We start from the raw sequence: 112,180 nt of genomic DNA on the forward strand, positions 1-112,180 counted from the left end.
TCCGGGCCGGACCTGGCGGGTGCCCTGCCGGACGTGCTGGCCGATCTCGAAGTTCAGGTCCTGGACCAGTTCGCCTATCGGCGAAGGGTCGTCCCTCGATGGTGAGCCCGGGGGCCGGGCATAGCTGACGAAGAAGGACGGCCCGTCGCCCCGCGGCTCCGATGCCCCGCCCGTCGTACGTTCGGTCACCGCTGTCCTCCCGGGCACGCCACTGTCCGACGCCCCATCAGGAGCGTTTCAGGACAACGGTATCGCGCAAAGCAGACAGCAAGCGCTCACTCGACGGAAAGAGCTTGGCGTATACGGGCAGACATGACCGGGCGAGCGGCAGTCGCTCGCCCGGAATCAGGAATTCCGCGGTCCGGAAACCTCAGGACCAGGTCTCAGATCGAGGAACCGAATGCCGCGACCTCGACCTGCTTCCTGTGGTCCTCTCCGAGTACCCGCCGGAGGACGGTGGAGGTGGACGGCCGGGTGTCTGCAAGCTCTGCCAGGGAGCGACGTGCAGGGCCGCCCGCGGGCCCATGGGGTGGGATCGTTGCGTCGGAGGTGGTGGGAGCAGTCATATTCACAAGGACCAGCCTTCGAGTTGTTGAATCACGACTCCAGTGACGCCCCCGTCGTACCCCTTGTCAGTGACTCCCCTCCGTGGCCGTTCCAGCACGAAGCTCGACAGGGCGCATAGATTCTGAATTAGCGTCACCCATACCAGCCGCCGGGGCAAGACCGCATGAATCGATGGTCCGGTATGCAGCGGCGTTCTGGCCGAGATGTGCCGCTCAGGGCTGGAGCCGCTCGACGCGCCACCCCGTGGCGTCCGCCGCCTCGTAGCGCAGCCGGTCGTGCAGCCGGTTCTCGCGGCCCTGCCAGAACTCGACGGTCAGCGGGGCGATCCGGTAGCCGCCCCAGAACGGGGGCACCGGGACGCCCTCGCCCTCCGGGTAGCGGGCGGCCAGGTCGGTGTAGCGCTGCTCCAGCTCCGCCCGGGAGGCGACCGGGCGGGACTGCTCGCTGGCCCAGGCGCCGAGTTGGGAGCCGTGCGGACGGCTGCGGAAGTAGGCCGCCGTCTCGTCCCGGCCGACCCGCTCGGCCAGGCCGGTGACGATCACCTGACGGCCCAGCGGGTGCCACGGGAAGAGCAGCGCGACCCTGGGGTTGGCGTCCATCTCGGTGCCCTTGCGGGAGCCGTAGTTGGTGTAGAAGACGAAGCCGCGCCGGTCGTACCCCTTGAGCAGGACGGTCCGCACGCTCGGCTGCCCGTCCGCCCCCGCGGTGGTGACGACCATGGCGTTGGGCTCGTCGACACCCGACTTCACCGCGTCCGCGAACCAGCGGTCGAACTGGTCCATGGGCTCCCCGGCCAGCTCCGACTCGTCGAGGCCGGCGGCGAGGTACTGGCGGCGCATCGCCGCGACATCCTGAGGCTGCACGCCGCCATCATCCCCCACGTGTGCACCGGCACTACCTTTCACCAGTACAAAATCTCGACGTCGAGAGATAGGGTGTCCGGGCGCCGGATCGTCCGGATGCTGGAATTCCGTTCGACCCGGGTGTGATTCGGACCCTCCTGGGGGGCATTACCGTCGTGGGCTCTGGCGCAATGCACCCAGTGCCTGCCACCCTGACACTGCGTGCCACATGCCCGCACCCGTACTGCCGCGCAACCGCGCGGAAGCACAGTCACCACAGCCGACGACTTGGCCACACCACAGTCACCGACGTCGATCAAGAGGAGCCGCCTGATGTCCGATTTCGTACCCGGACTCGAGGGAGTCATCGCGTTCGAGACGGAGATCGCCGAACCCGACAAGGAGGGCGGCTCGCTCCGCTACCGCGGGGTCGACATCGAGGAGCTGGTCGGCCACGTGTCCTTCGGGAACACCTGGGGCCTGCTCGTCGACGGCAAGTTCAACCCCGGACTGCCGGCCGCCGAACCGTTCCCGCTGCCGATCCACTCCGGCGACATCCGCGTCGACGTCCAGTCCGCCCTGGCCATGCTGGCCCCGGCCTGGGGCCTCAAGCCGCTGCTGGACATCAGCCCCGAGCAGGCCCGCGACGACCTCGCCCGGGCGGCCGTGATGGCCCTCTCCTACGTGGCGCAGTCCGCCCGCGGCCAGGGCCTGCCGATGGTCCCGCAGAGCGAGATCGACAAGGCCGAGACCATCGTCGAGCGCTTCATGATCCGCTGGCGCGGGGAGCCCGACCCCAAGCACGTCAAGGCCATCGACGCCTACTGGACCTCCGCCGCCGAGCACGGCATGAACGCCTCCACCTTCACCGCCCGGGTCATCGCCTCCACCGGCGCGGACGTCGCCGCGGCGCTGTCCGGTGCGGTCGGCGCGATGTCCGGGCCGCTGCACGGCGGTGCGCCGTCGCGCGTCCTCGGCATGATCGAGGAGATCGAGCGCACCGGGGACGCCACCGCGTGGGTCAAGAACGCCCTCGACAAGGGCGAGCGGCTGATGGGCTTCGGCCACCGCGTCTACCGCGCGGAGGACCCGCGCGCCCGTGTGCTGCGGCGCACCGCGATGGAGCTGTCGGCTCCCCGCTACGAGGTCGCCGCGGCGCTGGAGAAGGCCGCGCTGGAGGAGCTGCACGCCCGCCGTCCCGACCGCGTGCTCGCCACCAACGTGGAGTTCTGGGCCGCGATCATCCTGGACTTCGCCGAGGTCCCGGCGCACATGTTCACCTCCATGTTCACCTGTGCCCGCACCGCGGGGTGGAGCGCCCACATCCTGGAGCAGAAGCGCACCGGCCGCCTGGTGCGGCCCGCGGCGCGCTACATCGGCCCGGCTTCGCGCAGCCCGCACGAGGTCGACGGGTTCGACGACATCGCCCGCTGAACGCCCGCTTTCGGGGGCGCGGGGAACTGCGCTGCCAGCCCTCCACGGAGGTGCATGGTCGGCAGCGCAGTTCCCCGCGCCCCTGGGTAGTGCATGGTCACCCGATGGTGTCTCATCTCGCGGACCCGCCATTGGACGAACAAGAACAGCCGGTAGCATGCGGGCTGTGGCTGAGATCCAGATCCCCGCTGACATCAGGCCCGCTGACGGCCGTTTCGGCGCAGGTCCGTCCAAGGTTCGCCCCGAGGCGCTGAGTGCCCTCGCCGCGACCGGTAGTTCGCTGCTCGGCACCTCCCACCGCCAGGCCCCGGTGAAGAACCTGGTCCGGCGCGTCCGCGAGGGCGTGAGCAGCCTCTTCCAGCTCCCCGAGGGCTACCAGGTGGTGCTCGGCAACGGCGGCTCCACCGCCTTCTGGGACATCGCCGCCTTCGGCCTGGTGCGGGAGAAGTCCCAGCACCTGAGCTTCGGTGAGTTCTCCTCCAAGTTCGCCGCCTCCACCAAGGCCGCGCCCTGGCTCGCCGACCCGTCCGTGGTGAAGTCCGACCCGGGCACCCACCCGCTCCCGGCCGCCGAGGCCGGCGTGGACGTCTACGCGCTGACGCACAACGAGACCTCCACCGGTGTCGCCATGCCGATCAAGCGGGTGGCCGGCGCCGACGAGGGCTCGCTGGTCCTGGTGGACGCCACCTCCGGCGCCGGCGGCCTGCCCGTCGACATCGCCGAGACGGACGTCTACTACTTCGCCCCGCAGAAGTGCTTCGCCTCCGACGGCGGCCTCTGGATCGGCCTGTTCTCCCCCGCCGCGCTGGCCCGCGCGGCCGAGATCGCCGGCTCGGGACGCTACATCCCGCCGTTCTTCGACCTGCCGACGGCCATCGACAACTCGTCGAAGGACCAGACCTACAACACCCCCGCGCTGTCCACCCTCTTCCTGCTGAACGAGCAGTTGGAGTGGCTGAACGGCAACGGCGGCCTGGACTGGTCGGTGGCCCGTACCGCGGACTCCTCCTCCCGGCTCTACACCTGGGCCGAGAAGTCCTCCTACGCCAACCCGTTCGTCGCCGAGCCGGCCGAGCGCTCGCAGGTGATCGGCACCATCGACTTCGACGAGTCGATCGACGCCGCGGCCGTCGCCAAGGTGCTGCGGGCCAACGGCATCGTGGACACCGAGCCGTACCGCAAGCTGGGCCGCAACCAGCTGCGGGTGGCGATGTTCCCGGCCGTCGACCCGGCCGACGTCGAGGCGCTGACGGTGTGCATCGACTACGTCATCGAGAAGCTCTGACCTGAGCGGACGAACAACGGAGGGCTGTCCCGCTGAGCGGGACAGCCCTCCGTCGTCTACGCGTCCGGCTCAGCGCGCGATGGCGCCGATCACGACGGCCAACAGCAGCAGCACCAGCGCGCCGCTCACGATCCTGCTACGAGTCTTGGGGTCCACCCTCTGAGCCTACCTGCCGTCTCTCGACGGCTGTCGTCGAGCCCCGCAGCAGCAGCGTGGTCTGCAGCGGCGCCGGCCCCGGCGGGCGGCCGCCGCTGATCAGCTCGGCCAGCAGGTCCAGGCCGGCGCTGCCCAGCCGCTCGCCGGGCAGGTCCACCGTGGTGAGCCCCGGCGACAGCAGCTGGGCGGCCAGGATGTTGTCGATGCCGACCACCGACAGGTCGTCAGGGATCCGTAGCCCCAGCTCCGCGGCCACGTGGTACGCGGCGGCCGCCACCACGTCGTCGTCGCAGACCAGGGCGTGCGGGCGGTCGGCCCGGCCGAGCAGGGTGCGGGCGGCCGCCCGTCCCGCCTCCAGGCCGCCGTTGATGGACACCCCGGCCTCCACCACCTCGACGCCCAGCGCCGCCCGCTCGAACCCGGCCTGCCGGGAGCGGAAGGTGTAGGCGGAGTCGGTGGAGCGCAGATGCCCGATCCGGCTGTGTCCGAGCTCACGCAGATGCCGCACCGCGGCGGCCATGCCCCCGGCGACGTCCAGCTCCAGCGCCCGGCGCAGCGGCGAGTCGGCGACCCCGGCCGGGTCGGCGTCCAGGAACACCACCGGGAGCGGGGCCGGCAGCTCGCCCAGCTGGCTGTCGTCCGGTGAGCACAGCAGCAGGCCGTCGAACTGCCCGGTGCCGCAGGCGCGGGCCAGGGTGTCGCCGTCCCAGCCGGAGCTGACCACCACGGCGAGGCCGTGCGCGGTCGCCGCGCCCTGGGCACCGTCGAGGACCCGGGCGAAGAAGGGGCCGAGCATATTGGGCACGGCGAGGTGGACCAGCCCGGTACGGCCCAGGCGCAGCTGCCGTCCGGCTGCCTGGGGCTGGTAGCCGAGCTGGGCCGCGGCCGCCCTGACCCGGTCCCGGGTGGCGGCGGAGACCCTGGCCCGGGCGGTCTCGCCGGTCGAGAAGACCAGCGAGACGGTCGCCTGGGAGACCCCCGCGAGGCGTGCCACATCGCGCCCGGTCGGGCGGTGGGGCAGGTCGGCGGGGGTGTTCAGCGGGGTGTCCCTCGGTCCCTCAGGAGCTGCTGCTACTGGGCGTCCGCGCGGACGGCGTCGTCGAGGGCGTCCTCGGCGGCGGTCTGCGCGGCGATGCGCTGCTTCAGCCCGGCGCCGCGCTTGCGGCGTCCCTCGATGGTCTCGGTGATCTGCGCGGACACCTCGTCCCGCTGACGGCTCAGCAGCACATAGCTGAGCAGCCCCGACACCAGCAGGGAGATGATCAGCAGCAGCAGGACGCCGGAGGCTCCGGCCATCACCGGCATCAGCTTGAAGTGGGCCAGCACCAGGACGACCACGAAGACGGCGCCGAACATGCTGAACCGCATGGAGGTGTAGCGGAGGGTGGCGTGTGACTTGCTGCTCACGGCGCTGGGTTCTCTCTTCCGAGCGATTCCGGACGACCTGTCCAGTACAGCACGCGGTCGGGGCGGATCTTCAACGCCCCCCTGAAGAGGCCGCCGTCACTCCGCTTCACCTGAGGTCGAGCCACATCAGGACGTCGTCGTACTCCTCGCCCGGCGCGACCCGGATGGCGCCGGGCACCCGGCCGACCTCCTTGTAGCCGCTGCGGCCGTAGAAGGTCTCCAGGCCGCGGCCCCCGCGCAGGGTCAGCTTCAGCCCGGACAGGCCCCAGCCCCTGGCGATCCGCTCGGCCTCGGCCAGCAGCTCGGCGCCGTAGCCGGAGCCCTGGAACCGGGGGTGCACCATGACCCGCTTGAGCAGCTGCCAGTGCGTCATCAGCTCGAAGCGCTGGTCCTCGAAGAACAGGCAGGCGGCGAGCTCGCCGGTGTCCGCCTCACGGGCGATCAGCAGCCGGTCCGGACCGTCCGCGACTCCCGCGAACTGCTTCTCCGCGGTGGGCCGGACCCGCTCGGTGCTGACCGGCGCGACGAAGCCGACGGCCCCGCCGGCGTTGCTGACGTCGGTCCAGAGGTCGATGATCCCGGCCCGGAGCCGCAGGGTCAGCTCCGGGTCGAGGGTGAAGACAAGTGCCATGGTGCGGGAGGTTCCTGGGTGACTAGAAGCGCATCGGCTGCGGGGTCTCGCGGCGGTCGGCGACCGGGCCGTCGTACTCGCGGATGATCTCGTAGCGGGTGTTGCGCTCTACCGGGCGGAAGCCGGCGTCGCGGATCAGGTCGAGCAGGTTGTCGCGGCTGAGCTTGTTGGGCGTGCCGAAGCCGTCCGCGTCGTGGGTGATCTTGTACTCGACCACCGAGCCGTCCATGTCGTCCGCGCCGTGATTGAGCATCAGCTGCGCGCCGTCCAGGCCGTGCATCACCCAGAACACCTTGACGTGCGGGACGTTGTCGAACAGCAGCCGCGACACCGCGAAGGTCTTGATCATGTCCGCGCCGGTGGCCATGGTGGTCCGGGCCTGCAGCCGGTTGCGGACGATGCCGTCCTTGGAGTCGTGGAAGTCGTGCTGGTAGCGCAGCGGGATGAAGACCTGGAAGCCGCCGGTCTCGTCCTGCAGCTCGCGCAGCCGCAGCACGTGGTCCACCCGGTGCCTGGGCTCCTCGATGTGCCCGTAGAGCATGGTGCACGGGGTCTTCAGGCCCTTGGAGTGCGCCAGGCGGTGGATCCGCGACCAGTCCTCCCAGTGGGTGTCGTGGTCGACGATGTGCTGGCGCACCTCCCAGTCGAAGATCTCGGCGCCGCCGCCGGTCAGCGACTCCAGGCCGGCGTCGATCAGCTCGTCCAGGATCTCGCTGGCGGACAGCCCGGAGATCTTCTCGAAGTGGTGGATCTCGGTGGCGGTGAAGCACTTCAGCGCCACGTCCGGGAGCGCGGCCTTGAGCTCGCGCAGCGACCGCGGGTAGTAGCGCCAGGGCAGCGTCGGGTGCAGGCCGTTGACGATGTGCAGCTCGGTGAGCTGGTCGTTCTCCATGGCCTTGGCCAGCCGCACGGCCTCCTCGATGCGCATGGTGTACGCGTCCTTCTCGCCCGGCTTGCGCTGGAACGAGCAGTAGGCGCACGAGGCCGTGCAGACATTGGTCATGTTGAGGTGGCGGTTGACGTTGAAGTGGACGACGTCGCCGTTCTTCTGCGTCCGCACATGGTGGGCAAGGCCGCCCAGCCAGGCCAGGTCGTCGGTCTCGTAGAGGGCGATGCCGTCCTCGCGGGACAGCCGCTCCCCGGCGTAGACCTTCGCCTCGAGCTCCCGCTTCAGTCCTGCGTCCATCCGGCCCTCAGCCCTTTCCAACCTGCCCGACACACCACGTGCACGACCTGCACGAGCCTACGCCAGCAAATCCGCCAAGAGAGACGGGTCCACGTTCCCCCCGCTCACCACCGCCGCGATGCTCCGCCCCTGCGGCAGCTGATCCGCGTGGTGCAGGTACGCCGCCGTGCTGACCGCGCCCGAGGGTTCGGCGACCAGCCGCCCGCGCCGGGCCAGCACCGCGACGGTCGAACGGATCTCGTCCTCGGTCACCGTGATGATGTCGTCCACATAGGCCTGGACGTGCTCCCAGGGCAGCAGCCCCAGCGAGTTGGTGCGCAGGCCGTCGGCGATGGTGCGGTGGGTCTGCTCGAACGGCCAGACCTTGCGCTCGCCGGTGCGGAAGCTCTCGGCGGCGTCCCCCGCCAGCTCGGGCTCGACGCCGATGATCCGCACCCCGGGCATGGTCAGCTTCAGCGCGGCCGCGGTCCCGCCGATCAGGCCGCCGCCGCTGACCGGCACCAGCACCGTGCGCAGGTCCAGGTCCAGCGCGGTCGCGTCCTCCGCGATCTCCAGGCCGACCGTGCCCTGACCGGCGATGATGAACGGGTCGTCGTACGGCGGCACCCACACGTAGCCGTGCTCGGCGACCAGCTCGGCCGGGGTGGTGTCGCGCTCGCTCATGTGGACCAGGACCACCTCGGCGCCGAACGACAGGGTGCTCTCGACCTTCACCGCCGGCGCGGTGTCGGGCATCACGATGACGGCCTTGATCCCCAGCTCCCGCGCCGCGTAGGCGACCGCCTGCGCGTGGTTGCCGCTGGACTGCGCGACCACGCCGCGGGCCCGCTCCTCCGCGGTCAGCGCGGCGAGCCGGTTGTAGGCGCCCCGGATCTTGAAGGCACCGGTCGGCTGCAGCCCCTCCGGCTTGAGGTGCAGCGTGTGCGTGTCGGTCTGCGCCCACGGACAGGGCATCAGCGGGGTGCGCACCGCCACGCCGGCGATCCGCTTCTGCGCGTCGCGGAGGTCGTCCAGGGTCACCAGGGCCATCTGCGGCTCACGCCTTCCGGTCGGTCAGGGCATCGGTGTCGGGCAGTTCGGTCGCCCGGTTCTCCCACTTGGTGGACAGCACCACCGTGGTCCGGGTCCTGGCGACGCCCTTGGTCCCGGAGAGCCGCTTCACGATGGACTCCAGCCCGTCCACGTCCGGCATCCGCACCTTGAGCATGTAGGAGTCGTCGCCGGCGATGAACCAGCAGTCCTCGACCTCGGAGAGGTCGCGGAGCCGGTGCGCCACGTCCTCGTGGTCGGCGGCGTCCGACAACTGAAGGCCGATCAGCGCGGTCACGCCCAGCCCCAGCGAGGCCGGGTTCACCGTCGCCCGGTAGCCGGTGATGATGCCCGCCTGCTCCAGGCGGTTGATGCGGTCGGTGACGCTGGGGCCGGAGAGGCCGACCAGCCGCCCCAGCTCGGCGTAGGACGCCCGGCCGTTCTCGCGCAGCGCCTGGATGAGCTGTCTGTCCACCGCGTCCATGCTGGAATCCCGCGCCTTCCGATCGTTGGGCAACCAGCCGACATTATCCGGAATCGAAGACTCCCGAGCTGTCGACCCTGACATCCCAACGACAATACCCCGGGAACGTGAGCTGCCTCACTCAGGCATCGGCCCGCCTGGCCGTACCCAGCTCGCCGACCCAGCGCCGGTAGAGGTCGTGCGGCACTCCGGCCGCGTCCAGCACCCGCCCCGCGACGAAGTCCACCAGTTGCTGGGCGCTCCGCGTCCCGGCGTAGAACCCGGGCGAGGCGGGCAGCACCACGGCCCCGGCGTCGTCCAGCGCCACCAGTTGACGCAGCGTCTGGCCGCTCAGCGGCGTCTCCCGGACGCACACCACCAACCGCCGCCGCTCCTTGAGCGTGACGCTCGCGGCGCGCTGCAGCAGGTCCTTCGACAGCCCCAGCGCGATCCCGGCCACCGAGGCCGTGCTGCACGGCACCACCAGCATCCCCCGGGCCGGGTAGGACCCGCTGGAGGGCCCGGCCGCCAGATCGCCGGCGGCCCAGTAGCGCACCCCGTCCAGGCTCCCCAGTTGCGGCTTCCCGGCGTCGAGCGGCTGCTCCAGCCACTCCCGGAGGTCCTCCTGCCAGTGCCCGTCCCGGAACGCGATCCCGGTCTCGTCCAGCACCGTCAGCCGCGCCGCCCGGCTCACCACCAGGTCCACGGCCTCCCCCGCCGCCAGCAGCCCACGCACCACCGCCGCGGCGTACGCCGTCCCGGACGCCCCGGAAACCCCGACCACCCACGGCTCTCGCTGTCGTTCCACCTGTCCGACCCTACCCGGGGGCACGGGTGCTGCTGCGGCGCTCAGGCGCCGAGGCCGCGGAGTACCAGGTCCAGCAGGGCGAAGGCGAAAAGCGAGATCCCGACGAAGCCGTTGACCTGGAAGAAGGCCCGGTTGAGCCGGGACAGGTCGCCGGGCTTGACGATGGAGTGCTCGTAGACGAAGGCGCAACAGACCACGACCAGGCCCAGCCAGAAGGCCCAGCCTGCGTCGGTGAGCACCGCGAACCAGCCCAGCAGCAGCACCGTCACCAGGTGCGCCCCGCGCGCACCCCGGAGCGCGGCGTCCACGCCGAAGCGGGCCGGGACCGAGCGCACGCCGTCCGCGCGGTCGGCGGCGACGTCCTGGCAGCCGAAGATCAGGTCGAAGCCGCCGATCCAGACGCCCACCGCCAGGCCGAGGACCAGGGCGTCCCAGGACCAGGCCCCGGTGACGGCCAGCCAGGCCCCGATCGGGCCCATGGCCTGGGCCAGGCCCAGGATGGCGTGCGGGAAGTCGGTGAACCGCTTGCCGTAGGGGTAGACCACCATCGGGATGACCGCGATCGGGGCCAGCGCCAGGCAGAGCGGGTTGAGCAGCGCGGCGGCGCCCAGGAAGACCACCAGCGCCACCGCGGAGCCCGCGTAGGCGGTGCGCAGCGACACCGCGCCGGTGACCAGTTCGCGCCCGGCGGTGCGCGGGTTCCGGGCGTCGATCTCGCGGTCGATGATCCGGTTCGCGGCCATCGCGAAGGTGCGCAGCCCGACCATGGCGAGGGTCACCAGCAGCAGTTGCAGCCAGTGCACCGTCCCGTTCTCCAGGAACATGGCGGTGAGGGCGGCGATGTAGGCGAAGGGCAGGGCGAAGACCGAGTGCTCGATCATCACCAGCCGCAGAAAGGCCTTGGTCCTGCCCGGTGTCTCGACGACCGGGACGGCGGCGGTGGCGCTCACAGCCCGTACTCCTTCCAGCGACGGGAGACCGTCGCGGCCGTTTCAGGGTCCGAGGCGACCATCTCCGGCCAGCCCCCGTCCCTGGTGTACCCCTCCTCGGGGAGCTTACGGGTTGCGTCGATCCCGGCCTTGCCACCCCAGAACTGCTGGTACGAGGCGTGGTCCAGATGGTCCACCGGACCCTCGACCACGCTCAGGTCGCGGCTGTAGTCGACGTTGCCCAGGGCCCGCCAGGCCACCTCCTGGTAGTCGTGGACGTCGCAGTCCGCGTCCACCACCACGATCAGCTTGGTGAGCGACATCATGTGCGCCCCCCAGATGGCGTGCATCACCTTCTGGGCGTGTTTCGGGTACTTCTTGTCGATCGAGACGATCACGCAGTTGTGGAAGCCGCCGGCCTCGGGCAGGTCGTAGTCGACGATGTCCGGGACGATGATCTTCAGCAGCGGCAGGAAGAAGCGCTCGGTGAACTTCCCCAGCGGGCCGTCCTCGGTCGGCGGCCGGCCGACCACGATCGACTGCAGCAGCGGTCGGGACCGCATCGTCACGCAGTCGATGGTGAGCGCCGGGAACGGCTCCTGCGGGGTGTAGAAGCCGGTGTGGTCGCCGAACGGACCCTCCGGCAGCGTCACCCCGGGCTCCAGCCAGCCTTCGAGCACCACCTCGGCGTCGGCCGGAACCTGCAGCGGAACGGTCCTGCAGTCCACCATCCGCACCCGCTCGCCCGCCACGAAGCCGGCGAACAGGTACTCGTCGATGTCACCGGGCAGCGGCGCGGTGGCCGCGTAGGTCACCGCCGGCGGGCAGCCGAAGGCGATCGCGACCGGCAGCCGCTCGCCGCGCCTGGCCGCGACGGCGGCGTGGTTGCGGCTGTCCTTGTGGATCTGCCAGTGCATGCCGATGGTGCGCCGGTCGTGGCGCTGCAGCCGGTAGAGGCCCAGATTGCGGATGCCGCTGTCCGGGTCCTTGGTGTGGGTGAGGCCCAGGTTGAAGAAGGAGCCGCCGTCGCCGGGCCAGGTGAACAGCGCCGGCAGCGCGTCCAGGTCCACCTGGTCGCCGGTCAGCACCACCTGCTGCACCGGTGCGTCGCCCTGCTTCACCTTCCTCGGCGGGACGTGGGTCATCCCGGCCAGCTTGCCGAAGGCGTCCCGCACCCCGGTGAAGCCGTGCGGCAGTTCCGGCTTCAGCAGGCCGGCGATCTTCTCCGAGATGTCCTCCGCCGACTTCAGGCCCAGCGCCTTGGCCAGCCGCCGCTCCGTCCCGAAGACGTTCATCGCCAGCGGCATCGCCGCGCCCTTGACGTTCTCGAAGAGCAGCGCGGGGCCCTTGGCCTTCTGCACCCGGTCGACGATCTCCCCGATCTCCAGGTACGGGTCGACCTCCACCTTGATCCGCCGGAGGTCGCCCTCCCGTTCCAGCGCCCGAAGAAAGGACCGAAGATCGTCGTATGCCATACGTGCCAGTATCGTCCACGGGCTAGGCTGCCCCGCACGGACACCGCCGGTAACGCACCGGCCGACGTACAGAACGTACGCAGTAACCCCGCGTAGACCCGTCGTTCCGACCGTTTACGGGTTCCTTACGGGCGCCGACACTGACCCTATGACCGCCGCCCCCACAGAGATATCCGAGTACGGCGACCACGTACTCGCCGTCGAACCCACCGGTGCAGAGCCCGTGCCCGAGGCCGCCAGACACGGCCGACCGCTCGGACTGCTCTGGACCTGGACCTCCCCCAACATGGAGTTCGCCACCGTCTTCGTCGGCGTCCTGGCCGTCGGCGTCTTCGGTCTCGGCTTCTGGCAGGCCGTGCTGGCGATCGTGCTGGGCACCGGCCTGGGCGCCGTCGCCCACGGCTTCCTCGGCCTCAGCGGCCCCCGCCACGGTGTGCCGCAGATGGTCGCGGGCCGCAGCGCCTTCGGCTACTGGGGCAACGCCCTGCCGGCCGGCCTCAACGCCCTCACCGCGGGCATCGGCTGGTTCGCCGTCAACAGCGTCAGCGCGGCGTACGCGCTGAACACGCTGCTCGGCTGGCCCGCGCTGCTGTGCCTGTTCATCGTGGTGGTGCTGCAGGTCGGCATCGCCTACTTCGGCCACAACTTCATCCAGAGCGCCGAGAAGTACACCTTCCCGCTGCTGGCCGTGGTCTTCCTGATCGCCGCCGGGGTCATCCTCAGCAAGTCGGACGTCTCTGCGGCGACCGGTGCGCACGCCTTCCCCGGCGCATTCCTGCTGACCGCCGGCGCGACCTTCGGCTACGCCGCCGGGTGGACGCCGTACGGCTCCGACTACACCCGCTACCTGCCCAAGTCCGCACCCAAGTGGGCGGTCGGGCTGTGGCCGGCGTTGGGCGTCTTCCTCTCCTGCGTGCTGCTGGAGATCGTCGGCGCGGCATCGGCGACGATCGCCGCACCCACCGACCTCTCCCCCACCGCCGCCTTCACCCACGCCCTGCCGACCTGGCTCGCGGACCTCACCCTGCTGGCCATCGCGGTCGGCGGCATCGCCGCCAACGCCCTCAACATCTACTCGGGCTCGCTCTCCTTCGTCGCCATGGGCATCAAGCTCCCGGCGGCGGTACGCCGTGCGACGGTGGCGCTGGTCTTCGGCGTGGCCGGCACCCTGGTCGCCTGGTCCGGCCTGCACGACTCGGGCACGAAGTACGAGAACTTCCTGCTGGTCATCACCTACTGGATCGGCCCCTGGCTGGCCATCGTCTTCACCGACCGGGTGCTGCGGCGCGGGCAGTCCGACGAGGAGATCGCCTCGCTCTTGGGCAACAAGGCCTTCAGCAACTGGGCTGCGCCGATCGCGATGGCGGCCGGCACCGGGCTCGGCGTCTGGCTCTTCTCCAACCAGACCGACTACACCGGCGTCCTCCCCAAGCACGTCCCCGCACTCGGCGACATCGCCTTCGCCGGGGGGTTCGTCATCGCCGGCGCGCTGTACCTGCTCCTCCGCCTGGTCCCCGGCCTCGGCCCGGTCACCGGCTCCACCAAGGGCATCCCGGCATCGGCGCCGGAGCCGGCCGAAGCCTGACCGTCAGCGACGGTTCCTGTCCGCGCAGTTCCCCGCGCCCCTGAGGTGTTGCAACTGGCTCAGTTGCACTTGCTAGGGGCGCGGGGAACTGCGCGAACGGCAACCACCCACGACGTAGCGGGTTGCAACCGGGCTCAGTTGCACTCCCTCAGGGGCGCGGGGCTGTGCCTGTTGAACAGCGTGCGCTGCCAACCATGCACCCACCCGCACGATCAATCCCCGGCCCGCAGCAACCTCTGCGCGCAGCAGGCCAGCAGCAGCTCCGCATGGGCGTCGGCCTCGCCGACGGGAAGTCCCAGCAGGGACTCGATCCGCTCCAACCGCTGGTACAGCGACTGCCGCCCCACATGCAGGATCGCTGCCGTACGGGTCGGGCTGCAGCCGTTCCGCAGGTGCACCTCCAGGGTGCGGACCAGGTCGCTCGGGTGCGCCGCCTCCCATTCCAGCAGTGGCCCCAGCGCCCGGCTGACCAGCTGCGCGAGCCGGTCCCGCGAGGCCGGGGTGAGCCCGTCGCCGACGAGCTGCCGCTCCAGGGCCAGCGCCCTGGACGAGGTGACCAGCGCGCCCTCGCAGCACTGCGGCTCCGCGGCCGGAACGCTCAGCGCCAGCGTCAGTGCGGTGCGCGCCTCGCGCAGCGACTCGCCCCAGCGGCTCCACGCCGCCTCCCCCGGCGCCGCAGGCCCCAGCGCGACCGTCAGCGCCGCCCCCGCGGCAGCCTCCCCCGCCGCCGCGACGACCGCGCCCTGCACCGCGCGTACCGCGTCGCCGCTGCCGTTCACCCGCGCCGGAACGCTCACCAGCGCGGCGACCACACCGTCCGCCCCCGCCGCCCGCAGCAGCCGTCCGCCGAGCAGTTCGGCGGCACGGTCCAGCACCGCGACCGCCGCCGCGCCGGGCCCGGTCGCCGCCGCGCCGACCAGACGGTGCGTCCGGTCCACGGCGAAGTCCAGGGCCCTGGCCCGGGCCAGTACGTCCGACTGGCTCAGCGCCGTGCCCTCGGCGAGTTCCACCAGCAGGGCGGAGACCCGTCCGTCCCGGTCGTGGGCGGGGTGCGGACGGTCCGTCAGCGACTGGGTGACGATGGCCGTATTGGCGGCCTCCGCGATGCGGATGAAGGGCACCACCGCCCGCAGCGCGACCAGCGGCAGACCGCGCCTGCGGCTCTCGTCCACCAGCTCGTACGGCATCTCGGTGAGGGTGCGCCCCAGCTCGACGGCGATGCCGGCGACCCCGCGCTCGGCCAGCTCGCGGACGTAGTGGCGACGCGCGCCGGCGTCCGCCCCGGCCAGGCCGAGGCCGGTGGTGAGCAGCAGTTCGCCGCCGGACAGCAGCGGGCCGATCTCGTAGATCTCGCTGGAGTGCACCCAGCGCACCGGCCGGTCCAGGCCCTTGCCCCCGCACAGGATCTCGGGCGCGGCATCGCCGAGGACGTCGAAGGAGAGGATCTCGCGGAGTGTGAGTGCGGCCAAGGCGACTCCCGGGGCAGATCGTTCACAGGGGAAAGGCAGGGACGACACGGCGTCAGCGGCGAGGTGGCCTGGAGCGTACTTTCCGCACGTTGCCCCGGTGTTTCGGGAACGGGAAAGTGGACCCATGACAGACACCTCACATCTGCTGGCGGTCGCCGTCGAGGAGGCCAGGGCGGGCCTGGCCGAGGGCGGCATCCCGATCGGCGCCGCGCTCTTCGGCCCGGACGGCGAGCTGCTGGGCCGCGGGCACAACCGCCGGGTGCAGGACGGCGACCCGTCGATGCACGCGGAGACCGCGGCCTTCCGCAACGCGGGACGGCTGCGCGGCTACGGCCGGACCACGATGGTGACCACGCTGTCGCCGTGCTGGTACTGCTCGGGCCTGGTCCGGCAGTTCGGCATCGGCCGGGTCGTCATCGGCGAGGCCGCCACCTTCCACGGCGGCCACGACTGGCTGGCCGAGCACGGTGTCGAGGTCGTCCTGCTGGACGACCCGGAGTGCACGGCGCTGATGCGCGACTTCATTGGGGCCAAGCCCGAGCTGTGGTTCGAGGACATCGGCGAATGACGAGAACAGACGAAGGCAGGTACAGCATGTCCCCCCGTATCCCCGTGATCGACCTGGCCCCCTGGCTGTCCGGCGACCCGGACGCCCGGGCCCGTACCGCGGCCGCCGTGGACGCCGCGCTGAGTCAGGCCGGCTTCCTGCTGATCACCGGACACGGCGTGAGCCGCGAGCAGCGCGAGGGCGTGCGCGAGGCAGCCCGGGCGTTCTTCGCGCTGCCGACGGCAGTCAAGCAGCGGTACGGGGTGAGCGTCGGCGGCCGGGGCTGGCTGGCGAAGGGCGCCGAGGCCAACGGCTACTCGGAGGGCACCGAGACCCCGCCGGACCTCAAGGAGTCCTGGACGGTCGGCGCCGACCGCCCCTCCGGCGACGCCGAGATCGACGACTTCTGGTTCCAGCCGAACCGCTGGCCGGAGGCCGAGGCCCCGGCGCTGCAGAAGACCGTCGAGGAGTACATGACCACGATGCGCTCGGTCGCCGACGAGGTGCTGCGGCTGCTGGGCGCGGCGCTCGGGCAGCAGACCACCTTCTTCACCGACCACACCGCGCACCCCACCTACACCCTGAACATCAACTGGTACCCGGGCACCGGCGTCGTCGGCGAACCGCAGCCGGGCCAGTTCCGGATCGGCCCGCACACCGACTTCGGCACGGTCACGCTGCTGGACCGGCAGCAGGGCAAGGGCGGCCTGCAGGTCTACATCGACCCGGCCGACGGCGGCGTGGGCTGGGAGGACGCCCCGTACGACCCGGACGCGCTGACGGTGAACATCGGCGACCTGATGGCGCGCTGGACCGGCGACCGCTGGAAGTCCGGCCGGCACCAGGTGCTGCCGCCGTCGCCGGAGGCCCCGGAGGAGGACCTGATGTCGCTGGTCTACTTCTACGAGTGCGACCCGCACACCACCGTCGCCCCGGTCGGAGGCCCGGTGGCGTACGAGCCGGTGGACTCCTCCGCCTACCTCAGGGCCAAGCTGGAGGCCATCAGCGTGGGCTGACAGCGGATCAGCTGTGGCCGAGCTCCTCGGCCGGGTCGTCGGCGCCGACCGACCCGCCGTGCGGGTCGGGGTGCAGCGGGAAGCTCTCCACGCTGAACTCGTCCAGCACCGGCGGCGGGGGCTGCGGCGGGGCCGGCATCACCGCGGCCTCGGAGTGGCCCCCGCAGCCGAAGTCCAGCGCCACCACATGGCCGTCGGCCGGGCCGAACTCGTTGGCGCAGATGCCGAAGGTCTGGCTGAGCGTCCCGGCGACCGGGATCAGGAAGCCGCAGGAGTTGCAGTTGGCCGGGGCGGCCTGGGCCATCGGTGTGTGCGCGCCGAACTGCTTCTCCCACCGGTCCGCGGCCAGGTGCAGGCCCAGCCGGGACAGCACCCGGGCCCGGCCCAGGCCCAGCTCCAGCGCGACCGAGGCGATGGAGCCGCGCTCGGTCGGGGTGGCCAGCTCCATGTCCGCGGCGACGGCCGCCTCCGCGGCGGCCGCGTCGGCCAGGGCGGAGTTGGGCGCCGGCTCGTCCTCGCCGGACCAGCCGGGCTCCAGCCGCAGGTCGTCCTCGTCGGTCGGCAGCAGGTCGCCGGGGCCCATGTCGCCAGGGCGCAGCCGCTCGCTCCAGGGCACCCACTGCGGCGCGATCAGCGCGTCGGCACCCGGCAGCAGCACCGTTTCGTCAAGGGTGACCTGCTTGCTGCGGGAGGCGCGGGTGACCGTGACGGCCCAGCGCCAGCCCCGGTAGGCCCACTCGTTGGTCGCGAAGTAGTGCGTAACGACGCGCTCGCCGTCGACCTCCACGCCCAGGTGCTCGCCGACGGCGGCCTCGCCGGCCGCCTCCACGGCGGCGGCCCGGGCGAAGTCCACAGCTTCCGCACAGAGCCGGTCAGGGGTACGGCTTCGCGTCGTCGCAGCACTCATCACAGGATCGATTCTCTCCCAAAGACTGTCTCCGGTACGCCACCGTCTCCGGCGGCATGGCGTGGTACGCCTGCCGCGGGCGTCGACAGACGTCCCCATTTCTGCGTTGCTGCGCGACTCCGCGGGCCGGTCCCGCTGCGCCGAGGACGGCGCGGCCGGACCGCCGCAGGACGGTCACGCGGTACTGCTGGGCGGTGCGAAAAGGTATTGGCGCGGCGTCCCCGCCGGAAACGGCGGAATGCCACTGGGTGCACGGTACCGGTCGCGCGGCCGGAGGGGACAGTCCCTTACCACTTGTGACCACTCGGGTCCGCGCCACACTGATCGGCTCATAGCAGAAAGCCAGCATGACAGCCGATCGGTCGGGCAGGATGGCGACGTGGCCGACGACGCGCCCGTGGGGTCCTCCGCCCCCCGAGGCACCGACAGCCCCTCCCCGTCCGGGCCGAGCGAACGGCAGACGACGGCGACGGGGTCGCACCCGGCTGATCACCCCGGTCACCCCGATCATCCCGGCCGCGCCCGCCGCACCGCCGCCGCCCTGCACCGCGGGGCTTCCGCCACCGCCCGCGGCCTCGGCCACGCCCTGCACGGAACGGGCCGGCGCATCCGCCGGGCCACCTCGGCCGAGGGCGCGGGCGAGTCCGGGCTGGCCAAGCTGATCGAGCTGCACGCGGTCAACTCGGCCGGCGACATGATGATCACCGTCGCGCTGGCCTCCACCATCTTCTTCTCGGTGCCCACCGGCGAGGCCCGCGGCCGGGTCGCCCTCTACCTGCTGATCACCATGGCGCCGTTCGTGCTGCTGGCCCCGGTGATCGGTCCGCTGCTGGACCGGCTGCCCAGCGGTCGGCGCTCCGCGATGGCGCTGTCGATGCTGGTCAGGGCGGCCATCGCGTGGATGATGACCAGCTCCATCGCGGGCGGCGGCCTCACCGTCTACCCGGAGGCGCTGGGCGTGCTGGTGGCGTCCAAGGCCTACGGGGTGGTCCGCAGCGTGGTGGTGCCCCGGCTGGTGCCGGAGCGGGTGACGCTGGTGAAGGCCAACTCGCGGGTGACCCTCGCCGGGCTGCTGGCCACCGGTGTGGCCGGTGCGATCGGCGGCGGGCTGCACCTGATCGGCCCCACCTGGCCGCTGCGCGGGGCCTTCCTGGTGTACCTGGGCGGGGCCTTCCTGGCCTTCTCGCTGCCGCACCAGGTGGACCTGGCCAAGGGCGAGGCACGGGCGCTGCTGCACGGCCCCGCGGCTGCCGGAACGGCCGGGCCGGAACCCGTGTCGCTGGACAAGGAGTCGCTACACAGGGACCGGTCCGCCGCCGAGCCCGAGGAGCCACCGCCGGGGGTCACCACCGCGCCGGCCGCCAAGGTCGGGCTGCGCACCGTCGGCCCGGCCGTGGTCCTGGCCCTGTCCGCCGAGGGCACCCTGCGCGGCCTCTCCGGCTTCCTGACCTTCTTCCTGGCCTTCCTGCTCCGCGAGCACCCGCTGGCCGGCCTGCACCCCACCGAGGCCCTGGGCATCGCCGCCGGGGCACTGGGCATCGGCAACGCGCTGGGGACGGCGCTCGGCTCCTGGCTGCGCTCCCGCGCCCCTGAGATCCTCGTCACGTTGATGCTCACCTTCGCCGCCGCCGCAGCGCTGGCGGCCACCCTCGCCTACGGCATGCTGACGGTGACCCTGCTGGCCGGCACCGCCGGGATCACCCAGTCGCTGGGCAAGGTCGCCCTGGACGCGCTGATCCAGCGGGACGTCCCGGAACAGGTCAGGACCTCCGCCTTCGCCCGCTCCGAGACCCTGATGCAGCTCACCTGGGTGGTCGGCGGCGGCCTGGGGATCGTGCTGCCGCTGGTCGGCCAGGTCGGCATGGGCACCGCCGCGGGCCTGCTGCTGCTGTCCCTGGCCTTCGCCCTGCGCGGCCTGGTCCGCCTCCCGACCCGGGTGGGCCGTCCCCACCTGGCGTAGCGGCCCCTGGCGATTGCAACTGAGCCAGTTGCAGCCCCTCAGGGGCGCGGGGAACTGCGCGACGAACCAGGCAGGAGCCGCAGGCGGGGACCCTCCTTGGCCGCCCCCGACGCACCGTGCGAGCGGACGGACGGTAGCCTCATGCACCATGAGCATCAACCGCGCCGTCCTCGCCCTCGGAGCCGTCGCCGTCGTGGGCGTCGGCACGCTCGGCTTCGCCATCCCGTACGCCCACAGCCAGGGCAAGCCCGTGCCCAGCATCCAGGTGGTGTCCGGCTCGACCTGGAAGCAGATCGCCCCCGCGGCCGACTCCTGCTACAACGGCGGCAAGGCGCTGACCAAGGCGCAGCAGACCGCCTGTGGCGCCGTCATCACGGCCCAGCTGACCAAGGGCAACATCCCCACCCTGAACGTCAGCCCCAACGGCACCTACGCGATCGACGTCGGCAAGGACGTCAAGGACAAGGGCTGGTTCGCCCGCAGCACCAGCATCGCCCCGGTCTCGCCGACCAAGAAGCAGTACCAGGGCCCGCTGTCGGTGTCCGCGCTGATGGTCACCGACACGACCACCGGCTCCACCCCCACCAGCGCCCCGGTGCTCGTCGTCGAGGGCGACGGCACCAGCACCGTGTACGGGGAGTGGCTGTTCCAGGTCGCCGTCAAGAGCTGACCCGACCTACCCGGTGAGCGCCCCCCTCCCCCGTCTGCTCGTCGTCACCGCCGTCGCCCCCGAGGCGGCGGCGGTGCTGCGCGGCGTGCAGACCGCGATCCCGCACAGCGGCCCTGTACCCCACGAACTGCCCGGCGGCTACGCCCTGGAGCGCTGCGGCCCGGTGGACGTCCTGGCCGCCGGGGTCGGCCCCGCAGCCGCGGCCGCGGGAACGGCGACCGCACTCACCCTGGCCGAGTACGACCTGGTCGTCTCGGCCGGGATCGCCGGGGGCTTCGCCCCGCTCGCGCCGCTGGGCTGCGCCGTGGTCGCCGAGCTGATCGTCGCCGCCGACCTGGGCGCGGAGACCCCCGAGGGCTTCGCCACCGTCACCGAGTTGGGCTTCGGCCGGGTCCGGCACCGGACCGCGCACTCCGCACCGGTGGCCGCCGCGCTGCGGGCGGCCGGGTTGCCGACCGCCGTCGGTCCGGTGCTGACCGTCTCCACCGTCACCGGCAGCGCCGCCCGCGCCGCCGAGCTGACGGGCCGCCACCCCGGCGCCGTGGCCGAGGCCATGGAGGGCTTCGGCGTGGCCGAGGCCGCCGCCGCGCACGGCGTCCCGGTGCTGGAACTGCGCACCGTCTCCAATGCCGTCGGCCCGCGCGACCGCGCCGCCTGGCGCATCGGCGAGGCCTTCGCCGCCCTGGAACGGGCCTTCGCGCTGCTGCCCTACGACCGGCTTCACCACCGCGCACAGCACGAGGGTTAAGGTCGAAGGCATGACCGCCGCGACTCTCTCCACCGCGTACTCGCCCTGCCCCAACGACACCTTCGTCTTCCACGCCCTGGCCCACGGCCTGGTCCCGGCGCCGTTCGCGCCCGAGGTGACCTTCGCCGACATCGACATCACCAACGGCCTGGCGGAGCGCGGCGAGCTGGACCTGCTGAAGATCTCCTTCGCCGCGCTGCCCTGGGTGCTGGACGAGTACGCCCTGCTGCCCTGCGGCGGCGCGCTGGGCCGCGGCTGCGGCCCGCTCGTGCTGACAGGACCGGACGCCTCGGCCGACCCGGCGGACCTCGCCGGCAGGACCGTCGCCGTCCCCAGCGAGCGCTCCACCGCGTACCTGCTGTTCCGGCTGTGGGCGGCCGAGGCGGTCCCCGGCGGTCTCGGCGAGATCGTGGTGCTGCCGTTCCACGAGATCATGCCCGCGGTGCGGGACGGCAAGGTGGACGCCGGCCTGGTGATCCACGAGGCCAGGTTCACCTACCAGCAGTACGGGCTGCGCTCCCTGGCCGACATGGGCGAGGCCTGGGAGGCCGCGACCGGTCTGCCGATCCCGCTGGGTGCGATCATCGCCCGCCGTTCGCTCGGCGCCGAGAAGCTGGCCGAGCTCGCCGCGGCGATCCGGGCCAGCGTGGAGTACGCCTGGGCCAGCCCCGAGGCCAGCCGGGAGTACGTGCTGGCGCACTCCCAGGAGATGGACCCGGCCGTGGCCGACCAGCACATCGCGCTCTACGTCAACGAGTTCACCGCCGACCTCGGCGAGGCCGGCTACGCCGCCGTGCACGGCCTGCTGGACCGGGCCGCCGCGGCCGGCCTGGTCCCGGCGGTCGCGCCGGAGGCCCTGGCCTTCCCCGGCGCGACTCGCCTTCGCTGACGACCGCTCAGACGTCCAGCTGGTCGGCGACCGCCCGCAGCAGGGTCGCCACCTGGTGTCCGGCCTGCTTCTCGGGGTAACGCCCGCGCTGCAGGCCGGGCAGGATGCGTTCGAGCAGGGTGGTGAGGTCCTGCACGATGGGCGCGAGGTCGTCCGGCTTGCGCCGGTTGGCGGCCGCGAGGGAGGGCAGGTCGTCCAGCACGGTCACCTTCTGGGCCTGATCACCGCGGTGTCCCGCGATGATCTCGAACTCGACCCGCTGTCCCGGCTTCAGCGCCTCGACCCCGCTGGGAAGCGCCTTGGAGTGCACAAAGACGTCGCCGCCGTCGTCGCTGGAGAGAAAGCCGAAGCCTTTCTCGGTGTTGAACCACTTGACCTTGCCCGTGGGCATCGGAGACCTCGTCGCTGGTGAGAGATGGGTTGAGGGAAAGAACAGGCAGAAGCTGGGAGCAGGACGGTGCCTGCGGCGGAGACGGTGTGGCGGGGGTGGTGCCGACGCTGCGTCAAGCAGCCCCGTCGACACTTGGGCTGTTCACATCAGTGCCGGGCCATTGTTCCAGGTCGGCCGTGTGCAGATCGAGTCCATTCCCCGGATGCGGCTGACGGCCTGCCGGGATCCGAGGTCCGGCGGCGCGATCTCGCCGGCTGTTTCTCCCACGGTTTCGCCGCTGCCATGACACACCCCCGATCCTTCGACGGGGCTGCTTCCGGACGGTCTCGGCGCAATCCCCGTGCGTGACGTGCATACCCTTGAGGGGTGACTACTGAAACTCAGCACCCCGGCGACGCCCTGGTCCGGGTCGGCGCGATCCTGTTCGTCATCGGCGCGGTGGCCACGGTCGTCACGGTGGCCCCGCTGTTCCTGGGCCTGACGCCGCTGCCCTCGGCCGCGTACTTCGTGAGCATGGTGATGCCGGTCGGCTTCGCCGTCGCGCTGGTGGGGCTGCTACGGGCGGCCCGCGCCCAGCGGCGCAGCGCCGCCTGACACGGCGCTAAGCGCGGCAGTAGGAATCCAGCCAGGCCGGGAAGCCGGTCAGGTCGGCCAGCACGATGTCGGCGCCGGCCTCCGCGAGTTCCCGCTCGCCGTAGGGGCCGGTGGCGACGGCGACCGCCACGGCGTCCGCGGCCCGCGCGCCGACCACGTCGGCCAGGTGGTCGCCGACGTAAACCGAGGCGCCCTCCTCGCGCAGCACCGTGCCCTTCTCCGCCCCGAAGACCGAGCCGTACAGCCCGTCCACCACCAGGCCGAGCGCGTCCAGGTTGAGCTTGGCGTTGGGCGTGTGCTTGCCGGTGACCACCAGCGAGCGTCCGCCGTGGGCGCGCACCGCCGCGAGCGCCTCGTACGCGCCCGGCAGGGCCAGGCAGTCCTGGACCCCGTGCTCGGCGTAGAGCGCCCGGTACCGGTCGGCAGCGGCCTGGACGGCCTCGGCCGGGAACCAGTTGACCAGCTCCTGCTCGACCGGCGGACCGAGCCGGCTGACCACGAGATCGCTGTCGATGTCGGTGCCGGTCTCGGCGGCGAGCAGGTCGTAGACCGCCTTGATCCCGGGTCGGGAGTCGATCAGGGTCATGTCGAGGTCGAAGCCGACGGTGGGAGCGCTACGTCCAGTCATGTCGATCACCCTACGGGGCGCGGCATGGGGACATACTTCCCAAAGGTGACAAAAGCCATCACCGGAGGAAGTCATGCCCCGTCAGATTCCGCGCCGCAGCCTGCTCGCCGGAATGGGCCTGATGGGTGCGGGCGCCCTGACCGGCTGCAGCGGTGGCGGCAGCGGTTCCGGCGGCGCTTCGGGGAGCGCTTCGGGCACCGCCCCCGGCAGTGCCTCGGCCACCCCGACCCGCTCGGTGCAGACCGCCACCGGGACCGTCGAGGTCCCCTCCGCCCCGCGGCGCGTGGTCGTCCTGGACACCGCCGAGCTGGACTCGGTGCTCACCCTGGGCTTCACGCCGGTCGGCGCCTCCCGGGCCGCCGCGGACGCCTCGCTGCCGGACTACTGGGGCAGCGCCAGGCTCGCCGGCATCGCCTCGACCGGCGTCATCGGCGACCCCGACCTGGCGGCCATCTCCAGGCTCGCCCCCGACCTGATCCTCTCCAACCAGGCCAGGGACGGCTCCCGCTACGAGAGCCTGTCCGCGATCGCACCGACGGTGCTCACCGAGACCACCGGCTACCCCTGGAAGCAGAACTTCCGCACCCACGCCGACGCGCTCAACCAGCAGGCCTCGGTCGCCCCCGTCACCACCGGCTACGCCCAGCACGTCTCGCAGGTGATCCAGTCCCTGGGCGGCACCGACGCCGCGAAGAAGCAGCAGATCAGCCTGGTGCGCTTCGTCCAGGGCGAGGACCCCCGGCTCTACGCGACCCGGAACTTCCTCGGCGTGGTCCTCGCCGACCTCGACCTGGGGCGGCCCGCCGCGCAGTCCGGCGCGGTCTTCGACACCACCCTCACCGACCCCGCCCAGCTCGGCGCCCTCGACGGCACCGCGATCTTCCACGCCACCTACGGGGACGCCGCGAAGGCCGGCACCGCCAAGGTGGTGGGAAGCAGTGCCTGGCAGGCCCTGGGAGCCGTCAAGGCGCACCGGGCCTTCGCCGTCGACGACGAACTGTGGTTCCAGGGCATCGGCTACACCGGCGCCAACCTGGTGCTCTCGCAACTCCAACGGTTCCTCAGGAGCTGATTGCGTTACGCCTCTTGTGACCCACGTCACCCCGTTCCACCATGGCAGGATGCCGACGACAGCAGAGCAGGCCAAGCAGTCAGCAAAGCGCAAGGCAGCCATCGCCCATGGATTCGACCTGGTCGCCGAGGTGTACGGGACCCCGGACTCGGGCGGATCCGTACACCGGCTGGGGGCGGAGCTGGTCCGCCGCGCCCGGCTGCGCCCCGGGGACCGGGTGCTCGACCTCGGCTGCGGCCGGGGCGCGGTGCTGTTCGCCGCGGCCGAGGCGGTCGGACCCGACGGCTACGCGGTCGGGATCGACCTCTCCCCGGCCATGGTGCAGGCCACCGCCGCCGAGATCGCCGCCCGGCGCTGGCGGAACCTGGTGGTCAGGGTCGACGACGCCGAGGACCCCGGCTTCCCGACCGGCTCCTTCGAGGCGGTGCTGGCCGGCCTGATGCTGTTCATCACCCCGGACCCGGCCGCCGTCCTGTCCTCCGTGCACCGGCTGCTGGCACCGGGCGGCCGGTTCGCGATGAGCAGCTTCGGCCCCGCCGACCCGGCCTGGGACGGGCCGGTGCGCGCCGCCCTGGCCTTCGCCGAACCGCAGCAGTCGGTCCGCGAGTGGACCACCAACAAGGGCGGCAACGGCCTGCTGGACACCCCCGAGCAGATCGCCGCCCTGCTGGAGCAGGCCGGCTTCGGCGGCGTCGAGATCGCGGACGAGGAGGACACCGCCCGCTACCGGGACCCGGAGCAGTGGTGGACCGCGATCTGGAACAGCGGACGCCGGGCCGCCCTGCTGGAGCTGATCCCGCCCGAGCGGCGCGAGGACGCCAGGAAGGCGGCCTTCGCCGAGCTGGAGTCCGTCTCCGGCGACGGCGGCCTGACCCGCCGTTCGACGATCCGCTACACCACCGCGACCAGGATCTGAGGCAGCCGGATCCGAGCGCCCGGATGAGGGCCGGGCTCAGCGCCGCCGCCACACCGCGATCCGCCAGGCCAGGAACAACGCCGAGCAGGCCGCGGCCGCGCGCAGCCACACCGCGATGGTGGACCTGAGCACGGCCTTGAACTGAGCGTCCGTCAACTGCTGTCCTGGCGGCCTGCCGTGGGTGTGCCCGTAGAACCAGAACCCGCAGACCGCGGCGACCAGCACCGGCACCCACAGCCCGGCGAACCGGGCGGCGCCGCGCCCCAGCCGACGGGCCGAGTAGGCCAGGAACCAGCCGAGCACGGCCACGTACCAGAGCGCCAGTACCGCGCCGCTCGCCAGCACCAGCACCGCCAGCGACTCCACCAGCGGCAGCGGCCCGAGCGGGACCGCCGCCACCGGTTCGACCGGCTCGGGGGCCGGCCGGGCCGGGGCCGGACGGGCGAACGCCCGGCGCAGCAGGCCGGGACGCGGCGGGGGCGCGGGCGGCTCCGGCTCGGGCTCGGCCTGCTCCGGTCGGCGCTGCTCCGGCACCTTCACGGTCCGGGGGTCGACGTAGTCGGGGTCCAGGAAGTCCGGCTCGTAGCTGGCCCGCCAGCCCGGCAGCTCGCCCTGGTCCCCGTACTCCGACCCGGGCAGCGCCCCACCGCCGAAGCCCGCCCCGCCGCCCAGGCCTTCGAAGCCGTCGTCGTAGCGGTCGCGGTCCGCGTAGACGCTCTCGCCCCGGCCGCCTCCCCCCGCTGCGCCCCTGCCGCCCCGGTCGGCGCTGCCGCGTCCGAAGCGCCACCAGTCGCTCTCGGCGGCCGGGGGTCCGCCCTGCACCGGCACGGACGGCGCCGGGGGCGCGGACGGCCCGGCCTCCGCCCCGGCACGCCTCCGCGCGCCTCCCTGCGTCTCACGCGCCTCCGGCACTCCGGCGTGCACAGCCCTGCGCACCACCTCGTCCGGACGGCCGATCCCGTCGAGCACCTTCTTCATCGCCGCGGCCTCGCGGCTGCCGGTCCGGGTGGCCGCCGTGCCGCTGCCCGGCCGCCTGCTGTCGATGGTCTCGCGCAGCCCGGAGACCAGCCGGGCCCGCTCAGCGGCGGTGAGCGCGGTCGCCTGGGCCAGGTCGCCGACCCGGCTGAGGTAGTCGTAGACGAGCTGCTCGCTCTCGATGCCCATACCTGCGGTCGCCCTCCCCGGTCGAACACCCACTGCGCGCGCTTCAGAGCTTAGGGGTGGCCAGATACTTGCCACTCCCGTACCCGGAGAACCACCCCGGCACGCCCACCCGGGCCCGGCCCGCCGGAGCCGGCGGATCCACCTCCCGGCCGCCGGACAGTGCCCGCCGCCACCGGGACCGACTAGCCTGGGTCGGATGAGCAGTCGAAGGAACGGCGGGGCCAGAGCAACCGCACCGGTGCCGCGCACCCTGGCCGAGGAGCTGCGGGCCCGGCCCGACGAGGGCTTGGCCGAGCTGCTGCGGGCCCGGCCCGATCTGCTGCACCCGGTCCCCAGCGACCTCACCCAGCTGTCGACCCGGCTGTCCACCCGCGCCTCGGTGGTACGGGCGCTGGAGCGGCTGGACCAGTTCACCCTGCAGACCGCCGAGGCCCTTGCGGTCGCCCCCGACGCCTGCTCCTACGCCACCCTGCTGGACCTGCTCACCGGCACCGTCCCGGACCACGACACCCCGGCCGGGGACACCGCCGACCAGGACACCCCGGTGCAGGCCGTCACCGCGGCCCTGCCCGGCGCTCTGGCCGCGCTGCGCGCCCAGGCGCTGGTCTGGGGCGGCGCCGACCAGCTGCGGCTGGTGCGCACCGCCCGCGACGTGCTCGCGCCGACCAACGGGGCGCCAGGGCCGACCGGCCTCGGCCCGACCTACGCCGAGGCCACCTCCGCCTCCTCGGGCGGCGGCGCCCCGCTCTCGCCCGGACGGCTCCAGGAGATCCTCGCCGACGCCGGACTGCCGGCCACCCACGACCCGGTCAGCGCCGTCGCGGCGCTCGCCGCGCTGTTCCAGGACCGCCCCCGGGCCACCGCGCTGCTGGCCGGGGCCCCGCCCGGGGTCAAGGACGTGCTGCGCCGGCTGATGTGGGGCCCGCCCTACGGTGCGTCACCGCCGCGCCCGGTCCGGGCCGCCGACGCCCGCACCCCGGTGGAGTGGCTGCAGGCGCGCGGCATCCTGCTCCCCGCCGGCCGGGAGAACGTGGTGCTGCCGCGCGAGGTGGCGCTCCACCTGCGCGGGGGGCGCGCGCACCGCGCCGTCGAGCCGCTGCCGCCCGCGGTCACCGCCGCCGCGGTCCACGACCCCGGGCAGACCGACCGCACCGCCGCGGCCCAGGCCTTCACCGCGGTCCGCACCGTCGAGGAGGTCCTCGACCTGTGGAGCACCGAGGCCCCGGGCGTGCTGCGCACCGGCGGCCTGGGCGTGCGCGAGCTGCGCCGCACCGCGGTCGCGCTGGAGCGCACCGAGCAGGAGGCCGCCTTCTGGCTGGAACTCGCCTACGGCGCGGGGCTGCTCGCCGCCGACGGCGAAACCGCTGAGCGCTGGGCCCCCACCCCGCTCTTCGACGAGTGGCTGCGGCAGCCCGTCCCCGAGCGCTGGCTGCTGCTGGTCCGCTCCTGGCTGGCGTCCACCCGGGTCTCCGCCCTGGTCGGCAGCCGCGACGCCAAGGACAAGGTGCTGGCCGCCCTCGGCAACGACCTGGACCGCCCGGTCGCCCCCGAGCTGCGCCAGGCCGTCCTGGAGCTGCTGGCCGGGCTCCCGGCCGGGTCCGCGGCCGACCCCGCCGCGCTGCGCGAGCACCTGCGCTGGCGCTCCCCGCTGCGCGGGGCCTCGCTGCGGGACCGGCTGGTCGACTGGACCCTGCCCGAGGCCGAGCAGCTCGGGCTCACCGGCCGCGGCGCGCTGGCCGGCCACGCCCGCCGGCTGCTGGACGGCGGCGACCCGCTGCCGGTGCTGGCGCCGCTGCTGCCGGAGCCGCTGGACCACGTCATCCTGCAGCCCGACCTCACCGCCATCGCCCCCGGCCCGCTGCACACCGCGCTGGCGCAGACCCTCGCCGTCGCCGCCGACATCGAGTCCAAGGGCGGCGCGACCGTCTACCGCTTCACCCCGGCCTCGGTGCGCCGCGCCCTGGACGCCGGCCGCAGCGCCGACGAGCTGCACGCCTTCCTGGCCCGGCACTCCCGCACCCCGGTCCCGCAGCCGCTGAGCTACCTGGTGGACGACGTGGCCCGGCGGCACGGCGTGCTCCGGGTCGGCGCCGCCTCGTCCTATCTGCGCTGCGACGACGACTCGTTGCTGAACGAGCTGCTGGCCGACCGCAGGGCGGTCCAGCTGCGGCTGCGCCGGCTCGCCCCGACCGTGCTGGCGGCGCAGGTCGACCCCGGCACGCTGCTCACCCAGCTGCGGGCGATGGGCTTCGCGCCCGCGGCCGAGTCCGCCGAAGGCGATGTGCTGATCGCCCGCACGGACGCGCTGCGGACGCCCCCGCGCAGCGCCCCGGTCCCGGTGACCGACGGGCCGCCGGCGGTGCCGGAGGGGCTGCTGGCCGCGGCGGTGAAGGCGGTCAGGGCCGGCGACCGGGCGGCCACGGCGGTGCAGCCGGCCTCCGCACCGACCGATGCCCCGCCCGCCCCGGCCGCGCTCCCGCGCACCACCGCCGCGGAGACCCTGGCCGCGCTCCAGGCGGCCACCCTGATCGGCGACCGGGTCTGGATCGGCTACGTCAACGCGGACGGCGCCGCCAGCCAGCGGGTGGTGGAGCCCAAGCAGGTGGGCGGTGGCTTCGTCACCGCCTACGACCACCTGCGCGAGGAGGTGCGGACCTTCAGCCTGCACCGGATCACCGGTGTGGCGGAGCTCACCCGGGACGCCGCAGCGGGCTCCTAGCCGGGACCAGATCGGACCACGGCCGTCACCCCTGCAACCTTTTCACGGTTTTCTCATGTCATCAGGGGTGCGAGGCGACGGACTCGCGCCCCCCTGACGCCGGAGAAGCCCCGCCATGCGCCCACGCACCACCCGCCGCCTGCTCACCCTCACCGCTCTGGCAGCGGCCGCGCTCACGGCGCTCACCGGCTGCGGTGCCTCCGCGCACCACGACGCCTCCCGCTCGCAGGACGCCGGCACCGGCTCCGCGACCGCCAGCGCTCCCGCGTCCACACCGCCGAACCCGGCCCCCAGCCCCAGCAGCACGGTCGTCTCGCTGCCGACCGGGCCGCGGACCGAGCTGACGGTCTCCCAGCAGACCTCGGTCGGCCCGATCTACGTCACCACCCTCAAGGGCGCGAAGTCCGGCGTGAGCGGCAAGGTCTGGGTGTGGCTGCCGCCGCAGTACAACGACCCGAAGTACAAGGACTACGGCTTCCCGGTGATCACCCTCTACTCGGGCGGCTCCAGCGCCGGCTACAACACCTACACCGACCAGCGGCAGCTGGGCGTCCAGGCGATGGACGTGGCGCTGGCGAAGCAGGGCAAGGCCAGCCCCTTCATCATGATCATGCCGATCCAGAACTTCCACGACAGCGACTGGTACCTCCAGGACTGCAGCGACATCCCGGGCCAGCCCAAGATGGGGACCTGGATGGGCGTGGACATCCCGGCCTTCGTCCGGGCCAACTTCCGCACCCTGCGCAGCCGCGACGGCTGGGGCGTCACCGGCGCCTCCACCGGCGGCTTCTGCAGCGCCAAGCTGGCCCTGCAGTTCCCGCAGACCTTCCGGGCCGCGGTCCCGGTCGACGGCTACTTCATCCCCGACTCGTACTACTGGCGCGGCCACAGCAAGGAGCAGCAGGCCAACGACCCCCAGCTGATGGTGGCCAGGAACACCGCCGACATCGACATGCTGGTGACCATCGGCAGCAAGGAGGCCTACGGCAAGCAGGTCGTGGCCGCCTTCATGGACGTCGCCAGGAAGAACAAGCCGCTGCACCTCAGCTACTACGAGCTCCCGCACGGCGACCACCTCACCTCCGACTTCAAGAAGGTGATCCCGATGACCCTGGAGTTCTTCACCCAGCACCTGCTGCCGCCCACCGCGGGCTGACCCGCCCGGGCGACCGCGCGGGCCTGGCACACTGGAGGGTCTGCCCTTCTTCCCGGTACTCCGGAGGCCCACCCGTGTCCGATGGCCCGCTCATCGTCCAGTCCGACAAGACCCTGCTGCTGGAGACCGCCCACCCGCTGGCCGACGAGTGCCGCCGGGTGATCGCGCCCTTCGCCGAGCTGGAGCGGGCGCCCGAGCACGTCCACACCTACCGGGTCACCCCGCTGGGGCTGTGGAACGCCCGGGCCGCCGGGCACGACGCCGAGCAGGTCGTGGACGCGCTGGTGACCTACTCTCGCTACCCGGTGCCGCACGCGCTGCTGGTGGACGTGGCCGACACCATGGCCCGCTACGGACGGCTCACACTGTCCAAGCACCCGGTCCACGGACTGGTGCTGACCAGCACCGACCGTCCGGTGCTGGAGGAGGTGCTGCGCTCCAAGAAGATCGTCCCGCTGGTCGGGGCGCGGCTGGACCCGGACACCGTCGCGGTGCACCCCTCCGAGCGCGGGCAGATCAAGCAGGTGCTGCTGAAGCTCGGCTGGCCGGCCGAGGACCTGGCCGGCTACGTGGACGGCGAGGCGCACCCGATCGAGCTGGACCAGAGCGGCTGGTCGCTGCGCCCCTACCAGCAGCAGGCGGTCGAGGGCTTCTGGCACGGCGGCTCCGGCGTGGTGGTGCTCCCCTGCGGGGCCGGCAAGACCCTGGTCGGCGCGGCGGCGATGGCCACCGCCAAGGCGACCACGCTGATCCTGGTCACCAACACCGTCTCGGCCCGCCAGTGGAAGCACGAGCTGGTCAAGCGCACCTCGCTGACCGAGGACGAGATCGGCGAGTACAGCGGGACCAGGAAGGAGATCCGCCCGGTCACCATCGCCACCTACCAGGTGATGACGACCAAGCGGAAGGGCGTCTACTCGCACCTGGAGGTCTTCGACTCCCGCGACTGGGGCCTGATCGTCTACGACGAGGTGCACCTGCTGCCGGCGCCGGTCTTCAAGTTCACCGCCGACCTCCAGGCCCGCCGCCGCCTCGGCCTGACCGCCACCCTGGTCCGCGAGGACGGCCGCGAGGGCGACGTGTTCTCGCTGATCGGCCCCAAGCGCTTCGACGCCCCCTGGAAGGAGATCGAGGCCCAGGGCTACATCGCCCCGGCCGACTGCGTCGAGGTCAGGGTCACCCTGACCGACAGCGAGCGGCTCGCCTACGCCACCGCCGAGCCCGAGGAGCGCTACCGCTTCTGCGCCACCACCGCGTCCAAGCGCAGGGTCACCCAGGCCCTGGTGGAGAAGCACCGCGGCATCCCCACCCTGGTCATCGGGCAGTACATCGACCAGCTGGACGAGCTGGGCGAGGCCCTGGACGCCCCGGTGATCAAGGGCGAGACCAGCAACCCGCAGCGGGAGAAGCTCTTCGACGCCTTCCGCAACGGCGAGATCACCGTGCTGGTGGTCTCCAAGGTCGCCAACTTCTCCATCGACCTGCCCGAGGCCACCATCGCCATCCAGGTCTCCGGGACCTTCGGCTCCCGCCAGGAGGAGGCCCAGCGGCTGGGCCGGGTGCTCCGCCCCAAGGCGGACGGGCACACCGCGCACTTCTACTCGGTGGTCGCCCGCGACACCATCGACCAGGACTTCGCGGCGCACCGCCAGCGCTTCCTGGCCGAGCAGGGCTACGCCTACCGGATCGTCGACGCGGACGACGTGCTGGCGGGGGACGACGTCTGACCCCCGACCAGCTGACCGTCCGTCAGCTGCCGTTGCCGGCCACGACCGGGCCGACGTAGCTGCCGGGGTGGGTGGCGCCGCTCTGGTCCATCACATCGGCGAAGTCCCACTTCAGCGTGGCGGAGTGGGTCTCGCCGGGCGGGGTGACCAGCAGGCTCGCGGCGTTGAACGCCACCGAGCCGCCGGAGTTGGCGGAGTCGAACGGCAGGTAGGTGATCTCGAAGGAGGCGGTGGCGCCCGGCTTCAGCGTCACCGTACCGACGCTCTTGGACTGCCGGGCCAGCGACCAGTGCGTGCCGCTCTTACTGACGATGTCGACCCCCGGGAAACCGTGCAGGGTGCAGCTGCTGCCGCCCCGGTTGGTGAGTACCACGCCGATCCCGCCCTGGCTGCCCACCGACTGCGCCCCGCTGTCGGGGCCGAAGGAGAAGCCCAGGTCGGAGGTCTTGCAGCTGGCGCCGGTCACCGAGGTGGTCGTGGTGCCGCCCGAACCGCTGCCGCTGGAGCCGCTGCCGCCCGAACCACCGTTGGTGGGCGCCGCCGACGGAGCGGAGGTGCCGCCCCCGGTGGAGCTGCCGCTGGAGCCGCTGCCCCCGGTGGAACCGCCGCCCGCGCTCGCCACCGCCGAGGCCGACGCCCCACCGCTCCCAGCGGCACCCCCGGCGGTCACACTGCCGGTCGCGCTCCCCTGGCAGGCAGTCAGTGCCACCCCCGCCGCCAGCGCCATGCCGACCGTCGCAGCAACCCGCCGAGTACGCAGCTGAACCTTCATCAGAACCCCCACCAGCAGGCCGGATGCGGAACTTTCCCCGCTGTGGTCCCGGCCTCACGTGATCTTTATACGCAGTCCGGGAGGCCCCTGGTTGCTCCGGTGACACGGCTGTGACAGCGGTGACCGAACGGTCACAAACCCTCGCGGCCGAGCAGCACCACCCGCCAGGCGGTGTCGAGGAAGATCCCGGTGCCGCGCACGGCGCTGCGCAGCGGCCGGTGCCGGCGGTCGCGGTGCTGGTCGGAGGTGATCGGGGTACTGCCGTGGCGGGCGCTCGGGCCGGCCACGGCCTTCGGGGAGATCTGTGCGGTAGCCATGCTTCAACCGTAGGTTTCCCGGTCCGCCCGGTCGTCGGACCGCAGGGCGATCCCCGGGGGCGGCCCATGTCCTCCGAACGGGGTACCCGGCCTCCCCCTGGAGTCAGGGTTCTCCCTGAGCCGCCTCATTAATTCGTTGGCGTTCGACCCGCCCGTGGGTCTAGCATGTCCGCTCTGCCGCCTCCCCCTCCGACCCCGGAGTGCCAAGGGAGTGCGCCGCCCGGCCGGTACCGGGCGGCTTCCGAACTCAATATCACCGACCCTTGAGACCGCTGCGCGCCGGGCACCCCCCGGTGTCCCGCAGCCGGGAAGGCTTCACCGTGCCCTCGCTCCACAGCGATCACACCCCCGTTCCGTCATCCGACCCCCTGCAGCGCGAACGCGACCACCTCGCCGGCTCCCGCGCAGCGCTGCGCGCCATGCGTGCCGACGTGGAGTCGCTGGACCTCGCCGACGTCACCGGGAACTGGGTGAACGCGGCGATCCTCCAGCGCGAGATGTCCGACCGGATCAAGGCCCTCGCCGACCTCGCCCACACCCCGCTGTTCTTCGGCCGCCTGGACTACCTGCACGCGCCCGGGATGGACCAGGCCGAGGGCGCCGAGGGGGAGCAGTTCTACATCGGCCGCCGCCACGTCCACGACGCCGACGGCGACCCCATGGTCATCGACTGGCGCGCCCCGGTCTCCCAGCCCTTCTACCGGGCCAGCCGCAAGGACCCCATGGACGTGGGGCTGCGCCGCCGCTTCGGCTACACCGGCGGCGACCTCACCGCCTACGAGGACGAGCACCTCACCGACGCCGACGAGGTGGAGCAGGCCAGCGCGCTGCTCACGGCCGAGATCGAACGCCCCCGCGTCGGCCCGATGCGCGACATCGTCGCCACCATCCAGCCCGAGCAGGACGAGATCGTCCGGGCCGACGTCCACGGCACCGTCTGCGTCCAGGGGGCGCCCGGCACCGGCAAGACCGCCGTCGGCCTGCACCGCGTCGCCTACCTGCTCTACGCGCACCGGGAGCGGCTGGCCCGTACCGGCACCCTGGTGATCGGCCCCAACCGCTCCTTCCTGCACTACATCGAGCAGGTGCTGCCCGCCCTGGGCGAGCTGGACGTGGCCCAGGCCACCGTGGAGGAGCTGGTCTCCCAGGTCGCGGTAACCGGCACCGACCCGGCCGACGCCGCCATCGTCAAGGGCGACGCCCGGATGGCACAGGTGCTCCAGCGCGCCGTCCGCTCCGGCGTCCGGATGCCCACCGAGCCCTGCGTGGTGGTCCGCGGCTCGCGCCGCTGGCGCATCCCGGCCTACGAGCTGGAGGAGCTGGTACAGGAGTTGATGGACCGTGATATCCGCTACGGCGCGGCACTGGCCGCGCTGCCGCAGCGGATCGCGCACGCCGTCCTGGTGAAGATGGAGAACGGCGGCGAGGCGCCCGACGACCGGGTCCAGGACGCGGTGGCCCGCAACCCCGCGGTGAAGGCCGCGGTCAAGGCCGTCTGGCCCGTCGTCGACCCGGCCAAGCTGGTCTTCCGGCTGCTCTCCGACGCCGACTTCCTGGCCGAGTGCGCCGACGGCGTCCTCTCCCCCGAGGAGCAGCGGACCGTGCTCTGGGCCAAGCCGCCGCGCAGCGTGAAGTCCGCGCCCTGGTCGCTCGCCGACGCGGTCCTGGTCGACGAGGCCCGCGACCTGGTCGAGCGCACCCACTCGCTCGGCCACGTGGTGCTGGACGAGGCCCAGGACCTCTCCCCGATGCAGTACCGCGCCGTCGGCCGCCGCTGCACCACCGGGTCGGCGACCGTCCTCGGCGACATCGCCCAGGGCACCACCCCGTGGGCCACCGGGACCTGGGCCGAGGCGCTGGAGCACCTGGGCAAGCCGGGCTCCAGGATCGAGGCGCTGACCAAGACCTTCCGCGTCCCCAGCGAGGTGATCCGCTACGCCTCCCGGCTGCTGCCCGGCATCGCCCCCGACCTGGAGCCGGCCGACTCGGTCCGCGAGTCGCACGGCGCGCTGACGGTCCGCCACATCCCGGCGCCCGCTGCGGCACTGGACGACGCCGCGGCCCTGGACGCCACCGTCTCCTCCACCCCGGCCGCCCTCACCGACGCCGTGGTCGCCGCCTGCCGCGAGACGCTCCGCCAGGAGGGCTCGATCGGCCTGATCGCCGCGGACCACCGCATCCCGCTGCTGGCCGCAGCGCTGGACGCCGCCGGGATGCCCTACCTGGACCCCGGCACCGAGACCTCCGCCGACTCCCGGCTCACCCTGGTCCCGGCCTCCCTGGCCAAGGGCCTGGAGTACGACTACGTCGTCCTGGACGAGCCGGCCGCCATCGTCGACGCCGAGCCCGACCCCCGCACCGGCCTCCGCCGCCTCTACGTCTGCCTCACCCGCCCGGTCTCAGGCCTGACCGTCCTCCACACCCGCCCGCTCCCGGCCGCACTCATCAGCTGACGGGCAGCCACGACAGGGGCGCGGGGAACTGCGCGACAAACCATGCACTCAGGTGCACGCCGAACCGCGCGGTTCCCCCACCCCCGGTGGTCCCCGTCAGGCCGCCGCGTGCGCCTCGGAGTCCACCAACCGCCGCCACTCCTGCACCAACCCGGTGTCCACCGGCGTGTCCCACCCCCCGCTGCGAACCATCCCACCCACGTGGAACCCGTCGATCCCCTGCGCCAGCAGCCCCGGCACATGCTCGGCCTTGAGCCCCCCGCCCACCAGGATCCGCGGCCGGTACCCCGGCTCCCCGGCCCTGGCGACCTCCGCCGCCAGCACCCCGAGCCCGTTGGCAACGCCCGTCGCCGCCCCTGCCGTCAGTACGGTGTCCAGCCCGGGAAGCCCGTCGATCGCGGCCCGGACCGCCTCCCGGTCCGCCGCGTTGTCCAGGGCCCGGTGGAACGTCCAGCTGCAGCCGGGGATCGCTTCGAGGACCGTCCGCACGGCGTCCAGGTCGACCGTCCCCTCGGGGGTCAGGAAGCCCAGTACGAACTCCTCCGCACCCTCGGCGCGCAGCGCCTCGGCCTTGCGCGTGAGAGCGTCCAGATCGCGCGGCAGGAAGCCGTCCCCGTCGCGCAGCATCACCCGCAGCGGGATGTGCACAGCGGCACGAATCCGGGCGAACTCCTCGACGGAAGGGGTGAGTCCGTCGGCCGCCATGTCACCGGCCAACTCCAGGCGGTCGGCACCACCGGCAGCCGCTGCCACCGCATCCTGCGCGGACGTGGCGATAACCTCGAAGATTGGTCTAGACATATTGCTAAGCCTGCCATATCCGGCCGCCGCACGGCGAGTCCTGATCGTCCCTTGATCGCATGAACTCCACGACCACTCTGGTCAACAATGGCCTCATGCCGACGCCCCCGCACCCCGACACCGCGCTGGCCGCGGCACTGCTGGACCGCTGGACCGCCCTGCTCGGACGGGTCGCCGCCCCCGGGTCGGCGGCCCCCGCACCCTTCGGCGACGAACTCCTCCGCCGCTGGTCCGAGCCCCAGCGGAAGTACCACACGCTGCGCCATCTGGCCGCCGTCCTGGACGTCGCCGACGAGCTCGCGGACGAGGCGGAGGACCCCGACGCGGTCCGTCTCGCCGCCTGGTTCCACGACGCCGTCTACGCGCCGGAGCGGTCCGAGAACGAGGAGCGCAGCGCGAGGCTCGCCGAACGGGTGCTGCCGGAGGCAGGGGTTCCGGCTACGGTCACCGCGGAGACGGCCCGACTGGTCCGGTTGACCGCCACCCACGAGGCGGCCGCGGGCGACCGCAACGGCGCCGTCCTCTGCGATGCGGACCTGGCGGTCCTGGGCGGCACACCCGCGGCCTACGCCGCGTACGCGGCGGCCGTCCGCGAGGAGTACGCCTTCGTCCCCGACGACGCCTTCCGCGAAGGTCGCGCGGCGGTCCTGGAGCAACTCCTCGCACTCCCTCGCCTCTACCGCACCCCTGCTGCGCAGTCCGTATACGCCGTCGCGGCCAGGAGCAACCTCCTGTGCGAGCTGAGCGCTCTACGTCCGTAGCTGGCTTGTCGCGCAGTTCCCCGCGCCCCCAGGGGTCTGCAACTGGCTCAGTTGCACATGCGCCTTTAGGGGCGCGGGGAACTGCGCGAACAGCAACCACCCCAAACGCTCACCGCGCCCGCTTCCTCCGCCGCAACCCCGCCTCCGTCAACCTCCGGACCAGCTCACGACTGCTCACAGCCTCCGCCCCCGCCGCCACCGCCGCCGCATACAACCGCTCAGGCACGTCGTAGTGATCCCGCTCGAACCCCCGCTCCGGCACCCCCAGCGCCCGCGCGAACGCATGCAGCTCCTCCAGCGAGCTGTCACTGACCAGGTGCGACCACATGCGCCCGTGCCCCGGCACCGCCGGCGGATCGATCAGGATCATGCCGGACCCAGGCTCCCGACGGGGGCGACCACGATGCCTTCCTTCTCGCAGACCCAGTGCGGGTCAGGACCGAGCTCCGGCTCCACACTGAGCGCCTGGAGCTCGCCCTCCACCGCGCAGGACCCGCACAGCGGCCAGCGCCCGTAGGAGTCCAGCATGGCGTCCTGGATGTCCTGGGCGACCAGCCCCAGCAGGAACTCCGCGCCGTCCGGCCACTGCTCCACCCACCAGCGCCGCTGCGCCACCGCGTCCTCCAGCAGCGAGACCACCCCGGCATCGGCGATGTCGCGGGTGGTCAGGTCGCGCAGCACCCCGGCCCGGGCGCTGTGCAGTGCGGTCTCGACGGTCTCGGCATCCATACCCCCATGATGCCGCGAGGCGGCCCTCCCCTTGACCGGGGAGGACCGCCTCGCAGTTCGAACAGGTTGGAACGACTGATCCGGAGGATCAGAAGTCCATGTCGCCACCCGGCATGCCGCCGCCCGCGGGGGCACCGGCCTTCTCGGGCTTGTCGGCGATGACGGCCTCGGTGGTGAGGAAGAGCGCGGCGATGGAGGCCGCGTTCTGCAGGGCGGAGCGGGTGACCTTGGCCGGGTCGATGATGCCGGCGGCGACCAGGTCGACGTACTCGCCGGTGGCAGCGTTCAGGCCGTGGCCGGCCGGAAGGTTGCGCACCTTCTCCACCACGACGCCGCCCTCGAGGCCGGCGTTGAAGGCGATCTGCTTGATCGGGGCCTCGAGCGCGACCTTGACGATGTTGGCGCCAGTGGCCTCGTCGCCCTCCAGCTCCAGCTTCTCGAAGGCGACACCGGCCTGCAGCAGCGCGACGCCACCACCGGCGACGATGCCCTCCTCGACAGCGGCCTTCGCGTTGCGGACGGCGTCCTCGATGCGGTGCTTGCGCTCCTTGAGCTCGACCTCGGTCGCGGCGCCGGCCTTGATGACGGCCACGCCGCCCGCGAGCTTCGCCAGGCGCTCCTGGAGCTTCTCGCGGTCGTAGTCCGAGTCGCTGTTCTCGATCTCGGCGCGGATCTGGTTGACCCGGCCGGCGACCTGGTCGCTCTCGCCGGCGCCGTCCACGATGGTGGTCTCGTCCTTGGTGATGACGACCTTGCGGGCGCGGCCCAGCAGCTCCAGACCGGCGTTCTCCAGCTTGAGGCCGACCTCCTCGGAGATGACCGTGCCACCGGTGAGGATGGCGATGTCGCCGAGCATGGCCTTGCGGCGGTCGCCGAAGCCCGGGGCCTTGACGGCGACGGACTTGAAGGTGCCACGGATCTTGTTGACGACCAGGGTCGACAGGGCCTCGCCCTCGACGTCCTCGGCGATGATCAGCAGCGGCTTGCCGGACTGCATGACCTTCTCCAGGATCGGGAGCAGGTCCTTGACCCCGCCGATCTTGGAGTTGGCGATCAGGATGTACGGGTCGTCGAAGGACGTCTCCATACGCTCCAGGTCGGTGGCGAAGTAGGCGGAGATGAAGCCCTTGTCGAAGCGCATGCCCTCGGTGAGCTCGAGCTCCAGGCCGAAGGTCTGCGACTCCTCGACGGTGATGACGCCTTCCTTGCCGACCTTGTCCATCGCCTCGGCGATGAGCTCGCCGATCTGCGGGTCGGCGGCGGAGATGGAGGCGGTGGAGGCGATCTGCTCCTTGGTCTCCACGTCCTTCGCCAGCTCCAGCAGCTGCGCGGAGACGGCCTCGACGGCCTTCTCGATGCCGCGCTTCAGAGCCATCGGGTTGGCGCCGGCGGCTACGTTGCGCAGACCCTCGCGGACGAGGGCCTGGGCGAGCACGGTGGCGGTGGTGGTGCCGTCGCCCGCGACGTCGTCCGTCTTCTTGGCGACCTCCTTGACGAGCTCGGCACCGATCTTCTCGTACGGGTCCTCGAGCTCGATCTCCTTGGCGATGGAGACACCGTCGTTGGTGATCGTGGGGGCGCCCCACTTCTTCTCCAGGACGACGTTGCGGCCCTTGGGGCCGAGCGTGACCTTGACAGCGTCGGCGAGCTGGTTCATCCCGCGCTCAAGGCCGCGACGAGCTTCCTCGTCGAACGCAATGATCTTGGCCATGGAAGTGGTCCTCCCGGACAGGGTGGCTGCGTGTGGACCGCGCTGGCGCCCGCGACGGACGGACCCGGCCTGCGGCGGTCACTTCCCGCCGCGTCCGGGGCCTCACCTACCCGGCCCGTTGTCACTCTCTACCTCAGAGTGCTAACGCCAATGATTAGCACTCTGCCCCCTTGAGTGCAAGCAGATGGGTGATCAGACAGCCGCCCGCCGGGGACCCCGGACGCCGGTAGGCCCGCACCCCGAGGGGTACGGGCCTACCGGAAGACCTGCGTTGTGCTTCGTTCGGAACGAGGCTCGGCCGGTCCTGTCACTAGTCAGCGATCGCTCACCGAGCGGTCACACCACGCGGACCATGTCCGCCTGCGGACCCTTCTGACCCTGCGAGATCTCGAACTCGACCCGCTGGCCCTCTTCGAGCGACCGGTACCCGTCCATCTGGATCGCGCTGTAGTGGACGAACACGTCCGCACCACCGTCGACCGCGATGAAGCCGTACCCCTTCTCCGCGTTGAACCACTTGACGGTGCCCTGAGCCATTCCAAACTCCCCTATTACTGGCCCTTTCACGGACCGCACTCCGCGGACCGGACCGAAGGCGCCGCGCAACCCGCAACGCTTCGACCGACGCTGAATGTATCCACTCGGGTGCCCTCAGCAACAGGGCATAAGTGAGGGAATTCTTGGGAGGCCTTAACGGGCGGAGCGATTGTTATCGCAACAAAGGTCCGCAAAATGACCCGGACATAGTGGACCTATGTGTCATTTCGCTTAAGAATTTCTGACGCCCCAGTGACAGCTCTGCGCCCACCGCTGTCTCAGTCAACGGGACAGGTGGGGATTGGCCGCTCAGCAACAGGGGTAACCGGAAGCCACTCTACCTCTCCCGGACCCCCGCACCGCACCGGGGCACGGCCGGCCCGCGACAGGGCGCACCACGAGGGGAGGTGACAAAGCGAAAGCCGGGACGCCCCCGAAGGGACGCCCCGGCCTGCCCGCGATTACTGCGGCGAATTTCAGCCACCCGCGACGGCGGGAATGATCGAGACCCCGGCGCCGTCCGGAGTGGCCGTTTCCAGGCCGTCGGCAAAGCGCACGTCGTCCTCGTTCACATACACGTTCACAAAGCGGCGCAGCTTGCCGCTGTCGTCGAGGATCCGGCCGCGGATGCCGGTGTGGTTGGCCTCCAGGTCGTCGATGACCGCGGCGAGGGTGGCACCCTCGGCCGCGACCTCGGCGGCACCGCCGGTGTAGGTGCGGAGGATCGTCGGAATGCGGACGGAGACACTCATGCGAGGCCAGCCTCTCGGAACGAGTCAAGGGTGGGACGGATGGTGGCGGACAGGCCGGTGGTGGGCTCCACCGCGTCCAGGGTCTTCAGACCGTCGCCGGTGTTGAGGACCACGGTCTCGGCGGTCGGGTCGAGCAGCCCGTTCTTGATCAGCTTCTGCAGCACGCCGACCGTCACCCCGCCGGCGGTCTCGGCGAAGATGCCCTCGGTGCGGGCCAGCAGCTTGATCGCGTCCACCACCTGCTCGTCGTTCACATCCTCGACCGCGCCGCCGGTGCGCCGGCAGATGTCCAGGACGTAGGGGCCGTCGGCCGGGTTGCCGATGGCCAGCGACTTGGCGATGGTGTCGGGCTTCTGCGGCCGGATCACGTCGTGGCCGGCCTTGAAGGCCACCGAGACCGGGGAGCAGCCCTCGGCCTGGGCCCCGAAGATCTTGTAGGGCCTGTCCTCGACCAGGCCGAGGGCGATCAGCTCCTTCAGCCCCTTGTCGATCTTCGTCAGCTGCGAGCCCGAGGCGATCGGGATCACGATCTGGTCCGGCAGCCGCCAGCCCAGCTGCTCGCAGATCTCGTACGCCAGGGTCTTGGAGCCCTCGCCGTAGTAGGGGCGCAGGTTGACGTTGACGAAGCCCCAGCCCTCGCCGGCCGGGTCGCCGATCAGCTCCGAGCAGAAGCGGTTCACGTCGTCGTAGTTGCCCTCGATGCCGACCAGCTCGCCGCCGTACACCGCAGCCATCACGATCTTGCCCTGCTCCAGGTCGTGCGGGATGAACACGCACGAGCGCAGCCCGGTCCTGGCGGCCGCCGCGCCGACCGCGCCGGCCAGGTTGCCGGTGGAGGAGCAGGAGAGGGTGGTGAAGCCGAAGGTGCGGGCCGCCTCGACGGCGATCGCGACCACCCGGTCCTTGAAGGAGTGGGTGGGGTTGCCGGAGTCGTCCTTGACGTACAGGCCGCCGGTCACGCCCAGCTCGCGGGCCAGGTTGTCGGCCTTGACCAGCTTGGTCCAGCCGGGGTTCAGGTTGGGCCGGGAGGCGACGTCGGCGGGGACCGGCAGCAGCGGCGCGTAGCGCCAGATGTTGGTGGGGCCCGCCTCGATGCGGGCACGCAGTGCCTCGGGGTCACCGGTGGGCAGCTCGTAGGCCACCTCGAGGGGTCCGAAGCACTCGATACAGGCGAAGTCCGGAGCGAGCGCGGTACGCGCGCCGCACTCCCGGCAGGACAGCGCGACGGCGGGTCCGAAGGATTCGGCGGTCACAACGGACTCGGTGGTTACAGCAGCCATGATGGCGAGGCCCTCTCTCCTCATCTTCCCCGCGGCGCGTCTCGCCGCAGGACGGAATTGGCACCTTCCCCACCAGGGCCTCAACAGCTTGAGCTGCGGCTTTGCTGGCAGGAGGGTTGCCGGGACTTCAACGGGCCGTTCCCTCAGTCCCTCTGGATGAGCTCTATGGCGATCCGGGCTCCGCAGCTCGCTGCGGACGCTGCCCGGAAGGCATTTGTGGTGACAACCGTTGGACCCGCCGTGCGGCGGCAACGTGTCGTCCCCAAGACTGTAACCGAAGCCCCGCCCGCCGATCACTGGCTGTCCGCGAGGCGAGACACCCGGCACCACCGGAGTTCCGGTGCCACCACCCGAGGAGTCCTGTGCTTGACGAGGTCGCCGACTGGCTGCGCCGCCGCTCCTGGACGGCCGCCGACCGACCGCTGCCGGACCTGCTGGCCGCCAAGCAGGCCGGCGGCACCACCGTCAGCGTGGTGCTGCCCGCGCTGGACGAGGAGGCCACCGTCGGCGGGATCGTCGCCGCGATCCGCCGCGAGCTGATGGAGGCCGTGCCGCTGGTGGACGAGCTGGTCGTGGTCGACTCCGGTTCCACCGACCGCACCGCGCAGGCCGCGGCCGACGCCGGGGCGACGGTGGTGCACCGGGACTCGGTGCTCCCCGAGCTGCCCGCCGTGCCCGGCAAGGGCGAGGTGCTCTGGCGCTCACTGCTGGTGACCAGCGGCGACCTGGTCTGCTTCATCGACGCCGACCTGCGCGAGTTCGACCCCGCCTTCGTCTCCGGGATCATCGGACCGCTGCTCACCGACCCGGACGTGGCCTTCGTCAAGGCGATGTACGACCGGCCGCTGGAGACCGACACCGGCAGCATCCCGGCCGGCGGCGGCCGGGTCACCGAGCTGGTCGCCCGCCCGCTGCTGAACCTCTACTGGCCGCTGCTGGCCGGCTTCGTCCAGCCGCTCGGCGGCGAGTACGCGGCCCGGCGCAGCCTGCTGGAGCGGCTGCCCTTCCCCACCGGCTACGGGGTGGAGCTGGGCCTGCTGGTGGACGCCCTGGAGCTGGCCGGCCTGGACGCGCTGGCCCAGGTGGACGTGGGCGTGCGGCACCACCGGCACCAGGACGCGCTGGCCCTGGGCCGGATGGCGGCCAGCATCCAGCTGACCGCCCTGGACCGGCTGGCCCGCAGCAACCGGATCAAGGCCACCGACGACCTGGCCACCCCGACCCTCACCCAGTTCACCCGCACCGCGTCCGGCTTCACCCCGACCACGGTCGACCTCCCGACCACCGAACGTCCGCCGATTGCCACGCTGACCGGCCCGGACGTTTGACCCCGCTCCGCACAGGCAAGGCTCTGCACCATGGTCAACGCAAGTCCGTCCGCACCGCCGCAGGCCCGGGTCCTGCTCGCCTCCAACCGGGGGCCGATCTCCTTCACCGTGGAGGACGACGGCACGCTCACGCCCCGCCGCGGCGGTGGCGGGCTGGTCTCCGGCCTCAGCGCCATCGGCGACGAGATCGAGTCGGTCTGGGTCTGCGCCGCACTCACCGAGGGCGACCGCGCCGCGACCCGGCAGGGCAAGCTGGGCGACCCCTCGGTCCGCATGCTGGACATCGACGCCGGCACCTTCGCCCGCGCCTACAACGGCATCGCCAACTCCACCCTGTGGTTCGTCCACCACCTGATCTACAACACCCCGACCACGCCGGTCTTCGGCTCCTCCTTCCGCCGCGAGTGGGCCTCCTACGAGGCCTACAACCGGGCCTTCGCCGAGGCCCTGGCCGAGGCCGCGGCGCCCGGGGCGACCGTGCTGGTCCAGGACTACCACCTGTCACTGACACCCCGGCTGCTCCGGGAGCTGCGCCCGGACCTGCGGATCGGCCACTTCTCGCACACCCCGTGGGCCCCGCCGGACTACTACCGGCTGCTGCCCGACGACATCGCCAGGGACGTGCTGGTCGGCATCCTCGGCGCGGACCGGGCCGGGTTCCTCACCCGCCGCTGGGCCTCGGCCTTCGCCGACTGCTGCGAGACGGTCCTCGGCGCCGAGGTCGACCGGAGCGCGCTGACGGTCACCCACGAGGGCCGCACCACCCGGCTCGGCGTGCACCCGCTGGGCGCCGACGGCGACTTCCTGCGCGAACGCGCCCACCGGCCCGACGTCGACTCCCGGCTGGCCGCCCTGCGCGAGGCCGTGGGCGACCGGCGCACCGTCGTCCGGGTCGACCGCACCGAGCTGTCCAAGAACATCGTCCGCGGCCTGCACGCCTACCGGCACCTGCTGCACACCCGCCCGGAATGGCTGGACCGGGTCGTCCACATCGCCTTCGCCTACCCGTCACGGCACGACCTGCCGGAGTACCGCGAGTACACCGCCTCGGTGCTGCGGGTCGCCCAGGAGATCAACGACGAGTTCGGCACCCCCGACTGGCAGCCGGTGCTGCTCGCGGTCGACGACGACTTCGCCCGCTCGCTCGCCGCCTACCGGCTCGCCGACGTGGCCCTGGTCAACCCGATCAGGGACGGGATGAACCTGGTCGCCAAGGAGCTCCCGGTGGTCTCCGACGACGGCTGCGCCCTGGTGCTGTCCCGGGAGGCCGGCGCCTACGAGGAGCTGGGCGAGGACGCGGTCACCGTCAACCCGTACGACGTCATCGCCACCGCGGAGGCGCTGCACACCGCACTCACCATGCCCGCGGCGGAGCGGGCCGACCGCTGCAAGCGGCTGGCCGAGGCGGGCACGGCGCTGCCGCCGTCGGCCTGGTTCCTGGAGCAGTACCGGGCCCTGGCGGGTGATCAGCTGCAGGAGTAGTTGAAGACGGCGGTGCCGGTGGCCGAACCGGGCGAGAGGATCTTGACGGTCGCCGTCCCCTGGAAGTTGCCCTGCCCGGTGACGGTCCAGCGCAGCGGGAGCTGCACCTGGTGCACGCCGGACGGGACGGACTGGGTCAGCGTGCCGCTGACGGTGCCGTCGCTGCGGACCCACTGGTAGTGGACCTTTCCGGACCCGCCGTTGGTGTGCAGGGTGGCGGTGACCAGCTCCGTCTGACCGCAGGTCAGATTGGCCTTGTCCGCGGCGACCGTCACCGAGCTGATCGACACCGGGGTGGCGAAGTGCTGCCAGAGCAGGAAGCCGATGACCGCGAGCAGCACCAGGCCCGCCAGGACGTAGCGCCCGGGATGGCGTCGCTTCTCCTCGGACCGCCCGTGGTGCGGGGCGGCCTCCGGCCCGGGAGCGTTTCCCTGCCAGACGTCGATGGTCCGCGCGGTCCTGGGGTCGGGCACCCCGGGCCCGAACCGGATCAGGCTCTCCGCCGACGCCTGCTCCTCCGGAGGGGGGACCGGCGCGAACACCGAAGGCGGCGCCTCGTACCCCGGCGCAGGCGCATAGCCCCCACCGAGGTGCACAGTCCCGGTGTCAGGCGGAGGAGCACCGAACCCGCCAAGGTTCACCGTACGGTTCTCCGGCGGAGGCGCGTCCTGGGGTTCGTCGTAGGGAGTCATCGGTGCGACCCTTTCCGCTCGGTCTTGAAGGGTTCCCTGGTGCTCGTGCATAGAGCCGGGTCAGCCGATGGTGATGGCGCGGCATGTCAGCGTGACCGTGGTGGATGTTCGTAGATACCCGTTGCCCACGGCGGGCGCCTGCGCGACGACAACGGGCTCCGCTCCCGTGACTGACGTTGCACAACTCGGGTCAGAGACGGTGAAGCCATCGCTCTGCAGAGCCTTGAGCGCTGCGCTTGCGTACTGGTCCACCTCGTTCGGGTACACGACACAGTCGGCGTACTGAGCCGTAAGTTGGATTGTGCTGCCGACAGCTACCTTCTGACCGCTGGCCAGGCTCTGCGTATACACGCCCGGCCCATTCGCGTCGCAGGTCTGGTTCACGCCGATGCTGCCCTTCGCGAAGCCAGCCGCCACGAGGACCCTTTGGGCCGTGCCGACAGCGTCCCCCAGTACGGAGGGCACGGTGATGGTGGGTGGTGCGGTCGTGGGTGGCGCTGTCGTAGGTGGTGCCGTGGTCGGCTTGGTTGCGGTCGGGGCCGCCGTGGTGGGTTGGGCAGAGGTCGGTGCGACTGTGGTCGGTGGGGCGGTCGTCGGGGTCGGAGTGGTGGGTAGGGTCCCGCCCTGGGGCGAGGTTGCAGAGGCCGAGGCCGAGAGTGAGGGTGATGCAGAGGCCGAAGCCGATGGGGTGGGGGTGCCGGGGGGAAGGGTGACGGTCACCGGTGGGGCGGAGGGCGAGACGCTGGTGACGACGATCGGGGCCGGGTCGGCCACCGTGGTGGTGGTCCCGCCTATGACGCCGGAGGCGTAGCCCCCGCCGAGGAGGCCCAGAACGATGCCGCCCGCGAGACCCGCGACCAGCACCCGCTTGCGGATGATCCGGCCACCGAGCCCCCCGCCGAACCCCGCTCCCGCCCCGGCGCCCGCGCCAGCCCCCGCCCCGGGCCCCTCGCCCAGCGTGGTCTTGGCCAGCGCCGTGGTGCCGTCCGGCAGGCCCCCCGCCGAGGGGAACAGCAGGGGCAGCAGCGCCGCGAGCGCAGCGAGCTTGCGCTGGCCCCGTTCCTCCCAGTCCTCGCCGTAGGCCGTCCCCGCGACCGCCTCCAGCTCGGCGACGAACTCCGCCGCGCTGTCCGGCCGTTCCCCCGCGGTCTTGGCCAGGCCGCGCCGGATCAGCGGACGGACCGGTTCGGGTGCCTCCTCGTCCGGGATGGGCGCCTCGGTGTGCTGCACCACCAGCTCGGCGAACTCCGTGCCCGGGTAGGGCCGGTGGCCGGTCAGGCACTCGAAGAAGGTGGCCGTCGCGGCATAGACGTCGGCCGCCGCGGAGGCCGGATCGCCGGCCCACTGCTCGGGTGCCATGTAGGGCGGGGTGCCGGCGATGCCGCCGGCATCGCCGTTGCGCACGGCGATGCCGAAGTCGACCAGTTTGGACGATCCGTCAGCGTCGACCAGGACGTTCTCAGGCTTGTAGTCCCGGTGCACCACCCCCATCGCATGCGCGGCCGCCAGGCCCAGCAGCGAGCCCTTGAGCACCACCAGGGCGGCTTCCGGTCCGGTCGCCCCGGCCTGCCGCAGCAGCGCCCGCAGGGCGATGCCGTCGACCAGCTCCATCACGATGGCGGCGCCCTGCGCCCCCTCCACGTACTCCCACAGCCGCACCACGTGCGGCGTGTCCAGGTCGCCCAGCAGTCGCGCCTCGCCGCGGAACTCCTCCAGGAAGTCCGGGTCGAGCCGCAGCTCCTCCCCCAGGTACTTGATGGCGACCGGCGTGCCGGTCTCCTCGTGCAGCGCCAGCACGACGCGCCCGCTCGCTCCTGATCCCAGTTCCCGGGTGTGCCGGTATCCGGGTACGGTCCAATCCATTGTCGCTACCCCCATGCGTCACAGGGAAGGTAGCGCCTCGGGGGACCGGCCGCATGGCTCGAAATGCCACCGTTATCCGGCAAAAAGCCCTTCGTTGACGGATGGTCAGACTACGAACCGTTGATGCCGGTCAGCATCCGAGGGCGTCGGCCAGCGCCTCCAGGAGCGCGACGACGCCCTCGGGGCCCGGCACCACCAGGTCGGCCCGGTCGGCGAGGGCCCGGACCGGGGGCTCACCGGTCGTGGGCGCACTGCACACCAGTAGGCCGTCGACCGTACCCGCGGCGCGCAGCGCGTCGACCGCGTCATAGGCGGCCAGGTCGCCCAGGTCGTCGCCGGCGAACAGCACCGAGGCGGCGTCCTGCTCGCGCAGGAACGTGGTGAGGGCCACGCCCTTGTCCATCCCCGGAGGACGCAGTTCCAGCACCATCCGCCCGGGCTCCACCGCGAGCCCGTGCCGGGCGGCGGCCGCGCGCAACGGCGCGTCCAGGGCGGCGAGGGCGGCGTCGGGGTCGGCGGTGCGGCGGGTGTGCACGGCGAGGGCGTGGCCCTTGTCTTCTACAAAGACACCAGTCTCCAGCCAGACGCCGGCCTGGCCGCCCAGCAGTCCGGGGAGCTCCTCGCGGAGCAGGGCGATCCCGGGCAGCGGGTCGGGGGTGGTGAGCCGACCGGTGGCGGCGTCCCAGCGCTGCAGGCCGTACTGGCCCAGCACGGTCAGGTGCTCCAGGCCGGGGACGCCGGCGAACCCGCCGTACTCCACGGCGGTGGCCGCGGGGCGGCCGGTCACCACGGCCACCGCGGCGAGGCGGGGCGCGAGGCGCGCGAGCACGGGGACCACACCGGGGTGGGCGCGGGCCTGCTCGGGGTCGGCGACGATCGGGGCGAGGGTGCCGTCGAAGTCGAAGGCCGCCACGGCGCGGGCCGGGTTCTTCCTGATCGCAGTGAGACCGGCTTCGCCGGCGGGGAACGTGGGTTCGGGGAGAGCCATGTGTCCGACCCTACGTAGTGGATGGCTTGTCGCGCAGTTCCCCGCGCCCCTAGCTGGTTGCAACTGGGCCAGTTGCAGACCCCCAGGGGCGCGGGGAACTGCGCGAACAACCACGCACTCAGGTGCACCCGACCGCTAACGCCTGGCCCGCCGCGCCTCCCGCAACCGTCGCAGCCGGTTGACCAGCACCGGGTCGTGGGCCAGCGCCTCCGGACGGTCCAGCAGACCGTTCAGCAGCTGGTAGTACCGCACCGGCGCCAGCCCCAGCTGCTCCCGTATCGCCGCTTCCTTCGCCCCTGGCGTCCGCCAGGCGCGAGCCTCCAGCGCCAGGACGGCGCGGTCCCGATCGGTGAGTTCGTCCACCCGCCCAGCCCTTCCGCTCCGTATGACGATACGACCTGTCATTCTGCCGCCCGGGTACGACACACACTGCTGCTGCCCGGCCGCCGCCCCCGGAGGCTAGCGTCGAGGCCATGACCAGCATGAGCTTCGCCGTACACATCCCGGACGCCGATCTGGAGCCCGATCCGCTCGACCCGTCGCAGATCATCGCGGGCAGCCCCGAGGTCTCCGGCAAGGTCCTGTGGGAGTCCGAGGACGGGCGGCAGATCCGCGGGATCTGGCAGATCACCCCGGGCACGGTGAGCGACACCGAGGCGAACGAGCTGTTCGTGGTCGTCAGCGGCCGGGCGACGATCGCCGTCGAGGGCGGCGACACCTTCGACGTCGGCCCCGGCGACGCCTGCGTGCTGCGCGAGGGCGACCGGACGGTGTGGACGGTCCACGAGACCCTGCGCAAGGCGTACCACATCACCCTCGGCTGACCGGGGGACGAAAAGACGGAACGACGGAAGCGCGGGCCCCGGGAACCACCGGGACCCGCGCTTCGTGCTGCCTGCCCGGAAGGGCTACTTCACCGAGCCGGAGGTGAGGCCGGAGACGACCTTGCCCTCGATCAGGGCGAACAGGATGATCACCGGAATGGTGGCGATCACCGAGCCGGCGAACAGGTGCTGCCAGTCGGTGGAGTACTGGCCGATGTAGTCCGACGTCTTGACCGTCAGCGGCTGCTTGTTGAGCGAGGAGATCAGCGTCAGGGCGACGATGAACTCGTTCCACGCGGCGATGAAGGTGAAGATCAGCGCGGTGACGATGCCGGGCATCGCCAGCGGGATGATCACCCGGAACATCGCGCCGATCCGGCTGCAGCCGTCGACGACCGCGGCCTCCTCGATCTCCTTGGGGATCGCGCCGAAGTAGGCGTTCAGGATCCACACCGCGAAGGCCATGTTGAACCCGGCGTTCACCAGGATCAGCGCCCAGACCGAGTCGATCATGTTGAAGGTGAGGAACTCGCGGTAGATGCCGACGATCATCGCGGTCGGCTGGAACATCTGGGTGATCAGCACCAGCAGCAGGAAGACCTTCTTGCCGCGGAAGTCGCGCCGGGCGGTGTAGTAGGCGGCCGGGATCGCCACCAGCAGCACCAGCGCGGTGGAGCCGACCGCGATCTCCAGGCTGACCGACAGGTTGGTGCCGAGCCCGGTGGACCAGATGTTGGTGAAGTTGGAGAAGTCGAAGTGGTGCGGCAGGTAGTCGCGGTCCTTGATCTCACCGGCCGGCCGCAGCGCGGTGATGACCATCTCGATGTACGGCAGCAGGAAGACGAGGCCGATCACATAGGCGCTGCCGGCCAGGACGACCGTCCTGAGCCGCGGCAGGTTGCGGCGCTCTGCGGGCCTCCGGCGGGACCGCGCGGGCGCGGCGATGCTCTGGGTGGTCATGTCAGTCCTCCGCGGAGTTCCACTTGGACGCCCGCAGGAACAGCAGGACGATCACGATGATGAAGCCGAAGTTGACCACCGACATCGCCGCGGCCTCGCCGATGCTCGACTGCTTGAGCTGGTACATGAAGATGGTGGTGGTGGCCGACTGGCTGCCGGGGCCGCCGCCGCTCAACTCCCAGATGATCGGGAAGGAGTTGAAGACGTTCATCACGTTGATGAGCGCCGCCACCAGCAGCGCGGGGCGCAGCAGCGGAAGGGTGACCGACCAGTACGTCCGCAGCGGGTTGGCCCCGTCGAGCTTCGCCGCCTCGTAGACGTCGGAGGGGACCGCCTGCAGGCCGGCCAGCAGGGCGTAGGTGGTGAACGGGATGGAGACGAAGACCGCGACGAAGACCGCGCACCAGAAGGCGGTGGTCGGGTCGCCGAGCCAGTTGGTGTCGTTGGTGTTGAAGTTCTTCACCAGGCCGAGCTGCTTCAGCAGCACGTAGACGACGCCGTTGTTGGGGTCCAGCATCCACTTGAAGATGATCGAGGTCATCACCACGGACGCGGCCCAGGGGGCGATCAGGGCCCAGCGGGCGAAGCGGCGGCCCGGGAACTCCTTGTTGAACAGCTGGGCGACGCCCAGCGAGATCAGCACCGTCGCCCCGACCACGGCCACGACCCAGACGACCGTGCGCACGACGACCCCGCCGAGGTCGGCCTCGTCGAAGAGTCTGGTGAAGTTGTTCCAGCCAGCGGACCCGACCAGCACGCCCAGGGAGGAGTAGTGCTCGCGGGAGGTCTGGAACATCGCGATGACCGGCCAGATCACCACGAAGAGGATCAGGCCGGTGGCCGGACCGATCCAGGGCAGCGGTGCCAGTGCCCGTACCAGCCCACCCTTGCGGCGCGGTCGCCGGGGTGCGCCGCCCGGGTCGGGAGCCGACCCCCGCACGCCGGCATGAGTCGTTTGCGTCATGGTCTTCTCCATGCGGTGCGCGCCGGAGGCCGGCGCAGCGAGAGGACTCGCTGCGCCGGCCGCCGGCAGTGCGGATTGACTTCGTGCGGATGGACTAGTTGTTGGCGGTGGCGAAGGTCTGCAGCGCGCCGAGGACCTTGCTGGGGTCGGTGCCCTGGGCCGCGGTGCCGATGGTCTGCTGGATCTTCGACTTGAGGGTGTCCCAGTTGGAGTTGGTCGGGTAGACCACCGCGTTGGGGACGGTCGCCAGGAAGCCGGCCGCGACCGGGTCCGAGGCCGAGAGCGACTGCGACGCGCTGGTCGTGGCGGGCAGCAGCGAGTACTCGTTGTCGAACTGGATCTGGTACTTGTCGGCGTAGGCGAAGTCCAGGAACTGCTTGATCTGGGCCGCGTGGCCGCCGGACTTGAAGGCGGTGATGTCGTCGTGGACCGCGAGGGCCTGGGTCAGCGGGCCGGTCTTGCCGGGCATGGTGACGACGCCGTAGTCGTCCTTGGTCAGCTTGCCGGCCTTGGTGATGGACGGGATCAGCGCGCCGGAGCCGCCGGCCATGCCGACGGTGCCGTCGGCGAACCCGGCCCAGATGTCCTTGGTGCGGTTCACGGTCGCCGGGCTGGGCTCGGTGTCGCCGGCCTTGACCATCGAGGTCAGGAAGTTGAAGGTCTCGATGTTGTTCGCCGAGTTGATGTCGTACTTGCCGGAGGAGTCGACGTAGCCGCCGCCGTTGCCCAGCATCCACAGGTAGGCCTCGGCCTGGGCCTCCTCGGGGCCGAGCGGCAGGCCGTAGCCGATGGTGCCGTTGCCCAGCGCCTTGATCTTGGCGGCGTCGGTCTGGATGTCGGCCCAGGTCTTCGGCGGGGAGGCGATCTTGGCCGCGGCGAACAGCTTCTTGTTGTAGAAGAGCGCGCGGGAGCTGGTGGTGAACGGGGCGCCGTAGGCGACGCCGTCGGTCTCCTCCTGCTTGGCGAAGACCGGGATCAGGTTGCTGATGGTGCTGGCCGACATCACGTCGGTGAGCGGGTACAGCAGGTTGCTCGCGGCCAGCTCCTGCGGCGCGTCGCCGAGCAGGATGTCCGGGTACTGCTTGTTCTGCAGCTGGGTGGCGACCTGGTCCCAGTTGGTCCAGGCGACGATCTGCACCTGGACGGTGATGGTCGGGTTCGCCTTGTGGAAGTCGTCGACGATGCCCTGCCAGTACTTCTGGGAGCTGTCCGGGCCACCGGGCGTGCCGTAGTCGGGAGCGAGCAGCTTGAGGGTGACGTTGCCGCTGGAGCTCGACCCGGACGACTTCGAACCACTGCTGCTACAGGCCGTGAGGGCCATCACGCCCGCAACACCGAGCGCAGAGAGAGCAAGCAAACGACGCTTCACTGGAACTACCGCCTTCGCAGATGCGAACCCGGTCCTGGCCGGGTCCGAATGTGAGTCCAAGGTCGGCAGTGGTGCCTCGAGATCTGCCGTCCCCGTTGTGACGGTCAGTCTGGCCACGCGTCGCGCAAGAGGTCTACACCATTTACCGAATCGCTGGACTTCGTTGCAGCCTGCGCAACGACTATTCGGACAAAAGGTCTGAATATCCGTCAGTCACCCTGCCTTTGGGGGCATCCAGATGTCCTACAGTGACGATCGCGCAGGTTCTCCCGATGAATTTTGTGGAACAGCCTTGCGGAATCGCTGGGCCGGTGACCTGCGATTCCACTTGGTCTAGACCACAGAGCAGGGTCGATCGACATCCCCGCAGCTCAGGACGGTGTCACTGCTGCGTGACGCTCGGTAGTGGCACGGCAACAAATCCACCGATTCCGGCCCAGTTGCTGGTTGGACCAGACCAATCAGCAAACTGGACTAGACCTCTACTCCCTTGGAAAGGGACACTGTCCCCCGTGAAGCACGTCATCGCACTCGATGTCGGCGGGACCGGCATGAAAGCCGCGCTCGTCGCCCAGGACGGCACCCTGCTCCATGTGGAGCGCCGTCCGACCGGCAGGGAGCAGGGCACCGACGCGGTCGTCGCCGGCATCCTGGACTTCGCCGCGCACCTGCGCGACGAGGGGCTGCGCCGTTACGGCACCGCCGCCTCGGCCGCCGGCGTCGCCGTCCCCGGGACCATCGACGAGGAGCACGGCATCGCCCTGTTCTCCGCCAACCTGGGCTGGCGCGACCTGCCGCTGCGGCAGCTGCTCGGCGAGCGGCTGTCCGACCACGGCGAGCCGCTGCCCGTCGTGCTCGGGCACGACGTCCGCACCGGGGCCTTCGCCGAGGGCCGGATCGGGGCGGGGCGGGGCGCGGACCGGTTCTTCTTCGTCGCCCTGGGCACCGGGATAGCCGGCGGCTACGGGATCGGCGGACGGATCGACGCCGGCGCCCACGGCAACGCCGGGGAGATCGGCCACATCGTGATCCGTCCCGACGGGCCGCCCTGCGGTTGCGGGGCCCGCGGCTGTCTGGAGACCCTGGCCTCCGCCGCCGCCGTCACCCGGGCCTGGGCCGCGGCGAGCGGCGACCCGGAGGCCGACGCCGCCGACTGCGCCCGGGCCGTCGAGGCCGGGGACGAGCGCGCCCAGCAGGTGTGGGCCGACGCGATCGCCGCCCTCGCGGACGGCCTGATCGTGGTGCAGAGCCTGCTCGACCCCCGCACCGTGATCCTCGGTGGCGGGCTGGCCGAAGCCGGTGAAACGTTGTTCACACCCCTGCGTGCGGCGCTCCAGGAACGGATCACGTTCCAGGTGCCCCCCACGCTCGTACCGGCGATGCTCAAAGACACCGCCGGATGCCTGGGCGCAGGGCTGCTCGCCTGGGATCTGCTCTCACTGGAGGTGACCGCGTGAGCAACGCGGACCGCACTGTGCTGACGGGGGCCAGGCTCGTCCTGCCCACCGGCGTCGTCGACAGCGGACGGCTGACCATCGAGAACGGTCAGATCGTCGATGTCCGCAGCGTCGAGGTCGGCAGCGCCGACGCCGACGCCGGCACCGCCGACGGCAGCCCGGCTCCCCCGGTCGGAGCAGCACCTCCGCTCGACCTCGGCGGCCTCACCGTGGTCCCCGGCTTCGTGGACATCCACGTCCACGGCGGCGGCGGCGCCTCCTACGCCTCCGGCATCGCCGAGGAGGCCCTGGTCGCGGCCCGTACCCACCTGGAGCACGGCACCACCACCACCCTCGCCAGCATGGTCACCGGGGAGATCGACGAGGTCTGCCGGCAGGCCTCGGTGCTCAGTGAGCTGGTCGAGGACGGGCTGCTGGCGGGGCTGCACTTCGAGGGCCCCTTCATCAGCATCAACCGCTGCGGGGCGCACCAGCCCGACCTGCTGCGCGACCCCGACCCGGCGCTGGTCCGCAAGCTGGTGGACGCCGCCCGCGGCACCGCGAAGATGGTCACCCTGGCCCCCGAGCTGGACGGCGGCATCGAGTCGATCCGGCTGCTCAAGGAGCTGGGCGTGATCGCGGCCATCGGCCACACCGACGCCAACTACGACAAGGTGCTGGAGGGCATCGAGGCCGGCGCCACGGTGGCCACCCACCTGTTCAACGCGATGCCGGCGATCGGCCACCGCGCGCCCGGCCCGATCGTGGCGCTGCTGGAGGACGAGCGGATCACCGTCGAGCTGATCGGCGACGGCGTGCACCTGCACCCCGCCGTCGTCGACCTGGCCATGACCGGCGCCGGTCTGGACCGGGTGGCGCTGATCACCGACGCCATGTCGGCGGCCGGCTTCGGCGACGGGCTCTATCCGCTCGGCCCGCTCCAGGTCCGGGTGGAGGACGGGGTGGCCCGGCTGGTCGAGGGCGGCTCCATCGCGGGCAGCACGCTCACCCTGGACGTGGCCTTCCGCCGCGCGGTGGCGCTGAACGGCCTCTCGCTGGTCCGCGCGGCCCAGGTGCTGTCGCTGAACCCGGCCCGGCTGCTCGGGGTGGCCGACCGGGTCGGCTCGATCGAGACCGGCAAGGACGCCGACCTGGTGGTGCTGGACGACGCCCACGAGCTGGTGGCGGTGATGCGCCGGGGCGAGTGGGTGGTCGGCGCGGAGCGGTTCCGGTCCCCGGCCCAGGTCTGATCCGCCGCCCGCCGTTCCACGCCCCCGTTCCACGCCGAAGCCCCCGCGGAGACGACCGCGGGGGCTTCGGCGTAGGACGGTGCGGGGGCTACGACCAGGGACGGGTCTTGTCCTTGGTCACCCCGAGCTGGTCGATGTTCACATTGCCCTGGCCGGCGCCGCTGTCGCTGATCACGATGGAGTTGCTGCCGGCCTTCAGGTCCACCTGGGTCCAGGAGGACTGCCAGGCCTTGTCCCAGTCGGTGGCCTTGGTGAAGTTCGACAGGTTCATCGGCGAGGTGTTCGCCGTGCCGTTGACGGTGACCGTGGCCGCGCTGTCGGCGCCGGCGTTGGCGAAGTGCACCCACAGGTAGTACTGGCCGTCGGTGGGGATGGTGACGGTCCAGGTGATGCTCTGGCCCTGGGCGGTGAGCGGCACGAAGCCGCCGTCCGAGGAGGCCGCCCCCTTGTGGTTGTTCATCACCGCGGCGCCGCCGCCCAGCGTCAGCTTGTCGGCGTCGGTCGGGGCCGGCAGCGCGCCGGTGGCCGAGGCGGAGGCGGACGCCGAGGCGCTGTCCGAGCCCTGGCCGGACGCCCCGGTGGAGGCGGCCGCGCTGGTGCCGGCGCCGGCGGTGGCACCGACCGGCTTGCCCTGGTTGCTGAAGACCGCGACACCGATGCCGATCGCCACGGCCACGACCACCGCGACGGTGCCGTACATCACTCCGCGACCGCCGCTGCGGCCGCCGGAGCGGGCACCGGCCCGCCCGCCGGGCGGCGGGGGCTGGTAGCCGGGCTCGGCGGACTGGTAGCCGGGCTGCTGCTGGTACCCGGGCTGCTGCGGCTGGTAGCCGCCGGGGGCCTGGGACGGTGCCCGGTACTGCGCGGTCGGCTGGTCCTCGTAGGCCGACTGGCCCGGGCCCGGGTAGCCGGCCTGGCCCGGCACCTGGCCCTGGCCGGGGCCCTGCTGCGGGCGCGGCTGGCCGTACTGGGTCCGGCCGACCTGGGTGGCGTGCTGGTACGAGGTGCGCGGCACGCCGGGGAGCGGCGCGGTCTCCTGCGCGGCGCCGCCGTCGGCCCCCTCGCCCCGGTACAGGTAGGCGAACGGGTCGTCGTCCTCGGGCACGCCTTGGTTCTCGGGCGACATCGAGATATCAACTCCCCAGCAGTGGAAGACCATCCGCTCCCGCACGAGCGGAGGAAGGGTCACGCTACATGATCGACACCAGGCGTCACACCCGCCCGCCGGGGTCGGCGGGCACGCCCTATCCCGTGCACACTACCCGGCTCGGGCGACACGCAGGTAAGCGCCGGAGGACCGGAAGTGCCGTCCGCCGCCCGCGCCCCCGGGTCAGCCCGCGCGCCGGTGCGAACGGTTTCCGCCACTCGCGGCCCCGGCCCTGGCCCGCTTCTCCAGGTACATCCGCTCGTCGGCGGTGTGCAGCACTTCGTCGATGGACATCCCGCAGCCGGCCCAGCCGATGCCGAGGCTCACACCGACCCGGACCGCGCGCCCGTCCACCCGCATCGGCGGGATGATCGCGGTGCGCAGCCGCCCGGCCAGGTCCTTGGCCTCGTCCCGGCCCAGGCCGTCGGCCAGCACCACGAACTCGTCGCCGCCGAGCCTGGCCACGGTGTCGCCCTCACGGACCACGTGCTGCAGCCGCCGGGCCACCTCGATCAGCACCGCGTCGCCCGCGCCGTGGCCGAAACGGTCGTTGATCGACTTGAAGCCGTCCAGGTCGCAGAAGAGCACCGCGAGCCCGCGCCCGCCGCGCGCCTCGGCCGCCGGGTCCTCCGGCAGCACCGCGTGGACGTGGTCGAAGCCGCCCTCGTAGGGGCTGCCGCCGTAGCTCGCCAGCTGGTAGCCGTGGTCCTCCGGCCCGCCGGCCGCGCCGGCCACCGCGCGCACGTCCGGCTCCTGCGGGTGCTCGCACAGCCGCACCCGCAGCCGGGCCTTGAGCTCGGCCGCGTTCGGCAGGCCGGTCAGCGCGTCGTGGCTGGCCCGGTGCACCAGCTGCAGCTCATGGCGCTTGCGGTCCTCGATGTCCTCGACATGGGTGAGCAGGAAGCGGGCCCCCTCCTCGGTGTCGGCGACCACCGAGTTGCGCAGGTAGACCCACTGGTAGCCGCCGTCCCGCCGGGCCAGCCGCACCTCGGCGCGACCGTTCTCGGCGGAGACCCGGCGCAGCAGGCCCTCGTCCTCGGGGTGCACCAGGTCCTCGAACCCCTGCCGCTGCAGCGAGGCCCTGGGCCGGCCCAGCAGCCGGCACAGGGCGTCGTTGACCCGGGTGAGCTTGCCGCGCTGGGCGCCGTGCAGCTCGGTGATGGCCATCCCGCTGGGCGCGTACTCGAAGGCCTGGCGGAAGCTCTCCTCGCTGGCCCGGAGCGTGTGCTGCTCGCGTTCCAGCCGGATCAGCGCCCGCTGCATCTCGGCCCGCAGCCGGGCGTTGCCGATCGCGATCCCGGCCTGCTGGCTGAACATCTCCAGCGACTCCCGGGTCCACTGCCCGGGTCTGCGCCCGTTGCGCGGGCGGTCCACCGACAGCACTCCCAGCAGCTCGCCGCCGAGGCTGTACATCGGGGCCAGCAGCACGTCGTCGGGGTGCCAGGGGTCGAAGGAGGCGGACTCGACCGGGGCGAGCTCGCCCCCGGAGATGCCGCCCCAGGTCGGGATGTCGGGGTTGCAGGCCCAGCTGCGCTCGTGCGGGACGAAGACCAGGGAGCCCCAGACCTCGCCGACGTTGAGCAGCCGGTTCCAGGACTCGCGGGAGCCGACCTGGCCGAGCAGGCTGTCGATGCCGCCCTCGGTGTTCTCCTCGGCGGCGCCGTCCCAGACGGCGGCGATCACCAGGTCCCCGTCCGGACGGACCAGGTTGACCACGGCGGCCTCGAAGCCGAGGCCGTTCACGGCCCCCTCGACCACCGCCTGGAGGGTTCCGGCCAGACTGCGGGCGGCGTTGAGGTCGGCGATGACGCGGTGCAGGGTGCGCAGGGTCGCGAGTCGGACGTACGGCTCGGACTCGGTGTCCATCACGCACTCCCTCCGTGACATGCGACCTGACGGTACGTCCTGATGACGTCTCAGTAGTACGACTGCGCAGAGCCGGCCCCGCGTGGTGCCTGTCATGCCTATGGTCCGATTGCCAAACAAACTGAATCACAGGGAGCACATCAATCGGCACGCTGGGTCAGCAAATGAACGTCACTTGTGACCCAACTCACACAACTCGCCAGTCCCGATAACCAGTTCATCCTGGGCAAACCGTGCCAATACGCACCCGGGCCCCTCCCTCTACCTCGGACGGGCGTGCCAAGAACTGAAGGCATCATCCCGCCGCCAAGGCCTAAGTGTTCACTCCTAAGGGTGAAAACGCGCGTTTCCCCCACACTCCTCTGTCTGTTCCGTCACTTCACGACGGCAGAGACCCGCTCCCGGCCCGCCTAGGACCTTCGCCCGGGGGCGGGCTCGGTCCCAGGTCCGATGCGGACCGCGGTCGGGCGAAGATACCGTGCGTAGCGTGTACCAAGCCGCAACCCCCTCCCCGCACCGTCCCGCCGCCCCCGCCTCCGCCGCCGCACCGGCCGCGGAAGCCGTGGAGGCCACCTCTGAGGCCTTCCGGGCCGCCCTGGGCCAGCTGGCCTCCGGCGTGGTCCTGCTGGCCGCCCACGACCCCGACGACGGGCCGCGCGGCGAGGACATCGGGATGACCGCCACCGCCTTCCTCTCGGTCTCCCTGGAACCGCCCCTGGTCCTGGTGTCCGTGCGGGAGGACTCCCGGATGGAGGAGGCGCTCACCAGGGTCGACCACTGGGCGGTCTCCATCCTCGCCGCCGAGCAGCGGCAGACCGCGGCCCGCTTCGCCATGAAGGGCCGGATCAGCGACCGGCTGCTCTTCGCCGACCTGCCGCACCACCGCGGCCCGGCGAGCGGGGCCCCGCTGGTGGACGGAGCGCTGGCGACCGTGGAGTGCCGCACCGAGCAGCGGATATCCGCCGGCGACCACGTCCTGCTGATCGGCCGGGTGCTGGACGCGCGGATCGCGCACCACGACGGCGGCCCGCTGGTCTACTTCCACGGGCAGTACCGCCGGCTGGACTGACCCGGCGGCCACCGACCCGTCGGCCGCGCTGACCCGGCGTCAGTCGAACCGGCCCGAACGCCCCCGCTTCACGTCCGCCCGCCGCTTCTTGTCGGTGAGCCTGCGCTCCACCACACCGCGGCTGGGCCGGGTCGCCCGGCGCGCCCGCGGCGGCGGGGCCACCGCATCGCTCAGCAGCGCCCCGAGCCGCACCGCGGCGGCCTCCCGGTTGCGCCACTGCGAGCGGTGCTCGGAGGCCCGCACCACCAGCACGCCCTCGTCCACCAGGCGCCCGGCCAGGCGCTCCAGCGCCCGTTCCTTCCACACCTGCGGCAGCGCCGCCGAGGCGGCGATGTCGAAGCGCAGCTCCACCTGGGTGTCGGAGGTGTTCACATGCTGGCCGCCCGGGCCCGAGGAACGCGAGAAACGCCACTGGAGCTCGGCGTCGGGAACGACGACCGAGCCACGGACGCGGACGGGAAGGGACATGCCCCCATGATCCCCGCTTCCCGCCCGGCTCCGCCAGGGCTTAAATCCCCCGGACCGCACCGTGCGACCATCGTCCGGTGATCGACCTCGGCTACTCGCTGTCCACCCGCTTCCCCGACCCCCCGCAGACCGACTACCGCAGCGTCGGCGCCCGCGCCCTGCGGCACGACCTGTTCTGCGGCGACGTCCACATCCAGGGCGAGGGCCGCACCGACCTGTCCACAGCCTGGGGATGGGTCCCGGTGCTGGACTTCGCCTGGGCGCTGTGCGACATCGTCGAGGAGATCGACCGCGACCCCACCGGCGGCCGCGGCTCCGCCCTGCAGAGCAGCGAGCTGGACTTCACCGAGTCGGCCGACCTGCTGCGGTTCAGCCGCCGCTTCAACTGGGTGGAGATCCGCGCCGACTGGGTGGACGGCCCGCCGCTCACCGTCCGCCACCCGGAACTGCGCCGGGAGGCACGGGACTTCCTGCAGGACCTGATCGCCGACCTGTGCGACCTGCACGAGGGCCTGGCCGACAACGCCACGGTCTGGGAGGTCCAGGCCCGCTTTCCCCGGCTGCCGTAGAGCGGGAACCGTAAGAGGCTCCCCCCACGTTCTTACCGGCAGAGAGCGACTCCAACGAGAAGCAGGAACAGGAAGGGGCCCCACCATGCCGGTAAGCCTGTCCAAGGGCGGAAACGTCTCCCTCACCAAGGAGGCACCCGGTCTCACGGCGATCACCGTGGGCCTGGGCTGGGATGTTCGCACCACCACCGGGACCGACTTCGACCTGGACGCCAGCGCGATCGTTCTCGACGCCTCCGGGAAGGTCCTCTCGGACAAGCACTTCGTGTTCTTCAACAACACCGCCACCCCGGACCAGACCGTGGTCCACGCCGGTGACAACCTCACCGGCCAGGGCGAGGGCGACGACGAGCAGATCAAGGTGAACCTGGCCGGCCTCCCGGCCGAGGCCGACAAGCTGGTGTTCCCGGTCTCCATCTACGACGCCGAGAACCGCAGCCAGAACTTCGGCCAGGTCCGCAACGCCTTCATCCGCGTCGTGAACCAGAACGGCGACGCCGAGATCGCCCGCTACGACCTCTCCGAGGACGCCGCGACCGAGACCGCGATGGTCTTCGGCGAGATCTACCGCAACGGCGCGGAGTGGAAGTTCCGCGCGATCGGCCAGGGGTACGCCTCGGGCCTGTCGGGCATCGCCCGCGACTTCGGGGTCAGCCTCTAGGGGTTCAGTGCGGACCGTAGTTGGCTGGTCGCGCAGTTCCCCGCGCCCCTGAGGGGGCTGCAACTTACTCACAGTGGGTCAGTTGCAGCCCCCCAGGGGCGCGGGGAACTGCGCAGCCCGCCAACTACGGTCCGCAGCCGCGATCCCTCAGTCGGTTTCGCGACCCAGCGTCACCCCTCCGCCATCCCCCGTGCGGTGCAGTTCACGGAACCCCAGCCGGTCGTAGAACGCCCTGGCACCGTGGTTCGCCGCGCTCATTCCCAGGTGCACCCGCCGCACCCCCCGTTCCCGCAGCGCGGCCAGGTAGGTGCCCATCAGGGCCCGCCCCGCGCCCTTGCCCTGGGCCTCGGGCAGCAGGTCTATGTGCAGGTGCGCCGGATACTCGGCGAGTTCCTCGTGCCACATCCACTCCGGATGGTGCAGCTCCCTGATCCGCTGGGCGTCCCGCCCGGCACCGCTGCCCTCCGGGTAGCGCCCGGCCACCGTGGGCAGCCAGTCCCGCCGGAAGTCGTCGACGAACGCCGGGGTGTCGGCCGCGCCGATGATGTAGCCGACCGCCCGGTCCTCCTCGTCCGCCAGTACGAACGCCAGCTCCGGCCGCAGCGCCAGATAGGGCCCGGTGAAGATGTCGGGCAGGATCCGCGGATCCTGGTAGAGCCCGGTGGCGTCACCGCCGTTGTGCCCGGTACGGATACAGACGTCGTACAGGGCTTCGAGATCGGCAGGGCGGTACGAACGGATCGTCGACATCCCGCCAGCTTGGCACAGCCGACGGGATGCCCGGTACGTACCCGCTCGACGGCGGCCGCCGGGGTCAGCCGCCCCAGACCGGACTGGTGACGAGCTGCTTGAGCTGAGCGATCGTCAGCACCGGCACGGCCCGGTCCTTGGGCGTCTGGTAGGCCTTGTCGTTGTACTCGTCGACGTAGACGACGGTGCCCTTCGCCGTCTTCAGGTAGGCGCTCCACTGCAGCACCCCGGCCGGGCCCTTCTCCGGCTGCTGCTGCTTGACCAGCAGCAGCGAACCGTCGGACAGCTTGGTCGCCCCCGCGAACGGGTCGGCGGCCGGAGGCCCGCTCTGCCCCGGCTTGGTGGCCGGAGCCGACTCGGGCACCACCGAGACGGTCAGGAAGCCCGACCCCTTGCCGTCCGTCAGCAGCACCTCGGCGAAGCCGCTGTCGGTCCGCGTCTGCGAGACGCCGACCCCGCTCGGCAGCAGCGACCTGAGCTTGGCCAGCACCTGCGCCCCGCTGCCCGGATCGGCCGAACCCGAGCCCGAACCCGATCCGCTGCCGGGCTGGGAGGCGGGCGCGGGCAGCGCCGCGATCACCGGTGCCCAGGTGTCACTCCCGACCAGCGCGGCCATCGCGGCCGGCGACAGCGGCGGATCGGTCCTGGTCGCCGCGGCGCCCTTCTCCTGGTCCGAGTTCAACTCGTCGAAGGTGACCTGGGAGCCGTCCCTGCGGGTGAGGACGGCGAACCACTCCTTGGTGCTGCCGGGGTCGTTGGTGTACTCGTGGCTCTGGTGGACGACCAGCACCGAGCCGTCGGCGTTGCGCTTGACCGAGCAGATGTCGTACGGAGAATCGATCTTGCTCGGGCAGCTGAGCTGACCCGAGGCGTCCGCCGCACTGGCGTAGTGGTGCTCGACGTTGACGCTGACCTGCACCGCGCCGTGGCCGTCCTGGAAGACCAGGTACGCGCCCGCGCCGCCGCCCTTGCTGCCGCCGCCCTCCTCGGTCCCGGTCCCGGTGGCCCTGCTGAAGGTCCCGTGCGGGAGCAGCGACTCCAGCTTGGCGACCATCTCCTGGGCGCTGACCGGCGCCGCGTCGGCGACCTGGACCTTGGCCGGCTTGCCGGTCGCCACGCTGTGGCCGGCGGACTTCCCGGTGCCCTGGTCGCTGGACAGCGCACCGGACGCGAAGGTCCCGCCGACGCCGACCACCGCGAGCGCGGTGACGGTGCCGAGCACGCCCAGCGCGCGGCGACGGCGGTTGCGCCGGCGGCCGTCGCCCACTCCGGCGTTCACCAGGGAGGTCAGATCCGGCTGGAAGCTGTGGGCGGTGTCGTTGAGTGCTTCGGTGAGTTCGTCTTCAAAGGGCATGGCAGGGCCACCCTCTCGATTGGGTGATGATGAGGTGAGTGAGCAGGAGCCGGCTAGCGGTGAGCGAGGTCGCCGAGGCTGGTGCCGAGGATCTGGCGCAGCTGCTTGAGCGCCCTGGAGCTCTGGGTGCGGACGACGCCGGCGCTGAGCCGCAGCGCGGTCGCGGTCTCCTCGACGCTGCGGTCCTCCCAGTAGCGGAGCACCACCACGGCGCGGTCCCGGACCGTGAGTTGCTGGAGCGCACTCAGCAGGGTGAGCCGGAGCGCGGGGTCCCCCTGCCCCGCTGCCGCTGACGCCCCGTCGGCCCCGTCCGGCAGGTACCCGGTGGGGCGCTCGCCGCTGCTGCGGCGGCGCCGGTGGCTGAGGAACGCCCGCACCAGCACGGTGTGCGCGTACGCGGCCGGATTGTCGGCGCCGGAGACCCGGCGCCAGTGCACGTACAGCCGCCCCAGCGTCTCCTGCACCAGGTCCTCGGCCAGATGGCTGTCCCCGCCGGCCAGCAGGCACGCCGTCCGGTAGAGGTGTCCGCTGCGCGCGGTCGCGAAGTCCAGGTACTCGTCGATCTGTGCCTGTTTCACTGAGCCCCCGGGTGGAGTGGTTACCGTTCCGTTCTCTGCACCTATGACGCGGAGGGGCCGGGCGGACGTTACACAGCTTCTGCGGCACCGGAAGCACGAAGAGCCACCCCGGCCCGGAACGGGAGGGGTGGCTCTTCGTGGAGGAAGGTTTTGGGTGGGCCGGAGCTACCAGCCCAGCAGGGCGAACGCGGTGGCCCCGTCGACCGACTCGCGGAGGATGTCGGCGTGGCCGGCGTGCCGGGCCAGCTCCTCGACCAGGTGCAGCAGGATCCAGCGGGCCGAGCGGTGCGAACCCTGCGGGAACCACGGCGCCTCCGGCAGCGGGACCTCGACGTCGAGGTCCGGCAGGGCGGCGATGATCTCGGCGGTCTCGGCGCTGACGGCCTCCTGGAAAGCCAGCACGTCGTCCACGGTCTCGCCGTCGACCAGCCGGAAGCTGTCGCCCCAGTTGGACTGGTCCCGCTGCCGGAGCGACGGCCGGCCGGCCAGGATCACCCGGACCCAGTTGCTCTCCATCTCGGCGCAGTGCTTGAGCACTCCGGCCACCGACAGTTCGCTCACCGTGGGGCGGGAGGAGGCCTGCTCCTCGGTCAGACCGCCCACAGCACGGCGGAGCGCGCCGCGCTGGGCCTCCACGAACTGGAGCAGTGCGGCACGCTCGTCGGTCTCCGCGGAAACGAGTACAGGCATGGGGGCCACCGCTTTCTCTTCTGGGAAGTTGGTAGCCCCCACGCTACGGACCAACTAGGTCAGATCCCGTCCTAGTGGGCGATTGGGCGTCGCAGGCCGGTCATCGGGGCGCCGGCAGCCGGTCCAGGAAGACCTGGAAGGCCGTCGGCTCGACCTTGGTGACGCCGAGGAAGGGGTAGTTCATCTCCTTCACCAGGATCAGTGATCCGACCACCAGCGCTGTCAGCGACAGCACCATCAGGGTGTGGACCAGGGTGTTGGACAGGCCGAACAGATAGGTGAAGCCGATGGTCACCACCGCGCCCAGGATCAGCGCGCCCCACAGGATGGGCGGGACCGAGTCCTCCACTTCCGTCAGCCTCGCCCGCCGCTCCGTGGCCAGGTCCTCGACATGGGTCACCGCGTGCTCGTAGAGGACCTCCTGCTGCGGGGTGGTCGGCTGGAAGGAGTTCACCGCGGCACGGATGGCATAGACCTCCTGGGTGGCCTGGGGACTGCTCCGGTGCGACCCCATCAGGGGCCATTCGGTGTCCTGGACCGTGTGCGCGTAGTCCAGGGTGTCGTGCTCGATCGTGGCGCCGATCGGCAGCGGCAGGTCGCGGGAGATCCAGTAAACGCCGGCCAGCGCGTCCGCCTCCTTGAAGGTGGTCTGCCGGGCCGCGTCCACGTTCTCCCAGACGGAGATGACCACGAAGGCCAGCAGGACCGCGTAGATCACCCCGACGCCGGCGAAGATGAAGCCGGCGACATCGTTGTGCAGCTCCCGGCGGGGGTGCGGGACGAAGAGCTGCAGCACCCACAGCACGAGTGCGGCAAGCACCAGCGATCCGACGAAGATCGCCACGTCTGACCAGCTCAAATGGCCACGCTCCTGGTTCTCTCGGCTGAGCTCGCGCGGACGGCGGACGGTTGGCGCCGGGCGCTCAGTCGCGCGGATGGGCGACCTCGACGTTCTCCAGCACCCCGAGCGCGTCCGGGACCAGCACCGCGGCCGAGAAGTAGGTGCTGACCAGGTACTGGATGATGGCCTTCTCGTTGATCCCCATGAACCGCACCGACAGGCCGGGCTCGTACTCGTCCGGGATGCCGGTCTGGTGCAGGCCGACCACGCCCTGGTTGTCCTCGCCGGTGCGCAGCACCAGGATCGAGCTGGTGTGGCCGCCGTTCACCGGGATCTTGCCGCAGGGCAAGATCGGCACCCCGCGCCAGGACGGGATCCGGTGCCCGCCGACGTCCACGGAGTCCGGGTAGAGCCCGCGCTTGCTGCACTCCCGTCCGAACGCGGCGATGGCGCGCGGGTGGGCCAGGAAGAACTGCGAGCCGCGGCGGCGGGAGAGCAGCTCGTCCATGTCGTCGGGGGTGGGCGGGCCGCCGTGGGTGTGGATCCGCTGCTCGTGCTCGGCGTTGTGGAGCAGCCCGAAGTCCGGGTTGTTGATCAGCTCGTGCTCCTGGCGTTCGCGCAGGGCCTCCACCGTGAGCTTGAGCTGCTGCTCGATCTGGTTCATCGGCTGGTTGTAGAGGTCGGCGACCCGGCTGTGGACCTGCAGCACGGTCTGCGCGACGCTCAACTCGTACTCGCGCGGCGCGAGTTCGTAGTCGACATAGGTGCCCGGGAGCTGCTCCTCGCCCTCGTGCCCGGCGGCCAGGTCGATGGCGGCCTGGCCGTGCTTGTCCTGGGCCCAGGAGGACTCGGCGATGTAGCCGTCGACCTGGGCCTGCAGCGCCGCGGAGCGGCCGACCAGGTCGGCGAAGGCCTCCCTGGGCAGCACCAGCAGCGTGCCGGCGGTGGCCGCCTTCGCGGTCCAGGGCCATGCGGTGGCCTCGCCGGTGAGCGACTCGTCGCCGAAGTGGTCGCCGTTGGCGAGGGTGCCGAGGACCGCGTCGTGGTCGCCGAACTTGCCGTCCCCCAGTTTGCGGATCTTGCCGTGCGCGACGACCAGGACGTGGTCGACGGGTGCGCCGAGTTCGGCGACCACCTCGCCCGGCTCGAACTCGCGCTGCTCGAAGCGGCCGGCCAGCTCGATGAGCAACGTCTGGTCCTGGAACCCCCGCAGGACCGGCAGTTCGGCCAGCGTCGGGGGGACGATCCGTACCTCCGCGCCGGTCTGCGCGAAGCTGATCCGCCCCCGTCCGGTGGCGTAGGTGAGGCGCCGGTTGACCCGGTAGGTGCCGCCGGCGACCTGCACCCACGGCAGCATCTTCAGCAACCACCGGGACGTGATGCCCTGCATCTGCGGGGCGGTCTTGGTGGTGGTCGCCAGGTTCTTCGCTGCTGCTGTGCCGAGAGCCGTCTGCTCGTCCGTCATCTGCTGCTGCCTCCCCAGAAAGCGTGTGACCTGCGATTCCAGGGTGGCGGACGGGAATGGGGAGGGCTATTCCCTGATCGAGTGCACATGTTCGACACCCAATCGGGGTAGTCCCAGCCGCTGTTCGTACATCCGGTTATGGGAATGTCGGATCGTCAGCCCGCAGTCAGCCCCCGTCGTCGATGGCCTCCAGCAGGTGCGGCCAGGCCGTGGACAGCGGATCGATGAGCCCGAAGTGGTCCATCCCGGGCAGCTCCACCAGCCGCACCGGATCACCGGACCGCTGGGCCAGCCCCGCGAACTCGCGGCTCATGTCGACCGGGACGTCGTCGTCCATGGTCCCGTGCAGCAGCGTCACCGGGACGCCCAGGGGCAGCAGCGCGCCCGGATCGGCCAGCGCGTAGCGCTCGGGGACGTCGTTGACGCCGCCGCCGAGCAGCTCCGCCGCCGCGCCCCGGCTCAGCTCCCAGACGTCGGTGAGCGCCAGCGAGGAGCACCCGGCCAGCGCGACCACCGCGTCAGGACGCCAGTCGGTCCGCCAGTTGGAGCCGGCCGGCAGCCGGTGCCGGGCCGCGGCCCACAGCGCGAGGTGGCCGCCGGCCGAGTGCCCGACCAGCACCGTGCGCTTGGTCCTGATGCCGTGGGCGGTGCTGATCAGCGGCAGCATCTCCAGGAAAACCGAGAGGTCGTCAAAGGTCCCCGGCCAGCCCCCGCCGAAGGAGCCGACCCGCCGGTACTCCGGGACGGCGAGGGTGTAGCCGGCCGCGGCCAGCGCGTCGGCCAGCGGGCCGGTGTGGGTCCGGTCGTAGGCGGCGCGCCAGAAGCCGCCGTGGATCAGCACCACCAGGGTGCCGTTGGCCGGTCCTTCCTTGGGCATCCGCAGGTCGACGACCTGTTCCCGGTGCGAGCCGTAGTGCGCGGTGTGGTCGGGCGGCGGGGACGGGCGGTTCAGCACCTCACTCATGCCGTAACTCCTTCGGGCCAGCTGGTCAGGCCGGTTCGACGGGCCGCCACAGCACCGGACTGGACAGGATCATGGTGCTGGAGGGCTGCCCGTACTCGGCCAGTCGGTCGATGAGCGATTCGAACTCCGCCATCGAAGCTACCGCCACCATCAGCACGCAGCAGGCTCCTCCGGTCACCCGGTGCAATTGCAGTACTTCCGGCCAGTCGGCGACGGCCGGGTCGCGCAGTACGCAGCGCGGTCCGTAGCACTGCACCTGGACCAGGGCACTGACCGGCCGCCCGGCCCGGACCAGGTCGACCTGTGCGTGATACCCCGTCAGCACCCCCGCCGCCTCCAGCCTGCGCACCCGTTCGGCGACGGCCGGCGAGGACAGGTTGACCCGGCGCGAGAGCTCGTTGAAGGACAGCCTGGCGTCCTGCTGCAGCTCGGCCAGCAGCCGCCGGTCCACGGCGTCCATACCGGTCGCCTCCTGTCCGCCTGTCGATCGGCAACCCGATGGGGGCGTGCACCTTCCCCATGGTAGGCAGAACGGCCCAACGGGCATCCGTCGGCCATTCAGCGAGGGCCCTCCGCCGCGCAGAATGACAGAGGCGAGCGAGCCCGCAGCGCAGCCGGACCGGAAGCAAGCGACGGAGGCACCCCGATGGCAACCCCCACCACCTCCCCCCGGCTCGACTTCGGCGAGCCCACCACCCCGTACACCGCCTACGCCGGCATCGACGAGCTGCACTCGCTCCAGCACCCGCGCAGCAAGGAGCCCGGCGAGCGCACCTTCATCGTCGCCACCCAGGTGATGGAGCTGCTGTTCGCCCAGCTCCGCCAGGAGTGGACGCTGGCCCAGCAGGCGCTGCGCGCCGACGACCTGCCGGCCGCCACCGCCGCGCTGCGGCGCGGGCTCGGCGTCCAGGACGTCCTGGTCGGCTCCTGGGACCTGCTGGCGACCATGACGCCGGTCGAGTTCAGCGCCTTCCGCCCGTACCTGGGCGAGGCCAGCGGCTTCCAGTCGTACGCCTACCTGCACCTGGAGTTCCTGCTCGGCAACAAGCACGAGCGGCTGCTGGAGCTCTACGCGGGCCACCCCCGGGTGCACGCCGAGCTCGCGGCGACCCTGCACGGCCCCTCGCTCTACGACGACGTCGCCGCGCTGCTGGGGCGGCGCGGACTGACCGCCGACGCCGCGGGCTGGACCGAGGTCTACCGGGGCGGCGACGACGGCACGCACCACCGCGACCTCGCACTCCTCGGCGAACTGCTGCTGGACGTCGCCGAACGCGTCACCCGCTGGCGGCAGCGGCATCTCGCCTCGGTGAAGCGGACCATGGGTGCCAAGCCCGGCACCGGCGGCTCCAGCGGACTCAGCTGGCTGCGCAAGGCGGCCGACCAGGATGTCTTCCCCGAGCTCTGGAGCGCCCGCAATGACCTCTGACCGCCCGGACACCACCGTCGACCTCGCCGACCCGGACGTCACCGGCCCGGACGCCGATGCCCCGGACATCGCCGCCCTCGACGCCGCCGACCCGCTGCGCGGCTTCCGCTCCCGGTTCACCCTCCCCGAAGGCGTGCTCTACCTGGACGGCAACTCCCTCGGCGCGCTCCCCGTGCACACCCCCGAGCGGATCGCCCGGTTGGTGCGGCAGGAGTGGGGCGAGGGCCTGATCCGCAGCTGGAACGAGGCCGGCTGGTACGACCTGCCGCGCGGCCTGGGCGACCGGATCGCCCCGCTGGTCGGCGCCGCGCCCGGGCAGACCGTGGTCTGCGACTCGACCTCGGTGAACCTCTTCAAGGTGCTGACGGCGGCCCGGCGGCTGCGTCCGGACCGTCGGGTCCTGGTCGCCGAGCTGGGCAGCTTCCCCACCGACCTCTACCTCACCGAGGGCGTCGGCGTTGCCGCCCGCGACCGCAGGCTGCTGGACCGCGACGGCTGGACCACGGACTCGCTGGCCGGCCTGCTCGCCGACGACACCGCCGTGCTGCTGCTCTCCCACGTCGACTACCGCACCGGCGAGCTGCGCGACATGGCCGGCATCACCGAACTCGCGCACCGGCACGGCGCGCTGGTGGTCTGGGACCTGTGCCACTCGGTCGGCGCGCTGCCGGTCGAACTGGACGCCGCCGGTGCGGACTTCGCGGTCGGCTGCAGCTACAAGTACCTCAACGGCGGCCCCGGCTCCCCCGCCTTCCTCTACGCCGCCGCCCGCCACCACGACGCCGCCGAACAGCCGCTCACCGGCTGGTTCGGCCATGCCGACCCCTTCGCCTTCGAACCCGGCTACCGCCCGGCCGACGGCATCGGACGCTTCCTCACCGGCACTCCGCCGCTGCTGAGCATGGCCGGCCTGCAGGCGGCACTGGACCTCTGGGACGAGGTCGACCTCACCGCGCTGCGCGCCAAGAGCCTCAGCCTGACCTCGCTCTTCCTGGAGCTCACCGCACCCCTCGGCCTGCCCTCGCTCACCCCCGCCGAGCCGTCGCGCCGCGGCAGCCAGGTCTCGCTGCGGCACCCGCACGCCTACGCCGTGATGCAGGCGCTGATCGAACGCGGCGTGATCGGCGACTTCCGCGCCCCGGACGTGCTGCGCTTCGGCTTCACCCCGCTCTACCTGAGCCACCGTGACGTCCTGGACGCGGCGACGGCGCTGCGGGAGGTGCTGGAGTCCGGCGTCTGGCGCGAGCAGCGCTTCACGGCCTCGGCTGGGGCGGTGACCTGAACGGTCGTCCTGAGCTGTCGTGCTGAGCTGTCGTCCTGGCCTGTAGGGATCGCCGCCGCTGTACACCCCGTACAACCTGTACAGCACCGTCCTGCCACTAAACCCCTGTCGGAGGCGAGCCGCCCGCTGCCAGAATGGCCCAATGCCCAGCACCGCCCGCACCCCGCACCGGCTCACCGGCCTGGTCCTCATCCTCATCTCCGCCTGCGCCTTCGGCGGCTCGGGGACGGCGGCCAAACCGCTGATGGAGGCCGGCCTCAGCCCCATGGACGTGGTGTGGCTGCGGGCCACCGGCGCCGTGCTGATCCTGCTGCCGGTCCTGGTCAAGCACCGCGACCTGCCGCGCCGCCGCCCCGGGCTGGTGCTCGGCTTCGGGCTGTTCGCGGTGGCCGGCTGCCAGGGCCTGTCCTTCGCCTCGCTGGCGCTGATCCCGGTCGGCGTGGCACTGCTGATCGAGTACCTGGGCCCGCCGCTGCTGCTCGGCTACATCCGCTTCGTCCAGCGCCGCAAGGTCGGCCGCAGGGCCGCGCTGGGTGCGCTGCTCGCCGTGCTGGGGCTGTGCTGCGTGGTGCAGATCTGGAGCGGGCTCGGCGGGCTCAACCCCTGGGGCGTGGCGCTGGGGCTGGGCGCGGCCTTCTGCCAGGTCGCCTACTTCGTCCTGGCGGAAGGCGTCGGCGCCGGGGCCGCCAACAGCTCCGCCGACGGCCCGGAGGCCGAGAAGCCGGTGGACGCCATCGCGCTGAGCGCCTACGGGCTGCTGGTCGGTGCGATCGTCTTCACCGTCGCATCCCGGCCGTGGAACATCGACTGGTCGGTCTTCGGCCACGACGTCTCCATGGGCGGACGGCAGGTCCCGGCGCTGCTGCTGCTCGGCTGGGTGATCGTGGTCGCGACCGTGGTGGCCTATGTGACCGGGGTGGCGGCGGTCAGCCATCTGTCGGCTCAGGTCGCCGGGGTCGTCGCCTGCCTGGAGGCGGTGGTCGGGACGGTGCTGGCCTGGGTGCTGCTCGGGGAACACCTGGCGCTGCCGCAGATCGTCGGCGGGCTGCTGGTCCTGGTGGGCGCGGGCATCGCGCAGACCTCGTCGACACCCGCCGCCCAGGGCCCGGTCGTCACCGAGGTCGGCGTGGAGCCGCTCCCCACCGTCGCGGCCCCCGCCACCCCCGCCGCTCCGGCGGCCCGCTGATCCTCAGCGGCCCAGGGTCGGCTGCATCCGGGTGGTCACCGCGATCCGGTTCCAGGAGTTGATGGTGAGGATCAGCGCGATGACCTGGGCCAGCTCCGCCTCCTCGAAGTGCTTGGCGGCGCGGGCGTAGACCTCGTCCGGGACGAAGCCGTCGGTGATGACGGTGACGGCCTCGGTGAGCGCGAGCGCGGCCTGCTCCTTCTCGGTGAAGACCGGACCGGCCTCCTCCCAGGCGCTGAGGAGGTAGATCCGCTCCTCCGTCTCGCCGCCCTTGCGGGCGTCGCGGGTGTGCATGTCGAGGCAGAAGGCGCAGTGGTTGAGCAGCGAGGAGCGGATCTTGATGAGCTCGGCGAGGACCGGGTCCACGCCCCGGCTGGCGGCGCGGTCGAGGGCGACCATCGCCTGGTAGACCTCGGGGGCGAGCTTGGCGAGGTTCATGCGCTGGCCGGACATGTGGGCTCCCTGGCTGTCGGACGTGTCGATCGTGGTCACGGACACCAACCTACGAGGCAAGTAGCGCAGGAGTATGGTCCATTTCCATGGCAGATCAGTGGGCCAATCAGCCCGGCACCGTCGACCTCCACCTCGATCTGGACCTCGGCGGCCCCGGCGGCGTCCGCGCCTCGCTCACCGACGCGCTGCGGGAGGCCGTCCGCAGCGGGCGGCTCGCTCCCGGGACCCGGCTGCCGCCGTCGCGCTCGCTGGCCACCGACCTCGGGGTGGCCCGCAACACCGTCGCGGACGCCTACGGCGAACTGGTGGCCGAGGGCTGGCTCACGGCCCGCCAGGGGTCCGGCACCCGGGTGGCCCGACGGGTGACCGGCCCGGACGGCGGACGTCGCGGGAAGCGGTCGGCGAAGCCGGTCCGGCCCCCGGCCCCGCTGGGACCCTTCGCCCCCTTCCACACCTCCACCAGCCTCTACGCCGGCTCCCCCGACCTCTCCGCGTTCCCCCGCACGGCCTGGCTCGCCGCCGCCCGCCGGGCGCTGGCGACGGCGCCCAACGAGATGTTCGGCTACGGGGACCCGCGCGGCTGCCAGCCGCTCCGCGAGGCGCTGGCGGAGTACCTGTCCCGGGCCCGCGGCGTGCGCACCACCCCGGAGCAGCTGGTCGTCTGCTCGGGATTCACCCAGGGACTCTCGCTGCTGAGCCGCGTCCTGCGCGCCGACGGCGTGCGCACGCTCGCCATGGAGTCCTACGGCCTGGACGTCCACCGCGATCTGGCCGTTGCCGGCGGGCTCACCAGCGTTCCCCTGACGGTAGATCACCACGGTGCTGATACAACGCAATTGACGACTCGTCGACACCACGGCGCGGTGCTGCTCACCCCCGCGCACCAGTTCCCCACCGGGGTGCCGCTGCACCCGGACCGGCGCGCGGCCGCGGTCGACTGGGCCAGGTCCACCGGCGGCCTGGTACTGGAGGACGACTACGACGGGGAGTTCCGCTACGACCGCCAGCCGGTGGGCGCGCTCCAGGGCCTGGACCCCGAACGCGTGGTCTACCTCGGCACCGCCAGCAAGAGCCTCGCCCCCGCACTCCGGCTGGGCTGGATGGCGCTGCCCGGACACCTGGTGGAACGGGTGGTGACGGCCAAGCAGGCCGACGAGCGGCATCCCAGCGTGCTGGACCAGCTGACCCTGGCCGAGTTCATCACCTCCGGCGGCTACGACCGCCATCTGCGGGCGATGCGGCTGCGCTACCGCCGACGCCGCGACCGGCTGGTCGCGGCGCTCGCCGAGCGGGTCCCCTCGGTCCGGGTCAGCGGCATCGCCGCCGGACTGCACGTGGTGCTGCGACTGCCCCCGGGGACGGAGCAGCAGGCGCTGCGCAGCGCCGACTGGCTGAGCCTGGCCGTACAGGGCCTGGACTCCTTCCGGCACCCCGCCGTCCCCCGCCCCGAAGCAGGGGACGGCCTGGTCGTCGGCTACGGGACACCGGCCGAGCACGCCTTCACCGGGGCCCTGGACACCCTGTGCCAGGTACTGGAGGCAGTGGTCTGAGCCGGTCCCGACCGGTCCGCTGCGACCAGCGGCTGAGGACGAAAGTCCGTTGCCCGCACCGGTCCTGGGACCGGGGCGGGCAACGGCGCTTTCGGCGAGGCTGGACGGCATGAACAGCAGCCCCGGCCACCCGCCCGACACGCTCCTGCCGACCCCCGTGCGCCGTCTCCTGGACGCGGTGGACCGGGGCGACTCCGACGCCTTCGCCGAACTCTTCGGCACCGACGGCGTCGTGGACGACTGGGGCCGGGTGTTCGTCGGCCGTGAGCAGGTCCGCGACTGGAGCGACCGCGAGTTCCTGGGCCTGAACGGCCGGCTGACGGTCCATCGCTGGTCCACGCAGCCGCCGCCGGTGCTGATCGTGACGATCGGCACCGACGGCGGCTACAACGGCCCGTCCACCCTCACCTTCACACTCTCCCCGGACGGCGAGGGCATCGACCGGATGGCGATGACCGACTGATCCGCCTCAGCCGGTCGTCGCCGTCAGCACTGCCGAGGATCAGCCGAGCTTGGTGAGGGCGATGTTGAGGTTGAGGACGTCCACGCGGGGTTCGCCGAGGAAGCCGAGGGTGCGGCTCTGGGTGTACTTGGCGACCAGGGCCTGGACCTGGGCGTCGGTCAGGCCGCGGGCCTGGGCGACCCGGTTGACCTGGATGGCGGCGTAGGCCGGGCTGATGTCGGGGTCCAGTCCGGAGCCGGACTCGGTGATCGCGTCCGGGGGCACCTGGCTCTGGCTGACGTCGTTGAACTTGGCGATGGCGGCCTTGAGCTGGGTGTAGGTGGTGGCCAGGCCGGCGTCGTTGGTGCCCTTGTTGCTACCGGCCGAGGCGGTGGGGTCGTAGCCGTCGGCGCCCGCGGCCGAGGGCCGGGACTGGAACAGCTTGGGGTCGGGGCTGACGGTCTTGCCGTCGGCCGAGGTGGTGGTGAAGTTCTGTCCGATGAGCGAGGACCCGACCACGGTGCCGTCCTTGCCCTTGACCAGCGAGCCGTTGGCCTGGCTGGAGAAGGCGACCTGGGAGATCCCGGTGACCAGCAGCGGGTACGCGAGGCCGCACAGGACGGTGAACAGCAGCAGCAGCCGCAGACCGGTCAGGTGGTTGCGCAGTGCGGTGGGGAGGGGCTTGGCCATGATGTCGTCACACTCTCTCAGTGCAGTCCGGGGATGAACTGCACGATCAGGTCGATCGCCTTGATGCCGACGAAGGGCAGGATCAGGCCGCCGATGCCGTAGATGCCCAGGTTGCGGCGGAGCAGGGACTGGGCGGAGGAGGGCTTGTAGCGCACTCCGCGCAGGGCCAGCGGGATCAGGCCGATGATGATCAGGGCGTTGAAGATGATCGCGGAGGTGATCGCGGACTTGGGGCTGTCCAGGGCCATGATGTTCAGGTGCCGCAGGCCCGGGTAGACCGAGGCGAACATGGCCGGGATGATCGCGAAGTACTTGGCCACGTCGTTGGCGATGGAGAACGTGGTCAGCGCGCCGCGGGTGATCAGGAGCTGCTTGCCGATCTCGACGATCTCGATCAGCTTGGTGGGGTTGGAGTCCAGGTCCACCATGTTCCCGGCCTCCTTGGCGGCCGAGGTGCCGGTGTTCATGGCCACGCCGACGTCGGCCTGGGCCAGGGCCGGGGCGTCGTTGGTGCCGTCCCCGGTCATGGCGACCAGCTTGCCGCCGGCCTGCTCCTTCTTGATCAGGGCCATCTTGTCCTCGGGGGTGGCCTCGGCGAGGAAGTCGTCGACGCCGGCCTCCTCGGCGATCGCGGCGGCCGTCAGCGGGTTGTCACCGGTGATCATGACGGTGCGGATGCCCATCGCCCGCAGGTCCTCGAACCGCTGCTTGATCCCCGGCTTCACCACGTCCTTGAGGTAGATGACGCCCAGGGCACGGGCAGGCTCGCTGCCGCGCTTCTCGGCCACCACCAGCGGGGTGCCGCCACGGTTGGAGATGCGCTCGACGGCGATCTCCAGTTCCTGGCCGGTGGTTCCGCCGTTCTCCCGCACCCAGGCGGCGACCGATCCGGCCGCGCCCTTGCGCACCGCGTGCACCCCGGAAGGCTCGTCCAGGTCCACACCCGACATCCGGGTCTGGGCGGTGAACTCGATCCAGGTGGCGTGCGTCAGCTCGCCCTGGACGCGCTCGCGCAGTCCGTACTTCTCCTTGGCCAGCACGACGATGGAGCGGCCCTCGGGAGTCTCGTCCGCGAGCGAGGAGAGCTGGGCGGCGTCCGCTATCTGACGGTCGGTCACGTTGTCGATCGGCAGGAACTCGGCCGCCTGTCGGTTGCCGAAGGTGATGGTGCCGGTCTTGTCCAGCAGCAGGGTGGAGACGTCGCCGGCGGCCTCGACCGCGCGTCCGGACATGGCCAGCACATTGCGCTGCACCAGCCGGTCCATACCGGCGATGCCGATCGCGGACAGCAGTGCGCCGATGGTGGTCGGGATCAGTGCCACCAGCAGCGCGACCAGCACGATGATGGTCTGCTCGGCCCCGGCGTACTTGGCCATCGGCTGCAGGGTGACCACGGCCAGCAGGAACACGATGGTCAGCGACGCCAGCAGGATGTTCAGCGCGATCTCGTTGGGCGTCTTCTGCCGTGCCGCGCCCTCGACCAGGGCGATCATCCGGTCGATGAAGGTCTTGCCGGGTTCGGAGGTGATCTTGACGACGATGCGGTCGGAGAGCACCTTGGTGCCGCCGGTGACCGCGGAGCGGTCGCCGCCGGACTCGCGGATCACCGGTGCGGACTCGCCGGTGATGGCCGACTCGTCCACCGAGGCCACGCCCTCGACGACGTCCCCGTCGCCGGGGATGATCTGGCCGGCCTCGACCACGACGTAGTCGCCCAGCTTCAGTTCGGTGGCCGGGACCTCGGCCTCGGTGACATTGGTGGCGCCCGGCGCCCAGGTGCCCTGGACCTTGCGGGCGACGGTGTCGGTCTTGGTGCGGCGCAGGGTGTCGGCCTGGGCCTTGCCGCGGCCCTCGGCCACGGCCTCGGCCAGGTTGGCGAAGACCACGGTCAGCCACAGCCACACGGTGATCACCCAGGCGAACACGCTGGGCTTCTCGATGGCCGAGATGGTGGTCAGCAGCGAGCCGACCTCGACCACGAACATCACCGGGCTCTTGACCATCACCCGCGGGTCGAGCTTCTTGATCGCGTCGGGGAAGGAGGTGAGCAACTGCTTGGGGTCGAGCAGACCCGCCGAGAGCCGGTGTTCCGTCTCACCCGCAGGCAGCAGCGCCTCCGGCTCGACGGCCGGGTCGTGGAGAGTGGGGGTGGACATCAGTGAAGCCCTTCCGCGAGCGGCCCGAGTGCCAGAGCCGGGAAGTAGGTGAGACCGACGACGATCAGGATCACGCCGGAGAGCATGCCGACGAACAGCGGCGTGTTGGTCCTGAGCGTGCCGGTGGATTCGGGGACCGGTGCCTGCTTGGCCAGCGACCCGGCCAGTGCGAGGACGAAGACCATGGGCAGGAAGCGGCCGAAGAGCATGGCCAGACCGAGTGCGGTCTCCCAGTGCGTCGAGGTGACGGTGATGCCGCCGAACGCGGAGCCGTTGTTGTTGGCCGCCGAGGTGAAGGCGTACAGCACCTCGGAGAAGCCGTGCGGCCCGGTGTTGTTCATCCCGCCGCCGTGACCGGCCTTCAGCGACATCGCCAGACCCGTCCCGCACAGCACGATCGCCGGGGTGGTCAGGATGTAGAGGGAGGCGAACTTCATCTCCCGCGCACCGAGCTTCTTGCCCAGGTACTCCGGGGTGCGACCCACCATCAGGCCCGCCACGAACACGGTGACCACCGCGAGGATCAGGATCCCGTACAGCCCCGATCCGGTGCCGCCCGGCGCGATCTCACCGAACATCATGTTCAGGATCGCGGTCCCGCCGCCCAGCGGCGTGAACGAGTCGTGCATCGAGTTGACCGCACCGGTGGAGGTCAGCGTGGTGGAGGCGGCGAACAGCGAGGAGCCGGGGATCCCGAAGCGGACCTCCTTGCCCTCCATCGCCGCACCGGCGATCTGCGCGGCGATGCCCGAGTGCTGGTGCTCGAAGAAGGTGATCAGCGACGCGGAGGCGATCCAGTACAGGCCCATCACGGACAGGATGGTGTAGCCCTGCTTGTGGCTGCCGACCATCTTGCCGAAGGTGCGGCACAGCGCGAAGGAGATCACCAGCATCAGGTAGATCGCCAGCAGGTTGGTGAACGGGTTGGGGTTCTCGAACGGGTGGGCGGAGTTGGCGTTGTAGAAGCCGCCGCCGTTGGTGCCCAGCTGCTTGATGACCTCCTGCGAGGCCACCGGACCGCCGGGGATGGACTGGGTGGCACCGGACAGGGTGTGCACGATCTGGGCGGCGTGCAGGTTCTCCACCACGCCGCCGGCCACCAGCACCAGCGCGAACACGAACGAGATCGGCAGCAGCACCCGCAGCGTGATCCGGGTCAGGTCGACCCAGAAGTTGCCCAGGTGGTCGGTCTTGTTGCGGGTGAACCCGCGGATCAGCGCGGCCACCACCGCGATACCGACGGCGGCGGACAGGAAGTTCTGCACCGCCAGTCCGCCCATCTGCACCAGATGGCCCATCGTCGACTCGCCCGAGTACGACTGCCAGTTGGTGTTGGTGACGAACGACGCCGCGGTGTTCCACGCCATCGCCGGCGTGACCGCGGGGAAACCCAGAGAAAGCCACAGGTGCTCCTGCAGCCGTTGGAAGCCGTACAGGAACAGCACCGACACGAAGGAGAAAGCCAGCACACTGCGCAGGTAGGCGCCCCAGGTCTGCTCCGCGTCGCCGTCGACGCCGATCAGCTTGAAGATGCCGCGCTCGATCCGCAGATGCTTGCGGGAGGTGAGCGTGTGGGCGATGTAGTCGCCCAGCGGCCGGTAGGACAGTGCCAACGCACCGACCAGCGCCAGGGCCTGCAGAAAGCCCGCAAGAGAAGAGTTCATGGTCAGAACTTCTCCGGGAGGATGAGAGCCGCGATCAGATAGCCGACCAGGGCCACCGCGACCACAAGGCCCACGATGTTGTCGGCGCTCACAGCTTCTCCACCGCCTTGGCGATCAGAGCGAGGACGGCGAACACAAGGATCGTCACCCCGACAAAAAGCACGTCGAGCATGAGGTATGCACCCCTGGAATCAACTGGTTCCCAACCTGCCAGGAGGGCTCCCGACCGGTACCGGCATCACTCCGGCTTTGCCAGGAAAGCGCATGTCAGGCCGGTACTAGCGCGCTGTTGACGCGTTGCTTGCGGCCTCTGGCGGAACCTTGACACGCCCTTGACGCCGCCTGCCCACGGCAGGTCGGCCCGGCCATGGACGCAGCCGGGCCGACCGTGCCGGAGGACACGGTCAGCCCGGCTGCGGGACTGGGGCGGATCCGTCAGAGACCGGGGACCCCGGGCAGCGACGGTGCCGCGACGGGCAGCGACGGAACCGAGACCGGGAGGGACGGCAGGGAGACAGGGGGCAGTCCGGGCAGGGTCGGCAGCGGCAGGCCACCGCCCAGCAGCAGGCTGGCGACCAGGTTGACCACGGCCGGGACGGCGGCGGTCAGGGCGGCCGCGATCTTCGCCGGGTCCTTGGACGTCACGGCCGCGACCAGATCGTCCAGGACGGTCTTGACCTGGGCCACGGCCTGGGCGACCAGGGCGTTCGGGTCGGGCGTCGCCGCACGGTGCCCGGCCTTCGCAGCCGGCGCAGCCGTGCCGACCACACTCGCCAGAGCGGTCTTGGCGGTGGCGACCAGGTTGGTCACCGTGGCCAGATCGGGTGTCGCCGCTGCCGCCGCGGTGACCGCGTCGGTTACCTTCCCGACCGCACCGAACTGCGACAGCACCGCCAGCGCCGCGGACGTGTCGGGGACCGCCGCCGCGGGGTGCACGGCGCTGCCGCTGGCGGGCTGCTCCGCGAGCGCGATGGTCGTTCCTGCGGCACCGAACGCGAGGGCGCCACAGGTGAGGGAGGCGACCACGAGGCTGGCCCTGCGAGAAACGTGCATGGGTAATGCCTTTCCTTATGTTGAACAGCTGACGTGTTCACCCTGCAAAGGGTCAACACGGGCCGCAACCGGACGGCAACCCTGTGCAACCACCCCCAGTGGACATCAAAGACTGGCCTGACCAGCGGTTTTGAGCATCCGTGGGATTTCTTCGAACTCCTGCCCAAGTGCCGCCGTCCGTGATCCCGGCAGACCGTGCGAAAGGGAGGGATCCGGGGCCTTTCGGCCCCGGACCCCTCCCGCTTGCAGCTCCTGCCCGGATCTCAGCCGGTCACCATCGGTACCAGCGACCACGGCCGCCGCCGGTCCCGGCCCCGCGGAACAGGAATCCCAGGACCCAGATCACCAGGACGACCAGGGCGATCCACCAGAGCACGTGCAGTGCGAAACCCGCGCCCCCGAGTATCAGGGCGAGCAGTAGAACCAGAATGACCAAACCCATTTCATCCTCCTCCTTCGAACGGCGTGTGCCCGCTTACCGGTGACGCAATCTCAGCGACGGGCCCTGCCGCGACCGGTATAGGTCGGTGTGGCCAGCGCCACGAACACCGCGGCGACCCCGATCTGCAGCAGGTGCCGGATCCAGTCGATGCCGCTGGTGTGCCGCACGCCCACGTAGTTGGAGATCCAGTTGCCGATGAGCGCACCGGCGATACCGATGATGACGGTCAGCCAGATCGGCACCGGGTTGCGGCCCGGAACCACGATCTTGGCGAGGATGCCGATGATCAGGCCTTCGATGATGAGCAGGACGAGCCAGAGCACAGTGCCTCCCGAATTGAGCCCTGATGACCCGGAACCGGGTTCACTCCGGCGTGTGCCCGGCAAACCGGGGGCCATGCGCGGGAATGCCCGGACCTGTCCCCCGGTTGTGAACACCGTGGGCGTGATGGAAACGACATCCATTTCGCCCGGCAGCACCAGAGGACGAGAAGGACGAAGGGACGGCCATGGCCCGCAACGAACTGCGCCCGATCATCAAGCTCCGCTCCACCGCCGGCACCGGCTTCACGTACGTCACCCGCAAGAACCGCCGCAATGACCCCGACCGCACGGTGCTGCGCAAGTACGACCCGCGCGCCGGCCGCCACGTCGAGTTCCGCGAGGAGCGCTGAGGCGAACAGCGCCGAGCGAAGAGCGCCGAGCGAAGAGCGCCGAGACGCTGCCGCCCGCCGGAAGCCGGCGGGCGGACCCGCCCTGACCAGTAGAGTTGGGCAGATGGCGAACCTACGGGAACAGATTCTTGCCGAACTCGGCGTCAGGACGACCATCGAGCCCAAGGTCGAGATCCGGCAACGGGTCGACTTCCTCAAGGAGTACCTGCGGTCGACCCCGGCCACCGGCTATGTGCTCGGGATCAGTGGCGGCCAGGACAGCACACTGACCGGCAGGCTGTGCCAGCTGGCCGCCGAGGAGCTGCGCGAGGAGGGCCACGAGGCGACCTTCGTCGCCGTTCGGCTGCCCTACGGCGTCCAGGCCGACGAGCACGACGCCCAGATCGCCCTGGACTTCATCCGGCCCGACCGGTCGATCACGGTGAACGTCAAGCCGAGTGCGGACGCGGTCTCCGCCGAGTCGGCGCTCGGGCTGCGGGAGCTGCTCGGCAACGAGCCCAGGCTGCGGGACTTCGTCCGCGGCAACATCAAGGCCCGCGAGCGCATGGTGATCCAGTACTCGATCGCCGGACAGCTGAACCTGCTCGTCGTCGGCACCGACCACGCGGCCGAGGCGGTGACCGGCTTCTTCACCAAGTACGGTGACGGCGGTGTCGACCTCACCCCGCTGACCGGACTGACCAAGCGTCAGGGTGCGGCCTTGCTGCAGGAGTTGGGTTCACCGGCCAGCGTCTGGAAGAAGGTCCCGACCGCCGACCTGGAGGACGACCGTCCCGCACTGCCCGACGAGGTGGCGCTCGGCCTGACCTACGCCCAGCTCGACGACTACCTGGAGGGTGCCGACGTCACCCCCGAAGTGGCCGCGAAGGTGGAGTCGGTCTACCGCACCACCCGCCACAAGCGGACCGTTCCGGTCACCCCCCTCGACACCTGGTGGCGCGGCTGAGCCGGGCCCCTTCCGCAGATTTAAGAAACCAATAGGTATCTTGACGCAACCCCTCTCCGCACATGAAGATACTAACTAGTATCCAATTGGCCGAGAGGGGTTCGCGGTGACTGACACATCGGTCGAACGCACGGACACCGGGACCAGCGAAAAGCTGACTCCGCAGGTCCGCAACGCCGTGCTCGCACTGATCGTCGGCGGGATCGCGGCGATCCTGGACTCGACGATGGTCACCATCGCGCTGCACACGCTGACGGTCAGCCTGCACTCCACGGTCGGCACCATCCAGTGGGTCACCACCGGCTACCTGCTGGCCATGGTCGTCGCGATCCCGGTGACCGGCTGGGCGGAGAGCCGGTGGGGCGGCAAACGCCTCTGGACGGCCGCGCTGGTGCTCTTCGTCGCCGGATCGGCGCTGTGCGCGCTGGCCTGGAACGACGCGAGCCTGATCGGCTTCCGGGTGCTGCAGGGCTTCGCCGCCGGCCTGATCTTCCCGCTGATGCAGACCCTGGGCGTCCGGGCCGCCGGCGGGCGTACCAGCAGCAGGCTGATCGCCACCATCAGCCTGCCGCTGGCGCTCGGACCGGTCCTCGGCCCGGTGCTCGGCGGGGTGATCCTCAACTGGCTCAGCTGGCGCTGGCTGTTCCTGGTCAACGTGCCGGTGATCGCGGTCGGACTGGTGCTCGCGCAGCGACTGCTGCCCGCCGACCGCCCGGAACCCGGCACGCCGCGGACGCGCCTGGACCTGACCGGGCTGCTCCTGCTCGCGCCGGCGCTCACCGGAATCGTGCTCGGCCTCTCGAACCTCTCCCAGGACGGCGGGGTCGGCCACCCCGAAGTACTCGTCCCGCTGCTGGCCGGGACCGCGCTGCTCGGCGTCTTCACCGTCCGGGCCGCACGGCCCGGCGACCGGCCGTCGGTGGTCGACGTCCGGCTGCTGCGGCTGCGTTCGCTCGGGAGCGCCTCCGCGGTCCTGTTCACCGCCGGCGCCGCCCTGTACGCCGGCATGTTCCTGCTGCCGCTCTACTACCAGCAGTTGCGCGGCGAGAGCGTGCTGCACGCCGGGCTGCTGCTCATCCCCCAGGGCATCGGTTCACTGGCCGCCCGCCTCACCGTCGGCACGCTCGTCACCCGCTTCGGCGCCCGCCCGGTCACCGTCGCCAGCTTCCTGGTGGCAGCCGCTGCGACGGTGCCGTTCGCACTCGCCGGTCCGCACACCAGTCAGTGGCTGCTCGCCGCCGCACTGCTGATCCGCGGCCTCGGAATCGGCACCGTGCTCATCCCGCCGATGGCGGTCGCCTACCGGGACGTCCCGCCGGCGGGCATCCCGCACGCCACCATGAACACCCGCATCGCCCAGCAGGTCGGCACTTCCTTCGGCATCGCGATCGTCGCCGTCGCCCTCCAGTCCCTGCTCGTCCACGGCGCCACCAGCGCCTTCCAGGGCGCCTTCTGGTGGGCCACCGGCATCACGGTCGCGGCTCTCGTCCCCGCGCTCGCGCTCCCTTCCGCCGAAGCGGAAGGGCAGGCGGTTTGAACCCAGGTCCGCAGGGCGGCGAAGATACCGGCATGGGCGAGATCCAGGAGAACAGCGACGAGCAGGCCGGCGCCACCGTGCAGACCCGCCGTCGCGGCGCCGAGCTGGAACGGGCGATCCTCGACGCGGCGTGGGAGCAGCTGACCGCCGAGGGCTACGAGCACTTCACCATCGACACCGTCGCCGCCCGGGCCCGGACCAGCAAGCCCGTGCTCTACCGCCGCTGGAAGACGCGTGAGGACCTGCTGCGCGACACCGTCCGCCACCGCGGCGCCGCGGACACGCCCGTCGTCCCCGACACCGGCACCCTCCGCAGCGACCTGCTCGCGCTGCTCGGCCAGGCCAACAACGCCCGCAACCCGATGGCCGCCCTGGTCAGCAGCATGCTCGGCAGCTACTACAACCAGACCGGCCCCACCCCGTCCGAACTGCGCGAGACGTTCCTGAGCCAACGCGGCTCCGCCGTCCGGCAGGTCGTCGACCGGGCCGTCGAACGCGGCGAGATCGACCCGGCCCGACTCACCCCCCGGATCGTCGACCTCCCCTTCGACCTGTTCCGCAACGAGGCGATGATGACCCTCAAACCGGTCCCCGACCACGTCCTGCGCCAGATCGTCGACGACATCTTCATCCCCCTGGTCACCCCGCAGCCCCCGACCCACTGAAATGCGTTCGCAGCCGGGTGCGGCGCGCTGCTAGGAATGGGCGATGGACACCGAGTCGCTCGATCCGATGGAACGCCTCCTCGCCGAACGTGACTGCGAGCGACTGCTCGTGGAGTTCCTCCGACGGCTCGACCTGGGCGACCCGAGCACGGTGGCCGACCTGTTCACCCCGGACGGCGTCTGGGAATGGCCCTACGACAGCCGCCGGATCGAGGGCCGCGACGCCCTGCGCACCTACTTCGGCTCCCGCCCCGCAGACCGCCTCTCGCGCCGGATGACGACCAACATCCTGGTCACCGTGCACACCCCCGAACAGGCAAGCGCGACCTCGTACTTCGCCACATACCGCGTCGACGGCCACACCGACGGCATGCTGCCCCCCAGACTCCCCACCAACGTCGGCCACTACGAGGACACCTTCCGCAGGACCGACACCACCTGGCTCCTCACCTCCCGAACCGTCTTCCTCCCCTTCGGCACCACCACAGAACACCTCGGCCGGCCCGCCCGGGCCTGACCTAGGACCGGTTGACATCGGGTTCACAGCGACCGGCCGTACGATCGCGCCGTTTGCGATGCCGTTGGGAACGGGGGCTCCGGTGCAACGCGCGGTTTCGAGGTGGCGGCGGGGGCTGGCCTGGCTGGTGGACTTCTGTCTGGCGGTCGGGTTGGCGGCCCTGCTGGCCAGTCTGACGTTCCATCGGATCAGTGTGCTGGTGACGGACGTCCCGAGTCTCGCGGGCGCGGTGGGGACCGGGAGTTGGCAGGTGCTCTCCTCGCACGGACATACCCTGACCGCCGCCACGGGCAGCGGACTGGAGTTGTGGCACGACGTCGAGCGGGACGTCCAGGAGGCCTTCCTGGCCCTGGCTCTCGGTTTCTTCCTCTACCAGTTCCTGATGACGGCGCTGGCTGGCCGAACCCTGGGCATGGCCCTGCTCGGCCTGCGGGTGTCGCGGCGGGACGGGGAACGACTCCGTCGTGGACAGTCGGCCAGGCGCGCTGCGGTTGCGACAACGGCGGACCTCGGTCTCTACTCGATCGCCTGCTGTCTGCTGGTGTCCGGCGATTTCACGTTCTCGCTGGTCTGCTGGGGGGTGGCGGTAGTGGCCTTCTGGTGCAACGCGCTTCCTGTGCTGACCCCGTCGGGCCGGTCGCTCGCGGACCGGTTCTCCGGGGCGGTCGTCGGCAGCAGCCTCCGGCTGCCGGCGGCGGCCGTTCAGCATGTGCAGGCGGTCCAGGCCGCCGCGGTGGGCACCCGCGCGGCGGTGGCCAACGCTCCGCAGGCGGTGGCCGAGGCCGAGGCAACGCGCCGGGCGCTGGAACTGAAGCGGGCCACCGCCGACGGCGGCCGCAGAGCCTGGGACGGTATGCGCCAGGGCGTCGAGGCCGGCGCCCAGCGCTTCGCGGTGCAGGAGCGGCTCCGACGGCCAGGGAGGCCGAGCTGGGCCGTGCCGCCGCAGCCGCAGCCGAGAAGAGCCGCGCCACCCTCGGCCGCGCCCGCTCCCGCCTGACCCGTCCCAACACAGCGCAGCCGCCACCGATGCCCGCCGCGGAAGAGACACCCCCACCACCCCCCGAAGGCTTCGGCCCACCGCCCCCCATGCACTGACTGCGCCGGGACTTCGCCAGCCAGCAATACCGGTCGGAATCGCTTCCCTGCGCGTCACCGTCGTCGACCGCAAGCACACCGTCTACGAGACGGTGACTCCGTACTCCTGGATCATGCTCCCGAGACCGCCCGTGTACCCCTTGCCTCCAGCCACGAATTCCCAGTCACTGCTGGCGCGCCGGCGAAAGGAACCGAGCACCAAGGCAGTCTCACCTGGGCGGCCGTCGGAGACAGACAGACGGTCGACCTCGGCTCCGGTGGTATCCAACAACCTGATGCTGGCGTCTGTGAAACCTGCCAGATCCGCCTGCGGATTCACCGACGGGTCGATCGCAGCGACGAGCACGAGCCGGTCTGCTGCCCTCGGAATCGCATCAAACGCCACGCGAATCGCGGCCTTGTCATGCGAGTTGTCGGCCACCGTGCAGACCGAGCCATCGGGAGTCCGGGGATTGTTGAAGAACACGAAGTGGTCGTCGCTCAGTACTCGGTTCCCGCAGCACACCATCGCGCACACATCCAAGGCGACGTCTCCCGACCACGACATACCGAGGACATAGTGATCGTCGCCGCCCGGGTCGGGCACATGCGGGGCCGCATGCTGTGGGGCCGCTCCATGCCCGGCGTCGCCCCGTCGGCCGCGCAACCCATGACGGTGCAACAGGTCCACCAACTCGGCACCCGACACCAACTCCAATGGTTTGCCGTTGGCGAAATTATGCGAACCAGGGCCGAAGCCCGAGGTGGTAACGAGGACACCCTTGTTAGCACCGACGCTCTGAACGGTTCCGTACAAGTCACGGACGGCTGTGGGAGGCACGGTATTGCGATACCGCTTCACCTGCACGACGATCTTTCCGCCACGGATGGGCGTGGGGTCCACTGCATCGACGTCCACCCCACCGTCATTCGAGCGCTGTGTCGTCACTGCTTGCATACCCATGGCACGGAACAGTTCCGCGACGAGCGACTCGAACTCGATCGGATCCATCTCGTACAGATCCGGCTCCTCGTCGTCACCTCCGTGCGAGGCGACACCGCTCCCGACATTGCTGGGCAGTCGTCCCGGGCGTACTGCGGCACGTTGGTCGGGACGTGCGGACAGCTGCCCCCGAAGCCCGTCGACCAGGCAATCCACTGCGTTGACCAGTTCCAGATTCAGAGTACTGAAAGCCGAACGGGTAGCCATGACTGTGGCCAGGAAGACCTGGGCTCGTCTGCCGGTCGCCGGATCGTTGTCATCCACAAAGCCATTCAGCGCAACCGAATCAAGTACGCCGAACTCATCCGCTCCGAAGAGCTCGCGCAATGTCAGCAGAACACACTGCGCCAGAATATCCCGATACTGCGACCGGCGCTGCGCAGCGGGACGGGCTGTCTCCTTGTCCTGGTCAGCGGTGGGCATGTATCGCACCGACTTTGTCTCCGGTACGACTTCATACCTCGGCATTTCCCAATTCAGGACCAGTTGGCGAGCAGCAGAGTCGTAGCCTGCGGATACTTGACGTGGCAGCCCCTCCGGCCATGCCGCGGACGCGTAGAGGGCTGCTGAGAAATACTGCACCACCGCTTCGGGATCACCATTGCGGAGAGCTGCTGCCATCTCCATGATTCCAGCGTTGTGCCGCCGAATCTCGGCCAGTCGCGCATGGGCCCACCGGTCGTACTGCTGCCGGTAATCCGCCAACTGCTGCTGGCGGTAGGTCTCCGCAGCCTGAGCAACGTGCCAGTCATGCTCGAAACGTGCCCGAGCCTCCTCCTCCGCTCGTGCCCGGCGGCTCGTACCGAGCGTCCAACCTCCGACCTGGGCCTGATACTGGCTCGGATCCGGCATCGGGACGGGTGAGGCAAGTTGGCCGGGGGAGAACGCCTCGATCTGCTCAGAGTGCGTGAGGCATGCCGTCCTGAACGCCGGAGCCCGGCATCCGGAGGCCAGCAGGTTCGTCAGAGCCTGGACCCGAGCCTCCAGTTCCGCGGTCCGCTGCCTCGCGTCCTCATCTCTGTGCTGCCTGTACGCGGCCTGCCGCTCGCGCTCACTCTGGGCGAGTGCACGTTCATGCGCCCGCCGCTGTCGCTCCTGCTCACGCTGGTTCTGTGCCTGTGCCCGGCGCTGCATCTCCTGCTGCCGCTGCTGCTGACGCTGTGCCTCGGCCCAAGTACCGATCAACCCGTTGGAGCGACGACTCATGCGTCCAGGCCTTCCCCTCGGGACGACATCGTCCTCAAGCCGCACGCTGGCCCCTCGACCAGCAGTAACGGCAAGACTCTAGTCCGTAGCGCGGGTGGGTCGGCAGAAGTCCTCGGAACGACAGACACAAGATTCGCGGAGCTGGAAGGCAGGCCGATCTGGGAGCATGCTGCAGATGATCCACAATTGGTGTCGGAGCTATGGAAACCGAAGGCCAGTCACACCAGTTGCTTGCATGCGAACTGGACTTCCCCTCGTTCACCGGCCGGAACTGAGCTGCATTCTGGGGTGCCATCGGGTCTGATCGAGATCCTCAGCTACGTCCTCTTCGTCGGTTGGACGCACCTCACGGCAGCGGTTCAAAGCCGGGCCTCGATGCTTGATCTCCCATTGGATCGGTACCGTTCGGAGTACCAGCCTGACCTCATGCATGACCACGGCTGCCTCTGGATGCCCCGTGCCGCGCCGTCGACTCAGACACGTGACAGACACAGTCATCTTGTGGACCGAACCAGACTGGACACCACTCACCGTAGCCGCAGTACGAGCAGCAGTGGCTGGGCAAGCATGGCCCCCTCCGGCTCAAGCAATCGCTGAGGCTGAGGTGACCATCGGATACCCTCTGCCGAGCCTGCTCCGACGTCTGTACACCGAGGTCGCCAACGGCGGGTTCGGCCCCATGTCTGGCATCGTCGGTGTGCGAGGCGGACACGCCTACCAAAGGCAACCTGGCCGACCTCGCCGAACTGTCCGAGCCCGGACCGGACCCGGAGGGCCGAATCCCAGCCGGCGTGGTCCCCGTTTACGACTGGGGCTGCACCGGATGGTCAATGGTGGACTTCCGCGATCCGACCGCTCCCATGTGATGGAACGAAGTAGGCCAAGCCTGGCCACCGACTCAGAGGCTCGCCCAGTGGCTGATGCAGACGATCCACGGCACCTAGACCTGGCCACTTCGGGGCCAGAGCCCGGATAGCACACGCCCCAATCCCAGGCGTAACTCGGAGCTCGGGCCCGCTGACGCAGACGTCTCCGTTAGCCACAGCAACCCCGGTCGGAGCGCTCCGACTGGGCCTTCCGCTGGAGCCACCTGTCGGATTCGGACGGACGACCCACGCACCCTAATCGCGCCGCGGAGCAACCCTCCCTACGAGGGAAGGGCTGCTCTCTCAACCGTTCACTTGGCCATCCTCTACGCCGACACCAGAACTACCCGAAACCGCATGCGGCACGAGCGGATCGGCACGGCTGGTCCGACGCGAGCGCATGGCTAGAGCAATAGCCCAGCTGCAGTTGATCCGAAGAGGCGGCACCCGGAACACGCCACTGACATACTCAAACTGGCCACATGAGAACGCGTCAGCTGTGCTCCGGATCTGGATTTCAGATCCAGAAACCCGATCATGCTCCCAGTGGTTGGACACATATATATCAGGTATCGAGACAGCCTGGGGGGACCGGCTTGTCAGGAACAACAGGAGTACCAGGACCACACAACGCTAGGGCATCAGGGGGAAGTGGCTCTGGAGGCGGGGGAAACAACTGGCCTGCGATCATTGCCGCAGTCGGGACGCTGCTCGCGGGTCTGGGCACGGTACTCGGCTTGGTTCTTACGCACAGCGATTCGAACCCGTCAACGCCAGTCACCAGCCCGGTTGCGCAGGGCTCGTCGAACGTGCCGTCTCCTTCCGCCACTTTGCCCGCATCCCCGCAGCCCCCAACACCATCATCAACGCCCCCGTCTGTTGCCGCAGTGACATCAGCGGTTTTCCCGAACGCAGCATGGCTCGGCACATGGCGAGGAAGCGAAGAGGGAACAAATCAGTCGGCGGCTCCGGAAGTGGTAATAATCCACACAGCAAAGATCGCGGAGGCCTTCGCTACAGCGACCTACCCTACGTTGAACTGCACCGGCACCTGGGTACTCGACGAGTCGCATCCCGGCGAGGTCCTCGGAAGCGAGACAACCGCCGGCGGCACCTGCACGGGCGGTGACTTCAAATTGGATCTCCAGGAAAACGGGACGCTCTTGTTTACACAGACGGCGGGAGGCAGCCCTATCACCGCAATACTGACACGCGACAGCTAAGGTCCCGTTAACGGCGAAGATCTTTCCCGCTGACCGTGTGCAAGAGGGCCTGTCCAACTGGGGTAGGCCCTCTCAATCATTCGTGCGGCCGCTCGATTCCGTGCTCCGAGAACTGCCGAGTGGCGCCGGCTACCGGAACCAGTACGGGGCTGCTGCCATGCAAGTTCCCCCGATGCGCGCGACACTTTTTTCGTGACTGTGATCAAGGGGTACAACGGCAGCGTGGAGATCACGGGAGACGACCTCGTGCTGACGAGGCATGGCGCAATGGCGAAGCTGTCGAAGCAGACCATCCCAGAGCGGGTGATCCCCCTGTCTGCCATCAGCGCAGTGGATATCACCGCTGCGACCATGGTGAAGAACGGTCGGCTGCGTCTTGGGCTAGGGGGTGCGCCGCTGACTACGTTGGGCGGTGCAGACGCGTTGACCGATCAAAACACGGTGATTTTCACCCACCACCAGCGCCGGGACTTCCAGGAACTCCACGAGCTCTTGACGTCGATCATCGAGAGGAACCGGGGCGCTGGGATCGACGCCGCTTTTGCTCATGTGCACTCAAACGATGCTCTGCTGTCTGTGGAGCATCAGAAGGGCAGCAACCTCGTCGCAAAGCTGGGTACAGCTGGGGAGAGGCAAGATATCGCGCAGGCCGCTGCCCGTCTCAACTGGACACTGGGCAGCAAACGCGAGATCAAAAAGCTCCCGGAGCACCTGGCCGACGGAGAGACTGTGCGGCTCTTGGCCTCGGGCACCTACGGCAATGCCAAAGGCATCGTGGCCCTGACCGACCGCCGCGTTCTGTACTTGCGACATGGTCTTACGGGGCAGGGGCTGGTTGACTTCCCGCTAGGCCGCATCTCATCCGTTACGACCAGTGAACGGTTGGGGTTGGGCACTCTTGTCCTGTTTGTCGCCGGCAACAGCGAGAAGATCAGTGACATCCTCTCCCGCGATCTCGCACCACTCGCGGATGCGATCCGGAGTGCAACGACATCGAGCAGTACCCAGCCCTCACCACAACTTCCGCCTTCACAGCCTGACGTCCTAGACCAGATCACCAGGCTGTCTCAACTGCATGCTTCCGGGGTCATCAGCGACGAGGAATTCAACTCGAAGAAGCGCGAACTCCTTGACCGCTTGTAAGCCAACCTCTCAGCTGATACTCAACAGTCAGGCTGCGTGGCACTCAATGGCACAGCCCCGCATGACTGCACTGGCATGAGCCTCCTCGCGTTCGCCGTGCAAGGGCAACGGTCTCGCTCTCAACTGACCCATCCTCCCCATTCCGCCAACGCTGATCCGCATCTTTGAGGAGGCATGGAGAAGGTCTCTGTCGGCCAGGACAACGCTCGAACTGAGACCAGCCCCATCAAGGACCCCCGGGGCCGGCCGCCGCAGACGGCTTCGTTAGTCACGAAAGCCCCGGTCAGAGCGATCTGACCGGGGCTTCGGCGTGAGCCCCCTGTCGGATTCGAACCGACGACCTACGCATTACAAGTGCGTTGCTCTGGCCAGCTGAGCTAAGGAGGCGTGGTGCCTGTCCGCGGCGTGCCACGGCAGGACCGAGGGCAGTCTACCGGGCGGGGTGGTCGGGTTGGTCGTTGTTTTGTCGGGGGTGGGCGTCCTGGTTCAGGTGATTTGGGGGGTTATAAGTGGCAGAGGTGGTCGTTTTGGGTGCTCGGAAGGTACTGACAGGGGCGCATCCTGGCAGGTAGCGTCACCTGCAGTTCACCTTTCGCGGGTGGACTAGACCTCATCAGCGCATCGCACCGCGCCGCTCCGGCGGGTCGGCACGGCGGGTACGCGGAGGGGCGAACCACCATCCGCCTTTACTCGGATCGTCCGGCACGTTCCTGCCGGTGAAGGAGAGCAGCAGCATGCCTACGGTGACTTTCGACAAGGCCACCCGGATCTACCCCGGCGGCACCAAGCCTGCCGTCGACGCCCTGGACCTGGACATTGCCGACGGCGAGTTCCTCGTCCTCGTCGGCCCCTCCGGCTGCGGCAAGTCGACCAGCCTGCGGATGCTCGCGGGCCTGGAGGACGTGAACGGCGGCTCCATCCGCATCGGTGACCGCGACGTCACGCACCTCCCCCCCAAGGACCGGAACATCGCCATGGTGTTCCAGAACTACGCGCTGTACCCGCACATGACCGTCGCCGACAACATGGGCTTCGCCCTGAAGATCGCTGGCGTCAACAAGGCCGAGATCCGCAAGAAGGTCGAGGAGGCCGGCAAGATCCTCGACCTGACCGAGTACCTCGACCGCAAGCCGAAGGCGCTCTCCGGCGGTCAGCGCCAGCGTGTCGCGATGGGCCGCGCGATCGTCCGCGAGCCGCAGGTCTTCCTCATGGACGAGCCGCTGTCCAACCTGGACGCCAAGCTCCGCGTGCAGACCCGCACCCAGATCGCCTCGCTCCAGCGCCGCCTGGGCATCACCACCGTCTACGTCACCCACGACCAGGTCGAGGCCATGACCATGGGCGACCGGGTCGCGGTGCTCAAGGACGGTCTGCTCCAGCAGGTCGACACCCCCCGCAACATGTACGACCGCCCGAACAACCTGTTCGTGGCCGGCTTCATCGGCTCGCCCGCGATGAACCTGGTCGAGGTCCCGCTGGCCGACGGCGGCGTCAAGTTCGGCGAGTCGGTCATCCCGGTCTCCCGTGCCGCCGTGGACGAGGCCGCCTCCGCCGGCGACCGCACCGTCACCATCGGCGTCCGCCCCGAGCACCTGGACCTGGTCGGCGAGGGGGACTCGCTCGCCAAGGGCGGCGCCGGCCTGGCCGTCACCGTCAACGTCGTCGAGGAGCTCGGCGCCGACGGCTACGTCTACGGCACCGCCAAGGTCGGCGACGAGTCCAAGGACCTGGTGGTCCGCGTGAGCGGCCGCGCCGTCCCGCAGAAGGGCGAGGTCCTGCACGTGGTCCCGCGCGCCGGCGAGACGCACGTCTTCTCCACCTCCTCGGGCGCCCGCCTCAGCGACTGACGACAAGTCGACAACGTCCCCGATGGCCACCACGGCCGTCGGGGACGTTTTCATGTCCGGATGGTCCGACGGCGCGCTTGATAAAAATGGCATCACTCATTGGAGTGACCGAATGTCGCCAAATCATCACCCATCGCTACCATCTTGGTCGTGAAGCAGCTAGCGAACCGCCTCGGCAAGACCCTCGCCTTCGTCCTGCCCGTCATCCTCGTGACGACCGGCACCCTTGCGGTGACCCGCGTCCCCTGGGCTCCGTCCGGCTCCGGCGACCAGCAGGTCCTGGCCGCCTCCAGCAGTACCTCCGGCAACAGCTCCGACGCGGTGCGGCAGCAGGCGACCACCCCGCAGGACGCGCTCCGGGCCCGCCTGCTGCAGACCCTGCGCACCCAGGACCCGGGCGCCGCCCTGGACCAGCTGGCGCAGGCCATGCAGCAGCAGCCGTCGCTGACCCGCTACTGCACCGACCTCGCCCGTGACCTCGGTCAGGCCGCCGTGCGCAAGTACCAGGGCGACGTGAAGCGCGCCCAGTCCTTCGCGCGCCCCGTCTGCGACGGCTCCTTCGCCGTCGGCACCCTCTCCGCGGCGGGCTGACCCCCGGTCCCCCCGCACCACGCGCACCACACGCCGCGCCCGCTCCACCCGTACCACCAGCTGCTCCCGTGCCCACTCCGCCGTCAGGCCCTGGTACGGGAGCGGCGCAGCTCCGTCTAGGGTTCTCCCCATGACCGCTGACCTCATCCCCTCCATGGAGCGCTCGCCGCTCTCGTCCCCTCCGGTGACCCAGGCCGTGATCCTGGCCGGTGGACAGGGATCCAGGCTTCGCCCCTACACCGACACCCGTCCCAAGCCGATGATCGAGATCCCGGGCACCGGGATTCCGATCGTCGGCCACCAGCTCCAGTGGCTGGCGGAGGAGGGCGTCACCGATGTCGTCATCTCCTGCGGCCATCTGGCCGAGGTCCTCCAGGACTGGCTCAAGACCGCAGCGCTCCCCCTCAACGTCTCCACCGTCGTGGAGACCGAGCCGCTCGGCCGCGGCGGCGGCCTGAAGTTCGCCGCCACCGCGCTCCCCCGCAAGGACGAGCCCTGGTACGCCACCAACGGCGACATCTGGACCCGCTTCCGGCTCCGCGACATGGCCGACTTCCACGCCGAGCGCGACGCCCACGCCACCCTCTCCCTGGCCCGTCCACGGCTCCCCTGGGGCACCGTGGAGACCGACCGGTTCGGCAACGTCCTCGACTTCATCGAGGCCCCGCCGTCGCCGTACCTGGTCAACGCCGGCGTGTACGTCTTCTCGGCAGCGTTCACCGGCATGCTGCCCGACCTCGGCGACCACGAGCGCAGCACCTTCCCCCGGCTGGCCCGTGAGCGGCGCCTGTCCGGCTGGGAGCTGCCCCAGGGCGTCTACTGGCGCGCCATCGACACCGCGAAGGACCTCTCCGAGGCCGCCAAGGAACTCGCCGCAGCCCGCGACTCCCAGTAGTAAGCCGAGAGAACCGGCAGTCCGGCCGGCCCGACAGCAGAGCGGCCCCGGAACGACATCGACGTCGTTCCGGGGCCGCTCCCCGTTCCCCGCTTCCTGTTCCCCGCTCGCGCGTCGGGGGACCGGCGCTCAGGTCACCGGGGCTCCGCCGGTGCTCGCGCCGCTGCCCGGCATCCCCAGCAGCGGCAGCGGTGCGGGGGCGCTGGTGCCCAGCAGACCGCCGATCACCCCGTTGGTGCCACCGCTGCTGCTCTTCGGCGTCGGCGAGCTGCTGTGGTGGTGCGACGGCGTGCTGCTGGCGCCACCGGACGACGGGCTGCTGCCGCCCGTACCCGTGCTGGACGAGCTGCCGCTGTGGGTGCTGCTGCTGTGCCGCGGGGTCGGTCGGTGCGACGGGGCCGCCGTCGTCGCCGCGGCCGACGGCGAGTTCGAGGCGGACGGTGCGGCCGAGGACGGGTGCGCCGACCCCTGCCCGCCCGCCGCCGGGGCGCCGGTGCTCGGGTAGACCGGGCTCGGGTAGTCGGTGGGCACTCCGGACTCCGAGGGGACGACGGTGGTCCCGATCCGGTGGTCGCGCACCGCCGCCCCGAGCGCCGAGCCCAGCAGCAGGGTGCCGCCGATCACCACGGTCGCCACCACGAAGCCGCGGCGCAGCACCCGCCGCCGCAGCACCGCGACCGGGGTGCGCTCGCCGAGCCGGTGCCAGGCCTCGATGGCCAGCCGTCCGTCCAGCGAGAACAGCGGCGCGCCGGCCAGCAGCAGCGGGCTCCAGGCGGCCAGGAAGATGATGTCCGGCGCGTCGTAGGCCGGGCCGGTCCGCCAGCTCACCGTCACCAGCAGCGCCGCCGACAGCAGCATGGCCGTACCGGCCGCCAGCCGCTGCCACAGCCCGAGGATGGACAGCACGCCCACCACGATCTGGATGAAGGCGACCGCGAGCCCGGCTCCCACCGGGTGCGCCAGGGCGAACTGCATCAGCGGCTGGGCCATCGGCCAGGGGTGCAGCGACTGCAGCCAGTGCATCATCGAGCCGCGAACCCCGCCGTCGAAGTAGACGGGGTCGGAGACCTTGCTGAACCCGGCGTAGATGGAGATGCCGCCCAGGAAGATCCGTAGCGGCAGCAGCACCAGGCCCAGGTCGACGCGGCGGCCCGGGTACCAGGCGTGGCGAACCGGTTCTCCCGACTCCCGCGCCTCCAACTGGTACTCGGGGCCGGAGCCCCAGGGCTGCCGCCCGCCGACGTAGGTCACCCCGTCGTCCGGGGCGCCGCCCGGGGCGTGGCCCAGGCCCTGGCCGTAGCCGTCCTCGGCCTCCGGCGGGACCGGGAGCTGCGGCATCAGCTGCGTCTCGACCGGCGAGGCGGACGACTGCACCGGGAGCACCCCGGTGGCGGCGTCCGGCCCGACGCCGCCCTGCCGCACGGCGTCGAGCAGCGGGGCGGCCCCGCCGGTCCAGGTGATCGGGGTGACCCGGCGCGGGCGCCGCGGGCGTGCCTCGCCGGCGAGGCCCGACGCTCCCGCGGTCCCGGCCGCTCCGGCCACACCCGCCAGGGCGCCCGCCTCCATCAGCGGGGTCAGGACCAGCATCGGCTGCGTCTGGTCGGCGTTCATCCCGGAGTAGCCGGAGTCGACGGGGGGCGCGGCGAAGGCGGGCGCGGCCACCTGAGCATCGATCAGCGGGGTCACGGCGGCGCCGAGGCGCACCCGGAAGCTCGCTGTCGTGCTGCTCAGCCGGGCCGGGTCGGTCGGTACCTTGACCGCGTACAGCCCCGGTCCACCGTCGCTCCCCTCGTCGCGTCCCCCCTGAGGGCGGTTAGGTGTTCTGGTGTCCACATCTCACTAACCGAGCGAGAGGCCATTTGGACACCCCCGGGGGTCACCCGATCCGGCGATCCCCCGCGACACGCCGAAACCCTCGCTCATACGCCCGAACGAGCGGTACGGCGAGGGTGACGACGTGTCGAACGTCCTTGTCCGGTCCGATCAGTGCTTGTTGCGCAGCCGGGCGGCCTCGTAGAGCACGATGCCGGCCGCGACGCCCGCGTTCAGCGACTCGGCGGCGCCGGGCATCGGGATCCGCACCGTCAGGTCGCAGGTCTCCGAGACCAGCCGGGACAGGCCCTTGCCCTCCGAGCCGATCACGATCACCACCGGGCCGGTCAGCGCCTCCAGGTCGCTCAGCTCGGCCTCGCCGTCGGCCGCCAGGCCGACCACGAAGCAGCCGGCCTTCTGGTAGGCCTCCAGCGTCCTGGTCATGTTGGTCATCCGGGCCACCGGGACCCGGGCGGCCGCGCCGGAGGAGGTCTTCCAGGCGCCGGCCGTCATCCCGGCGGCCCGCCGCTCGGGGATGACCACGCCGTGCCCGTCGAAGGCCGCCACGGAACGGACGATGGCGCCCAGGTTCCGCGAGTCGGTGATCCCGTCCAGGGCCACGATCAGCGCGTCCTCGTGGTTGTCGGCGGCCCGCGCCAGCAGGTCGTCCGGGTGCGCGTAGTCGTACGGCGGCACCTGCAGGATGAGGCCCTGGTGGTTGTGGCCCTCGGCGAGGTTGTCCAGCTGCATCCGTGGGGCCTCCATGAGCGGGACGCCCCGCTCGTTGGCCAGCGTCAGCGCCTCGCGCACCCGCTCGTCGTTGTCGATGAACTGCTGGACGTAGAGCGCCGAGGCCGGCACCCCGCCCTGCAGCGCCTCGACCACCGAGTTGCGGCCGTAGACCAGCTCGGAACTCGCCTTGCCGCCGCGTCGCGCGGAGCCACGGGACTTGTTGCCCGTGGTGGCGCGCTTGGCGGCGGCGTTGGCCATCCGGTTCTTCTTGTGCCCCTTGCGCTCCGACGCCTTGGGCGTCGGGCCCTTCCCCTCCAGTGCCTTCCGGCTGTGGCCACCGGTTCCGACCGACGGGCCCTTCTTCGAGCCGGGGTTGCGGCGGTTCCTGCGCTGGCTGTTGCCGGCCATCAGTTCAGTCCTGCTTCCATGAATACAAAATCTGCGTACGTACCCGTATGCGTGCTTGCATACGCTTGATCAGCCGAGCGTCCAGCGCGAGCCGTCGGCGCGGTCCTCGATGGCGAGCCCGGCCTGGGTGAGCCGGTCCCTGATGGCGTCGGAGGTCGCGTAGTCCTTGCGCTCGCGCGCCGCCTGCCGCTGCTCCAGCACCAGCTTGACCAGCGCGTCCACCACACCGTGCAGGTCCTCACCCTGTGCCGGACCGGCCCACATGGCGTCCAGCGGATCGAGACCCAGCACACCGAGCATCGCACGGACCTCGGCCAGACGCGCTACCGCGTTCTCCTTGTCGTCCGCCGCCAGCGCCGCATTGCCCTGCCGGACGGCCGTGTGGACGATGGCCAGCGCCTGCGGAACGCCGAAGTCGTCGTCCATCGCCTCGCCGAACGCCGGGGGCACGTGCACGGCCGCGGTGACCTCGCCGTGCTGCTCGACGACCCGCTGCGCGAAGCTCTCGATCCGGGCGAACGCGGTCTCGGCCTCGCGCAGGGCCTCCTCGCTGTACTCGATGGTGGAGCGGTAGTGCGGGGTGCCCAGGTAGTAGCGCAGCACGATCGGCCGCCACTTCTGCACCATCTCGGAGACCAGCACCGAGTTCCCCAGCGACTTGCTCATCTTCTCGCCGCTGAGCGTCACCCAGGCGTTGTGCAGCCAGTACGAGGCGAAGTCGTCGCCGAACGCCTTGGACTGCGCGATCTCGTTCTCGTGGTGCGGGAAGATCAGGTCGCGCCCGCCGCCGTGGATGTCGAAGGCGGCGCCCAGGTACTTGTGCGCCATCGCCGAGCACTCCAGGTGCCAGCCCGGACGGCCGCGCCCCCACGGTGTCTCCCAGCTCGGCTCACCGGGCTTGACGGACTTCCACAGCGCGAAGTCGCGCTGGTCCCGCTTGCCGGTCTCGCCCTCGCCCGATGGCTGGCGCAGGTTGTCCAGCTCCTGGTGCGACAGCGACAGGTAGTCCGGGTAGGAGGTGACGCTGAAGTAGACGTTGCCGTCCGCCTCGTAGGCGTGGCCGTTCCCGATCAGCGTCCGCATCATCTCGATCATCTCCGGGACGTGCCCGGTGGCCCGGGGCTCCCCGGTCGGCGGCAGGCAGCCCAGCGCGTCGTAGCCCTCGTTGAAGGCGCGCTCGTTGGCGTAGCCGATCTGCCACCAGGGCAGTCCGGAGAGCCGCGACTTCTCGATGATCTTGTCGTCGATGTCGGTGATGTTCCGCACGAAGGTGACGTCGTAGCCCCGGTACGCGAACCAGCGACGCATCACGTCGAAGTTCAGCCCGGAGCGGATGTGCCCGATGTGCGGGGCGGCCTGCACGGTCGCACCGCACAGGTAGATCGAGACGCAGCCCGGCACGAGCGGGACGAAGTCGCGTACCTGGCTGGCGCTGGTGTCGTACAGGCGAATACTCACACCGTCAAGCGTAGTGGGAAGAGCGGGGTGCCCTGGCCCCAACGGGGCACAGGGCCCGGATCCGTTCACATCGCCGTAGCTTTTACGGGATGTCCCCGGGGCTGCTGGGTGCGGTCCGTCCACGCGGAGAGCCGGTCTCAGCCTGCGCCCGGCCGTTCCCATGCCGCCCCCGAAGGAGTGACGGCCCCTCAGGACGCCGGGTACACCAGCGCCGTCGCCAGCGCCGCGAGCCCCTCGGCGCGCCCGGTCAGGCCGAGCCCGTCCGTGGTGGTCCCGGAGACCGAGACGGGGGCGCCCAGCGCGGCGGAGAGCGCCTGCTGCGCCTCCTCGCGCCGCTTGCCGACCTTCGGCCGCACCCCGACGACCTGCACCGCCACATTGCCGATCTCGAAGCCGGCCGCCCTGACGATCCGTCCGGCCTCGGCCAGCAGCCGTACCCCGGAGGCGCCGGACCACTCGGGCCGGTCGGTGCCGAAGTGCGCACCCAGGTCGCCGATCCCGGCCGCGGAGAACAGCGCGTCGCAGGCGGCGTGGGCGGCGACGTCGCCGTCGGAGTGCCCGGCCAGGCCGTGCTCGTAGCCGTCCCAGCGCAGCCCGGCCACCCAGAGCTCGCGGCCGGCCTCGAAGGCGTGCACGTCCGTGCCGATCCCCGTGCGGGGCAGCCTCACCACGGGTTCAGAACTCATCGAGCGCCCTCCGCCTCGCCAGTACCGCCTCGGCCAGCACCAGGTCCAGCGGCCTGGTCACCTTGAACGCCTCCTCGTGCCCGGGCACCACCACCACGCTGCCGGCGTAGCGCTCGACCAGCCCGGCGTCGTCGGTGGCCTCGATCCCGTCGTTGAGCGCCTTCTCGTGCACCCGCAGCAGCACCTCGCGGCGGAACCCCTGCGGGGTCTGCACCGCGCGCAGGGTGGACCGGTCCGGGGTGGCCACCACCGGCTCGGGACGGCCGGGCACACCGGTGGGCCGCACCTGCTTGACCGTGTCGGCCAGCGGGACGGCCGGGACCACCGCCTCGGCGCCGTCGGCGACGGCACGGGCGACCGCGTCCACCACGTCCACCGGCACCAGCGGCCGGGCGGCGTCGTGCACCAGCACCACGTCGACGTCCTCGGGGATCACGGCCAGGCCCAGCCGGACCGACTCCTGCCGGGTGGCTCCGCCGGGCACCACCGCGATCCGGGCACTGTCGTGCCCGTCCACGCCGTAGTCGTCGAGCAGTTGGCGGACCTGGGCGACGCCGTCCACGGGGGCGACCACCACGACCAGGGTCACCGCGCGGGAGCGCGCCAGCGCGCGGACGGCGTGCACCAGGAGCGGCACACCACCCAGTTCTCGCAGGGCCTTGGGGGCACCGGGGCCCAGTCGTTCGCCCCGACCTGCGGCGGGGACCACTGCTGCGGCGTTCAGGTTTTGTTCCTTCGGCGAAGTGGGTATGGCCAAGGCGTGCTGGGCCGAGCGCCTTCCGTGGAGTTCGTCCTGCTCGTCCCGGCACCGGGGGTGGCAACCACTCCCGGAACGGCACAGTACCGGCGCGGCCCGGCCGCCCGCGCGCGGGGTTCCTCACTCAAGGTTCCATCGCCCGGCGCCCGGTGGACATGACTCAGCGCCCGCCGTGGCAACGACGGGCGCTGATTCACACTGCATGCACCACTACAGCTGTGCACGAGGGACTGTTCGGCCGAACAGCGACTCAACCAGGCTCAGGAGGCGAGAACCTCGTCGAGCAGCGTTTCGGCCTTGTCCTCGTTGGTGTTCTCAGCGAGTGCCAGCTCACTGACCAGAATCTGCCTGGCCTTGGCCAGCATCCGCTTCTCACCAGCGGACAGCCCGCGCTCGCGCTCACGTCGCCAAAGGTCGCGCACAACCTCCGCGACCTTGATAACGTCACCCGAAGCAAGCTTCTCCAGGTTCGCCTTGTAGCGGCGGGACCAGTTGGTGGGCTCCTCGGTGTACGGTGCACGCAGCACCTCGAAGACCCGGTCCAACCCATCCTGGCCGACCACGTCGCGGACGCCTACGAACTCTGCGTTCTCCGCAGGTACGCGGAGCGTCAGGTCACCCTGCTGCACCTTCAGCACCAGGTAGGTCTTGTCCACACCCTTGATCTGGCGAATTTCGATTGCCTCGATCAGCGCGGCCCCGTGATGGGGGTAGACCACGGTGTCGCCAACCTTGAACGTCATGTGACAGGTACCCCTTCCGTGGCTTTCCAGAATAACACGGTTGCAGCCATATCCGAAGGGTGTTTTCGCAGGTCAGAGCCAGTCTCAGGGCTTGACAACCACCCCTGCCGCGTGCTGCGACCCCAGTTCGAGGAGAGCTTCCCGCAGGTCGGAGCGCTTGCGCACGAACCGGTCACACCTCGCCGACCCGTTATTGATCTTACGCGGAAGACGTAATCGAAACGTTATCTGATCTTCGACTGAACGGCTTTCGCAGATGTCCGGGGCGGGTGTGGCGTTCGGGACGGGGACGCGACACGGGGCCACCCCGTGTGGAGCGGATAAAGAGGCTCGGTAATCTGATCGCGGCGGTCTCCCACAGACAGCCGTCCTGCCAGGACCCAGCACGTCCAAGGAGAAGTCACCGCCGTGAGCCGCAGTCTTCGTCGCGGCGCAGTCGCCGCCGTCATCCTCGCGACCGCTCCCATCCTCGCCGCCTGCTCCGCGGGGTCCAACGCGGCGACCCTGCAGGTGAAGCCCGACAGCGCCGCCACCTCCATCGTCAAGGGCGACTCGGCCCTGAAGCTCAACGGCATCGTGGTGGTCACCGACGCCGCCGGCAACGCGCCTGCCAACGTCACCGTCAACATCGCCAACAACGGGTCCGCCGACGACACCCTGACCGGGGTCACCGTCGACGGCAGCACCCAGGCGACCCTGAGCGGGGCGGCGACCGTCCCGGCCGGCGGCTCGCTGCTGCTGAGCGGCCCGGACCAGGTGGCGGCGACCGTCCCGACGCTCAACGAGAAGCCGGGGCAGAACGCCACGATCACCTTCACCTTCGCCAACGCCGGGTCGGTCACCGTGCAGGCCCTGGTGAACGCGGGCACCGGCGAGTACACCTCGTACGCGCCGACCGTCGCCCCCACGGTGGCCGCCAGCACTCCCGCCACCACCCCGGCGACGGGCAAGGCGAGCGCCTCGGCCAGTGCCTCGGCCTCCGCTTCCGCCTCTGCCTCCGCTTCGGCGACCTCGACCCCCTGAGGCCGGACGGCAGACCTCATGGCTGTGCCCCGGACGCTTCATCCGTCCGGGGCACAGCCATGAGGTGGGTGGGGCGGGTTCCGGCGGCTTACGGCTCGAACTTGTAGCCGAGGCCGCGGACCGTGACCAGGTAGCGCGGGGCCCCCGGGTCCGGCTCGATCTTGGCCCGCAGGCGCTTCACGTGCACGTCGAGGGTCTTGGTGTCACCGACATAGTCCGCACCCCAGACGCGGTCTATCAACTGCATCCGGGTGAGCACCCGACCGGCGTTGCGCAGCAGCATCTCCAGCAGGTCGAACTCCTTCAGCGGCAGGTCGACCTTGGCGCCATCCACGGTCACCACGTGCCGGTCCACGTCCATCCGGACCGGTCCAGCCTCCAGCGCGCCGGGGCCGCCGACGGTGGTCTCCGGCTCGCCGCGGCGGCGGAGCACCGCGCGGATGCGGGCGACCAGCTCGCGGGTGGAGTAGGGCTTGGTGACGTAGTCGTCAGCCCCTATCTCCAGGCCCACCACCTTGTCGATCTCGCTGTCCTTGGCCGTGACCATGATCACGGGGACGCTGGACTTGGCCCGCAGCTGGCGGCAGACCTCGGTGCCGGGCAGTCCGGGCAGCATCAGGTCCAGCAGGACCAGGTCGGCGCCGTTGCGTTCGAACTGGTCCAGTGCGTCGGGGCCGGTGGCGGCGATGGCCACCTCGAAACCCTCCTTGCGGAGCATGTAGGACAGGGCATCGCTGAAGGACTCCTCGTCCTCTACGACAAGCACACGGGTCACGACTGGACCTCCGGGGCAGGGTGGTGGACAGGCAGGGGGTGTTCGGTCACGGGCTCGGGCTCGGCTTCGGTGCGGCCGTCGACGTCGCTGTCGATACCGATCTCGCTGTCGGACTCGATGTCGGACTCGATGTCGGTCTCGGCGGTTGCTGCGGCGTCGGTGCCGGCGGTGGTCGCCGTGCCGGCGGGGGTGGTGGTGGGGAGACGCAAGGTGAAGGTGGAGCCCTGGCCCTCGACGCTCCACACCGAGACCGTGCCGCCATGGGAGGCGGCGACGTGTTTCACGATGGACAGGCCGAGGCCGGTGCCGCCGGTGGCCCGGGACCGGGCCGGGTCGACCCGGTAGAAGCGCTCGAAGATCCGCTCGCGGTCCTTCTCGGAGATCCCGGTGCCCTGGTCGGTGACCGATATCTCGACCGTGTCGACCCTGGAGCCGGGGACCTTGCGGGCGGCGATGGCGACCCGGGTCCGTACCGGACTGTAGTTGACGGCGTTCTCGACCAGGTTGCCCAGCGCCGCCGCCAGCTGGCCGCGGTTGCCGTGCAGATAGAGGCCGGCGATCCCGCCGGCCGCCATGGTGATCTGCTTGGCCGCGGCCTGGTGCCGGCAGCGGTCCATCGCCTCGGCGACCAGCTCGTCCACGGCGACCGGCTCGGCGTCGACCAGCCGGTCGTCGTCCTGGACCCGGGAGAGTTCGATGATCTCCTGGACCAGGCTGGTGAGCCGGGTGGCCTCGATCAGCATCCGGCCGGCGAAGCGGCGGACCGCCTCGGGGTCGTCGCTGGCGTCCTGGACGGCCTCGGAGAGCAGGGACAGGGCGCCCACCGGGGTCTTCAGCTCGTGCGACACATTGGCCACGAAGTCGCGTCGGACCGCCTCGATCCGGCGGGCCTCGGTCAGGTCCTCGACCAGCACCAGGACCAGCCGGGAACCGAGCGGGGCGACCCGGACCGAGACCGCCAGGGCGTCACCGGTCTGCTTGCCGCCGCCCCGGGGGATGTCCAGGTCGGCCTGCCGTATCTCGCCGTCGCGCCGGGTCAGCCGGGCCATGGCGAGCATCTCGTTCACCGCGATGGCACCGCCCCGGACCAGTCCGAGGGCGTACGCGGCCGAGCTGGCCTTGATCACCTGATCGCTGTCGTCGAGCACCACCGCGCAGGAGCGCAGCACCGACAGCACGGTGTCGACACCGGGCGGCAGCTCGGGCTCGGGCTGCTGCTCCACCCGTTTGGCACTCTTCTTGCGATCCTTCTCGCTCCAGCGGAAGGACAGCGCGGCGGTGAGGCCGACTCCGAGCCCGGCTAGCGCGCTCGCTGCGGCTTCAGCCACGGTCACGTCCATGCGTTCAGCGTAAGCGCATGGTAGTGACCTGCTGTAACCCCTGGATAAGGGCATCAGCCCCAGGTCGCCGAGAATTCACCTTGGCGTCGTAAGTGGTTCACTCGCACTGAGCAAGCGGTACGTCCGAACGGCGCATGGTTGACTCGCACGCCCCTAACACGGACAGCCCTGGTACAGACAGCTGGGACAAGCAGGAGGACAGGACCGATGCGCGACGCTTACCACGAGGAACTCGATTCGATCGGCGACGGCCTGGTCGAGATGGCCCGTCTGGTGGGGTCCGCCATGGGCCGGGCGACCACGGCGCTGCTCGACGCCGACCTCGCACTGGCGGAGAGCGTCATCGCCGCGGACGAGAAGGTCGACGCACTGCACCACGAGCTGGAGAACCGGGCCATCGACCTGCTGGCCCGCCAGCAGCCGGTCGCCACCGACCTGCGCATCGTGGTCACCTCGCTGCGGATGAGCGCGGACCTGGAGCGGAGCGGCGACCTGGCCCGGCACGTGGCCAAGCTGGCCCGGCTGCGCTACCCCGAGTCGGCGGTCCCCGCCGACCTGCACCCCATCGTCCTGGAGATGGGCCAGCTGGCCCAGCGGCTGGTCGCCAAGGCCGGCCAGGTGATCGCGTCCAAGGACGTGGACGCGGCGCTGGAGCTGGAGCGGGACGACGACGCGATGGACGAGCTGCACCGCCAGCTGTTCTCGCACCTGCTGGACGACCGCTGGCGGCACGGCATCGAGACGGCCGTGGACGTGACCCTGTGCGGGCGCTACTACGAGCGCTTCGCGGACCACGCGGTGTCCGTCGCCAAGCGCGTGGTGTTCCTGGTGACCGGCGAGCACGCCGACGAGTTCGTGCCCGAGGCCTAGCCGCACGACAGCCCTTGGCAGCGGGGGCGCGCGGGCGGGCGTACGGGATGATCCCGTACGCCCGTTGACGCTGCGTAGGCGGGGGGCTTCACTGAGTCGTAGGCATGACCGCCTGAAGGAGGTCCACCACCGATGACTCAGTCCCCGACCCCGCCCGCCCCGATCAGGGCTGATCCCACCGAACCCGGCCCCGAGCAGACGCTCCGCATCCCGCTGCCACTGGTGGCCGCCTGCGGCTGCGGCTCGGGTTGCGGCTGCGGCTGCCAGTCCGGCGGCACCTGCCAGTGCGGCGGCGGTTGCTGCCACTGACGCGCCGCTGCTGACGGCCGCCGGTCGCCGGCCGCCGGCCACCGCAGACGAGAGGACCCCGACCGACGGTGGTGTGCCGTCGGTCGGGGTCCTCTGCGTTGCGTTCGGTGCTCGGGCCTACTTCTTCTTGCCCTGGGCCCGCCCCGTTCTCCCTGGCTGGTCAGCAACACTTGTACGTGGCTAACCAGGTAACGACCTGTCGACAACCGTCAGCGTTCGTGGACGTCGATGGACCTCGGACGGCCCAGAAAGCGATCCGAAGAGCGACAGAAGCACGTACGCCTATACCCGATACGCCCCTTGCTCGTTGAAAATCTGGTCCGCCCCCTCAAGGGCGGAAAGCGTGTCCAGCAGCATAGGAAGGGCGCACTCGCGCGCAATCGCATCGAACATGTATGCCTGCTTAGGGTAGATCTGCAAGTCAAACACGGATGGCTTGTAGCGCACAAGAGAAGAAGCATAATAGGTCACTGCATACCGCGCCAGCGAAGATGGCATCGGAATTGACTTATTCCCACCCATGGTCGGGCATATCATAAAGTCATGAAACTCATCCGTGCGCATTCCCACTATATCCCGAATCTTCATGGCATTCGCCAGAGCCAGGTCAAAGTTGGGAACAGCGGGTGCCGCATTTGGTGCGAGATCCAAGGATTCGTAGAGACTGCCGTTACCAAGAGCGCGCTTGCTAATTGCGAATATGTCACGCCAATGGTCCACCATCCGCACCTGGCGGTAGCTCTTCAGCAGGATCTTCTCTGTTCGACTCGGTAGACCTCTACCCCTGTCTTGGACAAGCAGCATGGTCCAAGAATTGGAGGAATCCATCGCCAGTGAAATATTTGCACCTACAATCTGACACTCACCGAGGCCAGCGTCTGCGACTTGTGTTCCCACCTCGGGAATCTGAGCAAGGAGTCGCTTTACGGACAGCCTAGTCCCCTTCGGTAGAGAATGACCCGTACGCTCCTCATAGAGCCAACGAAAAACGCCCTCCTTAACTTCGAGAACATCGCCTGCAACCGTCTGCGCACGTTTCGGGCTGAAACTGAGGCCGTGGCCAACAAATTTTCCGGAGATGTCATTAGGTCGATTGCTGAGCAACTCCGCCTTAGCAAAGTTTAGCATTGCATAATAATAGAGGAGGCATGCAGACCTATTAGGTACGTCAATAGCAGCTGTATAGTTACTCAGTGCCTGACGGAGAAAATTTCGATACTCCCGCCAAGCCTTGTTCTTCTGAGCAAGGGTCCCAGGAAACCTCGCTCGCCCTACTTCTGCAATTTCAGCATGTCTACGCAGGTTCTCTAGTAGAAGTGGAAACGACGCCGATTCGCTCCAAAATTTTGCTTTCCTCACGGGATCCTGAAGAATCGCAGGCATGTAGCTCTGATATGGCCTATTAGCTGGCAAGCTCACGCTAAACCCGCCTTCGCTCGAACTGCAAGAAGTAAAATCTACACTGCCCAAGCCATGATCGCCCCCGAATGCGGCACTACTGAGAGGTGCGCTCGGACTGTGGACGGTTGGCTTTCGCCAGGTCAGTGATCTGGTCCAGGTACGCCCGTGCGTCCGCTGTTGACGATCTCCTCCTCGGCCTCGCTGCGGCCGACCCATTGGGCGCCCTCGACCGACTTACCGGGCTCCAGGTGGCCCTGTGGCGGAGCACTTCATCTGGCGGGACTGGCCAATTTGAAGTGCTCCAACGTCAGGGAGCCGTCAAGCGCCTGGCGCTGGGTGTTCTTCACTGGGTGGCAAGAGAGCCTTGAACGCTGTGGTCAGCTGATCGTCGGCTCGCCGAGCCAAACGATCAAGCCTAGCCTCGTCGATCGCGTAGGCGGCAGGATCAGGCCAACGCCTGCGGCCCGCTTGCGCCACGGCCAGGTCCCTGTTGAACAATGCGTGGCGTACGCAGAAACGCACTGCCCTGAGATGCGCTTCGTCGAGTCGGCCGAAGACGTCTTCGTCACCCAGCCGGCAATAGGCCGCCATCAGGAAGTGGTGGTAAGCCTCTTCGTACTGGGCAGTGACGTGATACTGCCAGGCATGGCGCTCAAGGCCGTGATATTCCGTGTTGTTCTTCGCAGGAACCCGTGAGTCCCCGACCCGGGGTCGGTGCTCTGCCCAGCGGTAGTCCACACGCATGCAGGGAAACATGATGGCGAGGTTCGCGTGGGGGCCAAAGTACCGCTTGAGGAACCCCCGTGCGAGCGAGTCGTACTCCGGCTTCCAGGAGTCGTCCACGGTCACGCTGCCCCTCCTCACTCCATCCCTGTGCCACAGAATCTACTGACTGTCGTAGGGAGACGAAACGTATTTACGCGGCCACAGCCGCAGCCATAGTTGGCGCACGAGGCTGGCATCGCTCATCCCCCGGAACCCCTGCAACTCGCGCACGGTATCGCTCCCCATCGTGGGAGAGCGCCGCGTGGTGCCTTGGCTTCCGGAACAGGTCTTCGCCGTCCGGGCTGCCATGTCCGACTGCTTCCGCCTCACCGTGGACATGGGGGCCGGCTGCGGTCTCCGACAGGGCGAAATCAAGCTGAGCCGGAACGTGCCCGTGTTCGCGCCCGCGAAAGGCAGCAAGCTTCGGGGTGTGCGCTGCCTGAGCCGGTCGCCGTCGCCATCAAGGCGCACATGGAGAAGTACCCGCCAGTGGCTATCACGCTGCCGTGGCTGCGTTCGGGTGGTACGCCGCTCACCCGGCATCTGATCTTCACCGACCCGATCGGCAGCCACATCTGGCGGTCTGGGCTGAATGAAGACCACTGGAAGCTCGCCCTCGCTGCCGTCGTCATCATCCCCAAGGCATGGAGCCGAGAACGCGCCGCGTCCCGCGAGAACGGCATGCACGCCCTGCGGCACTTCTACGCGTCGGTGCTGGCATGAGGTGGGCGCACACCTTGAGTGTGAGTCGGGGGTCGGAGTGGCCCAGGTACTCGCTCGCGGCCTTGATGCTCTACCCGCCGTCCAGCAGTAGCCGGGCCCGCGCCAGCAAGGCCATTACAGACGTATTCAAGGTTCAAGATCGGCCGCACTGACGGCCCACAGACGGCCCGAGAAACGCGGCAGCCCCCACCTGCGCCATAGGCGCAGGTGGGGTTCATGATCACCGAAGGTGTTACTTCTTGCCCTGGTTGGCCACGGCCTGGGCGGCGACGGCGGCCGCCTCCGGGTCCAGGTAGCGGCCGCCCTTGGTGAGCGGCTGGTAGTCGGCGTCCAGCTCGTACAGGAGCGGGATTCCGGTGGGGATGTTGAGGGCGGCGATGTCCGCGTCGGAGATGCCGTCGAGGTGCTTCACCAGGGCGCGCAGGGAGTTGCCGTGCGCGGTGACCAGGACGGTGCGGCCGTCCGCGAGGTCCGGGACGATCGAGTCGTACCAGTAGGGCAGCATCCGCTCGACGACGTCCTTGAGGCATTCGGTCTGCGGCCGGACGTCGGCGGGGATCAGTGCGTAGCGGGGGTCGTCCGCCTGCGAGTACTCGGCGTCGGCGGCGAGTACGGGCGGCGGGGTGTCGTACGAGCGGCGCCAGAGCATGAACTGCTCCTCGCCGAACTCGGCCAGGGTCTGGGCCTTGTCCTTGCCCTGGAGCGCACCGTAGTGACGCTCGTTCAGGCGCCAGGAGCGACGCACCGGGATCCAGTGGCGGTCGGCCCGGTCGAGGGCGATCTGGGCGGTGCGGATCGCTCGGCGCAGCAGTGAGGTGTGCAGAACGTCGGGGAGGAGGCCCTCGGCGGCGAGGAGCTCGCCACCGCGTACGGCCTCCTTCTCGCCCTTCTCGTTCAGGTCGACATCGACCCAGCCGGTGAAGAGGTTCTTCTCGTTCCACTGGCTCTCGCCGTGGCGGAGCAGGACAAGACGGTAGGGAGCTTCAGCCATGGCCAGAAGCCTAGTCGAGCACGCTGCGTCTTTCACTTAACGGGTGGCGCCCCGGGCGGTCCGGTGGGTAATCTCCGAAGCGCTTATGTGACACTTACTTCTGCCGCTCAGGAGCACTGCCATGCCTGGAACGCCCTCGTCACCCCTGCATCGGCCCGGCCCGGGCGAGCGGCTGGCGACGGCGGCCAGGGAAACGGTCGGCGGGCTGCCTGCGGCGTTCTGGTGGCTCTGGACCAGCACCCTGGTGAACCGGCTCGGCGGTTTCGTGGTGACCTTCCTGGCCCTCTACCTCACCATCGACCGGGGCTTCAGCCCCGCCTTCGCCGGCCTGGTCGCCTCGCTCTACGGGCTCGGCGGCAGTGCCGCCTCGGTCGCCGGGGGCGTGCTCGCGGACCGGATCGGTCGGCGCCCGACGCTGCTGGTCGCCCAGACCAGCACGGCGGTGATGACGCTGGTACTGGGCCTGGCGCATCCGGCCTGGGCGATCGCGGCGGCGGCTGCGGTTCTGGGCTTCACCAGCAACGCCTCCCGTCCGGCAGTCTCCGCGATCATGGCGGACGTGGTCCGGCCCGAGGACCGGGTGCGGGCCTTCTCGCTCAACTACTGGGCCATCAACATCGGCTTCGCTGTCTCGGCGGCGGCAGCCGGGCTGATCGCGGCGCACGGCTACCTGCTGCTGTTCGTCGGGGACGCGGCGACGACCCTGCTCTGCGCGGTGGTGGTGTTCACTCGTGTGCCGGAGACCCGGCCCGAGGCGGCCGGCGCACCGGCGGCGCCTGCGGCGGCGGCACCCGCTTCCGCTGCTGCTTCTGCTCCTGCTCCGGTCGGGCTGGGGGCGGTGCTGCGCGACCCGGTCTTCATGGCGTTCGTCGGGCTGACCTTCCTGGCCGCCTTCGTGGACGGCCAGGGCAGCATCGCCCTGCCCATCGTGATGGGCCGTCAGGGCTTCTCCCCCGCCGACTACGGCCTGGTGGTCAGTCTCAACGGGGTGCTGATCGTGCTGCTGCAGATCCCGATCACGCGGATCATCCAAGGCCGCAGCCGGGCGCTGATGCTGAGCGTGGCCGCGATGCTCACCGGCTGCGGATTCGGCCTCACCGCCTTCGCGGGCGGTGCCTGGTTCTACGCCCTGACGGTGACTGTGTGGACGGCCGGCGAGATGCTGCGGGTCCCACCGGGCATGGCCATCGTCGCCGAACTCTCCCCGGTCCACGCCCGGGGGCGGTACCAGGGCGTCTACTCGCTGGCCTGGTCCGGGGCCTCGTTCCTGGCACCCCTGTTGGCCGGCTTCCTGCTGGCCTCCTCCGGGGCCGGTGCGGTCTGGCTCAGCTGCACCCTGCTGGGTGCCGTGGCGGCGGCAGGCTACGTCTGGCTGCTGCGCGGCCGGGACACCGGGCCCGCGCCCACGGTGGTGGTCGCGGAGGGGCCCGCGGTCACATCCGCTGCAACTCCGTGAGGTCGATGTCCACCGGGAAGGGCGCGGGGAGTTCCAGCCGGTCGCGGTGGATGCCGAGCAGTGCGTAGGACTCGGTCACCTCGTCGAGTTGGTAGACATGCACCTCGAGCGCCGCGTTCACGATCTCGACCAGCCAGAAGTGCGGGATGCCCGCCTTGGCGTACAGCTGCGGCTTGCGCTTGCGATCGCGTTCGGCGGACTCCTCGGAGACGACCTCGGCGACCAGGAGCACATCCGAGGGCTGGTAGAAGGTGCGCTTGGGGCCGGGATCGGCGTCGGCCCGGATCAGCAGCAGGTCGGGCTCCGGACGCTGGCGCTTTCCGAGCCGCACCGTCATCTCACGTCGGGCACGAAGGGTGTCGGGGGCTTGTCGGCGCAGGGCCGTCTCGAACAACGAGATGGCCAGCGCGTGGTAATCGACCTGTGGACTCACCAGGACCAGACTCCCGTCGATGAGCTCGGTGTGCGGGGGCAGGCCGGTGAGTCGGTCGAGATCCTCTGCCGTGAAGCCCTGCGGCGGCGGCATCAGCCAGTCCGGCACGGGTGCCGGAGTGAGGGACTCCTCAGGTGGTGTCAGCACGGTACTCATGTCTCCTCCGGAAGGGTCCACGACTGTCTCCAGCGTAGGCGGAATCTCCGGCCCTCAACCAGCATGGTTCCGTCCTCGGAGCGCCGAACCGTTCCTGCGGGGTGGCAGGACATGGCATTCCATGGCATCTCGTCGGAGAAACCCGGATGCCGTCCGGGGGACGGGATCGTAAGGTGCCCGGTATGGCGACGACACTGACGACCCGTGGGCAGACGGACAGCGACGGCATCGAGATCCGAGTGGTGCAGGAAGGGGACCTCGCCGAGTGGGGCAGGGCCCTGAGCAGCGGGTTCATGGAGGCGAAGGGCGACGGGTCACCGGACTTCATCCGGGAGCAGTTCGTCCCCGGACGCTCGCTCGGCGCCTTCGACGGCGCGCGCTGCGTGGGCACGTTCCGCAGCACCGTACGCGAGCTGACGGTGCCCGGCGGTGCCTCGCTGACCACCGACGCCATCACCAACGTCACCGTCTCGCAGACCCACCGCAGGCGCGGTCTGCTGACCCGGATGATGACCCGGGACCTGGCCACCGCCGCCGAACGCGGCGACAGCCTCGCCATCCTCGTCGCCGCCGAGTACCGCATCTACGGCCGGTTCGGCTTCGGCCCGGCCACCCAGCACAAGGGTGTGACCGTCCACAGCCGGCTGGCCGGCGGGGTACGCGTCCCCGCCTCGGCGGAGGGCGGCAGCTTCGAGCTGCAGACGATGGAGGAGTACCGCAAGAACGGCCCCGAACTGCACGAGCGCTT

The 112,180-nt window shown here is 70.7% G+C and carries 109 protein-coding genes, 1 tRNA gene, 2 pseudogenes and 1 riboswitch (1 of these 113 cut by a window edge); of the genes and pseudogenes, 46 read left to right on the top strand and 66 right to left on the bottom strand.

The window, feature by feature from the left end:
* The coding region (locus IF29_RS47670; protein WP_232242188.1) for a hypothetical protein at positions 1–189 on the bottom strand (189 nt) is incomplete at its 3' end.
* Between the two features lie 590 nt (positions 190–779).
* Positions 780–1,430, bottom strand: a complete 651-nt coding sequence (gene pdxH, locus IF29_RS0117405) for a pyridoxamine 5'-phosphate oxidase (protein ID WP_157623799.1) — start codon at positions 1,428–1,430, stop codon at positions 780–782.
* A 312-nt stretch (positions 1,431–1,742) separates the two neighbouring features.
* Between pdxH and IF29_RS0117410 the strand changes: the two genes are divergently transcribed.
* Together IF29_RS0117410 and serC are read left to right on the top strand one after the other, a co-directional pair.
* Entirely contained in the window at positions 1,743–2,843 is a 1,101-nt protein-coding gene (locus IF29_RS0117410) for a citrate synthase 2 (protein WP_030255489.1), read from the top strand.
* A 166-nt stretch (positions 2,844–3,009) separates the two neighbouring features.
* On the top strand, positions 3,010–4,128 hold the full coding sequence (gene serC / locus IF29_RS0117415) for a phosphoserine transaminase (RefSeq protein WP_030255491.1): 1,119 nt from the start codon (positions 3,010–3,012) through the stop codon (positions 4,126–4,128).
* 136 nt (positions 4,129–4,264) lie between these two features.
* On the opposite strand, the gene IF29_RS0117425 is transcribed toward serC, so the two are convergent.
* From IF29_RS0117425 to IF29_RS0117465, 9 genes are all read right to left on the bottom strand, one after another.
* Positions 4,265–5,278 carry a LacI family DNA-binding transcriptional regulator gene (locus IF29_RS0117425; protein WP_051725438.1) on the bottom strand — a complete coding sequence of 338 codons (1,014 nt, stop codon included), beginning with the start codon at positions 5,276–5,278 and terminating at the stop codon, positions 4,265–4,267.
* A gap of 77 nt (positions 5,279–5,355) precedes the next feature.
* The gene (locus IF29_RS0117430; RefSeq protein WP_030255493.1) at positions 5,356–5,691 is read right to left on the bottom strand and encodes a DUF4229 domain-containing protein; all 336 of its coding nucleotides are present in this window, start codon (positions 5,689–5,691) and stop codon (positions 5,356–5,358) included.
* 106 nt (positions 5,692–5,797) lie between these two features.
* The gene (locus IF29_RS0117435) at positions 5,798–6,322 is read right to left on the bottom strand and encodes a GNAT family N-acetyltransferase (RefSeq protein WP_030255494.1); all 525 of its coding nucleotides are present in this window, start codon (positions 6,320–6,322) and stop codon (positions 5,798–5,800) included.
* 22 nt (positions 6,323–6,344) lie between these two features.
* The gene (gene mqnE / locus IF29_RS0117440) at positions 6,345–7,508 is read right to left on the bottom strand and encodes an aminofutalosine synthase MqnE (RefSeq protein WP_030255495.1); all 1,164 of its coding nucleotides are present in this window, start codon (positions 7,506–7,508) and stop codon (positions 6,345–6,347) included.
* A gap of 57 nt (positions 7,509–7,565) precedes the next feature.
* Positions 7,566–8,537 (bottom strand): threonine ammonia-lyase, encoded by a 972-nt coding sequence (locus tag IF29_RS0117445; RefSeq protein WP_030255497.1) that lies wholly within the window; start codon positions 8,535–8,537, stop codon positions 7,566–7,568.
* Positions 8,538–8,544: 7 nt separating this feature from the next.
* Positions 8,545–9,021 (bottom strand): Lrp/AsnC family transcriptional regulator, encoded by a 477-nt coding sequence (locus IF29_RS0117450; RefSeq protein WP_030255498.1) that lies wholly within the window; start codon positions 9,019–9,021, stop codon positions 8,545–8,547.
* A 121-nt stretch (positions 9,022–9,142) separates the two neighbouring features.
* Positions 9,143–9,808, bottom strand: a complete 666-nt coding sequence (locus tag IF29_RS0117455) for a UbiX family flavin prenyltransferase (RefSeq protein ID WP_030255500.1) — start codon at positions 9,806–9,808, stop codon at positions 9,143–9,145.
* 41 nt (positions 9,809–9,849) lie between these two features.
* A complete protein-coding gene (gene mqnP / locus IF29_RS0117460) occupies positions 9,850–10,758 on the bottom strand; it encodes a menaquinone biosynthesis prenyltransferase MqnP (RefSeq protein ID WP_030255503.1) in 909 nt (302 codons plus the stop codon).
* Positions 10,755–12,212, bottom strand: coding sequence for a menaquinone biosynthesis decarboxylase (locus IF29_RS0117465; protein ID WP_030255505.1), 1,458 nt, complete (start codon positions 12,210–12,212; stop codon positions 10,755–10,757). Before IF29_RS0117465 ends, mqnP begins: the two co-directional genes overlap by 4 nt.
* A 148-nt stretch (positions 12,213–12,360) precedes the next feature.
* Here IF29_RS0117465 and IF29_RS0117470 point away from each other — a divergent pair, with 148 nt between their 5' ends.
* On the top strand, positions 12,361–13,797 hold the full coding sequence (locus IF29_RS0117470; RefSeq protein WP_063757524.1) for a purine-cytosine permease family protein: 1,437 nt from the start codon (positions 12,361–12,363) through the stop codon (positions 13,795–13,797).
* Positions 13,798–14,009: 212 nt separating this feature from the next.
* Here IF29_RS0117470 and IF29_RS0117475 read toward each other — a convergent pair whose 3' ends face one another.
* Positions 14,010–15,266, bottom strand: a complete 1,257-nt coding sequence (locus tag IF29_RS0117475; RefSeq protein ID WP_030255509.1) for a PucR family transcriptional regulator — start codon at positions 15,264–15,266, stop codon at positions 14,010–14,012.
* A gap of 124 nt (positions 15,267–15,390) precedes the next feature.
* Here IF29_RS0117475 and IF29_RS0117480 point away from each other — a divergent pair, with 124 nt between their 5' ends.
* On the top strand, positions 15,391–15,834 hold the full coding sequence (locus IF29_RS0117480) for a nucleoside deaminase (RefSeq protein ID WP_030255510.1): 444 nt from the start codon (positions 15,391–15,393) through the stop codon (positions 15,832–15,834).
* 26 nt (positions 15,835–15,860) lie between these two features.
* Complete coding sequence (locus IF29_RS0117485; protein WP_030255512.1) at positions 15,861–16,829, top strand: isopenicillin N synthase family dioxygenase; 969 nt, start codon at positions 15,861–15,863, stop codon at positions 16,827–16,829.
* A 7-nt stretch (positions 16,830–16,836) separates the two neighbouring features.
* Here IF29_RS0117485 and IF29_RS0117490 read toward each other — a convergent pair whose 3' ends face one another.
* Positions 16,837–17,736 carry a DUF3027 domain-containing protein gene (locus IF29_RS0117490; RefSeq protein ID WP_030255514.1) on the bottom strand — a complete coding sequence of 300 codons (900 nt, stop codon included), beginning with the start codon at positions 17,734–17,736 and terminating at the stop codon, positions 16,837–16,839.
* A gap of 541 nt (positions 17,737–18,277) precedes the next feature.
* Here IF29_RS0117490 and IF29_RS0117495 point away from each other — a divergent pair.
* The 4 genes from IF29_RS0117495 (at position 18,278) to IF29_RS0117510 (ending at position 22,003) form a co-directional block, all read left to right on the top strand.
* The gene (locus IF29_RS0117495) at positions 18,278–19,696 is read left to right on the top strand and encodes an MFS transporter (RefSeq protein ID WP_030255516.1); all 1,419 of its coding nucleotides are present in this window, start codon (positions 18,278–18,280) and stop codon (positions 19,694–19,696) included.
* 148 nt (positions 19,697–19,844) lie between these two features.
* Positions 19,845–20,366, top strand: a complete 522-nt coding sequence (locus IF29_RS0117500) for a hypothetical protein (RefSeq protein ID WP_030255519.1) — start codon at positions 19,845–19,847, stop codon at positions 20,364–20,366.
* 13 nt (positions 20,367–20,379) lie between these two features.
* A complete protein-coding gene (locus IF29_RS0117505) occupies positions 20,380–21,114 on the top strand; it encodes a futalosine hydrolase (RefSeq protein ID WP_037595639.1) in 735 nt (244 codons plus the stop codon).
* A 10-nt stretch (positions 21,115–21,124) separates the two neighbouring features.
* A complete protein-coding gene (locus IF29_RS0117510) occupies positions 21,125–22,003 on the top strand; it encodes a 1,4-dihydroxy-6-naphtoate synthase (protein WP_030255523.1) in 879 nt (292 codons plus the stop codon).
* A 7-nt stretch (positions 22,004–22,010) separates the two neighbouring features.
* On the opposite strand, the gene IF29_RS48520 is transcribed toward IF29_RS0117510, so the two are convergent.
* A complete protein-coding gene (locus IF29_RS48520; protein WP_030255525.1) occupies positions 22,011–22,394 on the bottom strand; it encodes a cold-shock protein in 384 nt (127 codons plus the stop codon).
* Between the two features lie 366 nt (positions 22,395–22,760).
* On the opposite strand from IF29_RS48520, the gene IF29_RS0117520 reads away from it, so the two are divergent.
* Entirely contained in the window at positions 22,761–22,988 is a 228-nt protein-coding gene (locus tag IF29_RS0117520; protein ID WP_030255528.1) for a hypothetical protein, read from the top strand.
* Between the two features lie 7 nt (positions 22,989–22,995).
* Here the strand turns inward: IF29_RS0117520 and IF29_RS0117525 are convergent, their stop codons facing one another.
* Complete coding sequence (locus IF29_RS0117525) at positions 22,996–23,616, bottom strand: HAD family hydrolase (RefSeq protein ID WP_030255531.1); 621 nt, start codon at positions 23,614–23,616, stop codon at positions 22,996–22,998.
* Between the two features lie 73 nt (positions 23,617–23,689).
* Here IF29_RS0117525 and IF29_RS0117530 point away from each other — a divergent pair, with 73 nt between their 5' ends.
* Positions 23,690–24,688: an ABC transporter substrate-binding protein gene (locus IF29_RS0117530; RefSeq protein ID WP_030255532.1), complete on the top strand. Its 999-nt coding sequence runs from the start codon at positions 23,690–23,692 to the stop codon at positions 24,686–24,688.
* A 49-nt stretch (positions 24,689–24,737) separates the two neighbouring features.
* Positions 24,738–25,604 carry a methyltransferase domain-containing protein gene (locus IF29_RS0117535; RefSeq protein WP_030255535.1) on the top strand — a complete coding sequence of 289 codons (867 nt, stop codon included), beginning with the start codon at positions 24,738–24,740 and terminating at the stop codon, positions 25,602–25,604.
* Positions 25,605–25,640: 36 nt separating this feature from the next.
* On the opposite strand, the gene IF29_RS0117540 is transcribed toward IF29_RS0117535, so the two are convergent.
* Positions 25,641–26,768, bottom strand: a complete 1,128-nt coding sequence (locus tag IF29_RS0117540) for a hypothetical protein (RefSeq protein ID WP_030255538.1) — start codon at positions 26,766–26,768, stop codon at positions 25,641–25,643.
* 196 nt (positions 26,769–26,964) lie between these two features.
* Here IF29_RS0117540 and IF29_RS0117545 point away from each other — a divergent pair, with 196 nt between their 5' ends.
* The 3 genes from IF29_RS0117545 (at position 26,965) to IF29_RS0117555 (ending at position 32,370) form a co-directional block, all read left to right on the top strand.
* Complete coding sequence (locus IF29_RS0117545) at positions 26,965–29,487, top strand: helicase-associated domain-containing protein (RefSeq protein ID WP_037595642.1); 2,523 nt, start codon at positions 26,965–26,967, stop codon at positions 29,485–29,487.
* A 115-nt stretch (positions 29,488–29,602) separates the two neighbouring features.
* Positions 29,603–30,643 carry an alpha/beta hydrolase gene (locus IF29_RS0117550; protein ID WP_051725440.1) on the top strand — a complete coding sequence of 347 codons (1,041 nt, stop codon included), beginning with the start codon at positions 29,603–29,605 and terminating at the stop codon, positions 30,641–30,643.
* 74 nt (positions 30,644–30,717) lie between these two features.
* Positions 30,718–32,370 (top strand): DNA repair helicase XPB, encoded by a 1,653-nt coding sequence (locus tag IF29_RS0117555; RefSeq protein ID WP_030255546.1) that lies wholly within the window; start codon positions 30,718–30,720, stop codon positions 32,368–32,370.
* 22 nt (positions 32,371–32,392) lie between these two features.
* Here the strand turns inward: IF29_RS0117555 and IF29_RS46075 are convergent, their stop codons facing one another.
* The gene (locus IF29_RS46075) at positions 32,393–33,142 is read right to left on the bottom strand and encodes a DUF4232 domain-containing protein (RefSeq protein WP_157623800.1); all 750 of its coding nucleotides are present in this window, start codon (positions 33,140–33,142) and stop codon (positions 32,393–32,395) included.
* 131 nt (positions 33,143–33,273) lie between these two features.
* Positions 33,274–33,459: a hypothetical protein gene (locus IF29_RS0117570; protein ID WP_030255547.1), complete on the bottom strand. Its 186-nt coding sequence runs from the start codon at positions 33,457–33,459 to the stop codon at positions 33,274–33,276.
* A 320-nt stretch (positions 33,460–33,779) separates the two neighbouring features.
* Here IF29_RS0117570 and IF29_RS0117575 point away from each other — a divergent pair, with 320 nt between their 5' ends.
* Complete coding sequence (locus tag IF29_RS0117575; protein ID WP_030255550.1) at positions 33,780–35,912, top strand: HelD family protein; 2,133 nt, start codon at positions 33,780–33,782, stop codon at positions 35,910–35,912.
* Positions 35,913–36,008: 96 nt separating this feature from the next.
* On the opposite strand, the gene IF29_RS0117580 is transcribed toward IF29_RS0117575, so the two are convergent.
* Positions 36,009–36,713 carry a copper homeostasis protein CutC gene (locus IF29_RS0117580; RefSeq protein WP_030255553.1) on the bottom strand — a complete coding sequence of 235 codons (705 nt, stop codon included), beginning with the start codon at positions 36,711–36,713 and terminating at the stop codon, positions 36,009–36,011.
* A 95-nt stretch (positions 36,714–36,808) separates the two neighbouring features.
* Here IF29_RS0117580 and IF29_RS0117585 point away from each other — a divergent pair, with 95 nt between their 5' ends.
* The gene (locus IF29_RS0117585; RefSeq protein ID WP_030255555.1) at positions 36,809–37,474 is read left to right on the top strand and encodes an HD domain-containing protein; all 666 of its coding nucleotides are present in this window, start codon (positions 36,809–36,811) and stop codon (positions 37,472–37,474) included.
* A 109-nt stretch (positions 37,475–37,583) separates the two neighbouring features.
* Here IF29_RS0117585 and IF29_RS0117590 read toward each other — a convergent pair whose 3' ends face one another.
* The 6 genes from IF29_RS0117590 to thrC form a co-directional block, all read right to left on the bottom strand.
* Positions 37,584–37,844 (bottom strand): DUF4031 domain-containing protein, encoded by a 261-nt coding sequence (locus IF29_RS0117590; protein WP_030255558.1) that lies wholly within the window; start codon positions 37,842–37,844, stop codon positions 37,584–37,586.
* The gene (locus tag IF29_RS0117595) at positions 37,841–38,203 is read right to left on the bottom strand and encodes a hypothetical protein (protein WP_030255560.1); all 363 of its coding nucleotides are present in this window, start codon (positions 38,201–38,203) and stop codon (positions 37,841–37,843) included. Before IF29_RS0117595 ends, IF29_RS0117590 begins: the two co-directional genes overlap by 4 nt.
* 88 nt (positions 38,204–38,291) lie before the next feature.
* Positions 38,292–39,914 (bottom strand): chaperonin GroEL, encoded by a 1,623-nt coding sequence (gene groL, locus IF29_RS0117600; RefSeq protein ID WP_030255562.1) that lies wholly within the window; start codon positions 39,912–39,914, stop codon positions 38,292–38,294.
* Positions 39,915–40,250: 336 nt separating this feature from the next.
* A complete protein-coding gene (locus IF29_RS0117605) occupies positions 40,251–40,451 on the bottom strand; it encodes a cold-shock protein (RefSeq protein WP_030255564.1) in 201 nt (66 codons plus the stop codon).
* Positions 40,452–40,927: 476 nt separating this feature from the next.
* Positions 40,928–41,203 carry a MoaD/ThiS family protein gene (locus tag IF29_RS0117610; protein ID WP_030255566.1) on the bottom strand — a complete coding sequence of 92 codons (276 nt, stop codon included), beginning with the start codon at positions 41,201–41,203 and terminating at the stop codon, positions 40,928–40,930.
* The gene (gene thrC, locus IF29_RS0117615) at positions 41,200–42,483 is read right to left on the bottom strand and encodes a threonine synthase (protein ID WP_030255570.1); all 1,284 of its coding nucleotides are present in this window, start codon (positions 42,481–42,483) and stop codon (positions 41,200–41,202) included. Before thrC ends, IF29_RS0117610 begins: the two co-directional genes overlap by 4 nt.
* Positions 42,484–42,500: 17 nt before the next feature.
* A riboswitch (SAM riboswitch) is annotated at positions 42,501–42,646 on the bottom strand.
* Between the two features lie 199 nt (positions 42,647–42,845).
* Between thrC and IF29_RS0117620 the strand changes: the two genes are divergently transcribed.
* Entirely contained in the window at positions 42,846–43,811 is a 966-nt protein-coding gene (locus IF29_RS0117620; RefSeq protein WP_030255572.1) for a glucosyl-3-phosphoglycerate synthase, read from the top strand.
* A 30-nt stretch (positions 43,812–43,841) separates the two neighbouring features.
* Positions 43,842–45,293 (top strand): alpha,alpha-trehalose-phosphate synthase (UDP-forming), encoded by a 1,452-nt coding sequence (locus IF29_RS0117625; protein ID WP_030255575.1) that lies wholly within the window; start codon positions 43,842–43,844, stop codon positions 45,291–45,293.
* On the opposite strand, the gene IF29_RS0117630 is transcribed toward IF29_RS0117625, so the two are convergent.
* The 4 genes from IF29_RS0117630 to IF29_RS0117645 form a co-directional block, all read right to left on the bottom strand.
* Complete coding sequence (locus tag IF29_RS0117630; RefSeq protein ID WP_051725443.1) at positions 45,278–45,835, bottom strand: hypothetical protein; 558 nt, start codon at positions 45,833–45,835, stop codon at positions 45,278–45,280. The genes IF29_RS0117625 and IF29_RS0117630 overlap by 16 nt on opposite strands.
* Positions 45,836–46,045: 210 nt before the next feature.
* Positions 46,046–47,848: a serine/threonine-protein kinase gene (locus IF29_RS0117635; RefSeq protein ID WP_232242189.1), complete on the bottom strand. Its 1,803-nt coding sequence runs from the start codon at positions 47,846–47,848 to the stop codon at positions 46,046–46,048.
* 130 nt (positions 47,849–47,978) lie between these two features.
* Positions 47,979–48,836 (bottom strand): trehalose-phosphatase, encoded by an 858-nt coding sequence (gene otsB / locus IF29_RS0117640; RefSeq protein WP_030255582.1) that lies wholly within the window; start codon positions 48,834–48,836, stop codon positions 47,979–47,981.
* A gap of 135 nt (positions 48,837–48,971) precedes the next feature.
* On the bottom strand, positions 48,972–49,199 hold the full coding sequence (locus IF29_RS0117645) for a DUF3263 domain-containing protein (protein WP_030255585.1): 228 nt from the start codon (positions 49,197–49,199) through the stop codon (positions 48,972–48,974).
* 110 nt (positions 49,200–49,309) lie between these two features.
* On the opposite strand from IF29_RS0117645, the gene IF29_RS0117650 reads away from it, so the two are divergent.
* Positions 49,310–49,660, top strand: a complete 351-nt coding sequence (locus tag IF29_RS0117650; RefSeq protein WP_030255588.1) for a cupin domain-containing protein — start codon at positions 49,310–49,312, stop codon at positions 49,658–49,660.
* A gap of 84 nt (positions 49,661–49,744) precedes the next feature.
* Here IF29_RS0117650 and IF29_RS0117655 read toward each other — a convergent pair whose 3' ends face one another.
* From IF29_RS0117655 to IF29_RS0117665, 3 genes are all read right to left on the bottom strand, one after another.
* Complete coding sequence (locus IF29_RS0117655) at positions 49,745–50,620, bottom strand: carbohydrate ABC transporter permease (RefSeq protein ID WP_030255591.1); 876 nt, start codon at positions 50,618–50,620, stop codon at positions 49,745–49,747.
* Position 50,621: 1 nt separating this feature from the next.
* A complete protein-coding gene (locus tag IF29_RS0117660; protein WP_051725445.1) occupies positions 50,622–51,584 on the bottom strand; it encodes a carbohydrate ABC transporter permease in 963 nt (320 codons plus the stop codon).
* A 94-nt stretch (positions 51,585–51,678) separates the two neighbouring features.
* A complete protein-coding gene (locus IF29_RS0117665) occupies positions 51,679–52,905 on the bottom strand; it encodes an extracellular solute-binding protein (protein ID WP_037595645.1) in 1,227 nt (408 codons plus the stop codon).
* A 560-nt stretch (positions 52,906–53,465) separates the two neighbouring features.
* Between IF29_RS0117665 and IF29_RS0117670 the strand changes: the two genes are divergently transcribed.
* Together IF29_RS0117670 and nagA are read left to right on the top strand one after the other, a co-directional pair.
* Positions 53,466–54,410, top strand: coding sequence for an ROK family protein (locus IF29_RS0117670; protein WP_030255596.1), 945 nt, complete (start codon positions 53,466–53,468; stop codon positions 54,408–54,410).
* Entirely contained in the window at positions 54,353–55,639 is a 1,287-nt protein-coding gene (gene nagA / locus IF29_RS0117675; RefSeq protein ID WP_051725446.1) for an N-acetylglucosamine-6-phosphate deacetylase, read from the top strand. The genes IF29_RS0117670 and nagA overlap by 58 nt, the downstream gene beginning before the upstream one ends.
* An 88-nt stretch (positions 55,640–55,727) precedes the next feature.
* On the opposite strand, the gene IF29_RS0117680 is transcribed toward nagA, so the two are convergent.
* Positions 55,728–56,765 carry a CBM35 domain-containing protein gene (locus IF29_RS0117680; protein WP_030255600.1) on the bottom strand — a complete coding sequence of 346 codons (1,038 nt, stop codon included), beginning with the start codon at positions 56,763–56,765 and terminating at the stop codon, positions 55,728–55,730.
* Between the two features lie 204 nt (positions 56,766–56,969).
* A complete protein-coding gene (locus tag IF29_RS0117685) occupies positions 56,970–58,652 on the bottom strand; it encodes a diguanylate cyclase domain-containing protein (RefSeq protein ID WP_030255602.1) in 1,683 nt (560 codons plus the stop codon).
* Between the two features lie 487 nt (positions 58,653–59,139).
* Between IF29_RS0117685 and IF29_RS0117690 the strand changes: the two genes are divergently transcribed.
* Positions 59,140–59,721, top strand: coding sequence for a flavin reductase family protein (locus IF29_RS0117690; RefSeq protein ID WP_037595648.1), 582 nt, complete (start codon positions 59,140–59,142; stop codon positions 59,719–59,721).
* 39 nt (positions 59,722–59,760) lie between these two features.
* Here IF29_RS0117690 and arfB read toward each other — a convergent pair whose 3' ends face one another.
* Positions 59,761–60,189 (bottom strand): alternative ribosome rescue aminoacyl-tRNA hydrolase ArfB, encoded by a 429-nt coding sequence (arfB, locus tag IF29_RS0117695; protein ID WP_030255605.1) that lies wholly within the window; start codon positions 60,187–60,189, stop codon positions 59,761–59,763.
* A gap of 77 nt (positions 60,190–60,266) precedes the next feature.
* Here arfB and IF29_RS0117700 point away from each other — a divergent pair, with 77 nt between their 5' ends.
* A complete protein-coding gene (locus IF29_RS0117700) occupies positions 60,267–60,758 on the top strand; it encodes a hypothetical protein (protein ID WP_030255607.1) in 492 nt (163 codons plus the stop codon).
* Between the two features lie 85 nt (positions 60,759–60,843).
* Positions 60,844–61,419, top strand: a complete 576-nt coding sequence (locus IF29_RS0117705) for a TerD family protein (protein ID WP_030255608.1) — start codon at positions 60,844–60,846, stop codon at positions 61,417–61,419.
* Positions 61,420–61,566: 147 nt separating this feature from the next.
* Here IF29_RS0117705 and IF29_RS0117710 read toward each other — a convergent pair whose 3' ends face one another.
* From IF29_RS0117710 to IF29_RS0117745, 8 genes are all read right to left on the bottom strand, one after another.
* Positions 61,567–62,169, bottom strand: coding sequence for a GNAT family N-acetyltransferase (locus IF29_RS0117710; RefSeq protein ID WP_030255611.1), 603 nt, complete (start codon positions 62,167–62,169; stop codon positions 61,567–61,569).
* 64 nt (positions 62,170–62,233) lie between these two features.
* Positions 62,234–63,523 carry a hypothetical protein gene (locus IF29_RS0117715; protein ID WP_030255614.1) on the bottom strand — a complete coding sequence of 430 codons (1,290 nt, stop codon included), beginning with the start codon at positions 63,521–63,523 and terminating at the stop codon, positions 62,234–62,236.
* Positions 63,524–63,576: 53 nt separating this feature from the next.
* Positions 63,577–64,101: a SigE family RNA polymerase sigma factor gene (locus tag IF29_RS0117720; protein WP_030255616.1), complete on the bottom strand. Its 525-nt coding sequence runs from the start codon at positions 64,099–64,101 to the stop codon at positions 63,577–63,579.
* A gap of 165 nt (positions 64,102–64,266) precedes the next feature.
* Positions 64,267–64,791 carry a DinB family protein gene (locus tag IF29_RS0117725; protein WP_030255619.1) on the bottom strand — a complete coding sequence of 175 codons (525 nt, stop codon included), beginning with the start codon at positions 64,789–64,791 and terminating at the stop codon, positions 64,267–64,269.
* 100 nt (positions 64,792–64,891) lie between these two features.
* Positions 64,892–65,650: a bestrophin-like domain gene (locus IF29_RS0117730; RefSeq protein ID WP_030255621.1), complete on the bottom strand. Its 759-nt coding sequence runs from the start codon at positions 65,648–65,650 to the stop codon at positions 64,892–64,894.
* A gap of 64 nt (positions 65,651–65,714) precedes the next feature.
* Complete coding sequence (locus IF29_RS0117735) at positions 65,715–67,097, bottom strand: family 2B encapsulin nanocompartment shell protein (protein WP_084714444.1); 1,383 nt, start codon at positions 67,095–67,097, stop codon at positions 65,715–65,717.
* Positions 67,098–67,263: 166 nt separating this feature from the next.
* Complete coding sequence (locus IF29_RS0117740) at positions 67,264–68,061, bottom strand: alpha/beta hydrolase (RefSeq protein ID WP_030255626.1); 798 nt, start codon at positions 68,059–68,061, stop codon at positions 67,264–67,266.
* 25 nt (positions 68,062–68,086) lie between these two features.
* Positions 68,087–68,521, bottom strand: a complete 435-nt coding sequence (locus IF29_RS0117745; protein ID WP_030255629.1) for an Lrp/AsnC family transcriptional regulator — start codon at positions 68,519–68,521, stop codon at positions 68,087–68,089.
* 186 nt (positions 68,522–68,707) lie between these two features.
* On the opposite strand from IF29_RS0117745, the gene IF29_RS0117750 reads away from it, so the two are divergent.
* The 3 genes from IF29_RS0117750 to IF29_RS0117760 all read left to right on the top strand — a co-directional run bounded on the left by IF29_RS0117750 (position 68,708) and on the right by IF29_RS0117760 (position 71,958).
* Positions 68,708–69,490: a tryptophan 2,3-dioxygenase gene (locus tag IF29_RS0117750; RefSeq protein ID WP_030255632.1), complete on the top strand. Its 783-nt coding sequence runs from the start codon at positions 68,708–68,710 to the stop codon at positions 69,488–69,490.
* Positions 69,480–70,772, top strand: coding sequence for a kynureninase (gene kynU, locus IF29_RS0117755; protein WP_084714447.1), 1,293 nt, complete (start codon positions 69,480–69,482; stop codon positions 70,770–70,772). Before IF29_RS0117750 ends, kynU begins: the two co-directional genes overlap by 11 nt.
* A 142-nt stretch (positions 70,773–70,914) precedes the next feature.
* Entirely contained in the window at positions 70,915–71,958 is a 1,044-nt protein-coding gene (locus IF29_RS0117760) for an EamA family transporter (RefSeq protein WP_051725447.1), read from the top strand.
* A gap of 3 nt (positions 71,959–71,961) precedes the next feature.
* Here the strand turns inward: IF29_RS0117760 and IF29_RS0117765 are convergent, their stop codons facing one another.
* Complete coding sequence (locus IF29_RS0117765) at positions 71,962–72,450, bottom strand: carboxymuconolactone decarboxylase family protein (RefSeq protein WP_380523233.1); 489 nt, start codon at positions 72,448–72,450, stop codon at positions 71,962–71,964.
* 47 nt (positions 72,451–72,497) lie between these two features.
* Here IF29_RS0117765 and pdxR point away from each other — a divergent pair, with 47 nt between their 5' ends.
* Together pdxR and IF29_RS0117775 are read left to right on the top strand one after the other, a co-directional pair.
* Positions 72,498–73,961 carry a MocR-like pyridoxine biosynthesis transcription factor PdxR gene (gene pdxR, locus IF29_RS0117770; RefSeq protein ID WP_030255643.1) on the top strand — a complete coding sequence of 488 codons (1,464 nt, stop codon included), beginning with the start codon at positions 72,498–72,500 and terminating at the stop codon, positions 73,959–73,961.
* A gap of 109 nt (positions 73,962–74,070) precedes the next feature.
* On the top strand, positions 74,071–74,424 hold the full coding sequence (locus IF29_RS0117775) for a nuclear transport factor 2 family protein (protein ID WP_030255646.1): 354 nt from the start codon (positions 74,071–74,073) through the stop codon (positions 74,422–74,424).
* Positions 74,425–74,463: 39 nt separating this feature from the next.
* Here the strand turns inward: IF29_RS0117775 and kdpC are convergent, their stop codons facing one another.
* The 7 genes from kdpC to IF29_RS0117815 all read right to left on the bottom strand — a co-directional run bounded on the left by kdpC (position 74,464) and on the right by IF29_RS0117815 (position 80,731).
* Positions 74,464–75,093 carry a potassium-transporting ATPase subunit KdpC gene (kdpC, locus tag IF29_RS0117780; protein ID WP_030255648.1) on the bottom strand — a complete coding sequence of 210 codons (630 nt, stop codon included), beginning with the start codon at positions 75,091–75,093 and terminating at the stop codon, positions 74,464–74,466.
* 17 nt (positions 75,094–75,110) lie between these two features.
* Positions 75,111–77,249, bottom strand: coding sequence for a potassium-transporting ATPase subunit KdpB (gene kdpB, locus IF29_RS0117785; protein WP_030255654.1), 2,139 nt, complete (start codon positions 77,247–77,249; stop codon positions 75,111–75,113).
* Entirely contained in the window at positions 77,249–78,913 is a 1,665-nt protein-coding gene (gene kdpA, locus IF29_RS0117790) for a potassium-transporting ATPase subunit KdpA (RefSeq protein ID WP_030255657.1), read from the bottom strand. The genes kdpB and kdpA overlap by 1 nt, the downstream gene beginning before the upstream one ends.
* Positions 78,914–78,915: 2 nt before the next feature.
* Positions 78,916–79,005 carry a K(+)-transporting ATPase subunit F gene (kdpF, locus tag IF29_RS46080; RefSeq protein WP_037595652.1) on the bottom strand — a complete coding sequence of 30 codons (90 nt, stop codon included), beginning with the start codon at positions 79,003–79,005 and terminating at the stop codon, positions 78,916–78,918.
* 343 nt (positions 79,006–79,348) lie between these two features.
* The gene (locus IF29_RS43655) at positions 79,349–79,966 is read right to left on the bottom strand and encodes a hypothetical protein (protein WP_051725448.1); all 618 of its coding nucleotides are present in this window, start codon (positions 79,964–79,966) and stop codon (positions 79,349–79,351) included.
* Between the two features lie 271 nt (positions 79,967–80,237).
* Complete coding sequence (locus IF29_RS0117810; RefSeq protein WP_030255664.1) at positions 80,238–80,408, bottom strand: hypothetical protein; 171 nt, start codon at positions 80,406–80,408, stop codon at positions 80,238–80,240.
* A 50-nt stretch (positions 80,409–80,458) separates the two neighbouring features.
* Positions 80,459–80,731, bottom strand: a complete 273-nt coding sequence (locus tag IF29_RS0117815; protein ID WP_030255666.1) for a GlsB/YeaQ/YmgE family stress response membrane protein — start codon at positions 80,729–80,731, stop codon at positions 80,459–80,461.
* A gap of 185 nt (positions 80,732–80,916) precedes the next feature.
* On the opposite strand from IF29_RS0117815, the gene rpmG reads away from it, so the two are divergent.
* The 6 genes from rpmG to IF29_RS43660 all read left to right on the top strand — a co-directional run bounded on the left by rpmG (position 80,917) and on the right by IF29_RS43660 (position 85,743).
* Positions 80,917–81,081 (top strand): 50S ribosomal protein L33, encoded by a 165-nt coding sequence (gene rpmG, locus IF29_RS0117820; RefSeq protein ID WP_030255668.1) that lies wholly within the window; start codon positions 80,917–80,919, stop codon positions 81,079–81,081.
* A 103-nt stretch (positions 81,082–81,184) separates the two neighbouring features.
* Positions 81,185–82,027 carry an ammonia-dependent NAD(+) synthetase gene (gene nadE, locus IF29_RS0117825; protein WP_030255670.1) on the top strand — a complete coding sequence of 281 codons (843 nt, stop codon included), beginning with the start codon at positions 81,185–81,187 and terminating at the stop codon, positions 82,025–82,027.
* Between the two features lie 106 nt (positions 82,028–82,133).
* On the top strand, positions 82,134–83,564 hold the full coding sequence (locus IF29_RS0117830; protein ID WP_030255674.1) for an MDR family MFS transporter: 1,431 nt from the start codon (positions 82,134–82,136) through the stop codon (positions 83,562–83,564).
* A 32-nt stretch (positions 83,565–83,596) separates the two neighbouring features.
* Positions 83,597–84,229 carry a TetR/AcrR family transcriptional regulator gene (locus IF29_RS0117835; protein WP_030255676.1) on the top strand — a complete coding sequence of 211 codons (633 nt, stop codon included), beginning with the start codon at positions 83,597–83,599 and terminating at the stop codon, positions 84,227–84,229.
* Positions 84,230–84,272: 43 nt separating this feature from the next.
* Positions 84,273–84,746, top strand: coding sequence for a nuclear transport factor 2 family protein (locus IF29_RS0117840; RefSeq protein WP_030255679.1), 474 nt, complete (start codon positions 84,273–84,275; stop codon positions 84,744–84,746).
* A gap of 82 nt (positions 84,747–84,828) precedes the next feature.
* A complete protein-coding gene (locus IF29_RS43660) occupies positions 84,829–85,743 on the top strand; it encodes an RDD family protein (protein ID WP_232242190.1) in 915 nt (304 codons plus the stop codon).
* A 180-nt stretch (positions 85,744–85,923) separates the two neighbouring features.
* Here the strand turns inward: IF29_RS43660 and IF29_RS0117850 are convergent, their stop codons facing one another.
* Positions 85,924–88,029, bottom strand: a complete 2,106-nt coding sequence (locus IF29_RS0117850; protein ID WP_030255688.1) for a restriction endonuclease — start codon at positions 88,027–88,029, stop codon at positions 85,924–85,926.
* Positions 88,030–90,310: 2,281 nt separating this feature from the next.
* Here IF29_RS0117850 and IF29_RS45010 point away from each other — a divergent pair.
* Positions 90,311–91,261 carry a DUF4429 domain-containing protein gene (locus IF29_RS45010; protein ID WP_051725450.1) on the top strand — a complete coding sequence of 317 codons (951 nt, stop codon included), beginning with the start codon at positions 90,311–90,313 and terminating at the stop codon, positions 91,259–91,261.
* A gap of 313 nt (positions 91,262–91,574) precedes the next feature.
* Here IF29_RS45010 and IF29_RS0117860 read toward each other — a convergent pair.
* Positions 91,575–91,648, bottom strand: a tRNA-Thr gene (locus IF29_RS0117860).
* 347 nt (positions 91,649–91,995) lie between these two features.
* On the opposite strand from IF29_RS0117860, the gene IF29_RS0117865 reads away from it, so the two are divergent.
* From IF29_RS0117865 to IF29_RS0117875, 3 genes are all read left to right on the top strand, one after another.
* Positions 91,996–93,108: an ABC transporter ATP-binding protein gene (locus IF29_RS0117865; RefSeq protein ID WP_030255692.1), complete on the top strand. Its 1,113-nt coding sequence runs from the start codon at positions 91,996–91,998 to the stop codon at positions 93,106–93,108.
* A 150-nt stretch (positions 93,109–93,258) separates the two neighbouring features.
* Positions 93,259–93,699 (top strand): hypothetical protein, encoded by a 441-nt coding sequence (locus tag IF29_RS0117870; protein WP_030255694.1) that lies wholly within the window; start codon positions 93,259–93,261, stop codon positions 93,697–93,699.
* A gap of 130 nt (positions 93,700–93,829) precedes the next feature.
* Positions 93,830–94,594 carry a nucleotidyltransferase family protein gene (locus tag IF29_RS0117875; protein ID WP_232242191.1) on the top strand — a complete coding sequence of 255 codons (765 nt, stop codon included), beginning with the start codon at positions 93,830–93,832 and terminating at the stop codon, positions 94,592–94,594.
* Between the two features lie 129 nt (positions 94,595–94,723).
* Here IF29_RS0117875 and IF29_RS0117880 read toward each other — a convergent pair whose 3' ends face one another.
* The 6 genes from IF29_RS0117880 to IF29_RS0117905 all read right to left on the bottom strand — a co-directional run bounded on the left by IF29_RS0117880 (position 94,724) and on the right by IF29_RS0117905 (position 101,190).
* Positions 94,724–96,427 (bottom strand): DoxX family protein, encoded by a 1,704-nt coding sequence (locus IF29_RS0117880; protein WP_084714456.1) that lies wholly within the window; start codon positions 96,425–96,427, stop codon positions 94,724–94,726.
* Between the two features lie 150 nt (positions 96,428–96,577).
* The gene (gene rlmB, locus IF29_RS0117885; protein ID WP_030255700.1) at positions 96,578–97,546 is read right to left on the bottom strand and encodes a 23S rRNA (guanosine(2251)-2'-O)-methyltransferase RlmB; all 969 of its coding nucleotides are present in this window, start codon (positions 97,544–97,546) and stop codon (positions 96,578–96,580) included.
* A gap of 69 nt (positions 97,547–97,615) precedes the next feature.
* A complete protein-coding gene (gene cysS, locus IF29_RS0117890; protein WP_030255702.1) occupies positions 97,616–99,004 on the bottom strand; it encodes a cysteine--tRNA ligase in 1,389 nt (462 codons plus the stop codon).
* Between the two features lie 188 nt (positions 99,005–99,192).
* Entirely contained in the window at positions 99,193–99,690 is a 498-nt protein-coding gene (gene ispF, locus IF29_RS0117895; protein WP_030255703.1) for a 2-C-methyl-D-erythritol 2,4-cyclodiphosphate synthase, read from the bottom strand.
* On the bottom strand, positions 99,680–100,447 hold the full coding sequence (gene ispD / locus IF29_RS0117900) for a 2-C-methyl-D-erythritol 4-phosphate cytidylyltransferase (RefSeq protein WP_232242192.1): 768 nt from the start codon (positions 100,445–100,447) through the stop codon (positions 99,680–99,682). Before ispD ends, ispF begins: the two co-directional genes overlap by 11 nt.
* Positions 100,448–100,707: 260 nt before the next feature.
* Positions 100,708–101,190, bottom strand: coding sequence for a CarD family transcriptional regulator (locus IF29_RS0117905; RefSeq protein WP_030255707.1), 483 nt, complete (start codon positions 101,188–101,190; stop codon positions 100,708–100,710).
* Between the two features lie 408 nt (positions 101,191–101,598).
* Between IF29_RS0117905 and IF29_RS0117910 the strand changes: the two genes are divergently transcribed.
* Positions 101,599–102,213: a copper chaperone PCu(A)C domain-containing protein gene (locus IF29_RS0117910; protein ID WP_030255709.1), complete on the top strand. Its 615-nt coding sequence runs from the start codon at positions 101,599–101,601 to the stop codon at positions 102,211–102,213.
* Positions 102,214–102,301: 88 nt separating this feature from the next.
* On the opposite strand, the gene phoP is transcribed toward IF29_RS0117910, so the two are convergent.
* On the bottom strand, positions 102,302–102,979 hold the full coding sequence (phoP, locus tag IF29_RS0117915; protein ID WP_475630829.1) for a two-component system response regulator PhoP: 678 nt from the start codon (positions 102,977–102,979) through the stop codon (positions 102,302–102,304).
* 5 nt (positions 102,980–102,984) lie between these two features.
* Positions 102,985–104,328, bottom strand: coding sequence for a two-component system sensor histidine kinase PhoR (gene phoR, locus IF29_RS0117920; protein ID WP_051725452.1), 1,344 nt, complete (start codon positions 104,326–104,328; stop codon positions 102,985–102,987).
* A gap of 207 nt (positions 104,329–104,535) precedes the next feature.
* Between phoR and phoU the strand changes: the two genes are divergently transcribed.
* Both phoU and IF29_RS46085 read left to right on the top strand, forming a co-directional pair.
* Positions 104,536–105,198: a phosphate signaling complex protein PhoU gene (gene phoU / locus IF29_RS0117925; protein WP_030255716.1), complete on the top strand. Its 663-nt coding sequence runs from the start codon at positions 104,536–104,538 to the stop codon at positions 105,196–105,198.
* 132 nt (positions 105,199–105,330) lie between these two features.
* On the top strand, positions 105,331–105,507 hold the full coding sequence (locus IF29_RS46085) for a hypothetical protein (RefSeq protein WP_157623802.1): 177 nt from the start codon (positions 105,331–105,333) through the stop codon (positions 105,505–105,507).
* Positions 105,508–105,789: 282 nt separating this feature from the next.
* On the opposite strand, the gene IF29_RS45020 is transcribed toward IF29_RS46085, so the two are convergent.
* The 3 genes and pseudogenes from IF29_RS45020 to IF29_RS0117935 form a co-directional block, all read right to left on the bottom strand.
* Positions 105,790–106,890, bottom strand: a complete 1,101-nt coding sequence (locus tag IF29_RS45020) for a YaaC family protein (RefSeq protein WP_198037483.1) — start codon at positions 106,888–106,890, stop codon at positions 105,790–105,792.
* Between the two features lie 158 nt (positions 106,891–107,048).
* Positions 107,049–107,156, bottom strand: a pseudogene (locus tag IF29_RS49000) (inorganic diphosphatase); the annotation flags it as partial.
* 70 nt (positions 107,157–107,226) lie between these two features.
* On the bottom strand, positions 107,227–107,757 hold the full coding sequence (locus IF29_RS0117935; RefSeq protein ID WP_030255718.1) for a hypothetical protein: 531 nt from the start codon (positions 107,755–107,757) through the stop codon (positions 107,227–107,229).
* Between the two features lie 118 nt (positions 107,758–107,875).
* Between IF29_RS0117935 and IF29_RS49220 the strand changes: the two are divergent.
* A pseudogene (locus tag IF29_RS49220) lies at positions 107,876–108,390 on the top strand (site-specific integrase); the annotation flags it as partial.
* Between the two features lie 238 nt (positions 108,391–108,628).
* Here the strand turns inward: IF29_RS49220 and IF29_RS0117950 are convergent.
* The gene (locus IF29_RS0117950) at positions 108,629–109,387 is read right to left on the bottom strand and encodes a phosphoglyceromutase (protein WP_030255721.1); all 759 of its coding nucleotides are present in this window, start codon (positions 109,385–109,387) and stop codon (positions 108,629–108,631) included.
* A 121-nt stretch (positions 109,388–109,508) separates the two neighbouring features.
* On the opposite strand from IF29_RS0117950, the gene IF29_RS0117955 reads away from it, so the two are divergent.
* Complete coding sequence (locus tag IF29_RS0117955) at positions 109,509–110,843, top strand: MDR family MFS transporter (RefSeq protein ID WP_051725454.1); 1,335 nt, start codon at positions 109,509–109,511, stop codon at positions 110,841–110,843.
* Here the strand turns inward: IF29_RS0117955 and IF29_RS0117960 are convergent.
* Complete coding sequence (locus IF29_RS0117960) at positions 110,821–111,432, bottom strand: Uma2 family endonuclease (RefSeq protein WP_051725455.1); 612 nt, start codon at positions 111,430–111,432, stop codon at positions 110,821–110,823. The two genes, IF29_RS0117955 and IF29_RS0117960, sit on opposite strands and share 23 nt — an antisense overlap.
* A 182-nt stretch (positions 111,433–111,614) precedes the next feature.
* Here IF29_RS0117960 and IF29_RS0117965 point away from each other — a divergent pair, with 182 nt between their 5' ends.
* Positions 111,615–112,180, top strand: the 5' end (the start) of a protein-coding gene (locus tag IF29_RS0117965; protein ID WP_051725456.1) for a GNAT family N-acetyltransferase. The gene runs 721 nt beyond the window's last position; 566 of the gene's 1,287 nt are visible here — the first part of the coding sequence; its start codon is at positions 111,615–111,617; its stop codon lies beyond the right edge, outside the window.

Source organism: Streptacidiphilus jeojiense, from assembly GCF_000719095.1.
GTDB classification, from domain to species: domain Bacteria; phylum Actinomycetota; class Actinomycetes; order Streptomycetales; family Streptomycetaceae; genus Streptacidiphilus; species Streptacidiphilus jeojiensis.

Bases quoted from the DNA above. Each gene is read 5' to 3' on its own strand.
- IF29_RS0117410 (WP_030255489.1), top strand. From the start codon at position 1,743: ATGTCCGATTTCGTACCCGGACTCGAGGGAGTCATCGCGTTCGAGACG.
- IF29_RS0117435 (WP_030255494.1), bottom strand. From the start codon at position 6,322: ATGGCACTTGTCTTCACCCTCGACCCGGAGCTGACCCTGCGGCTCCGG.
- mqnE (WP_030255495.1), bottom strand. From the start codon at position 7,508: ATGGACGCAGGACTGAAGCGGGAGCTCGAGGCGAAGGTCTACGCCGGG.
- IF29_RS0117445 (WP_030255497.1), bottom strand. From the start codon at position 8,537: ATGGCCCTGGTGACCCTGGACGACCTCCGCGACGCGCAGAAGCGGATC.
- IF29_RS0117450 (WP_030255498.1), bottom strand. From the start codon at position 9,021: ATGGACGCGGTGGACAGACAGCTCATCCAGGCGCTGCGCGAGAACGGC.
- IF29_RS0117465 (WP_030255505.1), bottom strand. From the start codon at position 12,212: ATGGCATACGACGATCTTCGGTCCTTTCTTCGGGCGCTGGAACGGGAG.
- IF29_RS0117470 (WP_063757524.1), top strand. From the start codon at position 12,361: ATGACCGCCGCCCCCACAGAGATATCCGAGTACGGCGACCACGTACTC.
- IF29_RS0117480 (WP_030255510.1), top strand. From the start codon at position 15,391: ATGACAGACACCTCACATCTGCTGGCGGTCGCCGTCGAGGAGGCCAGG.
- IF29_RS0117485 (WP_030255512.1), top strand. From the start codon at position 15,861: ATGTCCCCCCGTATCCCCGTGATCGACCTGGCCCCCTGGCTGTCCGGC.
- IF29_RS0117490 (WP_030255514.1), bottom strand. From the start codon at position 17,736: ATGAGTGCTGCGACGACGCGAAGCCGTACCCCTGACCGGCTCTGTGCG.
- IF29_RS0117500 (WP_030255519.1), top strand. From the start codon at position 19,845: ATGAGCATCAACCGCGCCGTCCTCGCCCTCGGAGCCGTCGCCGTCGTG.
- IF29_RS0117510 (WP_030255523.1), top strand. From the start codon at position 21,125: ATGACCGCCGCGACTCTCTCCACCGCGTACTCGCCCTGCCCCAACGAC.
- IF29_RS48520 (WP_030255525.1), bottom strand. From the start codon at position 22,394: ATGCCCACGGGCAAGGTCAAGTGGTTCAACACCGAGAAAGGCTTCGGC.
- IF29_RS0117525 (WP_030255531.1), bottom strand. From the start codon at position 23,616: ATGACTGGACGTAGCGCTCCCACCGTCGGCTTCGACCTCGACATGACC.
- IF29_RS0117530 (WP_030255532.1), top strand. From the start codon at position 23,690: ATGCCCCGTCAGATTCCGCGCCGCAGCCTGCTCGCCGGAATGGGCCTG.
- IF29_RS0117535 (WP_030255535.1), top strand. From the start codon at position 24,738: ATGCCGACGACAGCAGAGCAGGCCAAGCAGTCAGCAAAGCGCAAGGCA.
- IF29_RS0117540 (WP_030255538.1), bottom strand. From the start codon at position 26,768: ATGGGCATCGAGAGCGAGCAGCTCGTCTACGACTACCTCAGCCGGGTC.
- IF29_RS0117545 (WP_037595642.1), top strand. From the start codon at position 26,965: ATGAGCAGTCGAAGGAACGGCGGGGCCAGAGCAACCGCACCGGTGCCG.
- IF29_RS0117550 (WP_051725440.1), top strand. From the start codon at position 29,603: ATGCGCCCACGCACCACCCGCCGCCTGCTCACCCTCACCGCTCTGGCA.
- IF29_RS46075 (WP_157623800.1), bottom strand. From the start codon at position 33,142: ATGAAGGTTCAGCTGCGTACTCGGCGGGTTGCTGCGACGGTCGGCATG.
- IF29_RS0117570 (WP_030255547.1), bottom strand. From the start codon at position 33,459: ATGGCTACCGCACAGATCTCCCCGAAGGCCGTGGCCGGCCCGAGCGCC.
- IF29_RS0117580 (WP_030255553.1), bottom strand. From the start codon at position 36,713: ATGTCTAGACCAATCTTCGAGGTTATCGCCACGTCCGCGCAGGATGCG.
- IF29_RS0117585 (WP_030255555.1), top strand. From the start codon at position 36,809: ATGCCGACGCCCCCGCACCCCGACACCGCGCTGGCCGCGGCACTGCTG.
- IF29_RS0117590 (WP_030255558.1), bottom strand. From the start codon at position 37,844: ATGATCCTGATCGATCCGCCGGCGGTGCCGGGGCACGGGCGCATGTGG.
- IF29_RS0117595 (WP_030255560.1), bottom strand. From the start codon at position 38,203: ATGGATGCCGAGACCGTCGAGACCGCACTGCACAGCGCCCGGGCCGGG.
- groL (WP_030255562.1), bottom strand. From the start codon at position 39,914: ATGGCCAAGATCATTGCGTTCGACGAGGAAGCTCGTCGCGGCCTTGAG.
- IF29_RS0117605 (WP_030255564.1), bottom strand. From the start codon at position 40,451: ATGGCTCAGGGCACCGTCAAGTGGTTCAACGCGGAGAAGGGGTACGGC.
- IF29_RS0117610 (WP_030255566.1), bottom strand. From the start codon at position 41,203: ATGAGTGTCTCCGTCCGCATTCCGACGATCCTCCGCACCTACACCGGC.
- thrC (WP_030255570.1), bottom strand. From the start codon at position 42,483: ATGGCTGCTGTAACCACCGAGTCCGTTGTGACCGCCGAATCCTTCGGA.
- IF29_RS0117625 (WP_030255575.1), top strand. From the start codon at position 43,842: ATGGTCAACGCAAGTCCGTCCGCACCGCCGCAGGCCCGGGTCCTGCTC.
- IF29_RS0117635 (WP_232242189.1), bottom strand. From the start codon at position 47,848: ATGGATTGGACCGTACCCGGATACCGGCACACCCGGGAACTGGGATCA.
- otsB (WP_030255582.1), bottom strand. From the start codon at position 48,836: ATGGCTCTCCCCGAACCCACGTTCCCCGCCGGCGAAGCCGGTCTCACT.
- IF29_RS0117650 (WP_030255588.1), top strand. From the start codon at position 49,310: ATGACCAGCATGAGCTTCGCCGTACACATCCCGGACGCCGATCTGGAG.
- IF29_RS0117655 (WP_030255591.1), bottom strand. From the start codon at position 50,620: ATGACCACCCAGAGCATCGCCGCGCCCGCGCGGTCCCGCCGGAGGCCC.
- IF29_RS0117660 (WP_051725445.1), bottom strand. From the start codon at position 51,584: ATGACGCAAACGACTCATGCCGGCGTGCGGGGGTCGGCTCCCGACCCG.
- IF29_RS0117665 (WP_037595645.1), bottom strand. From the start codon at position 52,905: ATGGCCCTCACGGCCTGTAGCAGCAGTGGTTCGAAGTCGTCCGGGTCG.
- nagA (WP_051725446.1), top strand. From the start codon at position 54,353: ATGCCTGGGCGCAGGGCTGCTCGCCTGGGATCTGCTCTCACTGGAGGT.
- IF29_RS0117680 (WP_030255600.1), bottom strand. From the start codon at position 56,765: ATGTCGCCCGAGAACCAAGGCGTGCCCGAGGACGACGACCCGTTCGCC.
- IF29_RS0117685 (WP_030255602.1), bottom strand. From the start codon at position 58,652: ATGGACACCGAGTCCGAGCCGTACGTCCGACTCGCGACCCTGCGCACC.
- arfB (WP_030255605.1), bottom strand. From the start codon at position 60,189: ATGTCCCTTCCCGTCCGCGTCCGTGGCTCGGTCGTCGTTCCCGACGCC.
- IF29_RS0117705 (WP_030255608.1), top strand. From the start codon at position 60,844: ATGCCGGTAAGCCTGTCCAAGGGCGGAAACGTCTCCCTCACCAAGGAG.
- IF29_RS0117710 (WP_030255611.1), bottom strand. From the start codon at position 62,169: ATGTCGACGATCCGTTCGTACCGCCCTGCCGATCTCGAAGCCCTGTAC.
- IF29_RS0117715 (WP_030255614.1), bottom strand. From the start codon at position 63,523: ATGCCCTTTGAAGACGAACTCACCGAAGCACTCAACGACACCGCCCAC.
- IF29_RS0117725 (WP_030255619.1), bottom strand. From the start codon at position 64,791: ATGCCTGTACTCGTTTCCGCGGAGACCGACGAGCGTGCCGCACTGCTC.
- IF29_RS0117735 (WP_084714444.1), bottom strand. From the start codon at position 67,097: ATGACGGACGAGCAGACGGCTCTCGGCACAGCAGCAGCGAAGAACCTG.
- IF29_RS0117740 (WP_030255626.1), bottom strand. From the start codon at position 68,061: ATGAGTGAGGTGCTGAACCGCCCGTCCCCGCCGCCCGACCACACCGCG.
- IF29_RS0117745 (WP_030255629.1), bottom strand. From the start codon at position 68,521: ATGGACGCCGTGGACCGGCGGCTGCTGGCCGAGCTGCAGCAGGACGCC.
- IF29_RS0117750 (WP_030255632.1), top strand. From the start codon at position 68,708: ATGGCAACCCCCACCACCTCCCCCCGGCTCGACTTCGGCGAGCCCACC.
- kynU (WP_084714447.1), top strand. From the start codon at position 69,480: ATGACCTCTGACCGCCCGGACACCACCGTCGACCTCGCCGACCCGGAC.
- IF29_RS0117760 (WP_051725447.1), top strand. From the start codon at position 70,915: ATGCCCAGCACCGCCCGCACCCCGCACCGGCTCACCGGCCTGGTCCTC.
- pdxR (WP_030255643.1), top strand. From the start codon at position 72,498: ATGGCAGATCAGTGGGCCAATCAGCCCGGCACCGTCGACCTCCACCTC.
- IF29_RS0117775 (WP_030255646.1), top strand. From the start codon at position 74,071: ATGAACAGCAGCCCCGGCCACCCGCCCGACACGCTCCTGCCGACCCCC.
- kdpC (WP_030255648.1), bottom strand. From the start codon at position 75,093: ATGGCCAAGCCCCTCCCCACCGCACTGCGCAACCACCTGACCGGTCTG.
- kdpB (WP_030255654.1), bottom strand. From the start codon at position 77,249: ATGTCCACCCCCACTCTCCACGACCCGGCCGTCGAGCCGGAGGCGCTG.
- kdpA (WP_030255657.1), bottom strand. From the start codon at position 78,913: ATGAACTCTTCTCTTGCGGGCTTTCTGCAGGCCCTGGCGCTGGTCGGT.
- IF29_RS43655 (WP_051725448.1), bottom strand. From the start codon at position 79,966: ATGCACGTTTCTCGCAGGGCCAGCCTCGTGGTCGCCTCCCTCACCTGT.
- IF29_RS0117810 (WP_030255664.1), bottom strand. From the start codon at position 80,408: ATGGGTTTGGTCATTCTGGTTCTACTGCTCGCCCTGATACTCGGGGGC.
- rpmG (WP_030255668.1), top strand. From the start codon at position 80,917: ATGGCCCGCAACGAACTGCGCCCGATCATCAAGCTCCGCTCCACCGCC.
- nadE (WP_030255670.1), top strand. From the start codon at position 81,185: ATGGCGAACCTACGGGAACAGATTCTTGCCGAACTCGGCGTCAGGACG.
- IF29_RS0117835 (WP_030255676.1), top strand. From the start codon at position 83,597: ATGGGCGAGATCCAGGAGAACAGCGACGAGCAGGCCGGCGCCACCGTG.
- IF29_RS0117840 (WP_030255679.1), top strand. From the start codon at position 84,273: ATGGACACCGAGTCGCTCGATCCGATGGAACGCCTCCTCGCCGAACGT.
- IF29_RS0117850 (WP_030255688.1), bottom strand. From the start codon at position 88,029: ATGAGTCGTCGCTCCAACGGGTTGATCGGTACTTGGGCCGAGGCACAG.
- IF29_RS0117865 (WP_030255692.1), top strand. From the start codon at position 91,996: ATGCCTACGGTGACTTTCGACAAGGCCACCCGGATCTACCCCGGCGGC.
- IF29_RS0117875 (WP_232242191.1), top strand. From the start codon at position 93,830: ATGACCGCTGACCTCATCCCCTCCATGGAGCGCTCGCCGCTCTCGTCC.
- rlmB (WP_030255700.1), bottom strand. From the start codon at position 97,546: ATGGCCGGCAACAGCCAGCGCAGGAACCGCCGCAACCCCGGCTCGAAG.
- ispF (WP_030255703.1), bottom strand. From the start codon at position 99,690: ATGAGTTCTGAACCCGTGGTGAGGCTGCCCCGCACGGGGATCGGCACG.
- IF29_RS0117905 (WP_030255707.1), bottom strand. From the start codon at position 101,190: ATGACGTTCAAGGTTGGCGACACCGTGGTCTACCCCCATCACGGGGCC.
- phoR (WP_051725452.1), bottom strand. From the start codon at position 104,328: ATGGACGTGACCGTGGCTGAAGCCGCAGCGAGCGCGCTAGCCGGGCTC.
- phoU (WP_030255716.1), top strand. From the start codon at position 104,536: ATGCGCGACGCTTACCACGAGGAACTCGATTCGATCGGCGACGGCCTG.
- IF29_RS46085 (WP_157623802.1), top strand. From the start codon at position 105,331: ATGACTCAGTCCCCGACCCCGCCCGCCCCGATCAGGGCTGATCCCACC.
- IF29_RS45020 (WP_198037483.1), bottom strand. From the start codon at position 106,890: ATGCCTGCGATTCTTCAGGATCCCGTGAGGAAAGCAAAATTTTGGAGC.
- IF29_RS0117950 (WP_030255721.1), bottom strand. From the start codon at position 109,387: ATGGCTGAAGCTCCCTACCGTCTTGTCCTGCTCCGCCACGGCGAGAGC.
- IF29_RS0117955 (WP_051725454.1), top strand. From the start codon at position 109,509: ATGCCTGGAACGCCCTCGTCACCCCTGCATCGGCCCGGCCCGGGCGAG.
- IF29_RS0117960 (WP_051725455.1), bottom strand. From the start codon at position 111,432: ATGAGTACCGTGCTGACACCACCTGAGGAGTCCCTCACTCCGGCACCC.